General features: G+C 61.4%; 104 protein-coding genes, 2 tRNA genes and 3 pseudogenes (1 of these 109 cut by a window edge). 58 read left to right on the plus strand and 51 right to left on the minus strand.

The window, feature by feature from the left end; genetic code table 11:
* The 10 genes and pseudogenes from GM658_RS19105 to fliE all read right to left on the minus strand — a co-directional run.
* Positions 1 to 453 (minus strand): annotated as a pseudogene (locus tag GM658_RS19105) (hypothetical protein); the annotation flags it as partial.
* 2 nt (positions 454 to 455) lie between these two features.
* Complete coding sequence (locus GM658_RS19110) at positions 456 to 767, minus strand: hypothetical protein (RefSeq protein WP_155455652.1); 312 nt, start codon at positions 765 to 767, stop codon at positions 456 to 458.
* On the minus strand, positions 760 to 1,146 hold the full coding sequence (gene fliS / locus GM658_RS19115) for a flagellar export chaperone FliS (protein WP_155455653.1): 387 nt from the start codon (positions 1,144 to 1,146) through the stop codon (positions 760 to 762). The genes GM658_RS19110 and fliS overlap by 8 nt, the downstream gene beginning before the upstream one ends.
* A 12-nt stretch (positions 1,147 to 1,158) precedes the next feature.
* Entirely contained in the window at positions 1,159 to 2,556 is a 1,398-nt protein-coding gene (fliD, locus tag GM658_RS19120) for a flagellar filament capping protein FliD (RefSeq protein ID WP_155455654.1), read from the minus strand.
* 87 nt (positions 2,557 to 2,643) lie between these two features.
* Positions 2,644 to 3,081: a flagellar export protein FliJ gene (gene fliJ / locus GM658_RS19125; protein WP_155455655.1), complete on the minus strand. Its 438-nt coding sequence runs from the start codon at positions 3,079 to 3,081 to the stop codon at positions 2,644 to 2,646.
* Complete coding sequence (gene fliI / locus GM658_RS19130) at positions 3,078 to 4,388, minus strand: flagellar protein export ATPase FliI (protein WP_155455656.1); 1,311 nt, start codon at positions 4,386 to 4,388, stop codon at positions 3,078 to 3,080. The genes fliJ and fliI overlap by 4 nt, the downstream gene beginning before the upstream one ends.
* A complete protein-coding gene (gene fliH, locus GM658_RS19135) occupies positions 4,385 to 5,095 on the minus strand; it encodes a flagellar assembly protein FliH (RefSeq protein WP_155455658.1) in 711 nt (236 codons plus the stop codon). The genes fliI and fliH overlap by 4 nt, the downstream gene beginning before the upstream one ends.
* A complete protein-coding gene (locus tag GM658_RS19140; RefSeq protein ID WP_155455660.1) occupies positions 5,095 to 6,123 on the minus strand; it encodes a flagellar motor switch protein FliG in 1,029 nt (342 codons plus the stop codon). Before GM658_RS19140 ends, fliH begins: the two co-directional genes overlap by 1 nt.
* The gene (gene fliF, locus GM658_RS19145; protein ID WP_170298879.1) at positions 6,104 to 7,873 is read right to left on the minus strand and encodes a flagellar basal-body MS-ring/collar protein FliF; all 1,770 of its coding nucleotides are present in this window, start codon (positions 7,871 to 7,873) and stop codon (positions 6,104 to 6,106) included. Before fliF ends, GM658_RS19140 begins: the two co-directional genes overlap by 20 nt.
* Positions 7,874 to 7,909: 36 nt before the next feature.
* Positions 7,910 to 8,260: a flagellar hook-basal body complex protein FliE gene (gene fliE, locus GM658_RS19150; RefSeq protein WP_155455662.1), complete on the minus strand. Its 351-nt coding sequence runs from the start codon at positions 8,258 to 8,260 to the stop codon at positions 7,910 to 7,912.
* Positions 8,261 to 8,646: 386 nt separating this feature from the next.
* Between fliE and GM658_RS19155 the strand changes: the two genes are divergently transcribed.
* The 11 genes and pseudogenes from GM658_RS19155 to GM658_RS19205 all read left to right on the plus strand — a co-directional run bounded on the left by GM658_RS19155 (position 8,647) and on the right by GM658_RS19205 (position 18,438).
* Entirely contained in the window at positions 8,647 to 9,501 is an 855-nt protein-coding gene (locus GM658_RS19155) for a FliM/FliN family flagellar motor switch protein (RefSeq protein WP_155455664.1), read from the plus strand.
* A gap of 5 nt (positions 9,502 to 9,506) precedes the next feature.
* Complete coding sequence (locus GM658_RS19160; RefSeq protein WP_155455777.1) at positions 9,507 to 9,878, plus strand: FliM/FliN family flagellar motor switch protein; 372 nt, start codon at positions 9,507 to 9,509, stop codon at positions 9,876 to 9,878.
* Complete coding sequence (gene fliP / locus GM658_RS19165) at positions 9,875 to 10,621, plus strand: flagellar type III secretion system pore protein FliP (protein WP_155455666.1); 747 nt, start codon at positions 9,875 to 9,877, stop codon at positions 10,619 to 10,621. The genes GM658_RS19160 and fliP overlap by 4 nt, the downstream gene beginning before the upstream one ends.
* 11 nt (positions 10,622 to 10,632) lie before the next feature.
* Complete coding sequence (fliQ, locus tag GM658_RS19170) at positions 10,633 to 10,905, plus strand: flagellar biosynthesis protein FliQ (protein WP_155455668.1); 273 nt, start codon at positions 10,633 to 10,635, stop codon at positions 10,903 to 10,905.
* Positions 10,906 to 10,911: 6 nt separating this feature from the next.
* A complete protein-coding gene (locus GM658_RS19175; protein ID WP_155455669.1) occupies positions 10,912 to 11,694 on the plus strand; it encodes a flagellar biosynthetic protein FliR in 783 nt (260 codons plus the stop codon).
* The gene (gene flhB / locus GM658_RS19180; protein ID WP_155455671.1) at positions 11,687 to 12,832 is read left to right on the plus strand and encodes a flagellar type III secretion system protein FlhB; all 1,146 of its coding nucleotides are present in this window, start codon (positions 11,687 to 11,689) and stop codon (positions 12,830 to 12,832) included. Before GM658_RS19175 ends, flhB begins: the two co-directional genes overlap by 8 nt.
* On the plus strand, positions 12,829 to 14,922 hold the full coding sequence (locus GM658_RS19185; RefSeq protein WP_155455673.1) for a flagellar biosynthesis protein FlhA: 2,094 nt from the start codon (positions 12,829 to 12,831) through the stop codon (positions 14,920 to 14,922). The genes flhB and GM658_RS19185 overlap by 4 nt, the downstream gene beginning before the upstream one ends.
* 254 nt (positions 14,923 to 15,176) lie before the next feature.
* Positions 15,177 to 15,808 (plus strand): annotated as a pseudogene (gene ribB / locus GM658_RS19190) (3,4-dihydroxy-2-butanone-4-phosphate synthase).
* Positions 15,809 to 15,874: 66 nt separating this feature from the next.
* Complete coding sequence (locus tag GM658_RS19195) at positions 15,875 to 16,273, plus strand: hypothetical protein (protein WP_155455675.1); 399 nt, start codon at positions 15,875 to 15,877, stop codon at positions 16,271 to 16,273.
* A 78-nt stretch (positions 16,274 to 16,351) separates the two neighbouring features.
* On the plus strand, positions 16,352 to 17,422 hold the full coding sequence (locus GM658_RS19200; protein ID WP_155455677.1) for an NAD-dependent epimerase/dehydratase family protein: 1,071 nt from the start codon (positions 16,352 to 16,354) through the stop codon (positions 17,420 to 17,422).
* The gene (locus GM658_RS19205; RefSeq protein WP_155455679.1) at positions 17,422 to 18,438 is read left to right on the plus strand and encodes an AraC family transcriptional regulator; all 1,017 of its coding nucleotides are present in this window, start codon (positions 17,422 to 17,424) and stop codon (positions 18,436 to 18,438) included. The genes GM658_RS19200 and GM658_RS19205 overlap by 1 nt, the downstream gene beginning before the upstream one ends.
* Here the strand turns inward: GM658_RS19205 and GM658_RS19210 are convergent.
* From GM658_RS19210 to GM658_RS19235, 6 genes are all read right to left on the minus strand, one after another.
* Entirely contained in the window at positions 18,416 to 19,105 is a 690-nt protein-coding gene (locus GM658_RS19210; RefSeq protein ID WP_155455680.1) for an MIP/aquaporin family protein, read from the minus strand. The two genes, GM658_RS19205 and GM658_RS19210, sit on opposite strands and share 23 nt — an antisense overlap.
* Positions 19,102 to 21,447, minus strand: a complete 2,346-nt coding sequence (xdhB, locus tag GM658_RS19215) for a xanthine dehydrogenase molybdopterin binding subunit (RefSeq protein ID WP_155455682.1) — start codon at positions 21,445 to 21,447, stop codon at positions 19,102 to 19,104. Before xdhB ends, GM658_RS19210 begins: the two co-directional genes overlap by 4 nt.
* A complete protein-coding gene (xdhA, locus tag GM658_RS19220; RefSeq protein ID WP_155455684.1) occupies positions 21,444 to 22,931 on the minus strand; it encodes a xanthine dehydrogenase small subunit in 1,488 nt (495 codons plus the stop codon). The genes xdhB and xdhA overlap by 4 nt, the downstream gene beginning before the upstream one ends.
* A 16-nt stretch (positions 22,932 to 22,947) precedes the next feature.
* Entirely contained in the window at positions 22,948 to 24,249 is a 1,302-nt protein-coding gene (locus GM658_RS19225) for an NCS2 family permease (protein WP_155455685.1), read from the minus strand.
* Positions 24,250 to 24,395: 146 nt separating this feature from the next.
* On the minus strand, positions 24,396 to 26,147 hold the full coding sequence (locus tag GM658_RS19230; protein ID WP_155455686.1) for an allantoate amidohydrolase: 1,752 nt from the start codon (positions 26,145 to 26,147) through the stop codon (positions 24,396 to 24,398).
* Positions 26,148 to 26,499: 352 nt separating this feature from the next.
* On the minus strand, positions 26,500 to 27,435 hold the full coding sequence (locus GM658_RS19235; RefSeq protein ID WP_155455778.1) for a LysR family transcriptional regulator: 936 nt from the start codon (positions 27,433 to 27,435) through the stop codon (positions 26,500 to 26,502).
* A gap of 232 nt (positions 27,436 to 27,667) precedes the next feature.
* On the opposite strand from GM658_RS19235, the gene GM658_RS19240 reads away from it, so the two are divergent.
* The 6 genes from GM658_RS19240 to GM658_RS19265 all read left to right on the plus strand — a co-directional run bounded on the left by GM658_RS19240 (position 27,668) and on the right by GM658_RS19265 (position 33,832).
* Positions 27,668 to 28,945, plus strand: a complete 1,278-nt coding sequence (locus GM658_RS19240) for a urate hydroxylase PuuD (RefSeq protein ID WP_155455687.1) — start codon at positions 27,668 to 27,670, stop codon at positions 28,943 to 28,945.
* Between the two features lie 11 nt (positions 28,946 to 28,956).
* On the plus strand, positions 28,957 to 30,579 hold the full coding sequence (locus GM658_RS19245; protein WP_155455688.1) for an HAL/PAL/TAL family ammonia-lyase: 1,623 nt from the start codon (positions 28,957 to 28,959) through the stop codon (positions 30,577 to 30,579).
* A gap of 76 nt (positions 30,580 to 30,655) precedes the next feature.
* Entirely contained in the window at positions 30,656 to 31,864 is a 1,209-nt protein-coding gene (locus tag GM658_RS19250; protein ID WP_155455689.1) for a hypothetical protein, read from the plus strand.
* Positions 31,865 to 31,937: 73 nt separating this feature from the next.
* Positions 31,938 to 32,417, plus strand: coding sequence for a DUF6985 domain-containing protein (locus GM658_RS19255; protein ID WP_155455690.1), 480 nt, complete (start codon positions 31,938 to 31,940; stop codon positions 32,415 to 32,417).
* An 84-nt stretch (positions 32,418 to 32,501) separates the two neighbouring features.
* Positions 32,502 to 33,086, plus strand: a complete 585-nt coding sequence (locus tag GM658_RS19260) for a hypothetical protein (RefSeq protein WP_155455691.1) — start codon at positions 32,502 to 32,504, stop codon at positions 33,084 to 33,086.
* Positions 33,087 to 33,241: 155 nt separating this feature from the next.
* Positions 33,242 to 33,832, plus strand: coding sequence for a hypothetical protein (locus GM658_RS19265; RefSeq protein WP_155455692.1), 591 nt, complete (start codon positions 33,242 to 33,244; stop codon positions 33,830 to 33,832).
* Positions 33,833 to 34,015: 183 nt separating this feature from the next.
* Here the strand turns inward: GM658_RS19265 and GM658_RS19270 are convergent, their stop codons facing one another.
* From GM658_RS19270 to GM658_RS19280, 3 genes are all read right to left on the minus strand, one after another.
* Positions 34,016 to 34,519: an SRPBCC family protein gene (locus GM658_RS19270; protein ID WP_155455693.1), complete on the minus strand. Its 504-nt coding sequence runs from the start codon at positions 34,517 to 34,519 to the stop codon at positions 34,016 to 34,018.
* A complete protein-coding gene (locus GM658_RS19275) occupies positions 34,509 to 34,853 on the minus strand; it encodes an ArsR/SmtB family transcription factor (protein WP_155455694.1) in 345 nt (114 codons plus the stop codon). Before GM658_RS19275 ends, GM658_RS19270 begins: the two co-directional genes overlap by 11 nt.
* Before the next feature lie 68 nt (positions 34,854 to 34,921).
* Complete coding sequence (locus GM658_RS19280; RefSeq protein WP_155455695.1) at positions 34,922 to 36,721, minus strand: ABC transporter ATP-binding protein/permease; 1,800 nt, start codon at positions 36,719 to 36,721, stop codon at positions 34,922 to 34,924.
* A gap of 114 nt (positions 36,722 to 36,835) precedes the next feature.
* On the opposite strand from GM658_RS19280, the gene GM658_RS19285 reads away from it, so the two are divergent.
* The 3 genes from GM658_RS19285 (at position 36,836) to GM658_RS19295 (ending at position 39,826) form a co-directional block, all read left to right on the plus strand.
* Positions 36,836 to 38,470, plus strand: coding sequence for an alpha/beta hydrolase (locus GM658_RS19285; RefSeq protein WP_155455696.1), 1,635 nt, complete (start codon positions 36,836 to 36,838; stop codon positions 38,468 to 38,470).
* Between the two features lie 62 nt (positions 38,471 to 38,532).
* Positions 38,533 to 38,934 carry a hypothetical protein gene (locus GM658_RS19290; RefSeq protein WP_155455697.1) on the plus strand — a complete coding sequence of 134 codons (402 nt, stop codon included), beginning with the start codon at positions 38,533 to 38,535 and terminating at the stop codon, positions 38,932 to 38,934.
* The gene (locus tag GM658_RS19295) at positions 38,891 to 39,826 is read left to right on the plus strand and encodes a hypothetical protein (RefSeq protein ID WP_155455698.1); all 936 of its coding nucleotides are present in this window, start codon (positions 38,891 to 38,893) and stop codon (positions 39,824 to 39,826) included. The genes GM658_RS19290 and GM658_RS19295 overlap by 44 nt, the downstream gene beginning before the upstream one ends.
* 6 nt (positions 39,827 to 39,832) lie before the next feature.
* Here GM658_RS19295 and GM658_RS19300 read toward each other — a convergent pair whose 3' ends face one another.
* Positions 39,833 to 41,185, minus strand: coding sequence for a sensor histidine kinase (locus GM658_RS19300; RefSeq protein ID WP_170298880.1), 1,353 nt, complete (start codon positions 41,183 to 41,185; stop codon positions 39,833 to 39,835).
* Entirely contained in the window at positions 41,178 to 41,873 is a 696-nt protein-coding gene (locus GM658_RS19305; protein ID WP_155455700.1) for a response regulator transcription factor, read from the minus strand. Before GM658_RS19305 ends, GM658_RS19300 begins: the two co-directional genes overlap by 8 nt.
* Positions 41,874 to 41,984: 111 nt before the next feature.
* Between GM658_RS19305 and GM658_RS28895 the strand changes: the two genes are divergently transcribed.
* Genes GM658_RS28895 through GM658_RS19325 form a run of 5 tightly spaced genes read left to right on the plus strand, consistent with a single transcriptional unit; the run spans position 41,985 to position 48,655 of the window.
* Positions 41,985 to 42,356, plus strand: coding sequence for a hypothetical protein (locus GM658_RS28895; RefSeq protein ID WP_170298881.1), 372 nt, complete (start codon positions 41,985 to 41,987; stop codon positions 42,354 to 42,356).
* On the plus strand, positions 42,353 to 43,615 hold the full coding sequence (locus tag GM658_RS19310; RefSeq protein WP_170298882.1) for a TolC family protein: 1,263 nt from the start codon (positions 42,353 to 42,355) through the stop codon (positions 43,613 to 43,615). Before GM658_RS28895 ends, GM658_RS19310 begins: the two co-directional genes overlap by 4 nt.
* Positions 43,612 to 44,706 (plus strand): efflux RND transporter periplasmic adaptor subunit, encoded by a 1,095-nt coding sequence (locus GM658_RS19315; protein ID WP_155455702.1) that lies wholly within the window; start codon positions 43,612 to 43,614, stop codon positions 44,704 to 44,706. Before GM658_RS19310 ends, GM658_RS19315 begins: the two co-directional genes overlap by 4 nt.
* Positions 44,696 to 47,767: an efflux RND transporter permease subunit gene (locus GM658_RS19320; RefSeq protein WP_155455703.1), complete on the plus strand. Its 3,072-nt coding sequence runs from the start codon at positions 44,696 to 44,698 to the stop codon at positions 47,765 to 47,767. Before GM658_RS19315 ends, GM658_RS19320 begins: the two co-directional genes overlap by 11 nt.
* Before the next feature lie 6 nt (positions 47,768 to 47,773).
* Positions 47,774 to 48,655 (plus strand): VirK/YbjX family protein, encoded by an 882-nt coding sequence (locus GM658_RS19325; protein WP_155455704.1) that lies wholly within the window; start codon positions 47,774 to 47,776, stop codon positions 48,653 to 48,655.
* 4 nt (positions 48,656 to 48,659) lie between these two features.
* On the opposite strand, the gene GM658_RS19330 is transcribed toward GM658_RS19325, so the two are convergent.
* From GM658_RS19330 to GM658_RS19350, 5 genes are all read right to left on the minus strand, one after another.
* The gene (locus GM658_RS19330) at positions 48,660 to 50,252 is read right to left on the minus strand and encodes a glycosyltransferase family 39 protein (RefSeq protein WP_155455705.1); all 1,593 of its coding nucleotides are present in this window, start codon (positions 50,250 to 50,252) and stop codon (positions 48,660 to 48,662) included.
* Positions 50,253 to 50,503: 251 nt separating this feature from the next.
* Entirely contained in the window at positions 50,504 to 50,956 is a 453-nt protein-coding gene (locus tag GM658_RS19335) for a DUF3761 domain-containing protein (RefSeq protein ID WP_155455706.1), read from the minus strand.
* Positions 50,957 to 51,027: 71 nt separating this feature from the next.
* Positions 51,028 to 52,389, minus strand: coding sequence for an 8-oxoguanine deaminase (locus GM658_RS19340; protein WP_155455707.1), 1,362 nt, complete (start codon positions 52,387 to 52,389; stop codon positions 51,028 to 51,030).
* A gap of 117 nt (positions 52,390 to 52,506) precedes the next feature.
* Positions 52,507 to 53,859, minus strand: a complete 1,353-nt coding sequence (locus GM658_RS19345) for a uracil-xanthine permease family protein (RefSeq protein WP_155455708.1) — start codon at positions 53,857 to 53,859, stop codon at positions 52,507 to 52,509.
* Positions 53,860 to 53,977: 118 nt separating this feature from the next.
* A complete protein-coding gene (locus GM658_RS19350; protein ID WP_155455709.1) occupies positions 53,978 to 54,799 on the minus strand; it encodes an outer envelope protein in 822 nt (273 codons plus the stop codon).
* Positions 54,800 to 54,939: 140 nt separating this feature from the next.
* Between GM658_RS19350 and uraH the strand changes: the two genes are divergently transcribed.
* Entirely contained in the window at positions 54,940 to 55,293 is a 354-nt protein-coding gene (gene uraH / locus GM658_RS19355; RefSeq protein WP_155455710.1) for a hydroxyisourate hydrolase, read from the plus strand.
* Positions 55,294 to 55,302: 9 nt separating this feature from the next.
* Entirely contained in the window at positions 55,303 to 56,604 is a 1,302-nt protein-coding gene (gene guaD, locus GM658_RS19360; protein ID WP_155455711.1) for a guanine deaminase, read from the plus strand.
* 168 nt (positions 56,605 to 56,772) lie between these two features.
* Here guaD and pyk read toward each other — a convergent pair whose 3' ends face one another.
* Genes pyk through gcl form a run of 5 tightly spaced genes read right to left on the minus strand, consistent with a single transcriptional unit; the run spans position 56,773 to position 62,941 of the window.
* Complete coding sequence (gene pyk, locus GM658_RS19365; RefSeq protein ID WP_155455712.1) at positions 56,773 to 58,194, minus strand: pyruvate kinase; 1,422 nt, start codon at positions 58,192 to 58,194, stop codon at positions 56,773 to 56,775.
* A 28-nt stretch (positions 58,195 to 58,222) separates the two neighbouring features.
* Positions 58,223 to 59,494 (minus strand): glycerate kinase type-2 family protein, encoded by a 1,272-nt coding sequence (locus tag GM658_RS19370; protein WP_155455713.1) that lies wholly within the window; start codon positions 59,492 to 59,494, stop codon positions 58,223 to 58,225.
* A 1-nt stretch (position 59,495) separates the two neighbouring features.
* Entirely contained in the window at positions 59,496 to 60,383 is an 888-nt protein-coding gene (glxR, locus tag GM658_RS19375; protein ID WP_155455714.1) for a 2-hydroxy-3-oxopropionate reductase, read from the minus strand.
* A gap of 24 nt (positions 60,384 to 60,407) precedes the next feature.
* Complete coding sequence (gene hyi / locus GM658_RS19380; RefSeq protein ID WP_155455715.1) at positions 60,408 to 61,187, minus strand: hydroxypyruvate isomerase; 780 nt, start codon at positions 61,185 to 61,187, stop codon at positions 60,408 to 60,410.
* Between the two features lie 11 nt (positions 61,188 to 61,198).
* On the minus strand, positions 61,199 to 62,941 hold the full coding sequence (gcl, locus tag GM658_RS19385) for a glyoxylate carboligase (RefSeq protein ID WP_155455716.1): 1,743 nt from the start codon (positions 62,939 to 62,941) through the stop codon (positions 61,199 to 61,201).
* A gap of 126 nt (positions 62,942 to 63,067) precedes the next feature.
* On the opposite strand from gcl, the gene GM658_RS19390 reads away from it, so the two are divergent.
* On the plus strand, positions 63,068 to 64,036 hold the full coding sequence (locus tag GM658_RS19390) for a LysR family transcriptional regulator (protein ID WP_155455717.1): 969 nt from the start codon (positions 63,068 to 63,070) through the stop codon (positions 64,034 to 64,036).
* Here GM658_RS19390 and GM658_RS19395 read toward each other — a convergent pair.
* From GM658_RS19395 to GM658_RS19420, 6 genes are all read right to left on the minus strand, one after another.
* Positions 63,966 to 64,916: a hypothetical protein gene (locus GM658_RS19395; protein WP_155455718.1), complete on the minus strand. Its 951-nt coding sequence runs from the start codon at positions 64,914 to 64,916 to the stop codon at positions 63,966 to 63,968. The genes GM658_RS19390 and GM658_RS19395 overlap by 71 nt on opposite strands.
* A gap of 74 nt (positions 64,917 to 64,990) precedes the next feature.
* A complete protein-coding gene (locus tag GM658_RS19400) occupies positions 64,991 to 65,863 on the minus strand; it encodes a flagellin N-terminal helical domain-containing protein (protein ID WP_155455719.1) in 873 nt (290 codons plus the stop codon).
* Positions 65,864 to 66,033: 170 nt separating this feature from the next.
* Positions 66,034 to 66,951 (minus strand): flagellin N-terminal helical domain-containing protein, encoded by a 918-nt coding sequence (locus tag GM658_RS19405; protein ID WP_155455720.1) that lies wholly within the window; start codon positions 66,949 to 66,951, stop codon positions 66,034 to 66,036.
* Positions 66,952 to 67,113: 162 nt separating this feature from the next.
* Entirely contained in the window at positions 67,114 to 68,004 is an 891-nt protein-coding gene (locus GM658_RS19410; RefSeq protein ID WP_155455721.1) for a flagellin N-terminal helical domain-containing protein, read from the minus strand.
* A 140-nt stretch (positions 68,005 to 68,144) separates the two neighbouring features.
* Positions 68,145 to 69,035: a flagellin N-terminal helical domain-containing protein gene (locus GM658_RS19415; protein ID WP_155455722.1), complete on the minus strand. Its 891-nt coding sequence runs from the start codon at positions 69,033 to 69,035 to the stop codon at positions 68,145 to 68,147.
* 135 nt (positions 69,036 to 69,170) lie between these two features.
* A complete protein-coding gene (locus GM658_RS19420) occupies positions 69,171 to 70,787 on the minus strand; it encodes an electron transfer flavoprotein-ubiquinone oxidoreductase (RefSeq protein ID WP_155455779.1) in 1,617 nt (538 codons plus the stop codon).
* 211 nt (positions 70,788 to 70,998) lie between these two features.
* On the opposite strand from GM658_RS19420, the gene GM658_RS19425 reads away from it, so the two are divergent.
* Positions 70,999 to 71,775: an SDR family oxidoreductase gene (locus tag GM658_RS19425; protein ID WP_170298883.1), complete on the plus strand. Its 777-nt coding sequence runs from the start codon at positions 70,999 to 71,001 to the stop codon at positions 71,773 to 71,775.
* Between the two features lie 171 nt (positions 71,776 to 71,946).
* On the opposite strand, the gene GM658_RS19430 is transcribed toward GM658_RS19425, so the two are convergent.
* Entirely contained in the window at positions 71,947 to 72,492 is a 546-nt protein-coding gene (locus tag GM658_RS19430; protein ID WP_155455723.1) for a PAS and helix-turn-helix domain-containing protein, read from the minus strand.
* A gap of 82 nt (positions 72,493 to 72,574) precedes the next feature.
* On the opposite strand from GM658_RS19430, the gene GM658_RS19435 reads away from it, so the two are divergent.
* Both GM658_RS19435 and GM658_RS19440 read left to right on the plus strand, forming a co-directional pair.
* Complete coding sequence (locus GM658_RS19435; protein ID WP_155455724.1) at positions 72,575 to 73,273, plus strand: CoA transferase subunit A; 699 nt, start codon at positions 72,575 to 72,577, stop codon at positions 73,271 to 73,273.
* Between the two features lie 12 nt (positions 73,274 to 73,285).
* Positions 73,286 to 73,930: a CoA transferase subunit B gene (locus GM658_RS19440; RefSeq protein WP_155455725.1), complete on the plus strand. Its 645-nt coding sequence runs from the start codon at positions 73,286 to 73,288 to the stop codon at positions 73,928 to 73,930.
* Between the two features lie 116 nt (positions 73,931 to 74,046).
* On the opposite strand, the gene GM658_RS19445 is transcribed toward GM658_RS19440, so the two are convergent.
* The 7 genes from GM658_RS19445 to GM658_RS19475 form a co-directional block, all read right to left on the minus strand.
* Positions 74,047 to 77,454, minus strand: a complete 3,408-nt coding sequence (locus GM658_RS19445) for a pilus assembly protein (RefSeq protein ID WP_155455726.1) — start codon at positions 77,452 to 77,454, stop codon at positions 74,047 to 74,049.
* A gap of 29 nt (positions 77,455 to 77,483) precedes the next feature.
* On the minus strand, positions 77,484 to 78,056 hold the full coding sequence (locus GM658_RS19450) for a pilus assembly PilX family protein (protein WP_155455727.1): 573 nt from the start codon (positions 78,054 to 78,056) through the stop codon (positions 77,484 to 77,486).
* Positions 78,056 to 79,123 (minus strand): PilW family protein, encoded by a 1,068-nt coding sequence (locus tag GM658_RS19455; RefSeq protein ID WP_170298884.1) that lies wholly within the window; start codon positions 79,121 to 79,123, stop codon positions 78,056 to 78,058. Before GM658_RS19455 ends, GM658_RS19450 begins: the two co-directional genes overlap by 1 nt.
* 11 nt (positions 79,124 to 79,134) lie before the next feature.
* Positions 79,135 to 79,695 (minus strand): type IV pilus modification PilV family protein, encoded by a 561-nt coding sequence (locus GM658_RS19460; RefSeq protein WP_155455729.1) that lies wholly within the window; start codon positions 79,693 to 79,695, stop codon positions 79,135 to 79,137.
* An 8-nt stretch (positions 79,696 to 79,703) separates the two neighbouring features.
* Positions 79,704 to 80,153, minus strand: coding sequence for a GspH/FimT family pseudopilin (locus tag GM658_RS19465; RefSeq protein WP_170298890.1), 450 nt, complete (start codon positions 80,151 to 80,153; stop codon positions 79,704 to 79,706).
* 4 nt (positions 80,154 to 80,157) lie between these two features.
* A complete protein-coding gene (locus GM658_RS19470; protein WP_155455731.1) occupies positions 80,158 to 80,550 on the minus strand; it encodes a type IV pilin protein in 393 nt (130 codons plus the stop codon).
* A gap of 161 nt (positions 80,551 to 80,711) precedes the next feature.
* The gene (locus tag GM658_RS19475; protein ID WP_155455732.1) at positions 80,712 to 82,025 is read right to left on the minus strand and encodes a dicarboxylate/amino acid:cation symporter; all 1,314 of its coding nucleotides are present in this window, start codon (positions 82,023 to 82,025) and stop codon (positions 80,712 to 80,714) included.
* A 127-nt stretch (positions 82,026 to 82,152) separates the two neighbouring features.
* Between GM658_RS19475 and GM658_RS19480 the strand changes: the two genes are divergently transcribed.
* Positions 82,153 to 82,683 (plus strand): gamma carbonic anhydrase family protein, encoded by a 531-nt coding sequence (locus GM658_RS19480; RefSeq protein ID WP_155455733.1) that lies wholly within the window; start codon positions 82,153 to 82,155, stop codon positions 82,681 to 82,683.
* A 5-nt stretch (positions 82,684 to 82,688) separates the two neighbouring features.
* Here GM658_RS19480 and GM658_RS19485 read toward each other — a convergent pair whose 3' ends face one another.
* Positions 82,689 to 83,483 (minus strand): 3-hydroxybutyrate dehydrogenase, encoded by a 795-nt coding sequence (locus GM658_RS19485; protein WP_155455734.1) that lies wholly within the window; start codon positions 83,481 to 83,483, stop codon positions 82,689 to 82,691.
* Between the two features lie 82 nt (positions 83,484 to 83,565).
* Between GM658_RS19485 and GM658_RS19490 the strand changes: the two genes are divergently transcribed.
* The 3 genes from GM658_RS19490 to GM658_RS19500 are packed head-to-tail and all read left to right on the plus strand — an operon-like array spanning position 83,566 to position 87,073.
* Positions 83,566 to 84,447, plus strand: a complete 882-nt coding sequence (locus GM658_RS19490; RefSeq protein WP_155455735.1) for an alpha/beta fold hydrolase — start codon at positions 83,566 to 83,568, stop codon at positions 84,445 to 84,447.
* 10 nt (positions 84,448 to 84,457) lie between these two features.
* Entirely contained in the window at positions 84,458 to 84,805 is a 348-nt protein-coding gene (locus tag GM658_RS19495; protein WP_155455736.1) for a RidA family protein, read from the plus strand.
* Positions 84,806 to 84,823: 18 nt separating this feature from the next.
* Complete coding sequence (locus GM658_RS19500) at positions 84,824 to 87,073, plus strand: RelA/SpoT family protein (RefSeq protein WP_155455737.1); 2,250 nt, start codon at positions 84,824 to 84,826, stop codon at positions 87,071 to 87,073.
* Positions 87,074 to 87,145: 72 nt separating this feature from the next.
* Here GM658_RS19500 and GM658_RS19505 read toward each other — a convergent pair whose 3' ends face one another.
* Entirely contained in the window at positions 87,146 to 87,994 is an 849-nt protein-coding gene (locus GM658_RS19505; protein WP_155455738.1) for a LysR family transcriptional regulator, read from the minus strand.
* Positions 87,995 to 88,091: 97 nt separating this feature from the next.
* On the opposite strand from GM658_RS19505, the gene GM658_RS19510 reads away from it, so the two are divergent.
* Complete coding sequence (locus GM658_RS19510) at positions 88,092 to 88,586, plus strand: lipocalin-like domain-containing protein (RefSeq protein WP_170298885.1); 495 nt, start codon at positions 88,092 to 88,094, stop codon at positions 88,584 to 88,586.
* On the opposite strand, the gene GM658_RS19515 is transcribed toward GM658_RS19510, so the two are convergent.
* A complete protein-coding gene (locus tag GM658_RS19515) occupies positions 88,583 to 88,810 on the minus strand; it encodes a hypothetical protein (protein WP_155455740.1) in 228 nt (75 codons plus the stop codon). The genes GM658_RS19510 and GM658_RS19515 overlap by 4 nt on opposite strands.
* A gap of 45 nt (positions 88,811 to 88,855) precedes the next feature.
* On the opposite strand from GM658_RS19515, the pseudogene GM658_RS29360 reads away from it, so the two are divergent.
* Positions 88,856 to 89,889 (plus strand): annotated as a pseudogene (locus tag GM658_RS29360) (serine hydrolase domain-containing protein).
* Positions 89,890 to 89,921: 32 nt separating this feature from the next.
* On the opposite strand, the gene GM658_RS19530 reads toward GM658_RS29360, so the two are convergent.
* Complete coding sequence (locus GM658_RS19530) at positions 89,922 to 90,833, minus strand: cation diffusion facilitator family transporter (protein ID WP_155455743.1); 912 nt, start codon at positions 90,831 to 90,833, stop codon at positions 89,922 to 89,924.
* A 79-nt stretch (positions 90,834 to 90,912) separates the two neighbouring features.
* Here GM658_RS19530 and GM658_RS19535 point away from each other — a divergent pair.
* From GM658_RS19535 to GM658_RS19590, 12 genes are all read left to right on the plus strand, one after another.
* Positions 90,913 to 90,989: transfer RNA gene (locus tag GM658_RS19535), tRNA-Val, on the plus strand.
* A gap of 36 nt (positions 90,990 to 91,025) precedes the next feature.
* Positions 91,026 to 91,102 (plus strand) — tRNA-Val (locus GM658_RS19540).
* 181 nt (positions 91,103 to 91,283) lie between these two features.
* Entirely contained in the window at positions 91,284 to 93,191 is a 1,908-nt protein-coding gene (thrS, locus tag GM658_RS19545) for a threonine--tRNA ligase (protein ID WP_155455781.1), read from the plus strand.
* 36 nt (positions 93,192 to 93,227) lie between these two features.
* Positions 93,228 to 93,764: a translation initiation factor IF-3 gene (infC, locus tag GM658_RS19550; RefSeq protein ID WP_155455744.1), complete on the plus strand. Its 537-nt coding sequence runs from the start codon at positions 93,228 to 93,230 to the stop codon at positions 93,762 to 93,764.
* 228 nt (positions 93,765 to 93,992) lie between these two features.
* Positions 93,993 to 94,190, plus strand: a complete 198-nt coding sequence (rpmI, locus tag GM658_RS19555) for a 50S ribosomal protein L35 (protein ID WP_057262756.1) — start codon at positions 93,993 to 93,995, stop codon at positions 94,188 to 94,190.
* A 27-nt stretch (positions 94,191 to 94,217) separates the two neighbouring features.
* Complete coding sequence (gene rplT, locus GM658_RS19560; RefSeq protein ID WP_028101213.1) at positions 94,218 to 94,577, plus strand: 50S ribosomal protein L20; 360 nt, start codon at positions 94,218 to 94,220, stop codon at positions 94,575 to 94,577.
* Between the two features lie 99 nt (positions 94,578 to 94,676).
* A complete protein-coding gene (gene pheS / locus GM658_RS19565; protein WP_155455745.1) occupies positions 94,677 to 95,693 on the plus strand; it encodes a phenylalanine--tRNA ligase subunit alpha in 1,017 nt (338 codons plus the stop codon).
* Positions 95,694 to 95,825: 132 nt separating this feature from the next.
* On the plus strand, positions 95,826 to 98,252 hold the full coding sequence (pheT, locus tag GM658_RS19570) for a phenylalanine--tRNA ligase subunit beta (RefSeq protein WP_155455746.1): 2,427 nt from the start codon (positions 95,826 to 95,828) through the stop codon (positions 98,250 to 98,252).
* 138 nt (positions 98,253 to 98,390) lie between these two features.
* A complete protein-coding gene (locus tag GM658_RS19575) occupies positions 98,391 to 98,738 on the plus strand; it encodes an integration host factor subunit alpha (protein ID WP_055925271.1) in 348 nt (115 codons plus the stop codon).
* Positions 98,739 to 98,758: 20 nt separating this feature from the next.
* Entirely contained in the window at positions 98,759 to 99,151 is a 393-nt protein-coding gene (locus GM658_RS19580; RefSeq protein WP_155455747.1) for a MerR family transcriptional regulator, read from the plus strand.
* A gap of 155 nt (positions 99,152 to 99,306) precedes the next feature.
* Positions 99,307 to 99,939 carry a response regulator gene (locus GM658_RS19585; RefSeq protein ID WP_155455748.1) on the plus strand — a complete coding sequence of 211 codons (633 nt, stop codon included), beginning with the start codon at positions 99,307 to 99,309 and terminating at the stop codon, positions 99,937 to 99,939.
* A gap of 78 nt (positions 99,940 to 100,017) precedes the next feature.
* Positions 100,018 to 101,550: a CHASE3 domain-containing protein gene (locus GM658_RS19590; protein WP_155455749.1), complete on the plus strand. Its 1,533-nt coding sequence runs from the start codon at positions 100,018 to 100,020 to the stop codon at positions 101,548 to 101,550.
* On the opposite strand, the gene GM658_RS19595 is transcribed toward GM658_RS19590, so the two are convergent.
* Together GM658_RS19595 and GM658_RS19600 are read right to left on the minus strand one after the other, a co-directional pair.
* On the minus strand, positions 101,453 to 102,262 hold the full coding sequence (locus GM658_RS19595; protein ID WP_155455750.1) for a Crp/Fnr family transcriptional regulator: 810 nt from the start codon (positions 102,260 to 102,262) through the stop codon (positions 101,453 to 101,455). The genes GM658_RS19590 and GM658_RS19595 overlap by 98 nt on opposite strands.
* A gap of 230 nt (positions 102,263 to 102,492) precedes the next feature.
* On the minus strand, positions 102,493 to 104,448 hold the full coding sequence (locus GM658_RS19600) for a methyl-accepting chemotaxis protein (protein ID WP_155455751.1): 1,956 nt from the start codon (positions 104,446 to 104,448) through the stop codon (positions 102,493 to 102,495).
* 106 nt (positions 104,449 to 104,554) lie between these two features.
* On the opposite strand from GM658_RS19600, the gene GM658_RS19605 reads away from it, so the two are divergent.
* The 9 genes from GM658_RS19605 to GM658_RS19645 form a co-directional block, all read left to right on the plus strand.
* Positions 104,555 to 105,226 carry a response regulator transcription factor gene (locus GM658_RS19605; protein ID WP_155455752.1) on the plus strand — a complete coding sequence of 224 codons (672 nt, stop codon included), beginning with the start codon at positions 104,555 to 104,557 and terminating at the stop codon, positions 105,224 to 105,226.
* On the plus strand, positions 105,219 to 106,559 hold the full coding sequence (locus GM658_RS19610) for a sensor histidine kinase (RefSeq protein ID WP_155455753.1): 1,341 nt from the start codon (positions 105,219 to 105,221) through the stop codon (positions 106,557 to 106,559). The genes GM658_RS19605 and GM658_RS19610 overlap by 8 nt, the downstream gene beginning before the upstream one ends.
* A 97-nt stretch (positions 106,560 to 106,656) precedes the next feature.
* The gene (locus GM658_RS19615; RefSeq protein WP_155455754.1) at positions 106,657 to 107,112 is read left to right on the plus strand and encodes a type IV pilin protein; all 456 of its coding nucleotides are present in this window, start codon (positions 106,657 to 106,659) and stop codon (positions 107,110 to 107,112) included.
* Entirely contained in the window at positions 107,106 to 107,702 is a 597-nt protein-coding gene (locus GM658_RS19620; RefSeq protein ID WP_155455782.1) for a GspH/FimT family pseudopilin, read from the plus strand. Before GM658_RS19615 ends, GM658_RS19620 begins: the two co-directional genes overlap by 7 nt.
* Positions 107,703 to 107,712: 10 nt before the next feature.
* Positions 107,713 to 108,093, plus strand: coding sequence for a type IV pilus modification PilV family protein (locus tag GM658_RS19625; RefSeq protein WP_155455755.1), 381 nt, complete (start codon positions 107,713 to 107,715; stop codon positions 108,091 to 108,093).
* Positions 108,094 to 108,109: 16 nt separating this feature from the next.
* Positions 108,110 to 109,237 (plus strand): PilW family protein, encoded by a 1,128-nt coding sequence (locus GM658_RS19630; protein WP_170298887.1) that lies wholly within the window; start codon positions 108,110 to 108,112, stop codon positions 109,235 to 109,237.
* A complete protein-coding gene (locus tag GM658_RS19635; protein WP_155455757.1) occupies positions 109,234 to 109,827 on the plus strand; it encodes a pilus assembly PilX family protein in 594 nt (197 codons plus the stop codon). Before GM658_RS19630 ends, GM658_RS19635 begins: the two co-directional genes overlap by 4 nt.
* 15 nt (positions 109,828 to 109,842) lie before the next feature.
* The gene (locus tag GM658_RS19640) at positions 109,843 to 113,571 is read left to right on the plus strand and encodes a pilus assembly protein (protein WP_155455758.1); all 3,729 of its coding nucleotides are present in this window, start codon (positions 109,843 to 109,845) and stop codon (positions 113,569 to 113,571) included.
* 7 nt (positions 113,572 to 113,578) lie between these two features.
* Positions 113,579 to 113,866, plus strand: partial view of a hypothetical protein gene (locus GM658_RS19645; RefSeq protein ID WP_155455759.1) — the 5' portion only. Its footprint extends 318 nt past the window's final position; 288 of the gene's 606 nt are visible here — the first part of the coding sequence; it begins with the start codon at positions 113,579 to 113,581; the stop codon falls past the right edge of the window.

A 113,866-nucleotide genomic window follows, 5' to 3' on the forward strand; every position in this document is an offset into this window, starting at 1 on the left:
GGCGGCCACGGCGGCTACGCTGACCGGGGTAGCGCCCGGTGCGCCGGGCTGGGGCAGGGCGCCCATGGCGGGCAGCATGGTGGCGACGGCTGCCGCGGCGGCGTGATCGTCCGTGCCGGCGTCTTTCTCGCTCGCCTTGCCGGCCTCGCCATTGGTATCGGCCGCGTCCGCCAGCGCGTCGAGGATCGCGCCGAACGGGCCCGGCACAACCTTCGCTGCAGCGCCAAGCACGGCAGCGACGCTGCTGTCCGAGCTGCCTTGCGCTGCGCCGGTGTCCGCAGGCTTGGCGGCGGGCGCGGGCTGGCCGGCATCGGCCGCCTGCGCGCTGCTGGCGCTGTTGGCGGCTGGCGGCGGCAGGCCGTGATTCGCCGCATTGGCGGCGTTTGCGCCTTTCGCGGCGTTCGCTGCGGCGCTTGGTGCTGGGGCGGCGCTAGCCGCGGGCAAGTTCATCATGCTCAGGTTCCGGTTGCAGCGTCGCCGCTGTTGAGGGCATAGGCCAGCCATCCCTCTCTGTTGTTGCTCATATCCTGCAAATGCTGGCCCAGCTCGACGGCTGCGCCGTCAACCTTGGCAGCGGCCGCCAGGTGCACATCGCGCAAGGCGGCCAGCGCAGCGCGCTCAGCCGGCGTCCACTGGCCTTGCGCTGCCAGTTGGGGTAGGGTGGCCCCCATCAAAGTATTAATCGCCGCCAGCGCCGGCCAGTCTTTGGCGGCAGTGGCGGCGCTCAGCTGCTGAGCCAGCTGCAGCAGCGTCTGGTGCCTATCCATGTTTGTCATGCACGCCCTGCCAGCCGGCGCGGATCGTGGTCAGCAAACCTGCTACCTCGTCGATGACAGCCGGGTCCATGTCGACGCCGGCACGGTACAGGCGGGCCGCGCAATAGTCGTACAGCCGGCCCAGGTTGGCCACGACTTCGCCGCCCTGTTCAAAGTCGAGCGAGCTGGCCAGGCCATTGATGATTTCCGTGCATTTGTCCAGGCTCAGCGCTTTCTGCTCGTAGCGCTTGCCTAGGATGTGGCCGCGGGCGCGGGCCAGCTCTTCCAGCAAGCCATCGGTCAGCACCAGCACCAGTTCGACTGGCGTGGCGCGGGCCGTTTGGGACTCGAGGTTGGTGGCGTGGTAACTGCCGTAGGCTTCGTGATCCATTTTTTAAAACCTTCAGGAATCGGATTTACTGAACATCGCTTCAAACATGCTGGTCGTGCCGCTCATCTGCGACTGCAGGCTTTGCAGCTGGGTGAACTGGGCCAGGTAGCGGTTGTAAGCGTTGTCGTATTGGGTTTGCAGGGCGGCCTGGCGGGCCGTCAGCTCGGTTTGCAAATGCGCGTTGGCGTCCTTGCGGCTGGCCAGCTGGCCGGTACCGACCTTGGTCCAGCTGTTGATCAGTGCATCGAGATTGCCCAGCACGCCGCTTGGGGACGTCAGGCTGACCTTGCCCAGGATGGCATCCAGGCCGGTCGGATTCGTGGCCAGGGCCTTGTCCATGCGCGTCTTGTCCAGCGCCAGGGTGCCGTCACGCTGGGCGGTGATACCGTAGGTGACCAGGCTGGCGCCGCCGACTGTGGATCGCAGCAGCGACTGCATGCGCGATTTCAGCGACGCAATGCCGGCGTCGGAAGCGTAAATGCCACTGTCCTTGCCTTTGGCCGCATCGCCAGCCGCGGTCAGGTCGGCCAGTGTGCCCATCATCTTGTTCCACTGGTCGACAAAGTTCTGCACATTGCTGGCGGTGCCGCCGCTGTCGCGTGCCACATTCAGCGTGACGGGCGGGGCGCCGGCGGCCTGCGCCTTGGTGAAGGTCATCGCGACGCCGTCCACCACATTGAAGGTATTCGACGCTTGCGTGATCTTGTTGGCTGGCGCGCTGTTCTGGGCGCCGACCCACACCACGGCATCGGTACCGGCCGTGGCCACCATATTCGGGTCGCCGAGCTGGCTCTGCAGATTGGCGTCGCCGAGGCTGGTGGTGTCGATGCCGGCCACGCTATTGTTCTGGCCGGTCAGGTTGGAGGTCAGGACCAGGCGGGTCTGGCCGTTGACGGTCAAGGTCGAGGCGGTCACGCGGGAATTATTGGTCGCCTCCATATTGATGGCGGCAGCAATCTCCTGAGCCGTCAGGACATTGTTTGCATCCTTGTCGCCGTTCGCCAGGCTGACAGTGAAGCTGCTGCCGTCGGCCAGTTTCACCGCCAGCGAGCCTGCTGCGGCGCCGGTGACGCTGGAGTTGGTGATGCCGCTGTACGACACCTGGCCTGCCGTGGCCAGCTGCTCGACATAAAACTGGTAATTGCCGGCCACTGCCGTTGCGTTGGCGGTGGCGGTGCCGACGTCCGAACTGAATGTTGCCTTATTGGACACGACCGAGCCGGTGGACGACATCGCGGACAGGGAGCTGCGGAAGGTGCCCATCGCCAGGCTGAGCGTGTTGAGCGCCTTGTCGATAGCGTTTGCGCTAGCGGTCTGGGCGTCGATCATCGACTGGCGGCCCTGGGTGTAGATCTGGGCCAGCTGCTGGGCCGTGGTCTTAGGGTCGTAGGTAGGGACAGAAGTAGCCATTTCTCGTGCTCCGAGGAAATTAAATGAAGTGTACCAAGGTAAGAGGCGACCAAAGTAATGACTTCATGAAATATCCCGTTCAGTCTTTCATTTATGTCCGCGGTACCACAGTTGGGTTGCCAATTCATCATGGCGCTTGCGCTCTTGCGCGCGCTGCGCCGTCGCCGCCGCATCCTGGTGCCGTTCCAGGACCTGGCCCAGCACCTCGCGCTTGACGTAGGCGGCGGTCAGGGCGCGCTGCGACACGGCCATGTCGGCCTCGTGCATGTGCAGGTTGAGGCGCTGGCTGTCGGCCATGGCCATCACGCCCTGCTTGTAGTCGCCGCAGTTCATGGCCAGCGCCATCGGCAGGCGGCCGGACGGGCCGCTGCTCTGGTACAGGTCGGTGAGCTTGTCGAGCGTCTTCTTGTAGCGCTCGCGCACGCTTTCCTTGGCGGCCATTTCCGATTGCAGGCGGTCGACTTCGTTGCTGCGCATGTCGACCAGGGTCGACAGGCTGCGGATGGTGTGCTGGGTGTTGGTCATGCCATCAACCTTTCAAGTTGGGCCACGCAGTTTTCGTAAGGGGCTGCTTCACGCGTCCCCTGGCACAGGAATTCTTCGATATGCGGATTCAGGTTCACTGCCTTGTCGGTCACCGGATCGGCGCCGGGCACGTAGGCACCCAGGGGGATCAGGTCGCGCACGCGTTCGTGGCGCGCCATCGAGGCCTTCAATGCGCGCGCGGCCAGCATGTGTTCGCGCGAGATCACGTGGTTCATGCAGCGGCTGATCGAGGCGGCAATATTGATCGCCGGGTAATGGCCGCGTTCGGCCAGCTCGCGCGTCAGCACGATGTGGCCGTCGAGGATGGCGCGCGCGGTGTCGACCACCGGGTCCTGCTGGTCGTCGCCTTCGGCCAGCACGGTGTAGATCGCGCTCATGCTGCCGTAGGGGTTCTCGCCGTTGCCGGCCGATTCAACCAGCTGGGGCAGGGCGGAAAACACCGAGGGCGGATAGCCCTTGGTGGCCGGTGGTTCGCCCAGTGCCAGCGCCACTTCGCGCAAGGCCATGGCGTAGCGCGTCAGTGAGTCGACCAGCAGCAGCACATTCTTGCCCTGGTCGCGGTAATGGGCCGCGATCGAGTGGCACAGCTCGGTGGCCATGATGCGCATCAGCGGCGACTCGTCCGCCGGCGCGATCACCAGCACGGCTTTCTTCAGCCCGTCCGGGCCGAGCGACATTTCGATGAATTCGCGCACTTCGCGCGAGCGTTCGCCGATCAGGCCGACCACCACTACATCGGCCACGGTCTGGCGCGTGATCAGGCCCAGCAGCACGGACTTGCCGACGCCGGAGCCGGCCATCAGGCCGACGCGCTGGCCCTTGCCCAGGGTCAGCATGGAATTGATGGCGCGCACGCCCACGTCGAGCGGGTCGATGACCGGCTGCTTCTTGAGTGGATTGATGCGCGGCGGCTGCGCGTCCAGCACATGTTCGCCGCCCAGCTTGCCCAGGCCGTCGATCGGTTCGCCGATGCCGTTCACCATGCGGCCCAGCCAGCTGTCGCCGATCTGCAGGCTGCCCTTGTCATTGGTGGGCAGCACGCGCGCGCCAGTGCTCAGGCCAACGGCTTTCTTGAACGGCATGAGGAAGGTGAGTTTTTCGCGGAAGCCGACGGCCTGCGCCTCAAGCCAGCTGCCGTCGACTGTCTCGATCTGGCAACGCTGGCCGGTGTGCAGCTTGCAACCCGTCGCCTCCAGCAGCAGGCCGGAAGCGCCCACCAGGCGCCCAGTCGGGGTCGCCAGCGGAACGTCGTCGAGTTCCAGTTTGCGCAGTGCGTCGGCAATCATTCTTCGCTCTCAGCGTCGTCGCCGCCATCGGCAGCCTGCAATTGATTATCGACCTGTTCCATGACCGCAGCAAGACGCTGGTGGCAGCCGGCATCGACTTCGGTATCGCCGGCGCGGATATGGCATTCGCCCAAGTCGAGGCGGGCATCGCCGATCAGGTTCCAGCGTTTGGCGCGCTTGGGATCGACTTCCATGATGCGTTTGACTTCTTCCGGGTTCAGGTAGACGTCGATCTCGTCGCGCGTCGGCGGCATCGAGGCCAGGGTCTCGTCGACCAGCGCCATGATCTGCACCGGCTGCAGCGCGAGCTCGGCGCGGATGACGTTGCGCGCCACTTTCGCCACCAGGTCCACCACTTCCTTGCGCTGCGCTGCGCGATAGTCGGCGCGCAGTTTCTTGAGCGACTTCAGCATGCCGTCCACCGGGCGTGCGAGGGTGTCGAAGCCGACCAGGGTTTCCTGGCGGCCTTCTTCGCGGCCCAGTTCCACGCCTTGCTGGCGGCCCGCTTCAAAACCATCTTCCTGGCCGCGCTGCAGGCCGATTTCATAGCCGTCGCGCTGGCCCTGCTCGAAGCCTTCGCTGACCGACGCCTGCCATTGCGCGGCGTCGGCTACCTGGCCTTGCCCGACGCCACGCTGGCCGTTGGCGCCATGCGTGTGCACGTACTGCTGCAGCGGCGGGAAGCGGTAAGGGCGGAACTGTTTCATTATTCGATCACCGTTTCAGCGAACAGCTGCACTTCGACTTCGCCGGCATCGGCCAGCGCCTTGACGGTGGCCATGATTTCCTGGCGGGTCGCTTCGATGCGCGACATCGGCACCGGACCGGCGCGGCGCATCATGTCTTCGAACGCTTGCGCCTGGCGCTTCGGCATGGTCTTCAGCACCGCATCGCGGATCGCCGGCTCGGCGCCCTTGAGCGCGATGGCCCACTGCTCCAGCGGCACTTCTTCGATGATGCGGGTGAGCGTGACTTCGGTCTGGGTGGACAGGATGAGGAAGTCGTACATCTGCATTTCGATCTGTTCCACCACTTCCGGATCGTGGGCGCGCAGCAGCTCGACGATCTGGGCGCGGTTGCCCGGCAGGCGGTTCAGGATCTCGGCCACCTGGCGCACGCCTTCCACACTGGTCGATTGCGAATCGAAGGAGGACAGGCAGCGGTTGACCAGCTCGTCCAGTTCCAAGAGCAGGTCGCGGTCGATCTCGTCCAGGCGGGCCATATTCAGCAGCACCAGGTCGCGGCCTTCCAGCGGCAGGGCGTCGAGGATCTGGCCGGCCAGCGCCGGCGGCAGGAAGGCCAGGAACACCGCCTGCATCTGCACGTGTTCGTTGGCGATGTAGTCGGCCAGCCATTTCGGCGAGGCCCACTGCAGGCGCGCCATCTTCGGGCGCAGCTCGTCGCCGTAAATGCTGTTCAGCACGGTGTTCGCGATATCGCCGCCCAGCGCCAGGTCCAGCGAGCGCTTGAGGAAGGAGCGCGAAGCGCCATGCACGCCGGACTGCTGGCGGTAATCGTCGAAGAAGGTCTGCATGGCGGTCTTCACTTCTTCCACCTTGATGCCGCTCATGCGCGACATGACCTGGGTCACTTCCAGCAGCTCTTCGCGCGACAGGCAGCGCAGGACGGCAGCGGCTGGCTCTTCGCCGATCGACAGCAGCACGATGGCGGCTTGCTCGACCGGGCTCAAGCCCTGCTCGTCATGCTGGTCCAGGTTATTGTTGAGGTCGGCCATTTTTCTGCATCCATTGTTTGACGACTTCGGCTACGCGCTCCGGCTCTTTCTCGGCCAGAACCTTGAGGTGGTCCACCATCACGTCGACCGGCGAGCCGGGCGGCGGCAGATCGTAGTTTTCCAGCAGCGGCACCACCGGCATCTGGCTGCCGGCCAGTGCGCCCGGCTTGCCTTCGCCGGCAGGCGCTTCCGGCGCGCCCAATGCCGCCGCTGCAGCGCCGCCCGCTACGGCAGGCGCGCCGCCTGCCGCTATCGACGGCTCGGCCTGGCGCGCTGCGGCGCCTGCCAGTGCCGGCTTGGCCGCAGGCACGGTTGCCGGCGGTGCGAAGCGCGCGGTCAGCAGGCGCAGCAGTGGACGGGCCAGCAGCAGGTAGGCCAGCAGCAATGCCACTGCATAGCCCAGCCAGCTGGCCGAGTCGACCACCGTATCGCGCTCCTGCCACCATGGCGTTTCCGCGACTTTCGGCGGGAAGTTCATGGCGCTCACCACCAGCTTGTCGCCGCGTTCCTCGTTGATGCCAAGGCCGCTGCGCAGCACCTTGTCGATGTTGGCGATTTCAGCGGGCGACCAGCCAGTCTTGGGGAAGGGCGCCGCAGCCTGGGCCAGCACCACTGCGACGTTCTGGCGCACCAGGCGGCCACGGGCACGTTTGGTGGAAGTGATACTACGGTCGTAGGCAAACTGGCGCGTCGTTGCATTCTTGCGGTTGGTGCCTTCCGGCAGCTGGCCCGCGGCTCCTGGAGCGGCGGCGCCGGCCGCTGCCGTCGCATCGGCAGCCTGCTGCGGCGGCGGGCGGTTGGACAGGGTGCCCGGCACGCCCATGGCAATGCGGTTGCGGTCCTGTTCTTCGCGCATCGCTTCGCTGGTGACTTTGGGATCGGCGCCGTATTTTTCAACGGTTTCTTCGACCTTGTCGTTGTCGACATCGGCCGTCACGCTGACACGGAAATTGTTCTCGCCGACGATAGGACCCAGCAGTCCATGGATGTTGTTGCGGATCTCGTCCTGCTGGTGCCTGGCGTTTTCATTGCCGGCGGTGGAAGCGTCGAAGGCTTCGCTCAGGTCGACGTGCGAAGACAGCAGGTTGCCGGACTGGTCGACCAGGCTCACGCGCGCCGGGCTCAGCGAAGCGACGCTGCCCGCCACCATATTGACGATGGCGGCGATATGCTCCGGCGCCAGCGTGCGGCCGGGCTTGGTAGCGATCACCACGGAAGCGGAAGATTTTTCGCCATCGCTGGAAACGAAGGACGTGGACTTGGCGATCGACAGGTGCACGCGGGCGTGGGCAATCGCATCGAGCGTCATGATCGATTGCGCCAGCTCGCCCTCCAGGCCGCGGCGGAAGCGCACGTCCTGCACGAATTGCGAAACGCCCAGCGGATCGTTCTTGTCCATCAGCTCAAGGCCGGACGGCAGCTGCGCAGTCACGCCCTTTGCGGCCAGCGTCATGCGCACCTGGCCGAGCCTGCCTTCCGGCACCAGCACCTGGCCGGTTTCCGGATGAATACGGTAAGGAATTTTTTCCGCGTCGAGCACATTCATCATGTCGGCGGTGGCGACCTTTTCGCGCTGGCCGAAGACGGGCTTGTAAGCACTCTGGTCCTTCCACAGCACCATGAGCACAAGCGCGGTCACCCCCACGGCCAGCAGCAGCAAGGGGTAGAGGTTCTTCAGGACAGCAGGCGGTACGGCTGGCGCCGCGGCGCCCTTCCAGCGTCCGAAGGCGGACTTGAGGTTAGCAATCACGTCAGGTCTTTCGAAAGGGAAGGCGGTAATAGGAGCTTACAGCGGAAGCTTGATCAATTCATCGACCGCACCCATCACCTTGTTGCGGACCTGCATCAGCATCTGGAAGGACAGGCTCGCTTCCTGGCTGGCGAGCATGGCGCCAACGAGGTCGTCGCTGCGGCCGGCATCGACGTCGGCCATTTTCTGGCCGGCATTGACGTCCTGGGCATTCACGCCGGCGACGGCGTCCTGCATCGTTTGTGCGAAGGAGAAGGTGGCGCCTTGCTGGGGTGCGTTGAATTGCGCTGCCGGCGCGATGATCGTGGCATGCTGGGCGAGTTCGGAAGCCGCATTGTTCAGGGCTGCCAGGTCGGCCTTGATCAGGCCGGCGAATTCATTTGCCATAAGACACCTCAAGTAGTTGCGCAGCGCTCACAGAGCATTGTTTTTACTGCAACTGAATTAACTTCCAGGCAGTAACTAACAATATGGAGTAAATGTTAAATAGTGCCGCACGGGAACATGCAGTGTAGCGCGAATTCGTGCCCGTAACAACCGCTTACAAAATGCAAAACCTTTTATAAATCATGCATTAAGAGTAGTTTTTGCAACCAACTGACGTTTCTAGGCACCAATGAAGCTTACCGGCTGGAAACTTTTCTGTAAAGTCTTTTTGACCGACGAGATACTTGATCCATGGCAATACGGAGGGATTTGAGTTATTCTACGCTTACCAGATCATCCCGAGCGGATAACTTTGCGATACGATTAAAGCGGACGGATGGCACACCATGAATTCCACTCAAAGTACTGTGCGATACGAAGTTCTAGACCCCTGCCTGCTGGGGCGGCCCGTCCATCGGCTGCCCGAGTTCGCTGCGCAATTGCGCGACGACCTGGCCCAGTCCATGCGGCTCAATGTGCATCGCCGTTACTGGGGCACTTGCCAGGTGGACGCTGTGACTTTCAGTCGCCTTGACGGCAGCGAGGCGCGCCAGCGCTGGCTGGGTTTTGCATCACCGTCGGGCCAGCTCGGCTTTGCGATGGAACGCAAGCTCCTGCTCAGCGTATTGAATTACCGATATGGCCGCGCGACGCGCGGCGAAGCAGCTGTTGACGAACAGGCAGTGCGCGTTACCGCAACAGAGGAACGTCTGGCTGTGGTGCTCGGGCAACAGCTGGCCAGCATCCTGGCCGCACGCATTGAAAGCAACCTGCCCAACGGCGGCCGGGATCTTGGCGAAGAAGAAAACATTAAGGCAGGCAATAGTGCCCAACCGGCAAAAGGCAGCTGGGTCGTTACCGTTTCGCTGAGCGATGGCGAGCTGCAGGGCAAGGCCTGGTTTGCGCTCGACAAGCAAGTGATGGGCGATGTGCTGCGCGGCTTGCTTCCCGAGCGCGACGCCAGCAAGAAGGGCAACAAGAATCCGGGGCCGCTGGCGGCGCGGCTCCAGGTCGGACTGAGCGGCCGGCTGGTGTCGAAAGAGACCACGCTGGGCGCCATGTTCGACTTGCGTGTAGGCGATGTGATCCCCATCAGCCTGCACAGGGCAGACGTCATGCTCGAAGACTCCCGCCTGTTTACAGCTGCGGTAACTGAGCACAAGGGCAAACTCTGCTTAACCTCTTTTGAAGACTCCGAATGAACATGATGAATAACCCGAACGGCGCCAACGATTCCATGCTGGACGATATGTCGGAAGAAATGATCATCGACCAGGTGTCGCAGGATTTGAGCGATGTTCCGGCGCCGCGTGCCGGCCGCCGCGACCTGCCGGCCATGATGCGCAAGATTCCTGTCACGCTGACGCTGGAGGTGGGCTCGGCCCGCCTGTCGCTGCAGGACCTGATGCAGATCGGCCCCGACAGCGTGGTGGAACTGGACATGCTCGCCGGCGAGCCGCTGACCATCAAGGTCAATGGCACGGCCATCGGCCGCGCCGAGGTGGTAGTTGCGGGTGAAAACTACGGCCTGAAGGTCATCGATCTGGACGGTTTGAACCTGGACATGATGGCGCCATGACCTTGCGCCGCCTGATGCCCGGCCTGGCGGCCGGGGCAGTGCTGCTGTGCGCCTGCGCGCCTGCGTGGGCCCAGGATCTGCTTGGCGGAGTAGTGCCGGGAGCGAAGACCGAGTTGTCGGTCAAGATGCAGATCCTGATCATCATGACCCTGCTGGGCTTGCTGCCCGTCATGGTGATGATGATGACCAGCTTTACCCGCTTCATCATCGTGCTGTCGCTGCTGCGCCAGGCGCTCGGCTTGCAGCAGGGCTTGCCCAACCGCGTCATCACTGGGGTGGCGCTGATCCTCACCTTGCTGGTCATGAAGCCGATCGGCGACGCTGTATGGCGCGACGCCTTCGTGCCTTATGACCAGAACAAGATCGGCTTGCAGGATGCGCTGCTGATCGCCGAAAAACCGATATCCCGCTTCATGCTGGCCCAGACCAGCAAAGCTTCGCTGAAGCAGATCGCCCACCTGGCGGGCGAAGATGCGATTACCAATCCGGCCGACCATGCGTTCACGGTCAAGCTGGCGTCCTTTGTATTGTCGGAACTGAAGACGGCGTTCCAGATCGGCTGCCTGCTGTTCATTCCGTTCCTGATCATCGACCTGGTGGTGTCGTCGGTGCTGATGGCGATGGGTATGATGATGCTGTCGCCGCTGGTGATTTCGCTGCCTTTCAAGCTGCTGCTGTTCGTGCTGGTGGATGGCTGGACATTGACTGTGAATACGCTCGTGACGAGCATACAGGCCTATTAGGTGAGCAACTGATGCTGACTCCCGACGTGGCTGTCGACCTGGTGATCGAGGCCCTGCATATTGTAATGATCCTGGTCCTGGTACTGGTCGTGCCGGGACTGGTCGCGGGCCTGCTGGTCGCCCTGGTGCAGGCGGCGACGCAGATCAATGAACAGACGCTGAGCTTTTTGCCGCGCCTGCTGGTGACACTGCTGGCGATTATCCTGACGGGGCGCTGGATGTCCGGCTACCTGATGGATTATTGCGTTTCCATATTCCAGCGCGCGGCAACACTGGTGGGGTAGCGGGCCATGGAACAGGTCCTGGCAAACCTCCTGGTGTGGCTGACGGCAATCTGGTGGCCATTCGTGCGCTGCATGGCGATGCTGAGCGCGGCACCGGTGATCGGCGAAATGATGGTGCCGGTGACGGTGCGCCTGCTGGTCTCGCTGGTGCTGGCCATCATCATGCTGCCGGTGACGCAGGGGCAGATCGTGGCGGGCATCGATCCGATTTCGGTGCAGGGCATCGCGGTCACGCTGGAACAGGCGGTGATCGGCGGCGTGATCGGGCTGGCCTTCCATTTTTCGATGTCGGTGATTGCGGTATTGGGCTACCTGGTCTCGAGCCAGGTCGGGTTTTCGATGGCGGTGATGAACGATCCCTTGAACGGAACCTCGTCCGACGTGGTATCGGCATTGCTGTCGATGCTGGCGATCGTGGTGTTCTTTTCGATGGACGGCCACCTGCTGCTGGCAGGCGTGGTCGGGCAAAGCTTCAAGGCCTGGCCGCTGGGCGGCGGATATACCGCCTTGCTGCTGCAGACCGTGGCGTGGAATGTTGCGTGGATTTTCTCGGCAGCGATGCTGCTGGCGATTCCGGTCGTGTTTTCCGCCTTGGTGGTGCAGCTGGGCTTTGGTTTCCTGAACCGCGTGGCGCCGACGCTGAACCTGTTCGCGCTGGGCTTTTCGGTGATCACCATCTTTGGCTTGTTGATGCTGGGCCAGGTGGTGCGCTTCATTCCACAGCATTACATCCGCATGACGGGGCGGGTGCTTGACATGATCCAGCAACAGATGGTGCCACATGGCTGACGACAGCGGCGGCGACAAGTCAGAGAAGGCTTCAGCGCAGAAGCTGAAGAAATCCCGCCAGGAAGGGCAGGTGGTGCGTTCGCGCGACCTGGCGACGGCGATCGGCATCCTGGTTTCGCTCAAGCTGTTCGTCTACATGCTGCCTTCCTATCTGCTGGAGTTTCGCGAAATCTTCCATCAGGCATTTGCGCCGCTGGAGGGCGAGGGTGCGCTCGATAATGTCATGAGCACGGTGTGGTTAAGTTCCGCGGCCCTGCTGGTGAAGATGGTGCTGCCGCTGTTCGTGGTGCCGCTGTTTATCGTCCTGGGCGCGATGGTGCCGGGCGGCTGGGTGATGAGCGCCAAGAACCTTGAACCCAAATTTGAACGCTTCAACCCGGTCAGCAACCTGGGACGGCTGTTCACCAAGAAGCACGGCTTTGAAATCGCGGTTTCGATCGGCAAGGCGGCGATCCTGGGCTGGGTGCTGGTCCATGTAGGCACCAGCACCATTGGCGAGTATACGCGCTTGCAGGGGCTGGGCCTGACCGATGCCATGGTGTCGGGGGCGAACCTGATGCTGAATGGCGTGATGGCCATGGTGGCCGTGTTCATCATCTTCGCCATCATCGATGTGCCGGCGCAGGCTTACTTCTTCGCCGAGCAGCAGAAGATGTCGAAGCAGGAACTGAAGGAAGAATACAAGACGCAGGAAGGCCGGCCCGAAGTGCGCCAGCGCATCCGCCAGCTGCAGCGTGCGCTGGCCGAACGCTCGGCGCGCAAGATTGTGCCGGGCGCCGACGTGGTGATCGTCAATCCGCAACACTATGCGGTGGCGCTCAAGTACGACGAGAAGCGCGCGGAGGCGCCCTACGTGCTGGCCAAGGGCGTCGATGAAATGGCGCTGTATATCAGGCGGCTGGCGCAGGAGCATGGGGTGGAAGTGCTGTCCCTGCCGCCGCTGGCGCGCGCAATCTATAACACCAGCCAGGTCAACCAGCAGATTCCCGTGCAGTTGTACCAGGCTGTTTCCATGGTCCTGCATTATGTGCTGCAGCTGAAGGCGTTCCGCGAAGGCCGCCGTCCATCGCAGCCCAATCCGCTGGAAGCGGCGCAGGTTCCGGTACCAACATCCATGAGTGAGGCAGCAACAACATGAATTTCCTGAAGAGCTTGTTCTCAGAAGCAGGCCGCCACAAACTCGCTACGCCGGTTTTCCTGCTCGGAATACTGGCGATGATCATCCTGCCGCTGCCGCCGATCCTGCTGGACGTCCTGTTCACGTTCAATATCGTGCTCGCGCTGATCGTGATCCTGACCAGCGTGAACGCGCGGCGTCCGCTGGACTTCTCGGTATTTCCGACGGTGATCCTGGCCACCACGCTGGCGCGCTTGACGCTGAACGTGGCCTCGACCCGTGTCGTGCTGCTGCACGGCCACCAGGGCACGGATGCCGCCGGTAAGGTGATCGAGGCGTTCGGCCAGGTGGTCATTGGCGGCAATTATGTGGTTGGTATGGTGGTGTTCGTGATCCTGATGATCATTAACTTCGCCGTTGTGACCAAGGGTGCAGAGCGTATCTCCGAAGTGTCGGCACGCTTCACCCTGGATGCCTTGCCGGGCAAACAGATGGCGATCGACGCGGATTTGAACGCGGGCTTGATCAACCAGGAGAAAGCGACACAGCGCCGCAAGGAAGTGGCGACCGAAGCGGACTTCTATGGCGCGATGGATGGTGCGGCGAAGTTCGTGCGGGGGGATGCGATCGCTTCGATCCTGATCCTGATCATCAATATCGTCGGCGGCGTCGCGATCGGTACTTTGATGCAGGACATGAGCTTCGGCGATGCGTTCAAGCAGTATGCGCTGCTGACCATTGGTGACGGCCTGGTAGCGCAGATTCCAGCGCTGCTGCTGTCCGCTGCAGCTGCGATCATCGTGACCCGTGTGTCCGAATCGGAAGGAGCGGATTTCGAATCCCAGGTGGGCAGCCAGTTGCTCGCGTCGCCGAACGTCCTATTCAGCGCTTCGGCGGTGATGGTGATTATCGGCCTGGTGCCGGGCATGCCGAAACTGAGCTTCCTGACGTTTGCGGCGGTGCTTGGCTATGTCGGTTGGCGGCTCTACCAGCGGCAGGGCGTGCCGGTGACCGACAACCTTGCGGCTGTCGAAGCGGCGCTGCGCGAAGAGAAGGTGCCCGAACTTGAATGGCAGTCGCTGCCCGTGGTGCAGCCCCTGCAGGTTTCGCTGGGCTACAAGCTGGTGGGCATGATCGACAAGGCGCACGGCGAGGTGCTGACCAAGCGCTTGCGCGGTGTGCGGCAAAGCCTGTCGGAGGCGATGGGTATGGTGCTGCCGCAGATTAATGTGCGCGATGACCTGGGGTTGAAGCCGACCCAATATGCTGTGGTGCTGGGCGGTTCGACGATCGCGCTGGCGGAAGTGTTTGCGGACAAGCTGATGGCGATTCCGTCGCCGAACGTGTATGGGCAGATCGATGGCATACCGGGCGTGGAGCCGGCGTACGGCATGCCGGTGACCTGGATCGAGCCGAAGGACAAGGCGCATGCGCTGGGCCTGGGCTATCAGGTGGTGGAGGCGCCGAGTGCGATTGCTACCCATGTGTCGAAGCTGATCCGCGAATACCTGCCGGAGCTGTTCCGGCATGAGGATGTGGCGGCGTTGATGGAGCGTTTGACTGCGCTGTCGCCCAAGCTGGCTGGCTCGCTGGATAAGGCGTTGACGCATACGCAGCTGCTGCGGGTGTTCCGCGTGCTGCTGCAGGAGTCGGTGTCCTTGAAGGATATTGTGCCGATTGCGACGACGTTGCTCGATTCGTCGGAAACGACCAAGGATCCGATCCTGCTGGCGGCGGAGGTGCGCTGTGCGTTGCGGCGGCAGATCGTGTCGGGTTTGTTCGGGCAGAAGACGGAGATGCTGGCGTTTAACCTGGGCGGAGAGCTGGAGAATATGCTGCTTGGGTCGCTGAACCAGGCGCGCCAGACGGGCAAGGTGGTGCTCGATAATTATCCGATCGATCCGCATTTGCTGGCGCAGCTGCAGGTGAATATGCCGGTGGCAAGGGAGCAGATGAAGCAGCAGGCCACGCCGCCGTTGTTGCTGGTGCTGCCGCAAATCAGGCCGTTACTGGCGCGCTATGCACGGCTGTTTGCGCCGGGATTGCATGTGCTGTCGTATAACGAGGTGCCGGAAAATCGCGAAGTGTCGATTATTGGTACGGTTGGCTAAACCCCCAACGGTCTCGCGGCCGAGGATTTCGGTTGTGCGATGTTGATCTGCGTCGAAAGTCAAAAGCCTGGAACTAACCCCGCGGCTGTGAGACCGTACTGGGTCTGACCCTTGGGTCTGACCCAGGTTTGCCGGGTTTGCTGTTAAAATCTCCCACCGGCGGTAAAAACAGCAATGTGCAAGCCCGCGAGCGCCTATCACGCAATACCGATAGGGTCAGCAGACCTGGTGCAACTCCAGGGCCGACGTTTCCTATGTTTTCCCCCGTCATATCCCCTGAATCCCGCATCCACGCCGCGCTGGACGCCATGCGGGCCGGCATCCCCGTCATCCTGCTCGACGACTTCGACCGCGAAAACGAGGCCGATCTGATCGTCGCCACCGACCGCCTGACCGTGGAAACCATGGCCTTGATGGTCCGCGAATGCAGCGGCATCGCCTGCCTGTGCCTGACCGCCGATAAAGTCCGTGCGCTCGAATTGCCGCCCATGACCGCCGAAAACGGCAGCAAATACGGCACCCCGTTCACGGTCTCGATCGAAGCCCGGCACGGCGTGACCACCGGTGTTCCCGCCGCAGACCGTGTGACCACATCCGCGCCGCCACGGCGCCGAACGCGCGTCCCGAAGATGTGCTTCGTCCCGGCCACGTCTTCCCGTTGCGCGCCACGCCGGGCGCTGTCCTGATGCGCGCCGGGCACACCGAGTGCTCGGTCGATCTCGCGCACCTGGCCGGTTTGTCCCCGCCGGCGGTCCTGTGCGAATTGATGAACCCGGACGGCACCATGATGCGCGGCGATGCCATCGAGCAGTTTGCGCAGCTGCACGGAATGCCGATCCTGACCATCGCGGAACTGATTGCCTGGCGACAAGCAATGCCACACTGAATCGTGTGCCGCTTGACATAGGTTTTCCATTCCGCAAATCTCTTAAATTCGGATGGAGGATGCGATATGACAAGCACGGATGTGGCGATAGACTTTTCGAAGCTGACACCTGTTGAATTGATGTTCGGGGACGATTTCGAAGAAACCCAGCAACTGACTGCCCTCTTTGAAGAGGCGGAGTTGTACCTGAATTCATTCGCTTGGTGTGCCGGCGTGAAAAATGTTTATTTTGGCCTGGGCATGTCCGACTTCATCGGCATCTTCCTGTTCGAGGTGGTGCCGTCTGCGAACGAGCGCGGACGATACCATTGGGTCATTGCCGGCGACGTTCCGCCGGCCCATTTTGCCGTCGAAAATTGCCCCGATCCTTCCTATGCCTTGAAGGGATATATCGAGGAGACCAGAGGGAAGGTCAATGCGGCGCAGGAGCGCGAGCTCCTTAAATTGGCGCGCTTTGCTAGTTGATTGACGCGGTTTGCCAGTGACTTGGCGCCGGGGGCGGGATAGTCTCTCGTTGTGATTATTCAGCCCCTGGAGCCAGCAATGAACAATATTGAAATTGATAAGAGCAAGCCAGTCATGGTGACCGGCGCCACCGGCTACGTGGCCGGCTGGGTCGTGAAGAGGTTGCTGGAAGAGGGCGTGACGGTCCACGCCGCGGTGCGTGACCCGGACGACAAGCAGAAAGTCCGCCACCTTGACGAACTGGCGGCAAATTTGCCGGGTACGCTGCGCTACTTCAAAGCGGACTTGCTGGACCAGGGATCGTACGCAGCGGCCATGGCCGGCTGCGGCATCGTGTTCCACACCGCTTCCCCATTTACGCTGAACATCCGCGATGCGCAGAAGGAGCTGGTCGATCCAGCCCTGCAGGGGACCCGTAACGTCCTCCAGACTGCCAAGCGCACCGCATCGGTCAGGCGCGTCGTGCTGACCAGCAGCTGCGCGGCAATTTATGGCGACAATGCGGACATCGAGTCGGCGCCCGCCGGCGTATTCACTGAAGACGTTTGGAACAGCAGTTCTTCGCTGGATCATGCGCCGTATTCCTATTCCAAGGCCGTGGCGGAACGCGAAGCGTGGGAAATCGCGCGCAGCCAGTCCGGCTGGGACCTGGTTGTGGTCAATCCAAGCCTGGTGATTGGACCGGGCGTAAATCCGAACGGTACCTCCGAGAGCTTCAACATCATTCGCCAGATGGGCGATGGCACGATGAAGGCTGGCGTGCCCGATCTCGGCCTGGGTGCGGTGGACGTGCGCGACCTGGCTGAAGCTCACCTGCGCGCCGCTTTCCTGCCCAAGGCAGCGGGGCGCAACATCATCTCGGGACATAACACCTCGCTGCTGGGGATCGCCAAAGCCCTGCTGCCGAAATTTGACGCCTATCCGGTGCCGCGCCGGAACTTGCCCAAGTGGCTGGTCTGGCTGGTTGCGCCAATCGTGGACAAGGCCACCACGCGCAAGTTCGTGAGCCGTAATGTGGGCTATGCCTGGCGCGCCGACAACAGCAAGAGCGTGCGGGAACTCGGCATGGTATATCGTCCCCTGGAAACCTCGATCCGCGACATGTTCCAGCAAATGATCGACAATGGACTGATTCCCAAGGAGCGTTGATGAAGTACCCGACCCATTTCACCGTGCATCCTGGCTGGAGGCTGGTTCTCGCCGACATGGGCATCGATCCGGCGCATGTGCTGCGCCTGGCCGAGCTGCCCGCCGACCTGTTTGCGCGCCAGGACGCCACGATCTCGCCGCCGCAGTATTTCAAATTGTGGCGGGCGGTGGAGCAGGTGTCGGGGGATGGGGATGCCTTGCCTTTGCCGATCAGGATAGGCCAGGCGATTTCGGTGGAGGCTTTCGATCCGCCGATCTTCGCCTGCTTGTGCAGCCCCAACCTGAATGTGGCTTTCCGGCGTTTGTCGGCATTCAAGAAGCTGATCGGGCCACTGGCGCTGCTGGTCGATATTGAAGAAGAGCGGACGTCGGTTGTGCTGGAGTGCCATGCCGACGGGCCGATGCCGCACACCATGGCGGTGGCCGAGGCGGTGTTCATGACGCAGCTGGTACGGCTGGCTACGCGCCATCGGGTGGTTCCCGTTGCCGTTACGCTGCCGCAGTTGCCGGAAAATCTTGAACGCTATGCCGAGTTCTTTGGCGTGCTGCCCCTGGCCGGGAATGCGATCAGCGTTTCGTTTGCGCGCGAAGATGGTGTGCGTCCGTTCCTGACGGCGAACGAATCGATGTGGAATTTCTTCGAGGCGGGCTTGAGCAAGCGCCTGGCCAGCCTTGATGCAACAGCGACGATGAGCGACCGGGTCAAGGCAGTCTTGCTGGAGGGACTGCCTTCCGGCCAGTATGCGGTGGAGGATGTGGCCAAGAGCCTCGCCATGAGCAAGCGCACTTTGCAGCGCCAGCTTGGCGAGGAATCGGCGACGTTCAAGGATATCCTGAACGCGACACGGCAGCAGCTTGCCGTCCATTACCTGCATAAGCCGCATATCGCGCAAGGGGAGATCGCATTCCTGCTCGGCTTCCAGGACGTCAACTCTTTCATCCGTGCCTTCAAGGAGTGGCAGGGCGTGACGCCTGGCGCCTACCGCCACGAGCTCAAGGTGGCGGTACCGGCTTGAACGCGGGCGCGCCGGCGGGGCTATGCAGCCAGTTCATCGTGACGGTCGCCGCCATCATGCCGAGCAACTGCGCGGCGACGTAGCCCGAAACATCCTCGAACCGGATGCCGGCGACCGTGCTGGTCGCCGCGCGCGCGAGGGTGAGGGCGGGATTGGCGAATGAGGACGACGCCGTGAACCAGTAGGCCGACACGATATAGGCCGCGACGGCAAAGGGTGTGATCGCCGGCCGGCTGCGCGTACAGCCGCTGATGACGGCGATGAGACCGAATGTGGCAATGAATTCACTCCACCATTGCGCCGCGCCAGTCCGCGCCTGGGCGGCGGCGGAGAATGCCGGTTCGCCAAACATCGTGTGCGCCGCCGCGACACCGGCGAAGGCGCCCAGCACCTGGGCTGCCACGTAGGGCGGGGTTTCGCGCCAGTCCATGCGGCCTTGCCAGGCTTCCGACAAGCTGAGGGCAGGATTGAAGTGGGCGCCGGAAATGGCGCCGAACGTCAGGATCAGCGCCAGCAGGCCTAGCCCGCTTGCGATGGAGTTCGCGAGCAGGGCGAGGGCAGCGTTGCCGCCGGCTAGCCGGTCGGCCATGCTGGCGGAACCCACCACCATGGCCAGCAGCAGCCCTGTACCCAGGGCCTCCGCTGCGGCACGGCGCGGGAGCGTCATGCCATGGCGCGCACCGCGTCCACCGCGTCGAGGATGGCCTCGCCAGTGGCCGGGGCGCGCAGCGGCGGGTTGAAGCGGTAATCGCCTACCGACGCCACGGCGTCGCGGATGGCCAGGAAGACCGAGAACGGCAGCAGCAGCGGCGGTTCGCCGACGGCTTTCGAGCGGTGGATACTGTCGAAGGGGTTGCGGTTCTTGAACAGGCGCACATTGAAGTCTTGCGGGCAGTCCGACACGCCGGGTATCTTGTAGGTCGATGGCGCATGTGTCATCAGCTTGCCCTGCGCGTTCCACCACAATTCTTCCGTGGTCAGCCAGCCCATACCCTGGATGAATGCGCCTTCCACCTGGCCGACGTCGATGGCCGGGTTCAGCGAATTGCCGGCGTCGTACAGGCAGTCGGCTTTCAGCAGCTTCCATTCGCCAGTGAGGGTGTCGACGATCACTTCCGACACCGACGCGCCGTAAGCGTAGTAGCCGAACGGGTTGCCGCTCATGGTCTCGCGGTCCCAGCTCAGGCCTGGCGTGGCGTAGAAGCCGTCGGACCAGAGCTGGACCCGCGCCAGGTAGGCTTTCTGCATCAGGTCGGCGAATGGCATGACTGTTTCGCCTGCAAATACGGTGCCGTTGGCCAGGATGACTTCTTCAGCGGCGACCCCGAAGGATTTTGCTGCGAATTCCACCAGGCGCTTGCGCAAGGTATGCGCGGCGTCCTGCGCGGCCTTGCCGTTCAAGTCGGCGCCGGTCGATGCGGCGGTGGCGGAGGTGTTGGCGACCTTGCTGGTGTCGGTGGCGGAGGCGCGCACGCTGGACAGCGGAATGCCAAGTTCGTGGGCGACCACCTGGCATACCTTGGTGTTGATGCCCTGGCCCATTTCCGTGCCGCCGTGGTTCACCAGTACCGAACCATCGACGTAGATGTGCACCAGGGCGCCGGCCTGGTTGAAGTGCGTGACGTTGAAAGCGATGCCGAATTTCACGGGCGTCAGCGCCAGGCCTTTCTTCAGCACCGGGCTGCTGGCGTTGAAGGTGCGGATGGCTTCGCGGCGGGCGCGGTAGTCCGTCTCGCTTTCCAGTTGCGCCACCAGCTCGTGGATGACGTTGTCCTTCACCTTCTGGCCGTACTGCGTGATGTTGCGGCCTTCTTCATCGTTGCGGCCGTAGAAATTCAGCTTGCGCACGTCCAGCGCATCCTTGCCCAGGTTGCGGGCGATTTCATCGACGATGTATTCGATGGCGATGGCGCCCTGCGGTCCGCCGAAGCCGCGGAAGGCGGTGTTGGACTGGGTGTTGGTCTTGCCGGCCATGGCGCGGATGTCGACATCCGACAGGTAGTAGGTATTGTCGAAGTGGCAGATGGCGCGGGTCGCGACAGGGGCGGAGAGGTCGGCCGAAAAGCCTGCGCGCGTCACCATCTGCACTTTGGCAGCCGTGATCAGGCCCTGCTCGTCGTAGCCGATCTCGTATTCGTAGTAGAAGCAGTGGCGCTTGCCGGTGACCATCATGTCGTCGTCGCGGTCTGCGCGCAGCTTGACGGGGCGCTTCAGGTGCGCGGCGCTGACGGCGGCACAGGCGGCCCACAGCGCGGACTGCGATTCCTTGCCGCCGAAGCCGCCGCCCATGCGGCGGCATTCCACCACCACGGCGTGCGAAGGGTAGTGCAGGGCGTGGGAGACCACGTGCTGCATCTCGGTCGGGTGCTGGGTAGAGCAGTAGACGTGCATGCCGTTGCCTTCCTTGGGAACGGCATATGAGATCTGTCCTTCCAGGTAGAACTGTTCCTGGCCGCCGACGTGCAGCTTGCCCTTCAGGACGTTCGGCGAGCGCTCAAACGCTGCCTGGGCATCGCCGCGCGTCAGCCGCATTGGCGGCACGACGTAGGATTCGGCCTCGCGCGCTGCCTGTGGCGTCAGGATGGCAGGCAGTTCTTCGTACTGGATGTCGGCCTTGCGGGCAGCGCGGCGGGCGTTGTCGTGCGTGTCCGCCACCACGATGAAGACTGGCTGGCCGACGTATTCCACCTTCTCCTCCGCCAGGATGGGGTCGTCGTGGATGATCGGGCCGCAGTCGTTGGTGCCGGGGATGTCCTTGCAGGTGTAGACGGCCACGACACCCGGCATGGCCCTCACCGGCTCCAGGTTGAGCGAGAGGATGCGGGCATGCGCCTTTGGCGACAGGCCGAGCGCGGCATGCAGGGTGCCTTGCGCCTCCGGGATGTCGTCGGTGTACACGGCTTCACCCAGCACGTGCAGGATGGCCGATTCATGCGGGTGGCTTTGGCCGACTTCGGACCAGCCCTTGGCGGCGCCGAGTGTCATGAACTGTTCGGACTTGCTGTTCATGCAGCGGCTCCTTCCTTGAATGTGTAAGCGTTGACGTAATTGTTCGAGACGGCGCCTTCCGGCCGGGTCTCCATCCAGAAGCGGCGCAGCAGGTTTTGCGCGGTACGCATGCGGTAGTTGGCGCTGGCGCGCATGTCGGTCAGTGGCGTGTAGTCGCGCGCCAGGGCTTCCATGCCGGCGCACAGGGTGGTTTCGTTCCATGGCTGGCCGTTGATGGCCGACTCCGCCTGCGGAGCGCGGCGCGAGGTTGCGGCCATGCCGCCGTAGGCAATGTGGGCGTTGCGCACGACGCCGTTTTCCAGCTCGAGCGCGAAGGCGGCGCAGACGGCGGAGATGTCCTGGTCGTAGCGTTTGGCCAGTTTGTAGGTACGGAATTGCTGGCCGGCCTTCGGCGCCGGAATGCGCACGGCTTCCACGAATTCGCCCGGCTGCCAGTCCTTCTTCATGTAATCGAGGTAGAAATCCTGCAGCGGCAGGACGCGCTGGCCTTTGTCCGAGCGCAGCACGATTTCCGCCCCCAGCACGATCATCCACGGAGCGGAGTCGCCGATCGGCGAGCCGTTGGCGACGCTGCCGCCCAGGGTGCCGGTGCTGCGGATCGGCTGCGAGGCGAAGCGCTGCCACAGCTCGTGCAGTGAATCGTTTGGATGGAGTTCCAGCACGGCCTGGTACGCATCGTCCAGCGATACGGCGGCGCCAATTTCCAGTTTGCCGCCGACGGTGGCGATGCGGTGCAGCTCCTGCACCTGGCGCGTGTAGATCACGTCGCCCAGGTTGCGCATCTGTTTGGTGACCCACAGGCCGACGTCGGTGGATCCGGCCAGGATGGTGGCGCCCGGCTTGGCGGCGCGCAGTTCGGCCATCTCGGCCAGGGTGCGCGGCGCGTGGAAGGTCTGGCCGTCGTGGGTATAGCTGAACATGGTGTCTCGTTGCAGGTCCTGCAGGATAGCCTTCAGCGCTTCACGGTCGAAGCTGACGGCCGGCAGCTCGCCCATGCGGACGGCTGCATCGATAATCGGGCGGTAACCCGTGCAGCGGCACAGGTTACCGGACAAAGTCTCGTCGATCGTCTTGCGGCAGGGCGGTTCGGTCTTGCCTTCCTGTTTCAGGTACAGGCTCCAGAGCGACATGGCAAAGCCCGGGGTACAGAAGCCGCACTGGGAGCCATGACATTCCACCAGGGCTTCCTGCACGGGGTGCAGGCTGCCGTCCTGCTGCTTCAGGTCTTCCACCGTGAAGACTGCCTTGCCGTCGAGGGTAGGCAGGAACTGGATGCACGAGTTCACGTTGCGCAGTTCCAGTTCACCGTCCACGAGAGAGCCGATGACCACGGTGCAAGCGCCGCAGTCACCTTCGGCGCAACCCTCCTTGGTACCGGTGCAGTGCAAGTCTTCCCGCAGGTGCTGCAGCACCGTACGGGTCGGGGCGGCGGAATCGACTTCCTGCACACGCCCCTGGTAGAAGAAACGAATCGGTTGAGACATCTTTACTACTCCTTACTTATCCTGCGATGTAGATTGTTTTAAACAGGAACACGCCAGCGACACACCAGATCATGGCGCTGACTTCTTTGTATTTGCCGGTCAAGAGTTTCAGCGCGGCGTAGCTGATGAAGCCCAGTGCCAGGCCGTTGGCGATCGAGTAGGTGAATGGCATGACCAGCGCAGTGACGACGGCTGGAACGCTTTCGGTGGTTTCGGCCCAGTTGATCTCGGTCAGTTCACGCAGCATCAGGCAAGCGACGAAGAACAGTGCCGGTGCGGTGGCATAAGCTGGAACCACGCCAGCCAAGGGAGCGATGAACAGGGCTGCCAGGAACAGCAGGGCCACGGTAACGGCAGTCAGGCCAGTGCGGCCGCCGGCTTGCACACCGGCTGCACTTTCGATGAAGGCGGTGGTGCTCGAAGTACCCATCACGGAACCGACGATGATCGCGCCGGAGTCGGCCAGCAGCGCCTTGTTCATGTTCTTAGGCAGTTTGCCGTCCTTCATCAGGCCGGCGCGCTGGGCGACGCCCATCAGGGTGCCGGTCGCATCGAACAGTTCAACCAGGAAGAAGACCAGCACCACGTTGAACAGGCCGTGCGAGACCGCGCCCATGATGTCCAGTTTCAGCACGGTTGGTTCGATCGAAGGCGGGACGGAGACGATGCCGTGGAAGGCATTACCGGCAAAGAAGAAGCTCAGTACCGTCACAGCCATGATGCCGATCAGCAGGGCGCCGGTGACGCGCAGGCGGTCCAGTGCCACGATGATGAAGAAGCCGACGATGGCCAGCACCGGCGCCGGCTTATGCAGGTCGCCCATGGTGATGAAGGTGGCAGGGCTGGATACCACGATGCCTGCGTTCTTCAGGGAGATCAGCGCCAGGAACAAACCTACGCCGGCCGGAATGGCAATGCGCAGCGAAGATGGAATGGCATTCATGATCTTTTCGCGAATCTTCAGCAGGCTGACGATCATGAAGCAGCAACCCGAAATGAAGACCGCGCCCAGCGCCGCCTGCCATGGGAAGCCCATGCCGGCCACCACACCGTAAGCGAAGTAGGCGTTCAGGCCCATGCCAGGCGCCAAGCCGATAGGGAAGTTGGCATACAGGCCCATGATCAAGGTGCCGACTGCCGCCGCCACGCAGGTGGCCACAAAGACCGAGTCCTTGGGCATGCCGGCGTCGCCGAGGATGGATGGGTTGACGAAGATGATGTAAGCCATCGTCAGGAAGGTGGTAATACCGGCCAGCACCTCGGTGCGGACGGTGGTCTCGTGCGCACTGAGCTTGAAATAGTTTTCCAGGAATTGCATTTTGGGTTGTCTCCGTTTAGTTTTTAGCGCCCGAAATTCCGCCTCTCCGGGCGGACAAATATGGCGACCTTACGCTGCTTGTTTTAACAATATCGTTGAAGCTCTCCTTTTCGGCTTATATGCCAGGGCATATGGGCTATCGTGTTTTACGTATAGTTGCGCAGGAAACTCAGGAGGATGCGGGCCGAAAGGTCGGCGTCGTCGTCCGTCATGGTTTCCAGTGGGTTGTGGCTGATGCCGCCGTTGCCGCAGCGGGTGAACAGCATGGCGACGTCAGTGACGCGCGCCATCAGCATGGCGTCGTGGCCGGCGCCGGAAGCCAGGTGGAAGGCAGGGATGCCATGTCGCTCCACGGCGGCTGCCAACTGCTCCATCAGGCGCGGTGCGCAAGGAGCGCAGTCGGCGGCGACGGTCTGTTCGATGTTGGCGGTGATGTGGCGTTTTTCGCACACTTCCTGGATGTGGGCGAGGATGTCGTCCACGGCGGCATCGCGCGCGGCGTTGTTGGCGGCGCGGATATCGAGCGAGAGGGTGCAGGCGCCCGGAATCACATTGGTGGAGCCGTTCGGGACTTGCAGCTGGCCGACGGTACCCACCAGAGCAGACTCCTGCTCCTGAGCGCAACGCTGCTCGACGTACAGGATGATTTCTGCGGCGGCTGCCGCGGCGTCCTTGCGCATTGGCATGGGCGTGGTGCCGGCGTGGCTGGCAACGCCTTTCAGTTCCACCAGATAGCGCTTGCTGCCGGCGATGGAAGTGACTACGCCGACCGGCAGGCCGCGCTCCAGCAACACCGGGCCTTGCTCGATATGCACTTCCACGAAGCCGAGCAGGTCGGCCGGGTCCCGCGCAATGGCGGCGATGGCGTTGACGTCATGATCAGCGTCGGTCAATACGTCGCGCAGTTGCTGGCCGTCGCGGTCGCGCAAGTCGAGAAGCTTGGGATCGAACTGGCCGATCACTGCGCTGCTGCCGAGGAAGGTGCTCTTGAAGCGCACGCCTTCCTCTTCCGTAAAACCGATCACCTCCAGGTGGAAGGGCAGGGTTTCGCCGGTTTCATGCAGGTGCTTGACCACGGCGATGGCGGTCAGGATGCCTTGGCGTCCGTCATACTTGCCACCGTTGCGCACCGTGTCGTAGTGCGATCCGGTGAGCAGGGTGCGCGCGCCGGGATCGGTGGAGAGGTAGCGGCCCACCACATTGCCCACCGCATCGATGTGGGCGTGCATGCCGGCCTCACGCATCCATTTTGCCAACTGGTTGGCGGTTTTGCGGTGCGTAGGCGTCATGTAGGTACAGGTCAGGCCTTGTTCGTCCTCGCTCATGGCGCCGATCTGTTCGGCCCAGTCCATGATGTCGCGGCCCATGTGCGGCACGTAGGAGAGCAGGGCATTCAGGCGCATTTCGGCGATGCGGTGGATCTGGCGCAGCGCCTCGCGCTGCTCGTCGTCGGCCTGGTTGCGCAGGCGGCGGCGGAAAGCGGCGATGATGGCCTGGCGCGACAGGCCTTTGCCGTCGCCGCCTTTCACCGCCAGGATGAAGGGGAAGCCGAACTTGGCGTTATAGCTGGCGTTCAGTTCCTGCAGGGCCGCGAATTCTTCCTTGGTGCACAGGTTCAGGCCTGCCTTGGCCTGCTCGCCGGTGGATTCGGGCGTCAGTTCGCCCGCAACGGCGGCTTTACCGGCCAGCTCAGGGTGGGCGCGGATCAGGCCCAGTTGTTCGTCATTCGTTGCCTGCGTGACGACCTGCTGCAAGCTGAGCTTCAATTCGTCGATGGTGCGGAACGGGCGCTGCGCGGCGGCGCGCTGCGGAATCCACGGGGAATGCTCGTACAGGCCGTGCAGGATCTCGGTAAAAGTGTCTGCGTCGCAGGTGTTCAGTCGCTTCAGGCTCGTCATCGTGCTTCGGGCCGCTGCTGGCAGCGGCCCGCTCCATGTAAGGTGTTCTGGGGAATGGCAAACTGATAATAGAGGCCCAGCAGGCGGGAGATATAACGCTGGGCCGATATCGGCTATCTGGTGCGACTCAGGTATCGCAAGTCCGCGGCGGTGATCAATCGGGTCAGACCCTTGGGTCTGACCCTGGCTTACCGGGTTTGATTTAAAGTGGCGAAATGACTTGCAGCAACATTCGAGCGCGGTCCATTTGAACCCCTGCCGCGCAAATTCCTTGTAGGAAAAACGAAACCCGGTAAACCTGGGTCAGACCCAAGGGTCTGACCCCGCCCTTTCCAACCCCGCGAAAGCTTTTTTACTTCACCAGCAGGCGGGCCGCGGCGCTGACCTGGGCGCGCAGCCATTTATGTTCGGTGGCGTGGTGCGCACGCTCATGCCACAGCTGGTAGAAGCTCAATGGCGGGAATTCCAGGGGAACTTTGTAGGATTTCAGGCCCAGCAGGTTTTCGTAGAAATTGGCGAACTGTTTGCCACTCGTCAAAACTAAATCTGTCTGCTGCACGATGTAGGGCAGCATGCGGAAGTGTGCCGATTCCACCACAATATTGCGTTCCATATCCCGCTCTTCCAGGAAGGAGTCGATGTTGCCGTGGTAACCGGGCAGGATCTGGGCCGGCGCCACATGGGGCAGGGTGAGGTATTCCTCGGGCGTCATGGCGTCTTTCGGCGTGCGGCGTGCGTAAGCGCTGTTGGCGCGCATCAGGCAGACGATGGGGTCGTCGAACAGTTTGGAGATGTGCAGGTGCTGGGGCGGTTCGTCCCAGTTGCCGACGACCAGGTCCAGGTCTCCATCCGACAGCAGGCGCACGTAGTCGACGTCCGGCCCCAGGGAATGAATCACCAGGCGGCTGCGCGGCGATTCGCGGCGCAGGCGGGCGATTACCTCGGTGAAGAACTGCGTATTCATATAGTCCGGCGCGGCGATGTGAAAGGTGCGCGCCTCATCCTGCGGCACAAACGCAGTTTTTGGGCTGAACAGGCTTTCGGTTTCGTCCAGGATGCGCTTGGCGGTCTTGAGCAGGCTCTCACCGTGTTGCGTGGGCACCATACCGCGGCCGCCGCGCACCAGCAGCGGGTCGCCCGTCAGGTCGCGCAATTTGCGCAGGGAGCCGGAAATCGAGGGCTGCGGCTGGTTCAGTTTCAAGGCCACCCGGGATACGTTTTTCTCTACCAGCAGCAGGTAAAGAATACGGATCAGGTGGATGTCTAAGTGTTCTGGCAATCTGGACATCATGGTCTCCGAATATTAGTTATTTAGATTTATCGATGTGAGATTCTCACCTTCCGGGTCTCCGAACTATATTCCCAGTTATATGCAAGTTATAGCCCAAATGGAAGGTCTCCCGCGTCCGCAACCGATATCTTTCCAACACCAGGTCGTAGCGGCGGCGGTATAACGACCGATTGGTTCATCTGAAGTGCCCGCCAGAGGCAGATGAACGGATTTATTGGAAAAGAAAATCATGGAGACATTCTTCGGACCCTATGGGGTCGAGTGGCTTAACCTGCTGGTGCGCTGGCTGCACCTGATCACCGGTATTGCCTGGATCGGCGCCTCGTTTTACTTCGTCTGGCTGGATAACTCGATCCGCCCGCCCAAGCCGGGCAGCCCACTCGCCAAGAAGGGCGTGATGGGTGAATTGTGGGCCGTGCACGGCGGTGGCTTCTACAACCCGCAAAAATACCTGGTCGCTCCGGACGAACTGCCGGAAGACCTGCACTGGTTCAAATGGGAAGCCTATGCCACCTGGCTGAGCGGCTTTGCCATGCTGTTCATCGTCTACTACTTCAACGCCTCGGCGATGATGATTGACAAGAACGTGGCCGACCTGACTTCGCTGCAAGCGATTGGCGTGGGCTTGGGCACGCTGGCCGGCGGCTGGCTGGTGTACGACACCCTGTGCAAGACCAAGCTGGCCGAAAAGCCCGCAGTCCTTGGTGGCGTGATGTTCTTGCTGATCGTGGGGGCGGCCTATGTGCTGACGCACTTGCTGAGCGGCCGCGCGGCCTACATCCACGTTGGCGCCATGATCGGCACCATGATGGTGGGTAACGTGCTGTTCGTGATCATTCCCGGCCAGCGCAAGCTGGTGGATGCGATGGCCAAGGGCGAGTCGCCAGACCCGGTCTACGGCAAACGCGCCAAGGTGCGTTCGGTGCACAACAACTACTTCACGCTGCCTGTGCTGCTAATCATGATCAGCAACCACTACGCGATGACTTACGGCCATGCCTACAGCTGGCTGGTACTGGCCGCCATCATGGCTGCCGGTGTGCTGATCCGCCACTTCTTCAACCTGCGCCATGCGGGCAAGGTGTCGCCGGCATTCCCGATCGCCGGCGTGGCCCTGCTGGCCGGCGTGGCCGTTGCAATCGCTCCTGCACCGCGCAAGGCAGTTGCAGCGCCAGTGGCCGCAGCGGTCACTGTGGACGCCGATGGTCACGCTACCGGCGCTACGCCGGCCCTGACGGCGCCTGCCGGACAAGCGAATCTGGCCAACGTGCAGCAAGTGGTCTCGGCCCGCTGTGTAGCGTGCCACTCCGCCAATCCAACCCAGGCCGGCTTCGCTTCCGCCCCAGGCGGCGTGATGCTCGACACCGAAGACCAGGTGAAACAGCACGCCGCCAAGATCTACCAGCGCGCCGTGCAGAACAAGGATATGCCGCTGGCGAACATGACCCATATGACCGACGCTGAACGCCAGCTGATCGGCACCTGGTTCGAAACCAGCGCGAACTGAAAGGACAAGCAATGAGCAACGTAACGATCGACGGGTTTAACCTGACCGCGGAAGAAGTGCTGGCAGTAGCGCGCGATGGCGCCAAAGTCGAACTGTCCGCCACCTCGCGCGCTGCGCTGAAGGAAAGCCGCGACTACATCGAATCCACTTGGATGCACGATGAAGCGCCGATGATGTACAGCTTTAACACCGGCGTGGGCCTGCTGAAGGACACCCGCATCAAGGTCGAGCACATTGAACTGTTCCAGACGCAGCTGATCAAGGCCCACAGCGGCGGCATCGGCGAGCCGTTCTCGGAAGAGGTCAGCCGCGCCACCATGCTGCTGCGCGCCAATGCCTTCGCCAGCAATTACTCCGCGCCGCGCGTGGAAGTGGTGGACCGCCTGCTGGCCTTCATCAATGCCGGCATCCACCCGATCATGCCGCAGAAGGGCTCCGTGGGCGCCTCCGGCGACCTGGCGCCGCTGGCCTATCTGGCCGCCGCCATCGCCGGTTTCGACGAGGCGGAAGTGATGTACAAGGGCGTGCGCATGCCGGCGGCCGAGGCGATCACCAAGGCCGAAGTCGGGCCGGTGAAGTTCGACCTCAAGGCCAAGGATGCATCGGCCCTCATCAACGGCTGCACCGCCTCGTTGGCTGTCGCGGTGCTGGCCGCCAAGGATGCACGCGATTTGCTGACTGACGCCTGCCTGTCGCTGGGCCTGACGCTGGAAGCGATGCGCGCCGAGATGTCGGCCTTCGATCCTCGCATCCAGCAGGCGCGCCCGCACCCGGGCCAGATCAAGACCGCGTCCGTGGTGCGCAAGCTGCTGAAAGGTTCGACCCGTGCCACGCACGAGGCGCGCGCCGTGCAATTTCCTGACGAATTGCGCCGAACCGACATTCCCTACACACCGCGTATCCAGGACGTGTACTCGCTGCGCTGCACGCCGCAAGTCTATGGTCCCGTGTTCGATGCGCTGGACTACATTGATACGATCGTGAAGAACGAGATCAACTCGGCCACCGACAACCCGCTGATTTTCGGCAAAGATGGCGGCGGTTTCGAGATCATCTCCGGCGGCAACTTCCACGGCCAGTACCTGGCGCAGGCAATGGACTTGCTGGCGATGGCGATCACGGACCTCGGCAGCATTTGCGAACGCCGCGTGGCGCGCCTGATCGACCCGACCCTGTCGTGGGGCCTGCCGCGCAACCTGATGTCCGGCCTGCGTGGCGTGAACACTGGCTACCCTGTGGTGCAATGCTCGCTCAGCTCCCTGGTGATGGAAAATCGCACGCTGTCCATGCCGGGTAGCGTCGATTCGATCCCGTCCAAGGCTAATAGTGAAGACCACATCTCCAACTCCACCTGGTGTGCACGCAAGGCGCATACCGTGGTGCAGAACACCCAGTACATCGTGGGTGTGGAGATGCTGCTGGCGGCGCAAGCGCTGACCATGACCGAGCACCTGCTGCCTGGCTTTAGGCTGGGCGAGGGAACCAAGGCCGCTTACGACGAGATCCGCAAGCAGATTCCAGCCTGCCTGGATGGCGACCGCTGGTTCCACAACGACATCCAGGTCGCGCACAGCTTCGTTACCAGCCGTTCGGTGCAGGAAGCCGTAGCCGGGAAGATCGGCGAATTCGTCTGATTGTTTGTAGCACCAATGACAACGGCCCGCGAGGGCCGTTTTTTTGTACGCGGCGAAAACAAAGGGGTAGATCTGAATGACAAAGCTCAAGTTGTTGTTAAAGATGTTGGCAAGCTTCCTGGCGCTGTTCTTCCTGTTCATCGCTTTCGTGTTTTTTATAAATCGCGATGACAAGGAACCATCCGAATCGGTCTTCAAGTTGCAGCAAATTGCGTCCATCAACCCGCCGGTTGCAGACCGTGACAATGCTTTCGTCTACGTAATGGGTTTCTCGGCATCGAGCAATGCGAATGTGATGCCGGAAGGACTCGATCGCGTCGAGGCGCTACGCAAGCAAATGGAACCGCCAGAGCCGTCAGCTTTCGAAATGCCAGGTGAAAAGCTGGTGCAGGACAACGCCCAGTTGATCGAGCGCTATGAACGCCTGCTGGAATTCAAGAAATGGCGTGAAATAGGGCCGAGTGCCGTGTTTGCGTCGAATCCGGGTTTCAACCAGGTTCTTAATGCGCAACGCCTGACGTATAACAAGTTGCTGTCGCCGGAAAGCAAACCCGATGCAGCGGATTGCAGGCGCTTCCTGGAAAAGGATTATCGCTTCTGGCGAATGGTGCTGGCCGAGAGTTCCAGCGCCACCGCCAAAATGACCGCGGCGCGCAGCATCGAGCAGCATTTCGAGTTGGGCAATCTGGTGGTGCGCGGCTATCCGCCGGCTTTGACAATGTCCGCGATCCCGGATGGCTGGCGAGAGCCTGTCTCGGATCGCGAACGTTCGCTGGCGAAGGTCATGGCGAACGAATGGAGTTCTTCCGAAACCTACGCGGACCGGGCGAAGCTGTTTGGAAGCTTTCTGTACCAGCCGCAGGCAACGACCAATGCCAGCGCCGAGCGCATGCTTCGCGTAGCCGAGCTGTTTGACCGCGACTACGCCGAGATTCCGCAAGCGGCGCATACATTCCTGGCATCCTACGGGGTCGAGAAAAAGGCAGCCGCCGACATTGGCGTCTATAACCCTGTTGGCAGAATCCTGCTCAATATGGATGGCATGGATGCATACATCGCGTACGGATACAGAGTCGTCAACCTGGAGGGAATGCGAAGGCTAGCGCTGCTGGCGTCCCAGTTGCGAAGCGCCGGTGTCAAAGGCAAGGTCTTGGCTGAAGAAGTGCGGGCAAGTGAGTTGCGCGACCCGTACGACGGCAACGAGTTCGCGTTTGACCAAGCGCAGAACGCCCTCCTGTTCCATCGGACATTCGAGGGGCAGCCTGATTTCAAGATCGCCTACTGAGGCCAGAAGGCGCCAGTGGCCGACTTGCATTTGATCATGTAATATTGCCAATATGCGATAAAGGTTGCGGCTAATGTTTGGACTGTTTAAATCCCGGAGCTATTCTGACGTTCACCTTGGAGAATTCTCTCTGAAAAACAGCTATTGGAGAGGCCGTATTGTGCTCGACCCAAACGGAGAAATTCCACTGGCGCTAGCTGGGACCAGAGACGCTCCCGATGCAAACGCGCTAGCCGAAGCTTACAGGCTGCCTGCATCCTTTCCAGGGTGGGCTCCAAGTATTGCACAGGCACTCTTTGAACATTTCGAGCCATATGGGGAGGCAATTGCGGCGGGAGAATATCCTGAGGCACCAGATAATGTGCGGGATATCAAAACGCCACGCGATGCGCTGTCGAACTCAAAACTTCAATTCATTACAGTTGGTCGAATAAGTGGCTCGATGGTGACCGAGCTAGGTTACGTCACTGAATGGGATGAGGAACATACACTTGGGATACGTTTTCACGACGGGAAATTTGCTGAGCTTTGCGGCAGCACGCTGCGCGTCTAGTACTTCAACGCCGTTGACTTGCGTAACGCTGCGCGTGCCGGCCGCCGGTTTCCTTGTACTTCGCCTCGCAAACGAGTTGTAGTGATGAGGAAGCACCGTCCGATTACACTGCGCAGCCTGTTTGAGATGCTGGCATTCTTCACGGCGGCGCTCGCGGTTTTCGCGTCGCTCGATGTCTTGTTTATCGGACATGGCATCGATGCCTTTCGGCCGACGGTCATTATGCCTGCCACTGTTGTCGCAGTTGGTGAAGAAAGGATCGAAAGGCAGCTTTCCAGACGAGGCAACCAAAAGGCACGGATGGAGTACCGGGTGCGGCCAACGATTACATACCAATTCGAGCTCAATGGCGAGCCACGTTTATCGTCGCGGTATTTCCTGCACGAGTCCCCCGTGTTGGCGGACTTGCCCGAGCGGCGTATGTGGCCAGGGTCGGTGACCTTGCGCATGGCACCAAACGCCGTGGTGGGCAAGCAGCTGCAGGTGCACGCAGTGCCTGATGCTCCTGAACTGTCCTATGTGGATTGGGGCTGGGAAGGGCTGGCCGATACCTTGGCATTCTGGGGCAGGGCATGGCTGGTATTCGCACTATTTTCCCTGGTGAGCTGGCTGATGCTGCTAGGCTTTGGGAAGTTTGCAATAGCGATCCAGGGTGAACAGTCTCATTGAACGAGTCGTTTTGCGCATCAGATGAAGTGGCTCAAACTTGATCTGACACTGACTGTCAGATGGGTTAGAGTGCTCCTTGTTCCGAAAAAAGGCCATGAGCTGCCGCAAGATAAGTGAGTTCGTTTAGGCCAGCCATGCTTAGGGAGATAAGATTAATGTTTCGTTTTGTGATTTTCGTCTGTGGCTTATTTTTTTCAATGCACGCGTTTGCCGACATGCCGTCGACGAAACGCTGGAAGCAAGAAAAAACATTTTCGTTTGGCGATGTTCAAATCAAACAATCGTTCAACTCGATGAAAGATCCGATGGACCCGGAATTTAAGGTGCGAGTCTACGATAAGGGGCGTCTCGTGCTACAACTGAACGATGCAGCGTTTGATGCCTTTTTCTCTTCACCTGACGGCGGTGCCTTTGTTGGTCTATCAAACAGCGGCTGGCCTGGTACAGCGGTGATTATCTTTGAAAGGCGTGGTCGCATTTTGCTGCTGGCAGAGCATGGCTTAGCGAGATTTGATTACTGCGGCGAGACCGCCACTTTCGTTAAAGATTGGTACGACTCGAAAGACCCGCAAGTGCGTTTTCCACCCTTCAAATTGGGTGGAGAAGGCCGTGATAGAACACCTGGCATTACGCTAAAGAGCTGCCATGGCGAGACAATTGACTTATTGGATACAGTTACAAAAGCAACTGCGAACGGCGAGATGACTCTGCGTGACGAGATCAATATTCATTATGGTACGCGCTAACTCAGAAGCAAGCGGATGCCGGTAGAGCGACGGTCCGCTGTGGGGTGCGGATTCAACCGGTCGACCGGTTGAATCCGCAGGCGGAAGCAGCCGCCCAACCGACACTCGATGTCAAATAAAGTTTGAGTCAGTACACATCAGACTGACATGACGGGCTGATCCGGCAATCAGCCCGTCCTCTTCTTATGCGTTCAGCGTCAGCAGCAATTCATCCAGGCGTTCGAGGGTGGACGCCATGCCTTCCTTCATGCCCATATCGATGACTTTTTGCACGTCCTCCGGAGAGTTGTAGTGCACGACTGTGGTGACCAGCGTGTGTTCCCTCAGGTCCGAGAACGTCACGTCCCAGCGCGAGCGCGGCATGTCGGGATTGACGACACCGGTTTCATCGGTAAAGCCGTCCAGCGTCGAATAGCCGTCGATCGGGCGGATGGCTTGGTAATCCACGCGGCTCCAGTAGGCCTGCCCATCGGGCGTGAGCATGGCGTAGTGCCAGTAGCCGCCTTCCTTGAATTCCATGTGTTTGGTCTTGGTGCTCAGGGGTTTCGGTGCAAACCAACGGTCGAGCAGGGCGCTCTGCGTATGGCAATCCCAGACCAGCTGGCGTGGGCCAGCAAATTCGCGCGTTACGGTGAGGGTGCTCTTTTCCTTGTTAACTACGAAATCGAATTGAAGCTTAGCTGCCATTGTCTTCTCCTTGCAGTTGTTCCAAAAGTTTGTCCAGGTTTTCGTATCGGCTGCTCCAGAGCGCGCGCTGCTCCTCGAACCAGCGTTCGGCCGCGGCAAGCTTTTGCTGCTCGAGCGTGCAGGTTCTTACCCGCCCGCTTTTGCTGCTGCTTACCAGGCCAGACTCTTCCAGTACCCGCATATGCTTCATGAAGGACGGCAGTGCCATGTCGAATGGTTCCGACAATTCACTGACGGTCGCCGGTCCCTCGCCGAGCCGTTGCACAACGGCCCTGCGCGTTGGGTCGGACAAGGCGTGGAAGATCGCGTCTAGCGCAATTCGATAGTTATCCATATGGCTAACTATACGCGCAAAAAAATTGGAACGCAATAAACTTCGACAAAAGAAAATTGCACCGGTGATCAGGTGCCAGCCGGGCCATCAAAATCATAGCTGCTCGCTTCATGCAGCTCCCAGCCGCCATCGCCAGTCAATCTCAGCACATGCGTGTGATGGCGCAGCACCGCAGCACGGTGCGCGATGCTGATCAGGGTCGTTCCGTTTTCGCGTAGGCGCCGATACAAGGACGCTTCATTGCTGCTGTCGAGGGCACTCGTCGCTTCGTCCAGGATCGCGACTTTGGGTTCGTGCACCAGCACGCGGCCGAAGGCAAGGCGTTGCTGCTCGCCTACCGAGAGCAGCTTGCCCCAGTCGTGAATGGCGTCAAGTCCGCCTACCTGGTCGGCAAGACGTGGCAAATGAACCTTCGCCAGTATTTCAAGCAGCTGGTCGTCGCTTAAGCTGGACTCAACGCTTGGATAGATCAGCTGGCTGCGCAGCGTGCCATGCTGGAGATATGGCTGTTGGGGGAGGAAGAAGCAATCATCCAGCGGTGGGTGCTGGATTACGCCACTGCCGGTATGCCACAAGCCCGCGATTGCCCTGAGCAGTGAACTCTTGCCGCAGCCGCTTTCGCCCGTAATCAGCAGGGCGTCGCCTGGCTTCAGGACGAGCGAAAGCTCTTTGATCAGCACCCGCTCCGATTGCGGCGGATGCAATGTAAGGGATTCCAGCGTGAGATGCTCGGCGGCGCGCGTCTGGATGCGCGGCGTGGCGTCGGTTGCCTGCGGCGCGTCCGGCAGCACAAGCTTCGACAATGTCTGCAGGCGCTCCGTGCCCGCCACGAACCGGCTCAGGCTTTCAAAGTTATCGACAATGACGCCCACTGCACCGAGTACGGCGGTGAATGCACCTGCTGCCTGCACTGCCTGACCCACCTCGAGTTCGCCCGATAAAACGCGTTCGGCCAGAAGCACGCCAGGCAGCACGAGGGTCAGTTGACTGAACGTGCGCTGGAACAGGTTGAGCGTCCGCTGGTTTTTGATCAAACGCGCGAAATTGTGGAATACCTTGTCGAAGCGGTTGTCGATATAGGCTCGCTCCTGGTCCTCGCCACGGTAGAACGCGATCGACTCGGCGTTCTCCCGCAGGCGCATCAAGCTGAAACGAAAATCAGCCTCGCGCTGCAGCTGCCAGAAATTCAGCCGGATTAATGGGTTGCCAAAAAAGTAGAGGGCAATCACGGTGCCCAGCGTCGCATAGATGGTGAGCACGCCAACCAGCATATGCGAGATTGACCACAGCACTGAGCTGAAGGCGATCAGCTGCATGATCGATCCCAGGAAAATCAGCAGGAAATTGATCGACCTGCCGGTGAACGTATTGATGTCTTCACTGATACGCTGGTCGGGGTTATCGATCTCGGCGTCGGAGCCCAGTTCATAATATTTGCGCCCCTTCAGATAGCCATCGAGGAAGCGGTGCGTAAGCCAGCGCCGCCAGTGATTGGCGAACAGGTCGCGCATGTAGTAGTAGAACGCATACGCCGGGATCGCAAATGCGAGGATGAGAAGGCAGGTGCGTACGGAATGCCAGAATCGGCCGCCATCCTTTCCCGCCAACGCCGACGTCATCTCGCCGGTCTGGTTATTGAGCATTACCGCCACCTCGGTCTCAACCAGCATCAAACCGATCAGCAGTAACAGCAAGCCCCAGGCACGCCAGCGTTCGTTCCCAAGCCAATATGGTTTGGCCACGCTGAGGAATTGCCGCCAGGCCGCGAGCGACAAAGGGGGCGGGCGGCGTCTCTTGCGTTGCGGCGCCTGGGCCTCCTCGGCGCGGGGCGGTTGAGCAGCTGTCGCGGTAGGAGTCGTGATCTTCATGAGGCCAGAATACGACTCAGCATCAGCCCGCTCCGTGCGGAAACAGACATAGCGCGGTGTGGGGCATGCTATATTGGCAACTTGCACTCTATTAACTTTTTCTGAGAGCCCCTTATGAAGATTGCCCCGCTTCCCCTCTTGCTATTGCTGGCCGGTGCTTTGAGTGCACAGGTGGCTACCGCAGCAGACAAGCAGTTCATGACGGTCCAGCTGGACGCCGGCGCCAAACAGGCGACACAGGGCCGGCTGCTTGTATTTGCGCGCGAGGCCAAGTCCGCCGAGGCGGAAGCGATGGAAAAGTCCAAGGAGAAGTCCAGTGAAGTGACCGTGGTGGATGCCGATCCATTCTCGGCCACTTCGACGGCCGTGACGGCGCGTGAGGTAAGCCGCCTTCAGCCAGGACAAAGCATCGCCGTTGATGGCGATGACCTGGCATTCCCGCTTCCTTACTCGCAGCTCCCGCCAGGCGACTATTACGTCCAAGCCGTGCTGGATGTCGACCATAGCTATAACTACACCGGCCGCAGCGCCGGCGACTGGGTCAGCGATGTCGTCAAAGTGCATCTGCCTGCAGCCACAGTACCGACCATCCGCCTGGCCCATATCTTGCGGGAAAGCGATCCATGGAAACGGAAGTCCGAAACAGCCGAGGAGCGCGCCGGATGGGACGCAACCCGGCAGCACTCGCAGCCAATCGATTTCCCCAGTCCCGCCCTCAGCGCCTTCTGGGGACGCCAGGTAAAGATGCCGGGATGGGTACTGACGCCGCCGGGCTACGACGCTAAGGCCAAGGTGACCTATCCAACGGTCTATTACACCCACGGCTTTGGCGCCAATGCGGCGCGCCTGGTGCCGCTGCTGGCAGAGATCTATGGCGCCATGGCGGCGGGAAAAATGCCACCGATGATCTGGGTGGTCCTGGACGAATCCAGCCCTACCGGCACCCACGAATTCGCCGACTCGGTAAATAACGGCCCGTGGGGGCAGGCGCTGACCACAGAGCTGATGCCCTATCTGGAGAAGCACTACCGGATGGACGCCAAGCCAACGGGCCGCTTCCTGAACGGCCATTCCTCCGGCGGCTGGGCGACATTGTGGCTGCAGACGCGCTATCCGAAACTGTTTGGCGGAACCTGGTCCACATCGCCGGATCCGTCGGACTTCCACGATTTCACGGGCGTTGACTTGTATGCGCAGCAGGCCAATGTGTTCCGCAAAGCGGACGGCGGCGCTTATCCATTGGTGCGCGACCATGACAAGGTGATGGGTACGTTCGAACAGTTCGCCAAGCTGGAGCGCGTGCTGGGCAGCTATGGCGGCCAGCTCGCTTCGATGGAGTGGGTGTTCTCGCCGCGCGGCCAGTCTGGCGCGCCGCAGCCAATGTTCGATCGCGATACCGGAGACGTGGACCCGTCCGTCGTCGCGTACTGGCGCGATAATTTTGATATCGCGTACCGCACCAAGCGCGATTGGCCCCAAGTGAAGGCGGACCTGGATGGCAAAATCCATCTGATCGTGGGCACGGCTGACACGTTCTACCTTGATGGCGCGGCCCATAAGTTCAAGGCTGTCATGGATGGATTAAATGCCAAAACCGATTTCCGCTTCATCCCCGACAGGACCCATTTTGACCTCTACAAACAAGGGGACGACAAGTTGGCCCTGCTGCACCAGATCAGCTGGGAGATGTACTCGATAGCGCGCCCGAAATCCGCGTTGAAGTCTTCGAGCGCTAAAGCGGGCAAATAGCTGCCGCCGTGAGGGTATCAAGTAATCCAACGCGGGAAGGGATCCGATGGCAGTGGAATGCGATGCGGACTGCCGCCGTCTTGGCGCTTTTGGTGGCCATCTGGCTACCTGCATATCGGGGACCATTGCTTGGCGGTGGGGTCATGGTTTTTATTGGCGCATATATTACAAGGAGTTGCTCCGAGGATTTCCTGGTTCAGGTCTTCGATGACGGCGGTTGCCTGCGTTTTGAACGCGAAGGCGTTCGCATATCTGTGGACCTGGGTGAAATTCAAGAGCTTGAATATCGGGACGGCGGAGACGGATCGGATATTGTCTCGGTCACTTATTATCAAGCGACGCCGTTTGGTCGGTTGATTGAATTCTATCCGGAGCCTGTCTACGTATTCGACTGGAATACAGAGGTCTGGTTTGCGGATCTTGAAAGGCGAGTTCTTGCAGCGAAGGCCGGTGCTTCAAGCTGAAATTATGCGACTGATGAAATGGGGTGTTGGCTTGGCCATTGCAGGCGCCATGGCGGCGCTTGTAATGTATTGGCCTAAAGCTGGAAGCGGAGAGGCACGTGCAGGCCGCGCGGCATCGGCGATCAATTCGACCCGCGTGATCGCGCCTGCGCAGGCTGGCACCGGCAGGCTTGTGTTACCTATGCCGTCCGGAGACGTGAGCTTGTCGAGGCAAGTCCAGCAGTTGGCAGAGTCCCATGATCCGGAGAAACTCTATCTCGCGTATAGCCTGCTGGCGGACTGTGTTGAATTCAACCGGGATCATGACCGCATGATCTACGATGAGGAACTCCGTAAAAAGTCTCCCGACAATGCTTTCGGCTATCGGCATATGACCGAGCAGGAAAAGCAGCGGGACACCATGCGATGTGGCGCCATGTCGGAGCGGGAGCGACAATCGCGCCTGGACTATCTTGCTGCTGCCGCCAAGGCGGGGGTACCGGGATCTGCCATTGCTTTCCTTCGCGAGGGGCCTTTCGGCGACCCATCGGCGCTCACAACGCGTCCGGACGATCCGCTAGTCCAGGAATGGAAGGCGCTGGCGAGGGCTCAACTGATCGCCGAAGCGGAGGCGGGGACCGACCCCGGCGTGGTCAATTACATCGCGACGGAATATGCCGCCGGCTCGCCAACTTTTGAACGAAACGCCGGCCTGGCCTATCGTTATTTTCTTGCAAATGGTTTGATCCATGGCGAGATACTCGGACCCGACTCGGATATTGCGAAGTTCTTTGCGGAAGACAGTGCGCTGATGGACTCCATCGGCAAAGACCTCAGTCCAGCGGAGCGTGCCGCCGAGTTGGCGGCTGCCAGGCAGATCGCCCTCAATTTTCACAAGCGGCACGCACACTAAGGTCAATCAGCCGCCCGGGAAAAACATCCGAACTTCCAATCCCGGGTGAAGGTTGCTGACGGTGAGGGAGCCGCCATGCAGCTTGGCGATTGCATTGATGTTTGACAGGCCAATGCCGTTGCCTGGCAAGTGGCGTGAGCGGTCCACGCGGAAGAAGCGCTCGGCCAGCATGGGCAGCGTTTCATCGGGTACGCCAGGGCCGGTATCGCGTACCAACAACTCGGCCCCGCCAGGAACAGGGCCGCAGCAGACCGTGACCGTGCTGCCGGAGCCTGCATACTTCAGCGCATTATCGAGCAATCCTCCCAGTGCCGCTGCGACGAGGTCGCGGTCGCCGGGAAGAGGGGGCACTTGCTGCACTCTGCTGACCAGCCGGATGGCCGAGTCTTCGGCGGCAGCGTCGTAGAGTTCGACCAGGTTGGCGGCAATCTGGGTCAGGTCAATCTTGTCGGTGTAGGTCGGGCGCACGCCCGATTCGGCGGCGGCAATGCGCAGCAGCTTTTCAAACAGGATAATCAGCTGGTCGATGTCTTCGATCGACTTTGCCGCCGCATCGGCCATCGGGCCGGCCGCATCGGGCCGAAGGTTTGCTGCCAACCGGTTGCGTACGCGGCTCAAGGGGGTGCGCAGATCATGGGCGATGGCGTTGGAGACGTTGCGCACTCCATCCATCAGGCGTTCGATCTGGGCAAGCATGCGGTTGATGTCCCGGCTTAGCATGCTGAATTCGTCAGCGCCGGATTCGGGCACGCGCTGGGCCAGGTCGCCGGCGCTGATGTTGCGGGCAATCCGGCGTACCGCGCCCACGCGGCTATCGATCGAGCGGCGCAGGAACCAGGTACCTGCGCTGACGAAGAGCAGGGCTACCAATGATCCGATGATGGCGGCGCGCTCCACCACGCCGCGCAACGCATCGAGTTCACGCAAGTCACGGCCTACCAACAGGCGCGCCCCGTCGGGCAAGCGCGCGATGATGAAATGGGCGCGGATATTTTCGTGCTCTCGCTGCAGCGTGCCGCTGGACAGGATCCCATCCTTGGCCCCAAAGGGGAAGGCGGAGACATTTCCCAGCACCGTCTGGCCGTCGGCCGACTGGAGCAGGAAAAGCTCGGTATCGGTATCCATCTTGTCGTGCAACTGGAGCGTAATTTCGCGGCGCAGGCTTTCCTGGCCGCCTTGCTCGCCGGCTTCCTTCAGGCGGGCGCTGATGGACTGGATCTTGGAATCGTTGACGCTGGTGAGCACGCCGACCGTGCCAAAGTAGAAGGCCAGCACCGCGGCGCCGACCGAGATGACGGCGATCAGGCCGTACATCAGCGCCAGGCGTGTTGCAATCGATGCGATCAGCGAACTACACATCCGGATCTGCATCTTTGTCGCACAGCATATAACCCTCGCCGCGGATGGTGTGGATCAAGGGCGAGGCGGAGTCCTTGTCGATCTTGCTGCGCAGGCGGCTTATCTGCACGTCGATGACATTGGTCTGCGGGTCGAAGTGGTATTCCCATACGCTCTCCAGCAGCATGCCGCGCGTGACGACCGTGCCGGCGTTGCGCATCAGGTATTCGAGCAGGCGGTACTCGCGCTGGTGCAGCGTGATGCGTGTGCCGTTACGGGTGGCGCGCAGGGCGCGCAAATCCAGTTCAAGGTCGCCCACGCGCAGGACCAGCGTGTCTTCCACCGGGGCGGCGCGGCGCACCAGGTTTTCCAGGCGGGCCAGCAGTTCGGCAGCGGCGAATGGCTTGCTGAGGTAGTCGTCGGCGCCGGCGCGCAGGCCGTGCACGCGCTCATCGACGTCGCCCAGCGCGCTCAATACCAGGACCGGCAGACGCATGCCCCTGGCGCGCATCCGGCGGAGCAGGGCGAGGCCGTCAAAGTCGCCGGGCAGCATGCGGTCGAGGACGAGCGCATCCCAGTCCGCCTGCTCCAGCTGTTGCCAGCCCTCGTCCGCATCGGCGCATCCCATGGCGGTGTGGCCCGCGTGGTGCAAGGCCGCGAGCAGGTATTCGCGTGTTTCGGCGTCATCATCGACGATCAGGCATTTCATCCTTCGATCATAACACCGTGAACATTACGGCTAAGTAATCATTGCATACCTGTAATGTTCGAGCGCAGGCAAGTGGATAAGCTGGCAGCCTTTGTAACAAGAGGGGTTAGCATGCGTCTTTTATTGCCCGTCGCCCTGGCGTCACTCCTGGGCGCTTGCGCCACCCGGCCGGACATGCCATTCCTGCCCGAGGCCGACTGGCAGGCGGGCGCCCGTTCCGCCAACATCCAGGCCATTGAAACGCCAGCCACGCCGCTGGCGGAGCCGGCTGGCTGCGCCGCCGCCTTCGACCGCGCGCGCGCGGCGGGGCTGCCTATCGTATGGGTCTCCTACCAGTCGCACCACGCGCGCCACCATATGTTCGCCGCGGCGGACGGTGTCGCAGCGCTGGCAACCGGAACATGGGTGGAACTGTGGCCTGCCGATTGCCGTGCCGGCCAACTTGCCCGCGTGCTGCCGATTCCGGAGGCGCCACGCTCATGAAACGGCTTCTCCCGTCCCTGTTGCTGTTGCCTTGGCTGAACGTCAATGCCCAGCAGCTCATGCGTCTTAGCGAGCAGCAGGCGCTGTCGCTGGCGCTGCAGCAGCATTGGGATTATCGCCAGCGTGCCATCGCTCTCCGCGGTGCGGAGGCCGATGCCGTGCAAGCGGCAGCCGCGCCCAATCCGGCGCTGACCTTCAGCACCGCCAACATCAACCCGCACACCGGGATCGGCGCCGGCCCGCTGGCCGACAAGGCCGTGGACAGCATCCTGCGTGTGGACCAGTTGATTGAACGCGGCGGCAAGCGGGAACTGCGCAGCGACGCCGCGCAGCAGCGCGTAGTGGCCGCCGCAGCCGACCGCGCCGACACGCGGCGAACGCTCGAACGCGATGTCAGGCAAGCCTATGCCGATCTGCTGGCGAGCCAGGAGCGCCAACGTGTGCTGGCCGAAGTCGCCGCCCTGCAAGAGCAGTCGCTTGCCGTGGCCCGGAAGCGCCGCGAGGCAGGCGACCTCGCTGAAGTCGAAGTCGCGCGCCTGCAGCTGGAAGTGCAGCGGGCGCAGAATGACCTGAATGCCGCAGCGTTGCAGCACAGGACTGCTTCGTATGCGCTGGCGCAGCAGATCGGCCTGGCCTTGCCGCTGCCCGAGCTCCAGGCCAGCGATAGCTGGGATAACGCATTGCCCTTCATGCACGAAGCGGCCGGAGCGCCCTGCGAAGAGCGTGCCGACGTACAAGCCAGCCGCGCCCGCCTCACGGCCGCCGACCGCGGCCTGGCATTGGCGCAGGCCGCCCGCACGAGGGATATTTCGGTGGGCTTGCAGGCAGAGCATTTCCCGGTCAGTCCAGCCCACCCGCAGGGCACGGGCAACAGCTTCGGCTTTTCGGTTCAGATCCCGCTCTTCGTCCGCTACAACAACGAGGGGGAAATCCGTTCCGCGCTCGCCGCGCAGGACGCGGCAACGCTTGCGCTGGACAAGGCGCGCACCCAGGCCTGCAGTGAAGCCATGCAGAGCAGCCAGCAGCTCATGACGAGCCAGCAGCGCGCCGCCGTCTTCCAAGGGCAATTGCTGGCGGCAGCGCGCCATGTCGCCGAAACCGCCGAATTCGCGTTCGAGCATGGCGCCCTGAGCGTGACCGATGTGCTGGATGCGCGCCGTTCCTACCGCATGACCCAGCTGGACGGTATTGACGCGCGCGCCGATTACCTCAAGGCGCTCGCCGCATGGCGCGCCACCCATACCTTTGATCTGCCATGAAATCTGTCCTACTTCTTACCTTGGCGGCCCTGTGCGGGCTGTCGGCCTGTTCGCGTGCACCGGTGCGGTCGGCCCATGCTGCGGCAGCGCCCCTTTCCGCCACCTCGCAGTTCATCCGCACCATGCCTGCCGCCAGCGCGCCTTTGCCGGAGGCGGAGCCGATCGCGGCGCGCATCGCCTTTGACGAAGACCACACAGCGCGCGTCAGTGCACCGCTGGCGGGCCGTGTAAGCACGATCATGGTGCAGCCTGGCCAGCACGTCAAGGCTGGCCAGGCGCTCGCGGTACTGGCGTCACCGGATCTTGCCGCCGCCAGCGCCGATGAAAAAAAGGCCGTGTCCGATGCGCGCCTGAAGGACAGCGCGCTGGCACGTGCCCGCCTGCTGTTCGACGCGGGCGTCATGGCGCGCAAAGACTTCGAAGCGGCCAGCAGCGATAGTGAACAGAGCGCAGCGGAACTCGAACGCACCCGCCAGCGCCTGCGGGCGCTGGGCGCAGCGGGCGCGACGACCGGCGCGTTGACGCTCGCTTCCCCGGTTCCGGGCACAGTCGTCGAGCGCCAGCTCAATCCCGGGCAGGAGGTGCGTCCGGATCTTCCCGCGCCATTGTTCATCGTTTCCAACCTCGACCAGCTTTGGCTGATCGCGGACGTGCCAGAACAACTGGCGCTGACGCTGGCGTTAGGCCAGGAGGTGAAGGTCGAAGCCGACGCCTTGCCCGGCACGCAGTACACGGCGCGTATCGGCTACGTGGGCGAGATGGTGGACCCCAACACGCGCCGCATCCCCGTGCGCTGCTTGCTGGCCAATGCCGACCACAAGCTGCGTCCGGAAATGTTCGCGCGCGTGCATTTCCAGGGCGGCAAGGCGCAGTCCGGCATCCCATTGCCGAACGAGGCGATCGTGGTGGATGGCCAGGACGAATATGTTTTTGTGCAGGTAAAGAAGGACAGCTACGAGCGCAAGCGCGTGCACGTGGCAAGGCGCGGCCCGCTGACCAGCTTTGTCGATAGCGGCATCGAAGCGGGACAACAGCTGGTAGTAGCCGGCGCGCTGCTGCTGAAAGCACAGGCAGGGCAAGATGTTCGCTAAATTTATTGACTTTATCCTCGCGCAGCGCCTGTTCGTCCTGATCATGACGGCTGCACTGGTCGGCTTCGGCTGGCGCGCCGCGCAGCAGCTGCCGGTGGAAGCTTTCCCCGACGTGCAGGACGTGCAGGTTCAGGTGATTACGCAAATGGCAGGCCAGGCTGCCGAGGAAGTGGAGCGGGCGGTGACCATGCCGGTCGAGCGTGAATTGAGCGGCGTACCGCACCAGACCCAGTTGCGCTCCGTGACCATTGCCGGCCTGTCGGTGGTCACCCTGACTTTCGAAGACGGTACGGACGATTACTTCGCACGCCAGCAAGTGCTGGAGAAGCTGCAGAACGTCTCGCTGCCGCCCGGCGTCCAGCCTGGCCTGGCGCCGCTTTCAACCGCCGTCGGTGAAATCTATCGCTACGTGCTGGATGCGCCGCCCGGTATGCCCGCCAGCGAAGTGCGAGCGATCCAGGACTGGACTATCCGTCCGGCCCTGCGCAGCGTATCCGGTGTAGCGGACGTGGTGACCTTTGGCGGGGTGCTGCGCGAGTACCAGCTCTCGCTCGACCCGATGGCGCTGGCGCGCTACGGCATCAGCATCGACCAGGTGCGCCAGGCCCTGGCGGCGAACAACGCCAATGCCGGCGCCGGCTTGCTGCGCCGCGGCGACGAAGCGCTGGCGGTGCGCGGCATCGGCCTGGTGACCAGGCCGGAAGACCTGGGCCGCATCGTGGTTGCCAGCAAGGGCGGCAAGCCGGTGCACGCATCCGACCTGGGCGAAGTGATCATCGGTCATGCCCCCGCTGCCGGCAGCGTCGCCTATAACGGCCGCGATGACGTGGTCGAGGGCATTGTTCAGATGAGCAAGGGCGCCAATGCCGCCCTGGTGGTGGCCGCCGTGCGCGACAATGTCGAACAGCTGAACAAGACCCTGCCGCCGGGCGTTCACCTGAACACGATCTACGACCGCACCGACCTCATTGCACATACGGTTCACACTGTCCTGGAAAACCTGGTCGTCGGTGCAACGCTGGTGGTGGCGGTGCTGATCCTCTTCCTTGGCAACTGGCGCGCGGCCCTGATTGTGGCGGCGGTGATTCCGCTTTCCCTGCTGGTGGCCTTTATCCTGCTGGACGCCCGCGGCATTCCCGCCAACCTGATTTCGCTGGGCGCCGTCGACTTCGGCATCATCATCGACAGCGCGGTGGTGCTGGTGGAAGCGCTGCTGGTGCGGAATAGCTTGCGCGAACCTGGTGCGCCGCGCAGGTCGCCGCGCAAGACGCTGCGCGAAACCCTGTTGTCGCTGGGGCACCCGATCCTGTTTGCCAAAGCCATCATCATTGTTGCTTTCCTGCCGATCTACACGTTCCAGCGCGTAGAGGGCAAGATCTTCACGCCGGTCGCCTTTACCCTGAGCTTTGCCATGCTGGGCGCCATCATCCTCAGTTTCACACTGGTGCCGGTGCTGCTGCTGTGGACCATGCATCGGCATCCTTTGCAGGAAAAGCATGCTGGCTGGCTGGCCACCCTGCAAGAGCACTACCGTCGCTTGCTGCAGCGGGCTTTGGGTGCGCGCAAGCTGGTGTTCGGGCTTTCGCTTGCCGTGCTGGTTGCGACGGTTGCCCTGGCTCCCATGCTGGGCAGCGAATTCCTGCCCAAGCTGGATGAGGGCAATATCTGGCTGACCATGGGCTTGCCGGCATCGGCCACGCTGGAACGTACCCAGCTTGTGGAGCGCGAAGTGCGCCGCATCCTGCGCAGCTATCCGGAAGTGACGACTGTGGTGTCGCACGTCGGGCGTCCGGACGACGGCACTGACCCCAAGGGGCCAAACAACATTGAGATGTTGGCCGCGCTGGCGCCGCGTGGCGAGTGGCGCTTCGCCGACAAGGAAAGCCTGATCAGCGACATGAGCGACCGTATCCACTTGATCCCGGGCGTGTCGACCAATTTTTCGCAGGTGATCGAAGACAGTGTGGAAGAAGCACTGTCCGGCGTGAAGGGCGAAATTGCCGTCAAGGTGTTTGGACCGGATCTCGAGACCATCGGCACCAAATCGCGCGAGATTGCGGCGATTCTGGGCACCGTACGTGGCGCCAGCGATATCGAAGCGGTGCCGATCGGTGGCCAGAGCGAACTGGATATTACGCTCGACCGCGAAAGCATGGGCCGCCTTGGCGTCAACGTGGCCGACGTCAACGGCGCGCTGCAGACGGTGTTGGGCGGCATGGCTGCCAGCAGTTATTACGAAGGCGAGCGGCGCTTCGACGTGACCTTGCGCCTGCGCGAAGAAAGCCGCGCCTCGGCGGAACAGATTGGCGCACTGCCGATCATGGCGCCAGGCGGCGCGAGCGTGCCGCTTTCGTCGCTGGCCCGCATCACCGTGCGCCAGGGGCCTTCCCGCATCAGTCGCGAGACCGGCGGCCGCGTCGCGTCGGTGAAAGCCAACGTGGTGGGCCGGGACCAGGCCAGCTTCGTCGCGGAGGCGCAGGAAAAAGTGGCGCGCCAGCTCGAACTGCCCCCGGGCTACAGCATTACCTGGGGTGGCCAGTTCGAGAACCAGCAGCGTGCCGTGCGGCGGCTGCAGGTGATTGTGCCGGCGGCGGTCCTGCTGATTTTCCTGCTGTTGTTCTGGGCCTTCCGCTCGGTGCGCCAGGCCTTGCTGGTGCTGGGCATCGTGCCATTCACGCTGGTGGGCGGGGTGGCGGCGCTGGCGGTGGCCGGCCTGCATTTCTCCGTTTCCGCTGCGGTGGGATTCATTGCGGTGGCCGGCATCTCGGTGCAGAACGGCGTAATCATGGTGGAACAGATGATCGAAAACCTGCGCGAAGGCGCGCGGCTGAATGACGCCGCCATCGATGGCGCGGCAGGACGGCTGCGTCCCATCCTGATGACGGCGCTGATGGCGGGCCTGGGCCTGCTGCCAGCGGCGCTCTCGCACGGCATTGGCTCCGAAACCCAGCGTCCGTTTGCGCTGGTCATCGTGGGCGGGATCGTGTCGGCCACGGCATTCACCTTGCTGCTTTTGCCGCTGGCTTTCCCACTGCTTCGCGAAGACAAGGAAGAAGAGTAGAGGCTTATGCAATCCGTATTTCCCAATGCAGCGCCGGGCCTGGAATGGCGCGCCCCGGACGTGAAGGAACGGCTGAAAATGCTGGCAGGCGCACTGCTGTTCCCGTCTGTTACCCGGCGCTGGCAGCAGCAATTGGCCACCGTGCCGCTATTGCGCGTCCTCGCTGACCAGGTGCCGCGCATGCGATACCAGATCTACCGGCCATATTTGTCGGGCCACCTGGATATCCAGGCGCGCGCCGACGCCATCGCCGGTCATTACAGGGTTCTGCACGAACTGGGCTGGGGCAGGGGAGCGCTTGCTTCCTGCCACACGCCGCAGCAGGTGGCGCGCTTTGTGGGTAAGTCCGGCACGCCGTTCGATATGCGCTTTTCCACGGCCCTGGTGAACGAACGCGAAGGCGAACAAGCCTTGCAACTGCTTTGTGAAGGCCGCGTAATTTATACGGTCAGCTTTACCTTCGGCATCGATGGTGTGGGCCGCGTGCTGACGGTCGGCTCGCTGCAAGGACTTCGCGCGGACGATGGCGAGGACTTGATGCGGCTGGCGACGCGGGAACTGCATGGCATGCGCCCATCCAATTTCATGATGGCCATGCTGAGGGACCTGGCGGCAGCCGCAGGATGCAGCGGTGTGGTGCTCGTCAGCAACTGCAATCGCATTGTAGTCAACTATCGCCGCCGCAAACGCATCACTTTCGATTACGACGGACTGGCACAGGAACTCGGTGGAGAGCGTGGCGCTGGTGGGAATTTCAGGCTGGCGCCGCGCAGTGCGGAAGGACAGGACGAAAGTGAAATCAAATCTTCAAAGCGCGCGGCCTTTCGTCGCCGCAACGCAATGATCACCGACGCCCGTCAGCAGATCGTGCGGACAATTTCAGGCTGAAGCTTTAACCCGCCTGGGTGCAGTGCGCCGCATCGTGCGGAGGGAGATATGCCCAATGCACGGTGCGGCGTTCCTGTTTTGCACTGCCCCAGTTGAGCGTCATGGAACCGGCGGCCTCCGCAGAATCCATCAGCGTATGCAATTGCTCAGGATTGGCGACACCGGCGCGCCCGTTCGAAATGGTATCGTCAAGGATCAGCATGCCGCAGGCATGCACCTGTTCCTGCGTGACCCAAGGCGACTTGGTGTAGTCGCCATCAATCAGCACCGCCACGCCAGGCAGTCCGGCAGCACGCAGGTTCCCGCCAAGCCAGATGTCCGTGGCAACGAGGCGCAGCGGAGCGTTGGTATGCTTGCGCCAGGTCCGTTCGGCTTCCTGGGCCAGTTCGGCGGCCGGGAAGTTGGCCCTGGTGCGCCGGTCGAAATGTTTGGCGACGACCGATTTGCCCGCTACCAGGCCGGCGCACAACACAACATGGGCAAGCAGGGTCACGCCCATGATGTTCTTGAGGCGTTCGGCCGTGAGATGCGGGCGAATAGCGACGATGGCGACCATGCCGGTCAGGAGGAAGGCGTTGGCTCCCCAGCGCGCTTCAAGCTTCGAGCCGGATAACAGGCTGAATGCGATGGTGACCAGCAGCGGCGCCGCGCCTGCGACCCAAACGAAAAGCTTGTCGCGCCTGGAAACCACCATTTCAACGTCGTCATGCGCCGGTGCCGCGCGGCGCTGGCGCACGATATAAATCAACAACGGCAGCAAAGGGACCAGACGGAATACTTGTGTCTCGATGAATTGGCCCACGCTGGCAAATGCCGACGCAGGGCCTGTGAGCGGAATCATGACCGAGTGCGCATACTGCATGGGCGGGTAGCCGTTCGCGTGCAGCCAGTAGACGTGGGGGCTGAGAACCAATGCGAAGACCAGCGCCCCGAGCAGCATGCCCACGAAATTCCGGCGAAGGTGCGTGCTGCGGTCGAGCAGCAAGTACAGCAGCAAACCGGCGAAGTGGATGGCCGCGACATATTTCACGAGCATGGCAAGGCCGCCGAAAAGCCCTGCCGCCAGCCACCATCGCAAGCTGCTGTGCCGCAGCGCGAGGAAGAACGCGAGTGTGGCGGCGGCCTGGAACGGCAGCAGTACCGTGTTGTGGTTAAAGCTGTCTGCGCCCGCGTTGTGGTACAGCACCAGGGATGTGATGAGCACTGAAAGCGCCGCCTGGCGTGGCGGCAGGATTTCACGCGCGAGGCGCCAGGTAAGGCCAAGAGCGATGACAATCCCGGTTTGAACCATGACCAGTGGCAGCACGATCGACGGTTTGAACAGCATCAGCGCGCCGTGCATGATCCATGAAGGCATGGGCGGATGTTTCCAGTAACCCAGTTCCAGCCCTGTGGCCCAGCTCAATTGCTCCGCCGAATCGAGTTCAGTGGAGGAGTAGCCAAGCCAGGCAGCAATACCCCACATAAGGACTTGCGCCAGGCCGAGCATCGCGAGCGCCATCGGAATATGCCTGTCAGCAAACTGGGGGCGTCGCGCTATGGCTGCATGGTTGTGGTCGCTTGCGCCGTGGCTCGGAGCGGATGAAAGTTGTTGCATAAATGCTAACTGCGGGAGGCGAATGTTTCGTATTGTATCAATGTAACAGCGCCAAGTTCAGTTAATGTGCAACAACTGTCGCCTGCTGGTGACAGTGGAATTGAGGGATTTTGCTGGGGAGTGTCGCAGGGATGGACGACCCGACGACGGCCTCGACCGTGGCCGCGGCAGCAACGCTTGATATCGCTGTCTTCCTGAAAAAAGCTCGCTCGGAGCGAGCTTTTTCCCGACATCTGTTCCTTATTACCTGGTTACTTGGCGCAGGCTTTGCCGTGCGAGCCGTGGAAGCCTTTAGCCTTGGCGTCGGCTTCACTCATGTATTCGCCGGTCTTGGTCTTGCCGTAGTAGCGGTCGCCTTCGCAGTGGTACACCTTGGTCGATGCGTTGACCCACACTTTGCCATCACCACCGCCAGCGGCGGCCTGGGCTGGCGCGGCAGACTTGGCGGGTTTCGCGGCCGGGGCGGCGGGCGCGGCGGCGGCGGAAGCAGCTGGCGCGGCAGCGGAGGCAGCCGATGCGGCGGAAGCCTTTTTGTCGACACCGCCGTGTCCACGGCAGGCGCCCTTCATGGTGGCGCCGCTGTATGGCGTGCCATCTTTACAGGTCGCAGTAACAGTGCCTGCAGCAGGGGCCTCGGCCGCTTGTGCGAAGGAGGCGAGTGAGACGGAGGAAGCGATTGCCAGCGAAAGCAGAATTTTTTTCATGACCGACTCTCCAACAGACACGAACATACGTGCGTGTTTCGATATTATTTCAATTTCGAAACTATTGAAAGCTACCTGCTCGCGTGCGCCAGCCTGGCCGCCAGCTGGTTGTGGCGCTCCAGCACAAGCGGCAAGTCGATGGTCTGCAGCATGCCATCCTTCACCACCACTTTGCCATTGATGATGCTGACATCGACGTTGGCCGGGGTGCAGAACACCAGCGCCGCAACAGGATCGTGCAGGGCGCCGGCAAAGCCGACCTGGTCCAGCTTGAACATGGCGATATCGGCCGACATGCCGGGCTTGAGCGCGCCGATGTCGTCGCGGTTCAGTACTTTGGCGCCACCGAGGGTTGCGAGCTCCAGCGCTTGCCGGGCCGTCATGGCATCCGGGCCGAAACCGACGCGCTGCAACAGCATGGCCTGGCGCGCTTCGCCCAGCATGTGGGCGCCGTCGTTGGAGGCGGAGCCGTCGACACCCAGGCCCACCGGCACACCAGCATCGACCATCTTGCGGATCGGCGCAATGCCGGAGGCCAGGCGCATATTCGAGCAGGGACAATGCGCGACACCGGTGCCGGTCTTTGCGAACATGTAGATGCCTGCGTCGTCCAGCTGCACGCAGTGGGCGTGCCAGACGTCGTGGCCCACCCAGCCGCAGTCTTCGGCGTATTCGGCCGGCGTCATATTGAATTTTTCGCGGCTGTAGGCAATGTCGTTGAGGTTTTCCGCGAGGTGCGTGTGCAGGGAAACGCCGTGGCTGCGGGCCAGTGCGGCGGCTTCCTTCATCAGGTCGCGCGAGACGGAGAAGGGCGAGCAGGGCGCGACCACGATGCGCTGCATGGCGTGGCGGCCGGCGTCGTGGTAGGTCTCGATCAGCCGCTGGGTGTCCTTGAGGATGGCTTGTTCGTCTTCCACCACGCAATCGGGCGGCAGGCCGCCCTTCGACTGGCCGACGCTCATCGAACCGCGTGCGGCGTGGAAGCGCATGCCGATCTTTGCCGCCGCTTCGATGCTGTCATCGAGCTTACAGCCGTTCGGGTAAATGTAGAGGTGGTCACTGCTGGTGGTGCAGCCGGACAGGATCAGCTCCGACATGGCGGTCAGCGTCGAGACATGCACCATTTCGGCATCCAGGTTGGACCAGATCGGGTACAGGTTGGTGAGCCAGTTGAATAGTTCGCCGTTCTGCGCGGCGGGAATCACGCGCGTCAGGCTTTGGTACATGTGATGGTGGGTGTTGACCAGGCCCGGGATCACCACGTGTCCGGCGGCGTTGATCACTTCATCGGCCGTTTGAGGCAACGCGGAAGTCGGACCGACTTGTTCGATGACGTTGCCGCGCACGAAAATGGCGCCGTCGTTGATTTCGCGGCGTTGCTCGTCCATGGTGACGACAACGCGTGCATTCTTGATCAGGAGGGTCTTGGACATATTGTTTCCAGTTCTATGAATGTGTTGGACACTGCGGAAACAATGCACTAAGCAATGCGGAAACAATGTTGGAAATTCGCCGGTCCCGCCGCACTGCGGCTGCGGGACCGTATTGGATCAGCCGACTTTAGGGATCAGCATCGGCTGCGGTACATCATCTTCTTCTTCGTCGTCATGCACGGCCACGGGGCGGTCCGGCAGGACCAGGTTCAACACCACAGCCACAATGGCAGCGGTGGAAATGCCGGAACCAAAGATCTCGTGCACGAAAGACGGCAGCTTGGCCAGCAGTTCCGGGCGTTCCGACACCGCCAGGCCGCAGCCCACCGACACCGCGATCAGCAGGCCGGTACGTTTGTCATGCTCGACGTTGGACAGCATCTGCACGCCTGCCGCGATAATCATGGCAAACATCATCAGGCCCGCACCACCCAGCACAGGCTGCGGGATCGTCACGACGATTGCGCCCAGCACCGGGAACAGGCCGGCAGCCGCGAGGAACACACCCGTCAGCGCCACCACGTAGCGGCTCGCCACGCCGGTCAGCGAAATCACGCCGACGTTCTGCGCAAAGGTCGATACCGGGGGAGCGCCCAGCACGGAAACGAAGGCGGAGCCCAGGCCGTCGCACAGCACGCCGCGGCACAGCAGCTTGCCCTTCATCTTGGTATTGGTTGCAGAGCCCAAGGCCATGAAGGTGCCGGTGGTTTCCACGATCGTCACCACGTAGGCCAGTGCCATCGCCAGGATCCCGCTGACCGGGAAGGTCATTCCGAAATACAGCGGCTGCGGCACCGCGAATACCGCGGCCTTTTGCACGGCCGTGAAGTTCACGAGTCCCAAGCCCAGGCACACCGCATAGCCGATGGCAATGCCAATGACCACGGCGGCAGCCGAGATGATGCCTTTGCCGAATTGTACCAAGGCGATCACGGTAGCCAGCACGAACAGCGCGATGCCAAGATTGGTCGGATCGCCGTAATTGGCGCCGGCATTCTTGCCGCCGGCGGCCCAGTCGACAGCAACCGGCACAAGCGAGAGGCCGATCATGGTCACCACCACCGCCGTCACCTGGTGCGGGAACAGCTTGCGAATCTGCGGCATGAAGAAGCTGCCAAGGATCATGATCGCCGAACCTGCCAGCGAAGAGCCCAGGATGCCCGGCACGCCATGCTCCAGGCCCACGCTGATTGCGGCGCCGACGAAGGCAAAGCTGGTGCCCATCACGCAGGGCAGGCGGATGCCGACCCGGCCCACGCCGATGCACTGGATGGTGGTGACGATGCCGGAGCCGAGCAGCGCGGCATTGACCAGTGCAACGACCTGGTCGGCGGGAAGTTTGAGGACTGCGCCGACCACCAGTGGGACGGCAATGATGCCGCCCAGGGCAGCCAGCATGTGCTGGGCGGCGAGGAGGGCGGTGGTGATTGGTGGTGGACGGTCGTCCACCTGGTATAGCAGGTTGTTCATGGTGTCTCCGTTATAGGACTTTTTTCTGAACTACTTGTTCCGGTGCTATCCGGCATGCCACTTCGGGTCAATCGTTTTGGCCGGGGCCTGGCTTTTGAGCCTTGCCCCGGTTCCAGGGTCAGAAGTGATACTCCGCCCGGATCATCGGCGTTTTCGCCGTGCTGCCCGGGATATTATGTGGATTACCAAATTTGTTGCGCCAGTATTGGTATTCCAGGCCGATCTTGAAGGTATTCGGCTTCGCATTCAAATGGCGGCTCAGGTCATACATTACTTGTGCGTCGATATTCACCTCCGGCGAAGTCTGGCCGCCGAATTCGTCCTTGCCTTTGTTGCCGATCCAGTTCGCATAGCCCTCGAAGCTGAAGCCCGAACCCAGCGGGATCCCCCAAGCGGCATTCAACATGGCGTGCGTGTCGTAGGAATAGCGCTTGGCGATGCCGAGCGGCTGGTTGCTTTCCCACATGGCCAGCAGGCTCACGTTCAGGAATCCCGGTACGTCGACCATCAGGGTCGGGCCGGCGACGATCATGCGCTTGCGCGAGTTGTAAGTATTGTCGTTCTTGGTGTTCCAGTCGAAACCGGCGGTGATGCCGACACCGCGTACGGGCCCGAATTTGAGATCCTTGCCGCTTACCTTGCCCAGGTCCAGCGTGTGGCGGTACAGCAGATAGGCCTCGTGGGCATTGTTGTCCGCACCGTCGGAACGCAGGAAATCGAGATTCATGTAGTTGCCGCCGTATTTGTAGCCGTCGGCATACGTCCAGCTCAGGATCTGCTTGTGGATGTCTTCAGGATTGTACGGTTCGGCGAATTTGGTGCCGTAGCGGTAGCCGATGGAAGTGTCACTCCAGTCGGCGGCGCTGGCCTGTTGGGCGCCCATGCTCAGGGCCAGGACAGCGATAGTTCCTGCTGCCGCTACGCGTAATGCTTGCTGCATGTTGTCTCCTGTACTTTTTTGATATGGAGTCTCGATTATGTCCGTGTCCCTCATGGTTGATATTCACCAGCGTGTATATATCGCGATGGCCCGCCGTATATGATTTTCTTCATTAAATGTCATCACCAGGAGGAGACCTTATGGGCAAACTGAGTACACACGTACTGGACATCACGCAGGGCAGGCCCGGCGCAGGTGTGAAAGTAAAACTGTTCCGCGTCGACGGCAGCACAAAAGTGTTGTTGAAGACCGACACCACCAACCAGGACGGCCGTTGCGAAACGCCTTTGCTGACCGGAGGTGAAGTCGTGGCGGGCAAATATGAGCTGGTTTTTGCCGCCGGCGACTACTTTGCGGGGCAAGGCGTGGCGCTGCCGGAGCCGCGCTTTGTCGACGAAGTCGTCATCGCCTTCGGCATTGCCGACGCCGACGCCAACTACCACGTGCCGATCGTGGTGTCGCCATGGGCATATTCGACTTACCGCGGGAGCTAGGAAGGCGTCATGAGTACAGTAAAAGCATTCCGCGCCAGCATCCTGCATTTCACGGCCGATCCGGCCATGAGCGACAAGGCGCACTCCTGGCACGAAGACGGCCTGCTGGTGGTCGTTCAAGGCCGCGTCCTTGCTGCAGGCGACTACGATCGCCTGAAAGACACGCTGCCGCCAGGCACCCAGGTGCGCGACTACCGCGGAAAGATCATCATGCCGGGGTTTATCGACACCCACATCCACTACCCGCAAACAGACATGATCGCCTCGCCGGCGCCAGGCCTGTTGCCGTGGCTGGATACCTACACTTTCCCTACCGAGCGCCAGTTCAAGGATCCTGAGCATGCGCGCGGCGTGGCGGACTTCTTTGTCAAAGAGCTGCTGCGTTGCGGCACCACCACAGCCATGGTGTATTGCACGGTGCACCAGGAGTCGGTAGACGCCTTCTTTGGCGCGGCCGAAGCGCACAACCTGCGCGTGGCGGCCGGCAAGGTGATGATGGACCGGCACTGCCCGGACTTCTTGCAGGACACCGCAGAACGCGGTGCGCGCGAAAGCGAGGAGCTGATTCATCGCTGGCACAACAAGGGCCGCAATATGTATGCCCTGACGCCGCGCTTTGCACCAACTTCCACAGAGGCGCAGCTTGCGATGTGCGGGGAACTGGCGCGCGCTTACCCGGATACTTATGTGCAGACGCACGTGGCGGAAAATACGGATGAAGTGGCGTGGGTCAAGTCGCTGTTCCCGGAGGCGCGCAGCTACCTGGACGTGTACGACAAGTTCGGCCTGCTGCGCAAGCGCTCCATGTATGCGCATTGCATCTGGCTGGATGATGAAGATCGGGCTCGCATGGCGGATACTGGCGCTGCCGTTTCGATGTGCGCAACTTCCAACCTGTTCCTGGGGAGCGGACTGTTCGACTTCGCTGCTGCGGACCGGCAGCAGGTGGCGCTGTCGCTGGCGACCGATGTTGGCGGCGGCACTTCGTTCTCGATGCTGCAAACCATGAATGAGACCTACAAGGTGGCGCGCATGGGCGGGACTTATTTACCTGCTTTGCGGATGTTCTACATGGCGACGCTGGGTGGGGCGCGCAGCATGCAGCTGGAGGGGACTGTTGGCAATTTCGTCGCCGGGGCCGAGGCTGATTTTGTTGTGCTCGATCCTAAAGCTACGCCATTGCTGGAGCGACGCACTACACGCTGCGACAGTCTGGAGGAATTGCTGTTTGCCGTGGCGCTGCTGGGCGATGATCGTACCGTTGCCGCTACCTATGCTGCGGGGGCGCAGGTGCATCAGCGAGGGGAGTAAACCCGGTAAACCAGTGTCAGACCCAAGGGCCTGACACTGTCAGCTCGAAGGACCCGGCGGCCGTTGAGCAGGCGGGTCTGACCCTTGGGTCTGACCCTGGTTTACCGGGTTAAAAAAAACGCCGGTTGGAGGACCGGCGCAAAAAGAGAAAGACGATACTTCAGCTATTCATTGTGGCCATATCTCAGCCAACCGCAGTAAATTGGTGCTGCCAGGCTGCCCAAACGGCGTACCGGCAGCAATCGCAATCTGATCCCCCGCCTGAACAAATCCTTCAGTCAGCGCTGTACGGCAAGCCGCAGCCACCATTTCATCCACACTATTCACATCCCGGCTCACGGTGCTATGCACGCCCCAGGCCAGCGCCAAGCGGCGCGCCGTCTCGGGCTTCGGCGTAATGCTGACAATCGGCGCCATGGGCCGCTCGCGCGCCGTGCGCAAGCTGCTATGTCCGGAAGTCGTATAAGCCACCATCGCCTTCGCCCCCATGATGCGCGCCGCGTCACGCATGGCCGCGCTGATTGCGTCCCCCTTGTTCGGCAACGGCGCCTGGTGCTGCGCTTCGATCATGGCCGGGTACAGCGGATCGCGTTCCACCTCCGAGATAATGCGGTTCATGATCGACACCGCCTGCACCGGATAGGCGCCGCTGGCCGATTCCGCCGACAGCATCACCGCATCCGCGCCTTCATAGACAGCATTGGCCACGTCGGAAGCCTCGGCGCGCGTCGGCACTGGCGCGGTCACCATGGATTCCAGCATCTGCGTTGCCACCACCACTGGCTTGCCATGCTTGCGGCACAGGCGCACGATGCGCTTCTGCACGCCCGGCACGCGCTCCGGCGGGAGCTCGACCCCGAGGTCGCCACGGGCCACCATGACGGCGTCGGACACGCCTACGATTTCTTCCAGTCGATCCAGTGCGGCAGGCTTTTCGAGCTTGGACAGCACTCCTGCACGGCCTTGCACCAATTCCTTCGCCTGCACCACGTCCTCCGGCAATTGCACGAAGGAGAGGGCAATCCAATCCACGCCCAGGCCCAGTGCGAATTCGAGGTCGGCCTTATCCTTGTTCGTCAGCGCGGGAATCGGCAGCACGGCGTCCGGCACATTCACGCCCTTGCGGTCGGACAGCACGCCACCATTCACCACACGGGTGCGGATGGCGCCGGCATCGCTGGCCAGGACTTCCAGCCGAATGCGGCCATCGTCCAGCAGCAAGCATTGGCCTGCGCTGACGACGGCAAACAGCTCGGGATGCGGCAGGCAGACGCGCGCTGCGCTGCCCGGCGTTGGCGCCTGGTCCAGCTGGAATTCGGCGCCTTCTCGCAGCATCACCTTGCCGTCGGCGAACTGGCCGATGCGCAGCTTGGGGCCTTGCAGGTCGGCCAGGATGGCGATGGGCCGCCCCAGCTCCTGCTCGATGGTGCGCACGATCTTGTAGCGCTCCTGGTGGTCGGCATGGCTGCCGTGGCTGAAATTGAAACGGAACACGTCTGCGCCAGCTTCGAACAGCGCCTTGATGGTGGCGTGGTCACTGCATGCGGGGCCCAGGGTTGCAACGATTTTTGCTTTGCGTTCTCGACGCATATTGGTGTCTCTCTCTATTCTCGGTGATTCAAAGAATCAGGATGGCGCGGAAGTCATTGACATTGGTGCGTGTCGGTCCGCTCACCACCAGGTCGTCCAGCGCACTGAAGAAGCTGTAGGCGTCGTTGTTGGCCAGCAGGTGCTTGCCGCTGACGCCTTTGGCTTCGGCGCGTGCCAGGGACTCAGGCGCATAAACGGCGCCGGCGTTGTCTTCCGAGCCGTCGATGCCGTCGGTGTCGCAGGCGATTGCGTGTACGCCTGGGGCGCCTTCCATGGCCAGCGCGAAGCTGAGCAGGAATTCGACATTGCGGCCACCGCGCCCATTGCCGCGCACCGTGACGGTGGTTTCGCCACCGGACAGGATGACGCAGGGGCGCTGGAACGGTTGTCCGTGCGCCAGTACCTGACGCGCCATGGCGGCATGCATCAGGCCGATATCGCGCGCTTCGCCCTCGATGCCATCGGACAGGATATAAGGCGTGATTCCGGCGTTGCGCGCCTTCTCCGCTGCTGCCTCCAGCGCATGCTGCGCCGTTGCGATCACATGGTGACTATGGCCTTCAAAGCGCTGGTCGCCAGGCTTTGGCGTTTCGCTGGCGGCCGACTGCAGGTGGACCAGCACGCTTTTCGGGATCTCGATCTGGTATTTGCACAGGATGGCCAGCGCTTCGGCGCTGGTCGTCGCATCGGGCAGGGTAGGGCCGCTGGCGATGACGCGCGGATCGTCGCCCGGTACGTCCGAAATCAGCAGCGTGACCACGCGCGCGTTTCCGCAGGCCAGAGCCAGCCGGCCGCCCTTGATCGCGGAAAGATGCTTGCGCACGCAGTTCATTTCGCCGATGGTGGCGCCGCTTTTCAGCAGGGCCTTGTTCAGCGCCTGTTTCTCTGCCAGCGAGATGCCCTCGGCGGGCAGGGCCAGCAAGGCCGAACCGCCACCGGAAATCAGGCACAAGACCAGGTCGTTTTCGCTCAGGCCTTGCACCATCTCCAGCATGCGTGCCGCAGCCTTTTGTCCCGCGTCATCCGGCACGGGATGGGACGCTTCGACGACTTCGATCAATTTGGTATCGGCGCCGTGGCCGTAACGCGTCACCACCAGCCCCGAAAGCGGACCTTGCCAATGCTGCTCCACTGCCTGCGCCATGGCGGCAGCGCCTTTGCCGGCGCCAATTACCAGGGTGCGGCCATTGGCGGGCGGCTGCGGCAGGTAATCCTGCACCAGGTTGCGTGGATGAACGGCGCCGATGGCGGCGTTGTACAGGTCGAGCAAGAGCTCGCGTGGGGCTGGGGCGGACGTCATGTTATGCCTGCGCGATGCGGTGGTTGGACATCAGTTCAATCGCCTGGCACAGCGCGGAGTGGTCGAGGCCCGACAGACCGTTGGCGGCGCAGGCATTCATCAGTTCCTGCGTGGCCGAGGTGTTAGGCAGCGACACGCCCAGCGCCTTGGCGCCCTGCAGTGCCAGGTTCAGGTCCTTCTGGTGCAGCGCGATGCGGAAGCCAGGGTTGAAGGTACGCTTGACCATGCGTTCGCCGTGTACTTCCAGGATGCGCGAGGAAGCGAAGCCGCCCATCAGCGCTTCGCGCACCTTGGCAGGATCCGCGCCGGCCTTGGATGCGAACAGCAAAGCTTCCGCCACGGCCTGGATGTTCAGCGCCACGATGATCTGGTTGGCCACCTTGGTGGTCTGCCCGTCGCCGTTGCCGCCGACCAGGGTGATGTTCTTGCCCATCAGTTCAAACAGCGGCTTGACGGTGTCGAAGGCTTCCTGCGGGCCGCCGACCATGATGGTAAGCGAGGCCGCCTTGGCGCCCACTTCGCCGCCGGACACTGGCGCGTCCAGGTAAGCGCAGCTCTTCTTGTTGATCTTCTTGGCGAATTCCTTGGTGGCGATCGGCGAGATGGAGCTCATGTCGACCACGATCTTGCCGGCGCTCAGGCCTGCCGCGATGCCGTCTTCCGAGAACAGGACTTCTTCAACCTGCGGGGTGTCCGGCACCATCAGGAAGATGATGTCGGCGCGCTTGGCTACTTCCATCGCGGAGGTGCATACGGTGGCGCCGCCTTCGACCAGGTTGGCCGGCGGGTTCTTCACGTCGTGCAGGTACAGTTTATGGCCTGCCGCTTGCAGGTGACCGGCCATTGGGCCGCCCATGATGCCGAGACCGATGAATCCGAGTTTTTGCATGGTACTTTCTCCTCTAAGTGTCATTCAGGCGGCCAGCACGTGGCGCCATCCCAGGCCTGCTTCCGTGCCGGCCTTTGGTTTGTATTCGCAGCCCACCCAGCCGTCGTAACCGATTTCGTCGAGGAAGTTGAGCAGGTAGCGGTAATTGATTTCGCCGGTGCCGGGCTCGAAGCGGCCCGGGTTGTCGGCCAGCTGCACGTGCTTGATGACGGACAGGTGGTTCTTGATCGTGTTGGCCAGTTCACCTTCCATTCGCTGCATGTGGTAGATGTCGTACTGCAGGAACAGGTTGTCTGACCCCACTGACTCGATCAGGTCCAGGCCCTGGCGGGTGCCAGACAGGAAAAAGCCCGGAATATCGTAGGTATTGATTGGTTCGATCAGCAGCGGAATGCCGGCCTTCTTCAGGGCTGCGGCCGCAAACTTCAGGTTGCTCACCAGGACGGCACGGGCATCGGCGTCGGCCACGCCTTGCGGCTTGATGCCGACCAGGCAGTTGATGCGCTGGGTACCCAGTACGCTGGCATAGGCCAGTGCGGTTTCCACCCCCTGTTCGAACTCGCCCACGCGGTTCGGATGGCAGGCGATGCCTCGCTCACCGCCGGCCCAGTTGCCGGCCGGGAGGTTGTGCAGCACCATTTCCAGCTTGTGCTTTTCCAATTGCTCATGCACTTGCTGCGGCTCGAATTCGTAAGGGAACAGGAATTCGACGCCCTTGAAGCCATTGCGCGCAGCGGCGCCGAAGCGTTCCAGGAAAGGCTGCTCGTTGAACAGCATGGTCAGATTGGCGGCGTATTTTGGCATTGCAGTTCCTCTTAAGCGGCGTCGATGATGTCGTTGAATTCGTTGATGGCGTTGATCTCGGTGCCCATCGCAATATTGGTCACGCGCTCCAGGATCACTTCCACCACGACCGGCACGCTGAACTTGGCCATCAGTTCGCGGGCTTGTTCGAATGCGGGGATGATGTCGTCCGGCTTGTGCACGCGGATCGCTTTGCAACCCAGGCCTTCCACGACAGCCACGTGGTCCACGCCGTAGCCATTCAGTTCCGGCGCGTTCACGTTTTCGAAGGACAGCTGCACGCAGAAGTCCATGTCGAAGCCGCGCTGCGATTGGCGAATCAGGCCCAGGTAGGAGTTATTCACCAGCACGTGGATGTAAGGCAGCTTGAATTGCGCGCCCACTGCCAGTTCTTCGATCAGGAACTGGAAGTCGTAGTCGCCCGAGATCGCCACGATGTCGGTGGTTGGATCGGAGGCACGGACACCCAGTGCAGCCGGGATGGTCCAGCCCAGCGGGCCCGCCTGGCCGCAGTTGATCCAGTTGCGCGGCTGGTAGACGTGCAGGAACTGGGCGGCGGCGATCTGCGACAAGCCAATGGCGGAAACGTAGCGCGTATTGCGGCCGAAGTACTTGTTCATCTCTTCGTACACGCGCAGCGGCTTGACCGGGACATTGTCGTAGTCGGTCTTGCGCAGCATGGTGCGCTTGCGGTTCTGGCATTGCGCCACCCACCCGCTGCGGTCGCGCAGCTTGCCGGCGGCTTTCCATTCCTTGGCCACTTCGATGAACAACTCCAGCGCGTAGCCGGCGTCGGACACAATGCCCAGGTCCGGGCCGAAGACGCGGCCGATCTGGGTTGGTTCGATATCGACGTGCACGAAGGTACGGCCTTCGGTGAATACGTCGACAGAGCCGGTGTGGCGGTTGGCCCAGCGGTTGCCGATGCCGATGATGAAGTCGGAAGCCAGCACGGTGGCGTTGCCGTAGCGGTGGCTGGTCTGCAGGCCGGCCATGCCCGCCATCAGCGGGTGGTCGTCAGGGATGGTGCCCCAGCCCATCAGGGTCGGGATCACCGGCACGTTGACGATTTCGGCGAATTCCTGCAGCAGGGCGGAGGCATTGGCGTTGATGATGCCGCCGCCGGCGGTGATCAGCGGGTATTCCGCTTCCATCATCATTTCCAGCGCCTTCTCGACCTGGGCGCGCGAGGCGCGCGGCTTGAACGCTTCCAGCGGGGTGTAGGTCTCCGGATCGAATTCGATCTGCGCCATCATCACATCGAACGGCAGGTCGATCAGCACCGGACCTGGACGGCCGGAGCGCATCAGGTGGAAGGCTTGCTGGAACACGCGCGGCACCTGGGCTGGCTCCAGGACCGTGGTCGCCATCTTGGTGACTGGCTTGGCGATGGACGAAATGTCGACGGCCTGGAAGTCTTCCTTGTGCAGGCGGGCGCGCGGCGCCTGGCCGGTAATGCACAGGATAGGGATCGAGTCCGCTTGCGCCGAATACAGGCCGGTGATCATGTCCGTGCCCGCTGGACCGGAGGTGCCGATGCAGACGCCGATATTGCCCGGCGCAGCGCGGGTGTAGCCTTCAGCCATGTGGGATGCGCCTTCGACGTGGCGGCCCAGGATGTGCTTGATCTTGCCGTTCTTTTTCAGTGCAGCGTACAGCGGATTGATGGCAGCACCCGGCACGCCGAACGCGACCGAAATGCCTTCCTTCTGCAGTACGTGGACAGCTGCTTCAGCTGCCGTCATTTTTGCCATGGTGATCTCCTGATATGCGTACAAAGTCTGTTGTTGATGTTTTGTATGCTATCGGCGAACGGTTGCCCTGATAAGACGACAAAAAATCGTTTCATTCGATACTATGTGTATGGAATAATCGAAGGCATGGACAAACTCAAGCAAATCGAGGCCTTCGTGGCCGTGGTCGAGAAGGGCAGCCTGGCCCGTGCGGCGCTGGAACAGAACATCACGCCGGTGATGCTGGGGCGCCGGATCGACGCGCTGGAAAAGCGTTTGGGGGTAAAACTGATGCACCGCACAACGCGCCACCAGACGCTGACGGAGCAGGGCAACGTCTTCCTGGAGGATTGCCGCAAGCTGCTCTCTGATATGGAGATCGCCGAACGCAATATTTCGGAGGGAAGACACAAGGCCACCGGTCACCTGATCGTGTCCGCGCCGGCCTCGTTTGGGCGCCAGCATGTTGCGCCGCACGCGCCGGGCTTTCTGGCAGCGAATCCGGACGTGCAGCTGTCCTTCAACCTGACCGACCAGGTGATCGACCTGGTGCGCGAAGGCTATGACCTGGGCATCCGCATCGGTGGCGTGATCGACCCAAGTTTTGTGGCGGTGCGCCTGGCGAAGAACCGGCGTGTTGTATGCGGCACACCTGAATATTTCGAGCGGAACGGTATTCCACGCACGCTGGACGACCTGGCCCAGCACAACTGCCTGGCGTTCAACCTGCAGGGGGGACAGCAGCGCGGCTGGTATTTCCAGCAGGGCGGCAAGCCAGTCACGGTCAGGGTGCAGGGGAACCTGGACTGCAACGACGGCGAGCTATTGCATCGCTGGGCATGCGAAAGCCTGGGCCTGGCCTGGCGTTCGACGTGGGAAATCCAGGCGCAGCTGGCGGAGGGCAGCCTGATTACGGTGCTCGATGATTTTGCGCTGCCCGATTACGACATCATGGCGGTCTACCTGCAGCAGCGCCATTTGCCGGCGAAAATCCGCTTCTTCATCGACGAACTGAAAGCGATCTACGCCGAGCCAGGGTATTGGACTAAGCCAATTGCGCAGCGTCCGGCAAGCGCGGCTGGGACAGGAACACTGCAACTTCCGCCATCGCCTTGAAGACGGGAGCCGTCAGTTGCGCGACTTGCGCATGCGTGGGATTGTTTTCGAATGAGGTAAGGGGAGAAAGCTCGCGCATCAGTCGTGCGCGTACGATCTGCAGGCCGCAGCCGGCAATGATGGTGGCAATGTGCGGCAGCAGCTCGCGCATGCGCTGCACGCCATCATTGGATTGCGCGGCAATTTCCAGCACGATGCCGCCTTCGGCCGGCTCCATTTGTACGGCGACCTTGCCGACGTTAGGCAAATTCAATTCGAGCCGCAGCGCCACGCGGGGACGGCGGCGGCGCTGGTCCGGCCCTTCCTCCTGGCCGGGATCGCGCGCAATCACGCGCAGGGTGAGCTTCTCCGCGCCCCAGGCATAGACGGCGAACCGCCAGGCATCGAGCTCCGACACCAGGCCATGGCTGGCGCGCTGCATTTGCGGTGGCGGATCGGCCATGAACAGGCTGGCCGGGACATGGCGGCCTTCATGCTGCTGCATCAGGGCAGCGCGCTGCTCGCCATAGGTGCGCACCATCACCTGCCAGGAGGCAGCCAATTGATTGGTATCGGGATTGTGCCAGACGAGCTGGCGCAAATTGAAGAGCTGGTTGGGCTGCATGGACAGCGTTTCCTGCGCCAGCATGGCGCCGGCGGCAGCAACCGCCGAGGCGATGGCCTTGCCAGCCTGGCCTTGCTGTACAGCGCCTTCCATCGATTCGATCAGTGCGCCGACGGAGGAGGGCAAGCCGTTCTGCAGTGCAAACTCCGGCGCGTCGCCCGGCGGCTGGGCAACGGGAGGAACCGGCTGTGCGCTGGTCAACCCGGGCGTCTCGCGCACCTGGCGATCATGGATACTCAGGGCCGGATTGGAGGGTGTTACGCGATCGAGTGCCATAAAAGCTGATAGTAATACGGCGATATAAAAAAAGCCAACCGCGCAGGGTTGGCTTTCTCAAGTGCCCTGCGTGATTACTGCAGCAGCGACAGGACCAGCGAAGACTGGCTGTTCGACTGTTTCAGCATGGCGGTGCCGGCTTGCAGCAGCATCTGCGACGAGGTCATTTGCGCCGATTCCGAAGCGAAGTCGACGTCCATGATGCGGCCGGTTGCGTTCTTGGTGTTGGTCGAAATATTGGACAGGTTGTTGTAGACGTGGTCCAGGCGGTTCGAGATGGCACCCAGCTTGGAACGCAGCGCGCCAACGGAGTCGATGGCGGTGGCGATCTGGTCGATCGCAGCGTTGGCGCTGGCGGTCAGTTGGGTACCTGGCGCGGCCAGTGGCGTGCCTGCCTGGCTGAAACCGGCGCCGGTGGCGGTGCCCATGTCGGTCACAGCCTGGGCCAGTTCGGTGTTGAAGTTCACCGACAGTTTTTCGCCGGAGCTGGCGCCGATCTGGAAGGTCACGGCCGCGGTCAGCTTGCCGCCGGTGGCCAACAGCGAGGTGCCGCCGAATTTGGTGTTGCCGAAGATGTTGGACAGTTCGTCGGTCAGCGAGTCAAATTCCTTCTGCATCGCGGTCTGGTCGGCAGCGGTAGAGGAGCCGTCAGCGGCCTGGGTCGCCAGGTCCTTCATGCGGTTCAGGATGTTGGTGGTCTCGTCGAGTGCGCCTTCAGCGGTCTGCATCAGGGAAATCGAATTCTGGGTGTTGCGCATGGCAACGCCCATGCCGCTGGTCTGGGTTTTCAGACGGGTGGCGATCTGCAGGCCGGCTGCGTCGTCCATTGCCGAGTTGATGCGGAAGCCGGTGCTCAGGCGGGTCATCGACGTCGACAGCGAAGTCTGCGTACGGGAAATCGAGTTTTGCGCGGACAGCGCCGCTGCGTTGGTATGAAGGCTCAGCATGCTAGCTCCTGGGTGGTTGGTTCGTTATGAGCAGCGAGGTGTTTTTCTGCGCTCTCAGTAATACAAGGCGACTGCCGTGCCGGAAGAGTTAAATGCCGAGTGGAAATTTTTTTTGGAATAAAAAAGCCAACCGCGCACGGTTGGCTTCTTGGGCAAAGCACGCTACGGAATTACTGCAGCAGCGACATGACCAGCGAGGACTGGCTGTTCGACTGTTTCAGCATCGCGGTGCCGGCTTGCAGCAGCATTTGCGACGAGGTCATGGTGGCGGATTCGGAGGCGAAGTCCACGTCCATGATGCGGCCGGTTGCGTTCTTGGTGTTGGTCGAGATGTTGGACAGGTTATTGTAGACGTGGTCCAGGCGGTTCGACACCGCGCCGAGCTTGGAACGCAGGGCGCCGACGGAATCAATCGCGGTGGCCAGCTTGTCGATGGTGGCGTTGGCGTTGGTGGAACCGGTTGCTGCAACGCCGCCGGCCAGGTCGCTGATTTCGGTGCCGTTGGCGGCGCCGGCGACGCCGGCGTCCACGAAGCCTGCTGCCGCTGCCTTGATGTCAGCCGAGGCCGTGTTGCGCTCGGTCGAGAAGTCTGCCGACAGTTTCTCGCCGGAGCTGGCGCCAATCTGGAAAGTAATTGCAGCGGACAGTTTGCCCGGTGCCGCGCCGCCGGCTTTCTGCAGCAGGGTAGTGCCGCCGAATTTGGTGTTGTTGAAGATGTTCGACAGCTCGTCGGTCAGGGAGTTGTACTCCTTCTGCATCGCGCTCTGGTCGGCGGCGGTGGACGAACCGTCGGCAGCCTGGGTCGCCAGGTCTTTCATGCGGTTCAGAATGTTGGTGGTCTCGTCCAGCGCGCCTTCCGAGGTCTGCATCAGCGAGATCGAGTTCTGGGTGTTGCGCATGGCAACGCCCATGCCGCTGGTCTGGGTCTTCAGACGAGTGGCGATCTGCAGGCCTGCAGCATCATCCATTGCCGAGTTGATGCGGAAGCCGGTGCTCAGGCGCGTCATCGAGGTCGACAGCGACGACTGGGTGCGGGAAATCGAGTTTTGCGCGGAAAGGGCCGCTGCGTTGGTGTGAAGGCTCAGCATGCTAACTCCTGGGTTATTGTTTCAAATTGAGCAGCGAGTCACTTCTACGCTCTCAACAGATCAAGGCGACCGGGGCGGTGCGGGCATTAAATGCCGAGTGGAAATTTTTAAATAAAAAAGCCAACCGCGAACGGTTGGCTTTTTGCCAAGTGGAATACTGAATTACTGCAGCAAGGACATGACCAGGGAGGACTGGCTGTTCGATTGTTTCAGCATGGCGGTACCGGCTTGCAGCAGCATCTGCGACGAGGTCATTTGCGCCGATTCGGAGGCGAAGTCGACGTCCATGATGCGCCCGGTGGCGTTCTTGGTGTTGGTCGAAATATTGGACAGGTTGTTGTAGACGTGGTCCAGGCGGTTCGAGATGGCACCCAGCTTGGAACGCAGTGCGCCGACGGCGTCGATCGCAGTGGCCAGTTTGTCGATCGCACCGTTGGCGGCGGCGGCGGTGCTGATCTCGACGCCGGCCGCTGGCACCGACGTGCCGTCGTCCTTGAATCCGACCGAAGCGAGTGCGATCTTGGCGGAAGCCGCGCCCAGTTCGGCGGTGAAGTCTGCCGTCAGCTTTTCGCCGGAGCTGGCGCCGATCTGGAAGGTGATCGCCGCAGACAGCTTGCCAGGGCTGGCGCCGGTCGCGTTCTGCATCAGGGTCGTGCCGCCGAACTTGGTGTTGTTGAAGATATTGGTCAGTTCGTCGGTCAGCGAGTCGTATTCCTTCTGCATCGCAGTCTGGTCGGCGGTGGTGGAGGAGCCGTCGGCTGCCTGGGTGGCCAGGTCCTTCATGCGGTTCAGGATATTGGTGGTCTCATCCAGTGCGCCTTCCGAGGTCTGCATCAGCGAGATGGAATTCTGGGTGTTGCGCATGGCAACGTTCATGCCGCTGGTCTGGGTCTTCAGGCGGGTGGCGATCTGCAGGCCTGCAGCATCGTCCATTGCCGAATTGATACGGAAGCCAGTGCTCAGGCGGGTCATCGAGGTCGACAACGAGCTCTGGGTGCGGGAGATCGAGTTTTGTGCGGAAAGGGCCGCTGCATTGGTGTGAAGGCTCAGCATGCTAACTCCTGGGGTTGTTGGTTGCTCTCAGGAGTACAAGGCGACGGCTGGGCGAGAGGAGTTAAATGCCGAGTGGAAATTTAATTGAATAAAAAAAGCCAACCGCGAACGGTTGGCTTTTTGATACGGCGGCTACTGAATTACTGCAGCAGGGACAGGACCAGGGAGGACTGGCTGTTCGACTGCTTCAGCATGGCGGTGCCGGCTTGCAGCAGCATCTGCGACGAGGTCATTTGCGCCGATTCGGAAGCGAAGTCGACGTCCATGATGCGGCCGGTTGCGTTTTTGGTGTTGGTCGAAATATTGGACAGGTTGTTGTAGACATGGTCCAGGCGGTTCGAGATGGCACCCAGCTTGGAACGCAGTGCGCCCACGGCGTCGATCGCGGTGGCCAGCTTGTCGATGGCCAGGTTGGCGGTGCCGGCGCCGGTCAGTTCAGTGCCAGCGGCCGCACCGGCGCCAGCGTCGGTGAAGCCGGCAGCAGCGGCCTTGATCAGGCCTGCCGCGCCGGTACCGCCACCGGTGGTGCCCAGTTCTGCGGTGAAGTTGGCCGACAGGGTCTCGCCGGTGCTGGCGCCAATCTGGAAAGTGATTGCCGCAGTCAGCTTACCAGTGGAGCTGAGCAGGGAAGTGCCGCCGAACTTGGTGTTGGTGAAGATGTTCGACAGTTCGTCGGTCAGCGAGTCGTATTCCTTCTGCATCGCGGTCTGGTCGGCGGCGGTGGAGGAGCCGTCAGCTGCCTGGGTGGCCAAGTCCTTCATGCGGTTCAGGATGTTGGAAGTCTCGTCCAGAGCGCCTTCTGCGGTCTGCATCAGGGAGATCGAGTTCTGCGTGTTGCGCATGGCAACGCCCATGCCGCTGGTCTGGGTTTTCAGACGGGTGGCGATCTGCAGGCCGGCCGCGTCATCCATTGCCGAGTTGATACGGAAGCCGGTGCTCAGGCGGGTCATCGAGGTCGACAGCGACGACTGGGTACGGGAAATCGAGTTTTGCGCCGAAAGGGCTGCTGCGTTGGTGTGAAGACTCAGCATGATTACTCCTGGGTGGTTGGTTCGTTTCGAGCGCCTGTTGAGGCGCTCTCAGAAGTACAAGACGACCGCAGGGCTTGAAGAATTAAATGCTGAGTGGAAATAAATAAGGGGGCCTGAGCCCCCTTGTCTTCTTGCTTACATATTTGGATAGTTGGGGCCGCCGCCGCCTTCTGGCGTGACCCAGACGATGTTCTGGGTTGGGTCCTTGATATCGCAAGTCTTGCAATGCACGCAATTCTGCGCGTTGATCTGCAGGCGGTCCTGGCCTTCGTCGGTTTTAACGAACTCATACACACCGGCCGGGCAGTAACGTGCTTCCGGGCCTGCATATTTGGCAAGGTTGACCTTCACCGGCACCGAAGCATCCTTCAGCGTCAAGTGGATAGGCTGGTCTTCCGCGTGGTTGGTGTTCGAGATGAACACCGACGACAGGCGGTCGAAAGTCAGCTTGCCATCCGGCTTAGGATAGGTGATCGGGGTGAAGTCCGAAGCAGGGCGCAGGCAGGCGTGATCCGGCGTCGAGTGGTGCAGGGTCCAAGGCGCCTTGCCTCGGAAGATCAGCTGGTCAATGCCGGTCATCAGGGAACCCAGGTACAGGCCTTTCTTCAGCCAAGGCTTCACATTACGTGCTACGTGCAGCTCTTCGTGCAGCCAGGACTTTTCGAACGCCTCAGGGTAAGCGCCCAGTTCGTCAGCGGAACGGCCGGCGCCCAGGGCAGCAACAACCGCTTCAGCGGCCAGCATGCCGGACTTGATCGCAGCGTGGGAACCCTTGATGCGGCTCATGTTCAGGAAGCCGGCGTCGCAACCGATCAGCGCGCCGCCCGGGAAGACCAGCTTAGGCAGCGATTGCAGGCCGCCCGCGGTGATCGCACGCGCGCCGTAGGAAATGCGCTTGGCGCCTTCGAAGAAGGTGCGGATTTCCGGGTGGGTCTTGTAGCGCTGGAATTCTTCATACGGCGACAGGTAAGGATTCTCGTAATCCAGGCCCACCACGTAGCCAACCATGACCTGGTTGTTTTCCATGTGGTACAGGAAGGAACCGCCATAAGTCTTGCTGTCCAGCGGCCAGCCGGTGGTGTGGATCACCAGGCCAGGCTGGTGCTTGGCAGGATCGATTTCCCACAGTTCCTTGATGCCAATGCCGTAGGATTGAGGATCCTTGCCCTTGTTCAGGTCGTACTTGGCCATGAGCTGCTTGCCCAGGTGGCCGCGCGCACCTTCAGCGAACAGGGTGTATTTGCCGTGCAGTTCCATGCCCAGCTGGAAGTCAGGGCCCGGCTCGCCATCGCGCTTCACGCCCATATTGCCGGTTGCGACGCCTTTGACCGAACCATCGTCGTTGTACAGGATTTCGGCGCCGGTGAAGCCAGGGAAGATTTCCACGCCCAGGGCTTCAGCCTGCTGGCCCAGCCAGCGCACCACATTGCCGAGCGAGATCACGTAGTTGCCGTGGTTCTCAAAGCATTTCGGCAGGGCGAAGTTCGGGGTCTTGTAAGCCTTGGTCTCGGTCAGGAACAGGACGCGGTCTTCGGTGACTTCGGTGTTCAGCGGCGCGCCCAGCTCTTTCCAGTTAGGAATCAGCTCGGTAATGGCTTTCGGGTCCATCACGGCGCCGGACAGGATATGGGCGCCCAGCTCGCCGCCTTTTTCCAGCACGACCACGGAGGTGTCCGCGTTCAGCTGCTTGATCTTGATCGCTGCCGCCAGGCCAGCAGGGCCGCCGCCAACGATCACAACGTCGTACTCCATTGCCTCGCGCGGGCCGTACTGTTCTACAAGGTTGCTCATAGTGTTTTTATAAGAATGATGAAAAATTCGATGCTGGAAATAGAACGAGTGTGCTCTTTTTTCCTTGGTAATGCAACGGTGGCGCCATTGTGAGGGCTAATATTAGACGTGGCAATCTAATAAGGAGGTTTTTTGTGTCATGATGTCGGAACAGAATCAAAAGGAGTAGCCGGTGGGGATCGAAGTTAATTTTGAGGGCAAAATCGCCCTGATCACGGGCGCCTCCAGCGGGCTTGGCGCCCGTTTCGCCAAAGTGCTGGCCAAGGCCGGCTGCCAGGTGGTGCTGGCCTCGCGCCGCATCGAACGCTTGAAAGAATTGCGCGCTGAAATCGAAGCCGATGGCGGCGCCGCCCATGTGGTCACGGTAGATGTGACCGACTTCGCCAGCATCAAATCGGCCATTGCCCATGCCGAGACGGAAGCGGGGCCGATCGACATTCTCGTGAATAATTCAGGTGTATCAATGACGCAACGTTTGCTCGATGTGTCGCCTGAGGATTATGACTTTGTCATGGACTGCAACCTGCGCGGGGCGTTTTTCGTCGCACAGGAGACGGCCAAGCGCATGGTGGCGCGAGCGAAGGGGGATCCGCGCAAGCAGCACCGTATTATCAATATCGCTTCGGTGGCAGGTTTGCGCGTACTGCCGCAGATCGGGGTGTATTGCATGAGCAAGGCGGGCGTCGTGCAGATGACCAAGGCGATGGCGGTGGAGTGGGGCAAATACGGAATTAATACCAATGCCATCTGCCCGGGATATATCGAGACTGAGATCAATGAGGATTATTTCGCCAGTGAGCAGGGCAAGCGGCTGATCGATATGCTGCCGCGCAAGCGGGCAGGGAAGCCGGAGGATCTGGATGGCTTGCTGCTGCTGCTGGCGGGTGACGAGGCGCACTTTATCAACGGCGCGATTATCTCGGCGGATGATGGGATGATGGCTGGCTAAAACCCTGTAGACCTGGGTCAGACCCAAGGGTCTGACCCCCAACGGGTTTAGGTCCCCAATGCTGGTTCCAGGTCTTTGACTTTTTGAGAAGATCAAAGACACACAAGCGCAACCGCTGGCTGTGCCGCAGACAGGGTCTGACCCTTGGGGCAGACCCTGGTTTACCGGGGTTTAAGGTGCACCTGCCAATTTATGTACCAGTTCAGTCGCCGTCGAAGCCCCAAACTTCCGCATCAGACTGGCCCGGTGCATTTCAACGGTACGTGGCGACAACCCCGCATCCCGCGCAATCATCTTGCTGGTCTTCCCCTCAACCAGCAGTGCCGCAATCTCCCGCTCACGGGGCGTCAGCGCCGCCGACACCGGCCGCTGCTCCGACAAATCCTCAAACGTCCAGATGCCCGCTCCCAGCGGCTGCCCTGCATCAAGGGCTCGCCCCGTCACATGGCACCAGAACAGCTCGCCATTCGCGCGGCGCATGATGCGCTCATCCGAATAGCGTCCCCGAGCATTCATGATCGGAATGATGCGGTCGCCAGTGCGCAGATACTCATCCTGGGTTGGGTACAAGACCTCAAACGAGCGCCCGTCGAGCTCCGCCGCACGATATCCAAACATGGCCGCCAGCGCATCATTGCTGGCCTTGATCACGCGATTGTCGGACACACACATGCCGACCGGGGCGAATTTGAAGATGGACTCGTAATTGATCGGCATTGCGGTATTTCTACGGTATTGAAGTTTGCGCGGGCGTATTCTATCCTCAAACGCCATCTGGCCATTTAAGCAAGGAGACATAATGAATAAAATTTACCCGGATGCCAAGGCCGCCCTGGCCGGCATCGTGGCCGACGGCCAGACGATCGCCGTCGGCGGTTTCGGCCTGTGCGGCATCCCGGAAGCGCTGATCGCAGCCCTGCGCGACAGCGGCGCCACCGGCCTGACCGCCATTTCCAACAACGCCGGCGTAGACGGCTTCGGCCTGGGCCAATTGCTGGAAACCCGCCAGATCAAGAAAATGATCTCCTCCTACGTGGGCGAGAACAAGGAATTTGCACGCCAGTTCCTGGCCGGCGAACTGGAGCTGGAATTCACCCCGCAAGGCACGCTGGCGGAAAAGCTGCGCGCCGGCGGCGCTGGCATTCCTGCCTTCTTCACCAAGACCGGCGTCGGCACCATCGTCGCCGACGGCAAGGAAATCCGCGAATTCGACGGCGAGCAGTACGTGATGGAACGCTCCCTGGTGGCCGACGTCTCCCTGGTCAAGGCCTGGAAGGCCGACAAATCGGGCAATCTGGTCTTCCGCAAGACCTCGCGCAACTTCAACCCGAACGTGGCCGCCGCAGGCAAAGTCTGCGTGGTGGAAGTGGAAGAAATCGTCGAAGTGGGCGCAATCGATCCGGATGCCGTGCACCTGCCGGGCATTTACGTGCACCGCATCGTGCTCAACGCAAACCCGGAAAAACGCATCGAACAGCGCACCGTGCGTGCCAACTAAGGAGAAGACAACATGGCATGGACTCGTGATGAAATGGCCGCACGCGCGGCAAAAGAGCTGCAGGACGGCTTCTATGTGAACCTGGGCATTGGCCTGCCGACCCTGGTCGCCAACTACGTACCGAAAGATGTCGAGGTATTCCTGCAGTCGGAAAACGGCCTGCTGGGCATCGGCCCGTTCCCGACGGAAGCGGAAGTGGACGCCGACCTGATCAATGCCGGCAAGCAGACCGTGACCGCGCTGCCGGGCGCTGCCTACTTCAGCTCGGCAGACTCGTTTGCCATGATCCGCGGCGGCAAGATCAACCTGGCGATCCTGGGCGCGATGCAGGTATCGGAAAAGGGCGACCTGGCCAACTGGATGATCCCAGGCAAAATGGTGAAAGGCATGGGCGGCGCGATGGACCTGGTGGCCGGCGTCAAGAAAGTGGTGGTGCTGATGGAGCACGTCGCCACCGCCAAGGATGGCTCAACCTCGCACAAGCTGCTGAAGAAATGCGACCTGCCGCTGACCGGTGTTGGCGTGGTTGACATGATCATCACCGACCTCGGCGTGATGGAAGTAACGCCGACCGGCATCAAGGTGAGCGAACTGGCGCCTGGCGTCACCCGCGAAGAGATTACCGCCGCCTCCGGCGTGGAACTGTCGTTTGCATAATTAAAGTCGGGGTCAGGTCCGGCAAATGGACAAATCGCTGCGCGATTTGTCCATTTGCCGGACCTGACCCCGACTTTTAAATGAAGAGGGGACGCCGCGGCGTCCCCTTTTTCTTGTTACTGGCCCTTGACGTAGGTGTATTTACGCTTGCGGGTCGACTTGATATTTGGAGTCATCTTGCAACCCTCGTGTGCAGAGGAGGATTTGCACTTCTCGTCGGGATTTGGACCGCCGCCGCCACCGCCACCGCCACCGCTATTATTAGGGGCGCCAGCGGCGCCGACAGTACCACCAGCACAGCCGAAGCAGATGGTAGTTGGCCTGATGGTGCCATCGGGCAGCGTGACAGGAACGCTTGGAGACAGCACCGGGTTCGGTGGCAAGCCACCGCCGGTAAACACGCTGGAACGGTTGCCGCCGCAGATGCCGTCGACGCCGAGCGTGCCGGAAGCGTTGAGCAGGCTTACACGGTAGCCGCGTGCTTCACCCAGGGAGGTGGAGCAGGATTGCGCCTGTCCCACGATAGGCCGGTTGGTGCTGAAGTCGACGGTGCCGGCGGCGATCAGGGCCGAGGTCACCACCTGTTCGCCAGCTGCCAGCTGCATGTACCAGCCTCTGCTGCTGCCATTCGGCAGCGTTTTTGGCGAATTGCAGTCGGTCGGGTCGCTGCTGTTGGTCAACGAGCTGTCCAGGTTCAAACCGGCGTCGGCCGCAGGCTTCACCGTCAGGTTGTCCAGCGCCACGTAGAAGCGGTTGCTGGTCGATGCGTACGGGTATTGCCACGACAGCGGGTGCTCGCGGTCGCCGCTGCCAAGGGCCAGGTAGACATAGCCTTTGTTATACAGCACGGCCGGGCCGAACATGAATTTGCGCGGGCTGGTCGCGTCGTTGGTATAGGCGACGCGGTAGATTTGCCAGTCGCTGGCGGCCAGCGGATTCAGGGTGGTTGGGCCGTCGATAAAGTCGATACGGTAGATATTGCCACCCAAATCGGCGGCATAGGCGTAATCCATCATGCCGTCGCCATCGGCGTCGACCAGCGAAATGTCGCCGACTACGCCGCGCTTGGTCTTGAAGGAGCCCAGCAGGGCGCCGGTACGTCCGTTGAGGATGTACACGTAGCCGCCTTTGCTGGTGGTGCAGGTCGGCGCGCCGGTGTTGGCATCTTCGCAGGTATCGTAGCCGCCGCCGAACATCACGACCGGGTCGGTGGTCGAGTAGCCCTTGATGAAGGCGACAGTCGGCGTGGACCAGGTCTGGCCAATGCCCGACATGCCGGTGGTGCAGCCGGTGTCGTTAGTCAGGTTCGGGCAGCCTGCTGCCCACAACAGGGACGGGTTGTCGACATCGGTGGCATTGATGCCGTAGACCATGCGGCCACCACGGCGCATGGAAGGGTAGATCCAGATGGCGGTGTTGTCCGCGTTCTGGTAGGAGCCAGCAGAACCGTCAAAGAAGTAGTCCTTCGGTGCGCCGACTGCCGACACATCGCTCGGGCCGGACAAGTTCGGGTAGTTCACCAGCGGCGTCTGGTCCTTCAGGCGCGACAGGCGGCTGAAGAATTCCGGCGCAACAAAAGCCCAGTGCTCTTTGCCGGTATCGCCCTCGACGGCACGGAAATAGCCATCATTGGCGCCATAGAAGATGTAGACGCCTTTGGTGCCGCCATAGTTGACGGGCAGCGGGCGCGAGTGGATCACGTCGCCATGGATCGACGGGCGGGTCTGGGTTTGCGCGCCGATATTACGTTCGTTGTTGACGTCCTTGCCGCTGATATAGTCGACCACGTCGGCCGAGAGGCCAGTGTTGGTAGTGTTGAAGTCAACAAAACTGGTCCCGGTCGCGGTGCGGGTCAACAGTTTGCGGTTGACCGCATAGGTAGGGGTAACGCTGGTCGTGGCTGGATTGTTACCGTTGCGCAGAACCTGCGCCACGCCGCCTTTTTCCACAAATGGTCCATCAGGCGCATCGGAATATGCGTTCTTACCCGCGCAATTGCCTGCCGGATCAGGATTGATGCCCAGGTTCTTCCAGTAAGCCCCGTTGTCGCTGGTCCAATAGCTCTGCGCGCAATCGGTGATGAAACCGTCGATGGGATTGATCGCGGCGTTGCCGTTGGCGTCGCCCAGCTTGACTTCGGCGCCGCTGGCGATCACCTGGTAGCGCTTCAGGTTACCGAACCAGCGCGGCTTGGCGTCCGGGTCAGGGCGGAACACGCCAATGTAGACCTGGTTTTCGTTCTGCGTGCGGTTGGTGGCGTTCACCGGCAGCGATGCCGAAGCGAAGGATGAGTTCACCGCCAGCACTTCGCCAATGATCTGGTTCAGTGCATCAAGAATGCCCTGCTGGCTCTTGGCCGCAAAATACTTGCCGCCGCCAGCCTGGGCCATGCTGAGCATCAGGCTGGTGTGGTCAGTGTTTTCCTGCTTGTTGTAAACGTCGATGGTGTAGAACACCACTTTGGATTTCAGGGTTGGGGTGGTCCCAGGAATCGGCACGCCGACGTTATGCATGAAGCGCGCCCACTCATCGGCATTGTACGGATGGGTGTCGGTGACGGCGCCGCTGGTGGCGGCAACGTTGGTAGTCTCAGTGTTGACACCATTGATCGCATACGAGGCCGTGCCTGCGGCGCAGAACAGGGCGCCGTTGTTGAGTGCAGAGCCGATGACACAACCCTTGCTGAACTTGTCGGTGGAACAGTTGGTTGGCCAGGGCGATTTGCTCAGTTCGGCCTGGGCGTCGGTAGGGTTGGCATAGCAGACCGCCGTCTGGCCGAGGTTGGTCGTGACGTCAACGGTTTGCGAGGTGAAGGTTGGCAACTTGAGCTGGGAAGTATCTCCGCCCAGGCCGCTCAACCGGCTGGTATTGGCGCTGTCGTCCGCGGTCGGGCCGCTCTGGTCCGGATTGGTCACGAAGATGACGATGGTCTTCGCGCAATTCTTGTCGGCGTTCAGCGGCGACTGGAAAGTGGTGTATCTGCTGGCGTAGCCCGCTGCATCGGGGCCGTAGCTGCCCCCCGTGGCGCTCGGCGAGTAGCTGTTGAAGCCACCCAGGTAGTTGTACACGTCAAATAACAGGTTGCCGTACATCGTGCCCGAGTTGCGCTTTTCAGTTGGCGAGGTGATGTTGGCATCGATCCGGTCCAGTGTGGCGCCCAGTGCCGCCTTGGCGGTGGTGGTCATCGGCTGGATGGCCGAGCGCACATAACCGCCATTGTCGTTGGCGTTGCCGCCGGTGACGAATTCGAACAGGCCGACGTTGACCGTGCCATCCAGGGCGGCGATGGCCTGCTTGATGGCGCGCACCTCCGATTGGCCCTGGGTGTCCCCGCTGGGCCACTTCTGCGCCTGGCGCGACCAGTTGGACGTATTGTCCAGCACGATCAGGATGTTCGGGTTGATCGCGGTACCGGCGGACGCACCGGTGAAGATATCAATGTCGTCAGCGCCAGCCGGGAACGACAGGAGGGTGGCGCATGCACCGAGGCTGATTGCCGCAGTGGTCATTAACTTTTTTGGCATGGCTGGCTCTCTATAAAAAGCGGGCTACTTTATTTGCAACTGTTGCCGGCGTCGGCGGAAGGAATGCGCATGGCGACGCCTTGTACCACTTCCACCTTCGATTGAACTTGCTTGTCTTCACTGACGGCCGTCATTTCCCAGGTTGTATCGGCGCACAGCGAACCGCTGGTGTTGGCGCCGATTGTTCCCGCCAAACCGGACGGCGGGGAAACGGAGCACCCGGCGTCTTCATCTTTGCTCATGTCGAGGTCGGCGTTGGTGAGGGTCTTGACCTTGATGCAGACCGGCGTGCTGAGCGTGGTCACGATATCGTTGACGCCGTCGCCGTTGATATCGATGCAGCGAACGTTGCTCTTGCCGCCGCAGCGATTGGCCAGCGCATCGGTCGGCGTGTCGAAGAAGCGTGTGCTTGACATCGCTTCGTCGAGAACGCCGCGGCTGGCGGCAATGCCCTCGTCGCGGTTTTGCATATTATTCACTACCTGGATGCTCGATTTACCCAAGTTGAAGGTCGACATGGCCAGCAAGCTGATCAGCACCAGCATGACCAGTGCCACGAACAGGGTTACGCCGCGCTGCCGTTGAAATGCACGGTATTTCATCAGTTTTTCCTTCCTGCGACGTTGGGCAGGCCGATCAACGCACTGAAGACGTGGCGTTTGTATTTATCGTTGGCAGCAGCGATAACGTTCGGCTGGTTGTCGGCCTTCAGGCCCAGGGTATAGGACTTGTTGTCGGTGTAAGTCAAGGACGGGGTCAGTGTGCGGGACAGCAGGTTCAGCTTGACCGACACGACGTTGCTCCAATTGGCGATGATGCAGGCGGTGTCGGCGCAGCCTTGGCCTACATTTGCCGTGTACTTGTCGGCCACACCGCTGCTGACCGGTGGCGATGCCATATTGCTGGTGGCGATGCCATATTCAATCTGCATATTTTCGATGCCTTCAACCAGTGGCACGATCTGCACCGAGAGCGTGCCGCCATTGCTGACGATTTCCGCCCGCTTCAGGGTAGGAATGCCGTCGCTGCCAACGCTGTTATTGGCGATGTAATAAATATGGGTCAGCAGCCGGCGCAGATTGGACGGGGTCCCGGAGTTCGCCGTGACCCCGCAATCGCGCTGGTGCAGCGTGAAACCGCTGTTGGTTGCATTGATCTGGTAATAATTCGTCACCAGGTTGGAGCCCAGTTCAGATGAGTTGTTGCACAGCGAAGCCTGGAAGAAGGGACCACCGGCCGAAGCAGGTTCGCAATCGGCGGCATCAACCACGCAAGTCTGGGTGTGGCGTACGACGATGACGTCGGTATTATCCTTGCGGTCGGTCAGGCAGGTGATGGAGGTGGTGTTGTCATAGCCCTGGACCGGCAGGGCGATACCGGTGCGCACATCGGCGATATTGGTCGAGCATGGGTCTGTGAGCGCCGCCGGCATGGCCAGCTTCTCCGGGTCGAACTCGGCGTAATAGCCAGCGGAGCGCAGGTCAGCCGTCATGAGCTGCATGGCATAGCGGCCGTTCTCCACCTGACGGTTGGCGCGCTCGACTTCCATTTGTGCAGCATTATTGTTGGTGAACAGGGTCGACAGGCCGGCCAGCAACAGCAAACCGATGGTGATTGCCACCATCAATTCAATCAGGGTGAAGCCGGACTGTCGGCGGTTAGGATGCATGTAGTAAGTCCTCATTTGCAGTCCAGCAGAGGGATCGTGACCTGGGCGGCGACCAGGCGGCGATAGTTTTCGGCGCCGAACTTGTCCTTGCCGCAGGTGATGGACGGCGCCTGGGTGGCATGCAGGCCCTGCCAGGCGACAGCGACCTGGTAAATGGCAGGGATGCAGGCGCCGCCGGTATCATTCTTCGCCTGGACCTGGGTAATGCAGCCGCGGGCGCCGATCATGGCGCCCACCTTGTTGCTGCTGCTGTCGCTCTCGGCCGCACCTTTCAGTGCATTGCTCCAGTCGCACAGGTCGCGCGCGGCGCCGGCTGCGACGGTGCTGCAATCGGCAGGCTGGGTATCTCCGGTGCCCACTTCGGCCACCACGTAGTCGGCGCTGCCGCCGATATTTCCCTGCAGGCGGGCGGTCATATCGTCCAGCAGTATCACGGCCTGGGCGCGCTGGTAGGACTCGACCGATCCAAGGTTGGCCTTGGACTGGAAGACGGCGATGCCGAGCAAGCCGAAGGCGAGGATCACGATCGTGACCAGGACTTCAATCATCGAAATGCCGTGTTGGCGGTGCATGGCAGGCGTTAGCATGATTTGTTTTGAATATTGGGACGACCGCCCAGGTCAATGGTGATACAACGCGGCGAGCCTTGCGCCGCGCTGACCGAGAAAGTCGGGTTGGCTGCACCCTTGAGGCGGCCCGACGAGCTGAAGGTGATCGCGCCTGTTGGACCGGCAACCGTGACCGAGGAGCGGGTAACGAAACTGGCCAGGGCCGGCTCGCCGGCGTTCGGGCTCGGGATGGTCCAACCGGTGCTCCAGTTGGTGGTCGGGGTCATGGTCACATCGGTATTGCGCTTGATGGCTTCGCTGCGCGCGCGCAGGATGCTGGCGAACAGGTCGCTGCTGGTGGTCTTGATACGCTGATTGACCACCATTTGCGACATCTGCGGAATGCCAACCCCGGCAAGGATGATGAGAATGGCGACTGCGGCCATCAATTCGACAAGGCTGAAACCGGCTTGACGTTTCATCGCATCACCACTTGGTGCTTGGCGTCTTGGCGCCGGTCTGGTCAATGGTGAGGTCGCCATCGCCGGCTTGCCCGGTACCGGCGATCGGCGAAGCCTTGATGGTGAAAGTCGGCGGCGGGCCATCGCTGGTCGTAATGGTGATCGTGTAGAACTTGGAAACGGCAGCAGGCGTCGTCATGTTCAAGCCTGCCACACTGTTCTTGTAGGTGCGCGCATCGGCCAGGAACTGCTGCTCGCGGGTGGCCAGGTCCAGCATGAATTGCTGCGCCGCTGCGCGGTTGCCACGCACGACGTAACGGGTGTACGAGGGCATCGCGACCGCGGCCAGGATGCCGATAATGGCGACGACCGCCATCAGCTCGACCATCGTAAATCCGCGTTGGCTGGGTAATTTCATCCTGGCTTCCGTAAAGAGGGATTTTTAGTGACTTAATTCTAGTTTGCGTGTTGCCGTGTGTCAACTTTTCAGGTGAGACTTTTCGTTACATTCTAACCACAAAAAAGAAAGGCCCCACGCAATATTGCATGGGGCCGGTGGTTTCGTGCAGGAAATGTTGTTTATTCGGCAGTGGCAGCCAGATCTTCCGCAGCCTGCTCATGCAGGTTGCCCAGCGGAGTTGGATTGGCCAGCTCGCGCTGCAGGGTCGCGTTATCGAGTTCGCCTTCCCATTTGGCGACCACCAGGGCGGCGACGCCATTACCGCAGAAGTTGGTCAGGGCGCGGCATTCGCTCATGAAGCGGTCGATGCCCAGGATCAGGGCCATGCCGGCCACCGGGATGGTCGGCACCACGGCGAGGGTGGCCGCCAGGGTGATGAAGCCGGCGCCGGTGATGCCGGACGCGCCTTTCGAGGTCAGCATGGCGACCCCGAGGATGGTCAACTGCTGCATCAGCGTCAGGTCGGTATTGGTGGCCTGGGCAACGAACAGGGCGGCCATGGTCATGTAGATATTGGTGCCGTCCAGGTTGAAGGAGTAGCCGGTCGGGATGACCAGGCCAACTACTGGTTTCGATGCACCCAGTTTTTCCAGCTTGCGCATCAGCGACGGCAGGGCGCTTTCCGAGGAGGAGGTGCCGAGCACGATCAGCAGCTCTTCCTTGATGTAGGAAATGAAGCGGAAGATCGAAAAGCCAGTGTACTTTGCGATGGCGCCCAGCACGACGAAGACGAACAGGCCGCAGGTCAGGTAGAACGAGCCCATCAGCTTGGCCAGCGGCAGCAGGGAGGCGATGCCGTACTTACCAATGGTAAAGGACATGGCGCCGAACGCACCCAGCGGCGCAACCTTCATGATGATGTTGACCATGCCGAAGAAGGCGTGCGATACGTCGTCGATCAGTTTATGCACTGGGCGGCCGCGTTCACCCAGCAGCGACAGCGCAAAGCCGAACAGCACCGCCACCAGCAGCACCTGCAGGATGTCGCCCTTGGCAAAGGCGTCGAACACGGTGTTCGGGATGATGTTCATCAGGAAATCGACCGTCGTCAGCGACTTGGTTTTGTCGGTGTACTGGGCGATGGCCTTGGTGTCCAGGGTGTGCGGGTCGGCGTTGAAGCCGGCGCCAGGCTGGATGGTATTGGCCACGACCAGGCCGATGACCAGCGCGAAGGTCGAAACGATTTCGAAGTAGAGCAGGGCTTTGCCGCCGACGCGGCCGATTTTCTTCACGTCCTGCATGCCGGCGATGCCGCTCACCACGGTACAGAAGATGACCGGGGCGATGATCATCTTGATCAGCTTGATGAAACCGTCGCCAAGCGGCTTCATTGCCACGGCGTCCGCCGGCAGGTAAATGCCGAGCATGACGCCGCAGAAGATTGCGAACAGTACTTGTACGTACAGTATTTTATAGAAGGGTTTCTTTTGCATGATATGGGCCTGGTTTGTCTCCGAATATCCTCATCATTGCAAATGGTATGCCACGCCGCCATTGTGTGTAACCCTATTGTGGAAAACCACAATCCATTTTCCATGGCAATATTGCAATAATCGGCGCATGCCACTGCAAGCTTATTTAGACACTTTCCCCGCGCTCGCCGAAGGCGTGTACGCCCATGCGTCGGCGCAAATCATCGGCGACGTCAGCATCGGCCGCGATTCCTCGGTCTGGTGCAATGCCGTCCTGCGCGGCGACGTCAACCGGATCACGATCGGCGAGTGCAGCAATGTGCAGGACTTTGCGATGTGCCATGTGTCGCACAGGTCGGCCGCGAAGCCCGAGGGTGCTGCTTTGAATATAGGAAATTATGTCACCATTGCCCATTCGGTGCTGCTGCACGGCTGTACCATCGGCGACGAATGCCTGATCGGCATGGGCTCGATCATCATGGATGACGTGATCGTTGAAAAACACGTGATGGTAGGCGCCGGCAGCCTGGTGGCTCCCGGCAAGGTGTTGAAGAGCGGCGGGCTGTATGTCGGCCGGCCCGCCATCCGCATCCGCGAGCTGACGGAGGCGGAGGTCGCCCACCTGAGGTACTCCGCTGAACATTATGTGCGCGTCAAGAACAATTACCTGACGCGTTAAGCGATCTATTGGGCGACCCAGCCGCCATCCATATTCCACGCTACGCCGCGCATCTGGCGCGCCGCATCGGAGCACAGGAAGACGGCCATTGCACCCAATTCCTCCGGTGTGACAAACTCGCCCGAAGGCTGCTTTTCCGCCAGCAGAGCGGCTTTGGCTGCCTCGTTCGACAAGCCTTCCTTTTCCGCGCGGGCATCGACCTGCTTCTGGACCAGGGGCGTCAGCACCCAGCCTGGGCAAATCGCATTGCAGGTAATGCCGGTCTTGGCTGTCTCCAACGCCGTCGCCTTGGTAAACCCGACCAGCCCATGCTTGGCCGCGACATAGGCCGACTTGCCCGCCGACGCCACCAGCCCGTGCACCGAAGCGAGGTTGATGATGCGGCCCCAGTTGCGCGCCTTCATATGCGGCAGCGCCAGGCGCGTCGTATGGAAAGCCGAAGTCAGGTTGATGGCAATAATGGCATCCCAGCGCTCAGGCGGGAAATCCTCGACATTGGCAACGTGCTGGATGCCTGCGTTATTCACCAGGATGTCGACGCCGCCGAATACGTCGGCCGCGTAATTCATCATGGCTTCAATCTGCGCCGGCTTGCTCATGTCAGCGCCGTTGTAGCCGGTCTGCACGCCGAATTCGGCGGCCAGCGACTCCTGCAGCTGGGCGATCTCGCCTGCATCGCCAAAACCGTTCAGGATAATGTTGGCGCCTTCGGCCGCCAGGCTGCGCGCGATGCCCAGGCCAATGCCCGAAGTGGATCCGGTAACGAGCGCTGTTTTGCCGCGTAAAGTAGTGCTGACCATTTGGTACCCTATAATTTGTTAGCCAATGTAGAATGTAGCGCAAAAACCACTAGTGAACCAATAACACTGGAGCGAGAAACGAATGCCAGAAGCGAAAATAAAGTCCGTTCAGTGTTTCTCCATGTCTGGCCTGCACCAGATGGCATACAAGGAGTGGGGCGAGGAAGATAACCCGAACGTGCTCGTTTGCGTGCACGGCGTAACCCGCGTTTCTGATGATTTCGATAATCTCGCACAGTCACTGTGCAAGGATTACCGTGTGGTTTGTCCCGATGTGGTGGGCCGCGGCCGCTCCGGCCACCTGGTCAACCCGCAGCTGTACCGTCTTCCCCAGTATGTGAGCGATATGGTGACGCTGCTGGCGCGCGTGCTGGCCAATGGCGAGCGCCAGACCGTCGACTGGTTCGGCACCTCGATGGGCGGCCTGATCGGCATGGGCCTGGCCTCCTTGCCGGATAGCCCGGTCAGCAAGCTGGTATTAAACGATATCGGCCCCACATTGGATGCGGTGGCTATCCAGCGTATCGGCGATTACATCGCGCAGGAAGTGCGCTTCCCGACTTTCAAGGCCGGCGCCGAATTCGTGAAAATGGTCTCGGTCACGTTCGGCGAGCATACTGACGCCGAGTGGCACAAGCTGGCCGCCGACGTGCTGCGCCAGGACAGCGACGGTTCCTGGGTGCGCCATTACGATATGGGCCTGGCCTTGCCGTTCCAGTCGGTGACGCCGGAATCGGCCAAGGCCGATGAAGCGATGCTGTGGGCAGCCTACGATGCGATCCGCTGCCCCACCTTGCTGGTGCGGGGCGCCAATTCGGACCTGCTGTCGCGCGCGACGGCGGAAGCGATGACGCAGCGCGGCCCGAAAGCCAAGCTGGTGGAAATCCCGAACGTTGGCCACGCGCCGACCTTCCTGCATGACGACCAGATCGCGATCGCCAAAGATTTTTTGTTGAACCACTAAGAGAAAGAGCATGGAAATCAAACGTTTTCACGTAGGTAAGCGCATGTCCGAAATGGCCGTCCACAACGGCACCGTCTACCTGGCCGGCCAGATCGCCGAAAAAGGCGGCGACATCAAGGCGCAGACCGCCGAAGTACTGGCCAGCATCGACCGCCTGCTTACCGAAGCGGGCAGCGACAAGGCGCACATCCTGCGCGCCCAGATCTTCATCACCGACCTGGCCAACTTCGCCGCCATGAACGAAGTGTGGGAAGCCTGGGTTGTTGAAGGCAACACCCCGCCGCGCGCGACCGTGAAAGCGGAGCTGGCAAACCCTGAATGGCTCATCGAAATCGTGGTGACTGCCGCCGTCAAGTAAGATGTAAAGGTTTTCGTAATGGTTTCAATCGCGGCTCTCAATAGCGCAACGACGGAGCAACTGGTACAAGGCTTATCCGCCGACGACGGCGCGCGCGTGCTGGCTGCGCTCGATCACGCCAGCCAGGCCTATAGCGGCCGTGTCACCGGCCACGGGCAAGACGCCCTGGAATTCGCCATCGGGGTCGCCAGCACACTGGCCATCCTGCGCACCGATGCGGAAACGCGCATCGCGGCATTGATGTTCGAGCTCACACTGCTCGACGCCGACACCGCTCCCTCGATCGAGCCGCGCTACGGCAAGGAAGTCAACGACCTGGTGGCAGGCGTGCGCCAGCTGATCCGCCTGCGCGAATTGACGCTGGCGTCCTCCGGCAGTGCTGCGCGCACCAAGACTGCGGCGCAGCAGGCTGTCGCCCAGGTCGAATCGCTGCGCAAGATGCTGCTGGCGATGGCGACCGATATGCGCGTCGTGCTGGTGCGGCTGGCCTCCTGCTGTACCACCTTGCGCTACTTTTCCGACATCAAGCGCTTTGATGACGTCACCCGCGCTTACGGCCGCGAAACCCTGGACCTTTACGCGCCGCTGGCAAACCGCCTCGGCATCTGGCAGATCAAGTGGGAGCTGGAGGACCTGTCCTTCCGCTTCATCGAGCCGGAAACCTACAAGCGCATTGCGAAGATGCTGGAAGAGAAGCGCATGGCGCGCGAGAGCTTCGTCACGTCTTCCATTGCGCGCCTGCAGTCCGAACTGGCATCGGCGGGCATCAAGGCCGAAGTGTTCGGCCGGCCCAAGCACATCTACTCCATCTGGAACAAGATGAAGGGCAAGGACCTGGACTTCTCGGAGCTGTACGACGTGCGCGCCTTCCGCGTGATCGTCGACGACGTGAAGACCTGCTATACGGTGCTCGGCGTGGTCCACAATATCTGGACCCCGATCCCCAAAGAATTCGACGATTACATCTCCCGTCCCAAGCCAAACGGCTACCAGTCGCTGCACACGGTAGTGACGGCGGACGATGGCCGTCCCCTCGAAGTGCAGATCCGCACCCATGAAATGCACAGCTTCGCCGAATACGGCGTGGCGGCGCACTGGCGCTACAAGGAGGAGGGTGGCTCCAATTTCAAAGGGCAGCAGTACGACGAGAAGATCGCCTGGCTGCGCCAGCTGCTGGCCTGGAAGACCGAGGTTGCCGACACCGTCGTCGGCAATGAAGACCAGCAACGCGAATGGGTGGAGAAGCTCAAGTCCACCACACTGGACGACCGCATCTTCGTGCTGACTCCGCAGGCGCGTGTGATCGAATTGCCGGTCGGCGCGACGCCGATCGATTTCGCCTACCACCTGCACAGCGATGTCGGCCATCGCTGCCGCGGCGCGCGCGTCGATGGCCAGATGGTGCCGCTCAACACGCCGTTGAAGAGCGGGCAGACCTGCGAAGTGATTACCGCCAAGGGCGCGCCCGGCACGGCTGGGCCCTCGCGCGATTGGCTGAGCCCTGGCTACACCGTTTCGAACCGTACGCGCACCAAGGTGCGTGCGTGGTTCCACGCCATCGATATCCAGGAAACCGTTGCGAACGGCCGCGCGCTGGTTGAGAAATCACTTCAGCGCGAGGGCAAGACGGCAGTCAACCTGGAAACGTTGGCGCAAAAGCTCGGCTTTGCCAAAGTGGACGACCTTTTCCTCTCCGTGGGCAAGGATGAGTTCTCGCTGCGTCATGTTGAGCTGGCGCTGCGTGACCCGGGGGAGTCCGAAGAGGAGGTCGTCGACCAGGTTGCGGTCAGCAAGAGCCGCAATTCCAGCGTTGAATCCGGCGCGAAATCGGGCGTCCTGGTGGTCGGTACCGATGGCCTGATGACGCAATTGGCGAAATGCTGCAAACCGGCGCCGCCTGATCCGATTGTCGGCTTCGTCACGCGGGGGAAAGGCGTATCGATTCACCGCGCCTCGTGCAAAAACTTCGCCGAAATGCGCGCCAAAGCGCCGGAACGGGTCATTGTCACGGAGTGGGGCGCAGCGCGCTCGGACACCGTGTTCCCGGTCGATTTATTCGTATTGGCAGCCGACCGCCAGGGATTATTGCGCGATATTTCCGAGATATTCTCGCGCGAGAAAATCAACGTCACCGGCGTGAATACCCAATCGGCCAAAGGCCAGGCTCGCATGACCTTTACTGTCGAAATCGGCGCCACCAGCCAACTGCAGAAAGCCCTCGCCGCCATTGGCGAAGTGACCGGCATCCTGGAAGCCCGCCGCGCCTGATTGCGTTTCGCGTCCCTCATTCGGCAGCACGCGAGCAAGGCGTGCTAGCCCCTGGCTCGTTGTAGCCAGGGCTTAGCGCGCAGGGCGATTAAGCAGCTCGCTCAGGACGTCTGCGGTACGGCGCACCCTTGGGGATTTGCGGACGTCGTCGTGAATAACCATCCAGAGCTTGCGCTGCACCGGACAATCGACGCCGGCGATTATCAAGCCGGTGGCAAGATAATCGGGTAGGACGGCAATTCCGGCGCCGCTGCGAGTTGCTGATGTGATGACTCCCAGGTCATTACTGCTCAAAATGAAGCGCCGTCCGGTGGCAAATGCCCTGAGCCATTCCTGTTGCGGAGTTTCGGCCAGGCTTTCGTCATAACCGATAAATTCCCATTTGCCTGGATCTCGCCCGGCAAGATATTCCGCTGTCGCGCAAAGAAAATAACGAACGGTTGCGATGTGCCGTACCGCCAGATCCGGTGCCTGCGGGCGTTTGAACCGGATGGCGATGTCGGCTTCACGCCGCGAAAGATCGACCTGCGCTGTTTCGGCGCCCAGTTCAATATCGATGCCCTCCAGTTGCGCTCGCATTTGCGGCAAGCCGGGAGCGATCCAATGCGCGGCAATTGCCGGGGGCGCGGAGATGCGCACGGTGCCAAGTCCGGCGCCAGCGCCTGAGGCCTGGCGCAGCAACCCGTGAACCTCATCTTCTATGCGCTGGGCTTGGGGCAGCAGTGCCTTGCCAGCCTCGGTCAGCGCCCATCCGCGCGCGAAGCGATCGAACAACCGTACGGCGAGCACACGCTCGAGCGCCTCAATGCGCCGCGAGACAGTCGTGTGTTCGACGCCGAGTGCCCTGGCAGCAGCTGAGAGTGATCCGGCCGACGTCACGGCAAGGAAATATCGAAGGTCGTTCCAGTCCGGTGTATCCATCGGTGCATTTTTGCACAGATCTGGCGAAGTTTTTGCAATTTTGCTCCGACAGGAAGGCGTATATCGTTTGCAGCATTGTCAAACAATGGAGGATGTAATGAAGAAGTTCATATTTGCCGTATTGGCGCTACCGAGCTTAGTTCTGGCAACCGAGGAGCCTGCCGCCCCAGGCGCTCCCGGCATCGCCAGCCTTGCCGGCGTCTGGGAGCTGATCGGCGCCTATCGCGAACACCGTGACGGCAGCCGCAGCGACGACTACGGCGCGAAACCGCGTGGCACGCTCACCGTCGGAAGCGACGGGCGCTACGCGCTCCAGATCTACCACATGGATCGGCCGCCGTTTGCAGGTGACTTCCGTGCAGCCGAGGCATCGGAGTACAAGCGCCTGCTGCTCGCGATGAGCACGCACTTTGGCAGCCTTGCGGTGGAGGAGGGCAAGCTTGTCTTCCGGATTGCCGCCGCCTCAAACCCGCAATGGGACGGATCGGTGCAGCGGCGCAGTTATCAGTTGCAGGGTGAGGTGCTCGAATGGCGTGTGCCCCAGCGCCCCGATGGCGACGTACCTATTTCTGTCTGGCGGCGGGTTCGCTAGCCGCCACTGCCATCAGGAGCATCCAATACGGGCAGCTCCACCATGCGAATGCGCTGCCGGGATTCAATGAGGGTTCGCTCGTTGTTGCGCACGGCAGGCATGATCGGATGGTCATTAAAGCCGGAACAAATACTGGTGATCGTTGCGACGCCAACGGCGAGATCCCCTAAGGTGAAGCAGTGGTACTCTAGCACGAAGCTGCGCGATTTTTTTAGGGAAGGCACGCTATGAACAGAAGGGAGTACTTGGGTCTCATTGGCTCAATCGCTATGACGCCATTCGCCTCAGCGTATGCCGAGGCGACGACATCCAGCTACGAGTCGGTGCTTGTCGCATATCCCGATTTCAATGGTACCGTTGTGGTGGGCCGGGGCACCTCCATTTTGTTCAGCAAGGCGATTGGCTTGGCCGACCCGCAATCGCAGACGCCGATGGCATTGGGCACGCGCTTCGAAGCAGGTTCTGTTTCGAAATGGGTGGCTGCGATGATAGTGATGAAGATGGTCGATCAGGGTATCCTTCGGCTGGACGAGCCGATCAAGCACTATTTGCCGAACTACCGCGCAGACAACGGCGCCAGGCTGACACTGCGCCATTTGATGAGCCATTCAAGTGGTGTGCCAAACGACTTGATTTCCGCCAGGAAGGCTGATCCTGTCGTGGCGCATACTGAGCTTGAGCAAATGGAAGCGGTCAAGCGCTATGCCAGTGGCGACTTGCGCTTTGTCCCGGCACAGAATGGGACTATTCTCATTCGAACTGGCTGATTGTGAAGGCGATCGTCGAGAGGATGGGGCGCCAGTCGTATCGCGATGTGGTTGCGGCTTGGCTGGTGGAGCCTCTAGGCCTGCGCGACAGCGGGCTTTTCAGGGGCGAGTCGAGTGCAGTGCCGGGCATGGCGCTAGCTTACTCTGGCACGGCCACCGCGTGGCTGCGTAAAGTGAACGCCGTGCCTGACTATATGGCTATGGCGGGTGGCTTTTACAGTAGCGCACCCGACATGCTGCGCCTGATGGATGGTGCGCTCAATGGCAGGATTTTGACTCCTGCAGCCCGCGCTGAGTTGTTGAAAGTGCAGATGCCCGAACAGCGTTATGCGCTTGGCGGCCGCACGCGCGTCGAAGCGATCGCGGGCCAGTCGCGGGAGGCGGCCTGGGAAGATGGTTCGAATGGCGGGTTCCGTCTTGTTGCGCGGCGGGTGCTGGCGGACGGCATCACAGTCATCGTTTTCAATAACAGCAGCTATGACCATCAAAAGCTCGGCACATTGGCCAGCGGCTTGATGGACGCTGCTTACACCTGATTGCGGAAGCCAGCGGCTTATTCGGCGGATCCTTAGCATTTGCCGCGAGGCTCCGCTTGCAAGGTAATGTGGTCAATTCCGTGCTTTGAAAGAAGCATGGCTTTGAGTTTGTGCAGGATTTGAGGCCACTCCTGGAGATCGTTGATCTCCAGATGGCCTATCAGCGCAGGCTGACCTGGCGACATCTCCCACACGTGGAGGTCGTGCACCGACAGCACGCCCGGCACGTCGGCCAGGTCGGCGCCGATTTGCGCGTAGTCGGCGCTGTCCGGTACGCCTTCCATCAGGTGGTGGAAGGATTCGCGCAGTACGCCGACGGTGGACTTGAGGATCAGCAGGGAAACCAGCAGCGACAGGATCGGGTCGATCTGCATCCAGCCCGTTGCCATGATGACGCCGCCTGCGATCAGCGCGGCGACAGAGCCCAGCAGGTCGCCCAGCACGTGCACCAGTGCGGCGCGTGCGTTCATGCTGTCCTTGTCGCGCGAAAGGCTCCAGGCGACCAGCACGTTGACGGCAAGTCCAATGGCCGCCACGATCAATACCATGCGGCCTTGCACCGGCACCGGTGCTGAGAAGCGCTGTACCGCTTCAACGACGATCCAGCCGACGACGACCAGCATCGCCAGGCCGTTGACGAAGGCGGCAAGCGCCTCGGCGCGGCCGAAGCCGAAGGAGTATCGCGCGGAAGGGCGGCGCTTGGCGATCAGTTGCGCCATCAGGGCGAGGCCAAGCGCGGCGGCATCCGTCACCATATGGCCGGCATCGGAAATCAGGGCGAGCGAATTGGCCATGAAGCCGGCGACGACTTCGACCACGGCGAAGCCTAAGGTCATGGCCAAGGCAACGGCGAGGGCGGCCTGGCTGCGGTGTTCGTTGAAGTGGGCGTGTTGGGCGTCGCCGTCCAAATGGGCGTGGAGGTGCGTAGAATCGTGGTTTTGCATAGTCCCTGACTATATCAGCAATGTTTTCTTCGGAAAACACTTGTCACAGAGAGGAGGGCTCTCTATAATGCTGGCTCTCGGGCGGTTAGTTCAGCTGGTTAGAATACTTGGTCGACATCCAAGGGGTCGGGGATTCGAATTCCTCACCGCCCACCAGAACAATTTAATGTAGTACCATTGCAAAAGACAAACGGGCGGTTAGTTCAGCTGGTTAGAATACTTGGTCGACATCCAAGGGGTCGGGGATTCGAATTCCTCACCGCCCACCAGACATTTTGTAAGAGCGAGAAAGGCACACCGGTTATGACACCGCGAACTACCATCAAGGTTGGTGAGTGACGCTAGTCGATCGGCTTTCTTTTGCTTGTTCAATTGAAGAAAACGCGGCTAGCCCGCGTTTTTTTTTCGTCCTTATTTTTCAGCATCACCTTTTAATTCCGGAGATCCATGATGGTTTCAGTCCGACTGCCCGACGGTTCCGTCCGTCAATTCGATGCCCCGCTGACCGTGGCACAAGTTGCGTCCAATATCAGCACCAGCCTGGGCAAAGCCGCCCTGGCCGGCAAGGTTGATGGCAAGGTCGTCGACACTTCCTTCCTGATTGAGAAGGATTCCGATGTCGCCATCGTGACCGACAAGGATCCGGAAGGCCTGGAAGTTATCCGCCACTCGACCGCCCACTTGCTGGCTTACGCCGTCAAGGAACTGTTCCCTGACGCGCAAGTGACCATCGGCCCGGTCATCGAAAACGGTTTCTACTACGACTTCTCCTACAAGCGCCCCTTCACTCCGGACGACCTGGTGGCGATCGAGAAGAAGATGGCCGAACTGGCGAAGAAGGACGAGCAGGTGACGCGCAAGGTCCTGCCGCGCGATGAAGCCGTGGCCTACTTCAAGTCCATCAACGAACACTATAAGGCCGAGATCATCGCTTCGATCCCGTCCAATGAAGACGTTTCGCTCTACACCGAAGGCAAGTTCACCGACTTGTGCCGCGGCCCGCACGTGCCGTCGACCGGCAAGCTGAAGGTCTTCAAGCTGATGAAGCTGGCCGGCGCTTACTGGCGCGGCGACAGCAAGAATGAAATGCTGCAGCGTGTGTACGGCACCGCCTGGACCAAGAAGGAAGACCAGGAGCAGTACCTGTTCCAGCTGGAAGAGGCTGAAAAGCGCGACCACCGCAAGCTGGGCAAGCAGCTGGACTTCTTCCACTTCCAGGATGAGGCTCCAGGCCTGGTGTTCTGGCATCCGAAAGGCTGGACCATCTGGCAGCAGGTGGAGCAGTACATGCGCCGCAAATACCAGGAAAACGGCTACCAGGAAGTGAAGGCGCCGCAGATCCTGGACGCGAGCCTGTGGGGCAAGACCGGCCACTGGGAAAACTACCGCGAGAACATGTTCGTGACCGAGTCCGAAAACCGTTCTTATGCGCTGAAGCCGATGAACTGCCCTGGCCACGTACAGATCTTCAACAGCGACCTGCGCTCTTACCGTGACCTGCCGCTGCGCTACGGCGAATTCGGCCAGTGCCACCGCAACGAGCCTTCGGGCGCGCTGCACGGCATCATGCGCGTGCGTGGCTTCACCCAGGACGACGGCCACATCTTCTGCACCAACGAGCAGATCGAGCCGGAAGTGGTGGCTTTCCACCAGCAGGCGATGGAAGTCTATAAAGATTTCCATTTCGAGAACATCGACGTCAAGCTGGCGCTGCGCCCGGACAACCGTATTGGCGACGACGAGGTGTGGGATAAGGCTGAAGAAGCGCTGCGCTCCGGCCTGCGCGCTTGCGGCGTGACCTGGACCGAACTGCCAGGCGAGGGCGCTTTCTACGGTCCCAAGATCGAGTACCACCTGAAGGATTCGCTGGGCCGCCCATGGCAGGTCGGCACCATGCAGGTGGACTTCTTCATGCCTGGCCGCCTGGGTGCGGAATATGTCGCAGATGACAACACCCGCAAGACCCCGGTCATGCTGCACCGTGCAATCGTGGGCTCGCTGGAGCGCTTCATCGGCATCCTGATCGAGAACTATGCGGGCGCGCTGCCGATGTGGCTTGCCCCTCAGCAAGTATCGATTCTCAACATCAGCGACGCCCAGGCGGATTACTGCAAAGCGCTTGAATCCAGGCTGCGCAAGCTGGGCTTCCGCGTTGCTGCTGATTTGCGCAACGAGAAGATTACGTATAAAATCCGCGAACATTCCGTCCAAAAAGTGCCTTACATCCTCGTGGTGGGCGACAAAGAACGGGATGCCAACACCGTGGCCGTGCGTGCGCGGGGCAATGTCGATCTGGGCGTCATGTCGATCGAAGCCCTGGTGGAGCGACTTCAGAACGACGTCGAGTCCAAAGCCTAATGCGGGGAGCCCCGCAACCGGCCCACTAAATTAACATTGAAGGAAACTACAATAGCTACTGACAAGTCCCATCGCATCAATGGCGAGATCACCCATCCCGAAATGCGTCTGTCGGGCGTGGACAACGAACCGCTGGGCATCGTAAGCCTGGCCGAAGCCTTCCGCCTGGCGGAAGAGGCCGATGTCGACCTGGTCGAGATCGCGCCGAACGCGAATCCTCCAGTCTGCCGACTGATGGATTACGGTAAGTTCAAGTATTCGGAACAGAAGAAGGCGCACGAAGCCAAGTTGAAGCAGAAGGTGATTTCGGTCAAGGAAGTCAAATTCCGTCCGGGCACCGATGATGGCGACTACAACATCAAGCTGCGTAACCTGATCAAGTTCCTGGAAGAGGGTGATAAGACCAAGATCACCCTGCGTTTCCGCGGCCGTGAAATGGCCCACCAGGACATCGGCATGCGCATGCTGGAGCGTCTGAAAGCTGACCTGGAGCCGCATGGCCAGGTCGAGCAATTCCCTAAGATGGAAGGCCGCCAGATGATCATGGTGCTGGCGCCGAAGAAAAAGAAGTAAAACCGGTAAACCAGGGTCTGACCCAAGGGTCAGACCCGCCGGTCGAACGCCGTTGGCTTTCTCGGAAGTCAGCGGCGTTTGCATTTCCGGGTCCGACCCTTGGGGCGTACCCGGGTTTACCGGTTTTGAGAAAAGCTGTGCTATACTCCCGGGTTCCCGTGAGAGTAGGCACCAAAAGTGCAGTAGAGTTGCTGCCACCTACAATCCGGTCATTATTGGAGCATTCACATGCCAAAAATGAAAACCAAGAGCTCCGCGAAAAAGCGTTTTCGCGTGCGCCCAGGTGGCACCGTTAAGTCGGGCATGGCTTTCAAACGCCACATCCTGACCAAGAAGACCACCAAAAACAAGCGTCAACTGCGTGGCACCCGTAACATCAATGCGTCGGACGTGACTAGCGTTCTGCGTATGATGCCATCCGCTTAATCTCACAACATTATTTAAGGAGCTACTATGCCTCGAGTAAAACGTGGGGTTACCGCGCGTGCCCGTCATAAAAAAGTACTGAACCTGGCCAAGGGTTACCGCGGTCGTCGCAGCAAAGTATTCCGTATTGCCAAGCAAGCAGTGATGCGCGCTGGCCAGTACGCATACCGCGACCGTCGTAACAAGAAGCGCGTCTTCCGCGCCCTGTGGATCACCCGTATCAACGCGGCTGCCCGCGAACACGGCGTTACCTACAGCGTGTTCATGAACGGTCTGAAGAAGGCCGCTATTGAACTGGACCGTAAGGTCCTGGCTGATATGGCTGTGATGGACAAGCCTGCTTTCGCAGCGATTGTCAACGTCGTCAAAGCCAAGATCGCTGCTTAATTGCCAGTGATGCGCGCTGTCTCCGGGCAGCGCTCATAAGAAGCGGGACATGGCTTAGCTATGTCCCGTTTTTAATTTCCAAAACAGGAAAAAAGTCGGATGAACTCGCTCGAACAACTCGTCGTCTCCGCGCAGGCTGACTTCCTCGCCGCCGTAGACGCTGCAGCACTTGAAAACGCCAAAGCCAAGTACCTTGGCAAGACTGGCCAGATCACCGAAATGATGAAGGGCCTGGGCAAGCTGGACCCTGAAGAGAAAAAGGCGCAAGGCGCCCTGATTAACGCCGCCAAGGTGCAGATCGAAGCCGCGCTGACCGCGCGCCGTGACGCCCTGGCGGAAGCGCAGCTGCAACTGCGCTTGAACGCAGAAGCGATCGACGTGTCGCTGCCGGGCCGTGGCCGCGCAAAAGGCGGTATCCACCCTGTGATGCGTACGTGGGAGCGCGTGGAAGAGATCTTCCGCTCGATCGGCTTCGATGTCGCAGCAGGCCCTGAGATTGAAACCGACTGGACCAACTTTACTGCACTGAATTCGCCTGAGAACCACCCGGCGCGTTCGATGCAGGATACCTTCTACGTTGAGGGCAGCGACAGCACCGGCAAGCCGCTGCTGCTGCGTACCCATACTTCGCCGATGCAGGTGCGCTATGCCCGCAACAACAAGCCGCCGATCAAGGTGATTGCGCCGGGCCGTACCTACCGCGTTGACTCGGATGCGACGCACTCGCCGATGTTCCACCAGGTTGAAGGCCTGTGGATTGCGGAGGACATTTCCTTCGCTGACCTCAAAGGCGTGTACCTGAATTTTGTTAAGGCTTTCTTTGAGACGGATGATTTGCAGGTGCGCTTCCGTCCTTCGTATTTCCCGTTCACCGAGCCGTCGGCGGAGATCGATATTGCGTTCGGCAGCGGTCCGCTGAAAGGACGCTGGCTGGAGGTTTCGGGCTCGGGGCAGGTGCATCCGAATGTGGTGCGCAACTTTGGGCTGGATCCTGAGAAGTATATTGGATTTGCGTTCGGCTCCGGCCTTGAGCGCTTGACCATGCTGCGCTACGGCGTGAATGACTTGCGCTTGTTCTACGAAGGCGATTTGCGCTTCCTGAAACAGTTCAACTAAAACCCGGTAAACCAGGGTCAGACCCAAGGGTCAGACCCCCAGTACGCCGAAGCCGCGGACTGCGGAACAGACAGGGTCAGACCCTCGGGTCTGACCCAGGTTTGCCGGGTCTAAAAAATACGAAAGCTGACTATGCAATTTTCTGAAAACTGGCTGCGCACGATGGTCGATCCGAAGATGACTTCGGATGAACTGGCCCACATGCTGACCATGTCCGGCCTCGAAGTAGAAGACATCGATCCAGTAGCGCCTCCCTTCACCAACGTGGTGGTAGGCCATGTGCGCGAAACCGCCAAGCATCCAAACGCCGACCGCCTGAACGTGTGCCAGGTCGACGTCGGCACCGGCACGCTGCTGAACATCGTCTGCGGCGCGCCAAACGTGCGCCCGGGCCTGAAAGTTGCGTGCGCCATGGCCGGCGCCGTGCTGCCGCCAGGCGCCGACGGCAAGCCGTTCGAAATCAAGGTTGGCCAGCTGCGCGGCGTCGAGTCGCAAGGCATGCTGTGCTCCGCGCGCGAACTGAAACTGTCGGAAGACCACGGCGGCCTGATCGAGCTGCCGGACGACGCGCCGATCGGCCAGAACATCCGCGACTACTTCGCGCTGAACGACCTGAAATTCACCATCAAGCTGACCCCGAACAAGGCGGACTGCCTGTCCGTGCTGGGCGTGGCGCGTGAAGTGGCTGCGCTGACCGGTTCGCAACTGAACCTGCCGCAGAACGCCATCGTGCCGGTTACCCTGGACGAAAAGCTGGCGGTGAAAATCTCCGCGCCGGACCTGTGCGGCCGCTTCGCCGGCCGTGTGATCCGCGGCCTGAACGCCAAGGCGCAGACTCCGGCCTGGATGAAGCAGCGCCTGGAGCGCAGCGGCCAGCGCCCGGTGTCGGCACTGGTGGACATTTCCAACTACGTGATGCTGGAAATGGGCCGTCCTTCCCACGTGTTCGACCTCGACAAGATCCATGGTTCGCTGGACGTCCGCTGGGGCAAGAAGGGCGAGCAGATCAAGCTCCTGAACGGCAACACCATCGAAGTCGATGAATGGGTCGGCGTGATCGCAGACGACAAGGAACTGGAATCGCTGGCCGGCATCATGGGCGGCGACGCCACCGCCGTGTCCGACGACACCACCAACATCTACCTGGAAGCCGCATTCTGGTGGCCGAACGCCATCCAGGGCCGCGCCCGCAAGTACAACTTCTCGACCGATGCAGCGCACCGTTTCGAACGCGGCGTGGATTATGCATCGATCCCTGAGCACCTGGAGCGCATCACCGCGCTGCTGGTGGAGATCTGCGGCACGCCCGACACCAAGGTTGGTTCCATCGACGACCAGATCATCAATATCCCTCGGCGCGCAGCGGTGCAGATGCGCACCGCCCGTGCCGCGAAGGTCATCGGCGTAGCGCTGAACGACGAGATGGTCGCCGACATCTTCAAGCGCCTGGGCCTCGCGTTCACGCTGGCCGATGGTGTGTTCAGTGTCACCGCGCCAAGCTTCCGCTTCGACATCGAAATCGAGGAAGACCTGATCGAAGAAGTGGCCCGCGTGTACGGCTTCGAAAATATCCCGACCCTGCCGCCAGTGGCCGCAGCCGAGATGATCATCGCACCGGAAAACACCCGCTCCATCTTCGCCGTGCGCCACCAGCTGGCCGACCTGGGCTTCCAGGAAGTGGTCAACATGAGCTTCGTCGATGCGCAGTGGGAGCAGGACTTCAGTGGCAACGATAACCCGATCAAGCTGCAAAACCCGATCGCATCCCAAATGTCGGTCATGCGTTCGAGCCTGATCGGCAGCCTGGTCGCCAACGTGCGCTACAACGTCAACCGCAAGCAGCCGCGGGTGCGCCTGTTTGAAGTTGGCGCCATCTTCCAGCGCGACGCATCGGTGCAGGACGGTCCACTGACCGTGGCCGGCTACGCCCAGCCGCAGCGCGTTGCCGCCATGGCCTACGGCCCGGTGGCTGACGAGCAGTGGGGCCAGGAAACCCGCGACGTCGACTTCTTCGACGTCAAGGCCGACCTGGAAACCCTGTTCGCTCCGCGCCAGCTGCGCTTCGCCAAGCTGGCTCACCCAGCCCTGCATCCGGGCCGTGCCGCATCGGTGGAGCTGGATGGCAAGGTCATCGGCTTCATCGGCGAACTGCACCCACGCTGGCTGCAGAAGTACGACTTGCCAAAAGCGCCGGTTCTCTTCGAGGTGGATGCTGTTGCGTTACAGCAACGCGACGTGCCAGTTTATGAAGAGATCTCCAAATTCCCAGGCACCTCGCGTGACCTTGCGGTTGTGGTCAAGCAGGCCGTGGCAGCGCAGGATGTGCTCGATGCATTCAACGGCGTAGCGGCCGCCCATGCTCAAGGGCGTATCGTGCAAGCCATTGTTTTGTTTGACGAATATCGCGGCAAAGGCTTAGAAAGCGACGAAAAATCGCTTGCTTTCCGCTTTAGCTTGCAAGATACTCAAAACACCCTGCAGGACGATGTCGTCGAGGAATTGATGAAAGCGTTCACGGCACACGTCGTTCTGGCGCTGGGCGCGAAACTGCGGGCTTGATTTAACATTCGAGTCAATTCAGGGAGTCCGGCAATGCCGGACTCATGTACTTTTAGAAGGCAGGGCAGCAAAATTAACAACAACGACGTCGATTCCGCCGTACTTGAATCCGCATTGGACGCCGAACTGCACAGCGCAATGCAGAATGCCAAGGTACGCCAGGAAGCTGAAAAGGATTTGCCGACGCTGACCAAGGCAGAACTGGCCGAACTTCTGTTCGAACAGGTGGGCCTGAACAAGCGTGAGGCCAAGGACATGGTCGAAACTTTCTTTGACGAGATCCGCAATGCGTTGGAACGCGGCGAAGCGGTGAAACTGTCTGGTTTCGGCAATTTCCAGCTGCGCGACAAGCCGCAGCGCCCGGGGCGCAACCCGAAAACCGGCGAGGAAATCCCGATCACCGCACGCCGTGTGGTGACCTTCCACGCCAGCCAGAAGCTGAAAGGCATGGTCGAAGACAGCGCCGGTACGGCGCGCGCATCCTGATAAAAATCAAAGGTGCGTGAATGAATGACCGTCCTGGCAAGGCTGAACTGGTAGTATTGCCGCCGATTCCGGCGAAGCGTTACTTCACCATTGGCGAGGTCAGTGAACTATGCGGCGTGAAGCCGCACGTGCTGCGCTATTGGGAGCAGGAATTCACCCAGTTGAAACCGGTCAAGCGGCGTGGTAACCGCCGCTATTACCAGCACCACGAAGTGCTGTTGATCCGTCGTATACGCGAACTGCTGTACGAGCAGGGCTTCACCATCAGTGGCGCCCGCAACAAGCTGGATAGCCGCGCTGCCGATTCGGCGCAAGGCGAGTATGATGAAAGTATTGGCGTTGAAGCACCGCCGCTGGACCGCGAGATGCTGCGCAGCGAGCTGCAAAGCATACTCGAGCTACTAAAGTTGTAAGCAGCTGTAGCAAGGGCGCTTAGGCGTCCTTTTTTTCGGTTAGACTCAGCTAAAATGTTAAACCATTGGTGCTACAATATTAACGTTATGATTTTGCTAGTGATATTGCAGACGCTGGCTCCGTTCCCAGGTTAAGAGTTCAAGAGGGAAGATCAATGATTCGCGTAGCCATCTGTGACGACCACCAGATTGTAAGGGCTGGTTTCAAGCAAATCTTTTCGTCGTCGGACGAATTCAGCGTAGTCGCTGAAGGAAGTACCGGACGCGAAGCGCTGGAAATCGCGCGCAAGGAAGTTTGCGACGTGCTGTTGCTGGACATCGCCATGCCTGACCAGAGCGGCATCGACACGCTGCGTACCATCCGCCAGGGCCAGCCGGACCTGCCGGTACTGATCCTGTCCGGCTATCCCGCGCAGCAGTACGCGCTCAACCTGTTCAAGATGGGCGCCAACGGCTACCTGAACAAGGAGTGCGAGGCGGAGGAGCTGGTCAACGCCGTGCGCACCGTGCATCAGGGACGCCGCTACGTCAGCTCGCAAGTGGGCGAGCTGCTGGCCCAGAGCTTCGACCGCGATTCAAACGCGGCATTGCATACCGAGCTGTCGGACCGCGAGTTCCAGGTGTTCCTGCGCCTGGCGCGCGGCGCTACCGTGTCCGACATCGGCACGGCTTTGTCGCTGAGTATCAAGACCGTCAGTACTTATCGAACGCGTATTATGGAGAAGATGGGCTTGCAGTCCAATAGTGACCTGACATACTACGCAATGAAGAATAATCTGCTGGATTAAACGTCTGGTTACATTTAGTGTTGCCGCACGATAGCCTTTCCGTGTGGCAGCATTTTGCTGCCGGTCTATAATGGGCACATGTATTTCACTGTCGAACCAGCGCCCCGGCACCGGCTGCCGCTGTACAAAACGCTCCTGTGCGTCACCTGCGCGCTGATTCTGATCGTCAACGGCTTCAGTCTCTTTCATAACCTGCAGTCACTGCGCGGCGCCAATGAACAGCTGGCGCTCAGCTCGCGCGTGGCGGAACGCCTGCAATACCTCAATGTGCTGGTGCTCGATGCCGACAGCAGTGCGCGAGGCTATTTCATTTCCGGCAAGGAAACCTACCTGGGGCCGACGCGCGCCGTCGTTACTGAATCCGAGAACGAATTCCGCGAACTGGAGAAGCTGCTTGCCAATAATCCCATCCAGCTGAAGAGCCTGCAGCAGCTGCAGGTGCTGGTGCGCAAGCGGATCGCCATCCTGAGCCAGGCCATCGAGGTATACAAGCATGGTGGGCTGGACGACATCGTCAACATCGCCCAGGTCAGCGATGAACGCAGCGGCATGGACGAGATCCGCCTGCAGGTGGTGATCATGGTGCGCGAGCAGAACGAGGCGATGTCGGCGCGCGCCGCCAGCTTCTACCAGGAATACCAGAAGGCCGTGGTGATGGGCGCCGGCATCAATGCCATCGCCATCGTCGTGCTGATCATGTTCTACCAGCTGGTGCGGCGCAGCTTCGTGCACCGCGCGGCGGTGGAGCATGCACTGCAGCTGTCCAATGAAAGCCTGGAGTCGATGGTGCAGCAGCGTACCGAGCAGCTGTCCGTGCTGTCGCGCCACCTGATTTCGATCAGCGAGGAAGAGAAGATGCGCCTGTCGCGCGAGCTGCATGACGAGATGGGCGCCAACCTGACGTCAATCAGCATGGATATTGCAGCCGTCGCCCACCAGCTGCAAAAGACCAATCCCGAGCTTGCAGCCCAGCTGCGCCGCGCGCGCGGCACCCTGGTCGATACGGTCGAGCTCAAGCGCCGCATCATCGAAGACTTGCGCCCAAGCCTGCTGGACAACCTGGGCCTGTGCGCTGCCATCGACAGCTATTGCGAAGACTTCACGCGCATGACGAATATTCCATGCGAGACGGAGATCGGGGCCGACATCGATGCGGTATCCAAGGCCGGCGACAGCAGCCTGTCGATCGCCTTGTTCCGTATCGTGCAGGAATCGCTGACCAATATCCGCAAATACGCCAAGGCCAGTCACGTCAGCGTCTCGCTCAAACTGCAGCGCGACGAGATGCTGGTGCTGCGCATTATCGACGACGGTATCGGGATTGCCGCTCCTACGCTGGCCAAGCCCATGTCGCATGGCTTGCTGGGGATGCGGGAGCGGGCGTTGCTGCTGGGCGGGGTATTGAATATCCGCCGCGGGCGGGGAGACAAGGGAACGTGTATCGAGGTTTATATCCCGCTGAAGGGGCGCGGCGGGCGCACGGCCAGTGCCATGCCCCCGTCGCTGCTACATCCTAGCAGCACGCCACATCAGCGAGCAGGCGATCATATTCAATCTTCGCCACCTTATAGCACTCGCCCGCATAACGTTCCAGACCTTCACGATCAATGACGGTGATGTTGCCGCGGCGGTAGGTGATCATGCCGTCTTCCTGCAGCTTGCCAGCGGCGGCGGTGATCGATTCGCGGCGCACGCCCAGCATGATCGAAATCATTTCCTGGGTGACCTTCAGTTCATTGCTTGGGGAGCGGTCCAGGCGGTCCAGCAGCCAACGGCACAGCTTCTGTTCGATCGAGCTGTGGCGGCCGCCAACGGCGTTCTGTGCCATCTGGGCGAACAGCGCTGCGTTGTAGCGCATCAGCAGCTGGGGCAGGGCGCCGCCCTTGTTGAAGGCGTCGCGCAGGGCCTGTGCCTTGATACGGTAGCCGTAGCCGGCGCTTTGCACGACGGCGGTGCTCATGGCGCGTTCGCCGGCGAACATCGACACGCCCACCACGCCTTCGTGGCCGACCACGGCAATCTCGGTCGTCGCGCCATCTTCCATTACGTACAACAGGGAAAGAATAGCTGTGGTTGGGAAATAGACGTATTCCAGCTTGCTGCCGAACTCGAATAGTTCTTTACCGAAGGGCAATTGCACCAGTTCCAGGTGTTCAAACAGCGCCTCTAGTGCTTCACGAGGGAGGGCTGCCAGCAATTCATTCTGCTGGGCGCCGCTGTAGCTGACAACTGGCCGGGACGCAACTTTAAACTCCGAAGAACCAACAGGCATTACATGGGACAGCGAGTTCTTGGCAGAGACGCTAAGTTGAGTGTTGTTCATTTTATCCTCACAAAACTAAAGTACACGGTGTTGCAGTCGGCATTCTTAGGAGTGCTGCTTGCCGATCGCGTTGGTATTACTTTAATTTTCTATGTGAGAGATGAACATAAGACCTGTTACCTCCATCGTGTAGGCTGGCAACATGGCAGTTTGTCAGGCTAGTCCTACAACATTGCAATTTTTGTTGGCGCACTGTTGGACACGCAGCGAAAAAAGGGGACGTACCCCTTTTAAGCGCCCAAAAGGGGTACGTCCCCTTTTTTTAAGCGGAACTGTCCCAGTGCTTCGTTCAGCATGGCTGTTTCCGCGTGGACACGGCTGGCGCCTTCGGAGGCCTGCACCACCAAAGCAGCGTTCTGGCGGGTCATGTCGTCGATACGGTGCAGGGCGCTGTTGATGCGGGCGATCTCGCTGCGCTGGCCGGCTTCGGCGTCGGTAATGCGGGCGATGACTTCTTCCATGCTGCGCACCGAAGCCACCACCTGCTGCATGGTGGCGCCGGCGGCGTCAACCTGGGCGTTGCCGCTTTCCACCTTGTCGACCGAGTCGCCGATCAGGTGCTTGATCTCCAGCGCGGCGGCGGCCGAGCGCTGCGCCAGGCTGCGCACTTCGGTGGCGACCACGGCAAAGCCGCGGCCATGGTTGCCGGCGCGGGCCGCTTCCACCGCGGCGTTGAGGGCCAGGATATTGGTCTGGAAGGCGATGCCGTCGATTACGCCGATGATGTCGGCGATGCGGTCGGAGCTGCTGCGGATCGCGGCCATGGTATCGACCACGGCGCCCACGCTGGCGCCGCCCTTGCGCGCCACGCCCGCTGCGTGCTGGACCAGCTGGCGCCCATCGTCGGCATGGGCGCTATTGCGCTGGACGGCGGCGTCCAGTTCTTCCATCGCGTTGACTGTAATGTGCAGTGCTTCGGCCTGGGTGCTGGTTGAGCCGTTCAGGGCTGTGCTGCCACTGGCCAGTTCGTCGGCGGCGCTGGCGATGCGCGCGGCGCCGCTGCGGATATCCGTTATCAGGGTTTCCAGCGCAGCGGTCATGCTGCTGAAAGCGTTGGCCAGGCTGCCGATTTCATCGCGGGCCGGCGAGGCGATGCGCGCACTCAGGTCGCCTGCAGCCGCGGCCCGCACGGCGCGATTCAGCTGGCGGATGTCGCGGTTGAAGGAAGCATAAAAGCCCGCACCCAGCCAACTGGCCAGCGCAATCGCCAGCAGCACCACGGCCGCTACCCCATTGCGGCGCAAGGTATCCTGGGCGGCGCGTTCAGCCAGCAGCTGGTCCAGCGCGTCGGCGGTCTGGCTGGACAGGGTTTCGAGCGCGGCAATGGCTTGCAGGCCGGCGGCGTTGAATTCCTTGCCGCTGCTCTGGTTGTAGGAGTTCAGTACCTCGTTCCGGGCGCGTTCCAGGAAAGCCAATGCGGCTGGTACGGCGGCCATGCGTGGCTGCAGCGTCGCCGCCAGCCCCGGGTTGTTGGCGAAAATCGCGTCGTACTGCGCCGGCAGGCGCTCCAGTTCATGGCGCGCCAGCATGGAGGTGGCGGTCAGCATCTGGTCTTCGTTCGCTTCAAACAGACCGCTGTCGATATAGGCCGCGCCGCGGCCCGCGATCACCGACAGGTTTTCGGTCAGCCCTGGAAAGGTCTTGAGGAAAGAGGCGATCAGGTAAACGCTGCGTACTTCCGGGTCGAGCGAGAGGCGGGCGCGGTCGGCCGCCAGCGCTGCGAGGGCGTCGGCCTGGGCGAGCAGCTTGCTGTGCGCGGCGAAGCTGGCGCGCGCGTCGAGGCTGGCCTGGCGCTGCTGCAGCTGCTGCCAGCCCTGTTCGAGTTCGGTTTGTGCCGGCAGGCTTGCCAGTGGGCCGACGGCAAGCTTGCGCAGCTGCGCCAATGCGGCGCTTTCCGCCTCGCTGGCGGCTACGCTGCCGCGCGCGGCTTCCTGCTGGCTGGCAGCCAGGCGCATGTGTTCCAGGCTGCGTTTTTGCTGCAACTGGCGCCGCACTTCATGCAATTGGCGCAGGTAGGCCAGGCCCTGGCGCTCTTGCGCGGTGTAGGAAACGGATTTATGCAGCTCGGCGACCAGCAGCCCGGAGGCGAGCAGCAGCGGCAGCAGGAAGACGAGGGAGACCAGGGCAAACTTGGGCAGGAGGCGCAGCCTCTGCATGAGCGAGATGGCAGGCTGGAGGAAGATCATGTGGCGTCCGCGATGAATTTTCTAGGCGCGATAATGATGCAAGGCAATTGTTACGCCGTGATGAATCGGGGCATAATGCGCGGTAATTCATTCATTCCCAAGCCCCATGCATGTAATCCTGGTTGAAGACGACGTTGTTCTGGCAGACGGCCTGGTCAGGGTGCTGGGCGGCCATGGCATGAAGGTGGAGCTGCTGCAAAACGGCAGTGAAGCGGATGCCGTGCTGCAGCGCCCCGGCCAGGTCGACGTGCTGGTGCTCGATATCGGCTTGCCGGGACTGGACGGTTTCGAAGTGGTGCGTCGCCTGCGTGCGCGCGGCAGCCAGCTGCCGGTGCTGTTGCTTACTGCGCGCGATGCGGTGGAAGACCGCGTGCGCGGACTGGAACTGGGCGCCGACGATTACCTGGTCAAACCCTTCGCCACGCCGGAACTGGTGGCGCGGGTGCGTGCGCTGGCGCGCCGCCACGCCCCCAAGCCAAGCGTGCTGCAGATGGGCGCGCTGGTGCTGGACCTGGGCGCCAAGCGCGCCCGCGTGCGCGACAACGTGATCGATCTCTCCGTGCGCGAGTGGGCTGTGCTGGAATACCTGCTGCAGCATAGCTCGCGCGTGGTGAGCAAGCAGCAGATCATCGACGCCATCCTGCCATGGGGCGAAGACGTGACGCCGAATGCGGTGGAAGTCTACGTCTCGCGCATCCGGCAAAAAACCCTGGACGCCGGCATCAGCATCCGCACCATCCGAGGCTTCGGCTATATGCTGGAGCCGGTCAATGGGTAGCATTCGCCTGCGGCTGCTCAAATGGCTGATCGTGCCGGTGCTGCTGCTGAACCTGGCCGGCGTGGCACTGAACTACGCCATCGCCTGGATCCCGGCCCAGATCGCCTTTGACCAGTCGCTCTCCGATGCCGCCACCATGCTGGGCGCGCGGGTAGGCGAGAGCGACGGCCGCCTGGTCCTGGATCTGCCGCAGATGGCGGAGTACGCCTTGCGCGACGACGACCTGGACCGGGTGTATTTTTCCGTACGCGACGGGCAGGGGCGCCTGGTGGCGGGCGATCTGGAACTGCCCGTGCTGCCGGCGCGCGCCGCGGCCCCGGCCACCGACGGCGTGGTCAACGGCGAAGCGGTGCGCATGGTGGCGCAGCCGGTGCTGGTGGGGCAGCAGCAGGGCCTGGTGATCGTGGCCAAGACGCTGCGCAAGCGCGGTCAGGCGCGGGCCGCCATTTTGCGCGCCATGCTGCCGCTGGCGGCGCTGTTCACGCTGGCTTCGGTCGGCTTTGTCTGGTTCTCGGTGAGCGGCGGCCTGTCGCCGTTGAACCGGGTGCGCACCGGTATCCAGGCACGCAGTTCCGACGACCTGTCGCCGATCGCCTCGGCCGAGGTGCCGCTGGAAGTGAAGCCGGTGGTGCATGCCTTCAATGGCTTGCTGGAGCGCGTGCGCGAAGGCGCCCAGGCGCAGCAAGACTTCCTGGCCAATGTGGCGCACCAGCTGCGCACGCCCCTGGCCGGCCTGCGCACCCAGATCGAGCTGCTGTCGGCGCAGGAATGCAAGCCGGAGGCCGCCTCATCGCTGGCGATGATGCGGGACTCCACCGAACGCATGATCCGCCAGGTCAACCAGCTGCTGTCGTTCGCGCGCGCCGAACCGGGCCCGCTGCGCAAGACGCATATGGAGCCGCTGGCGCTGGACCAGTTGCTGGAGGAGTCGATCCAGCATTTCGTCGAGCAGGCGCTGCGCAAGGATATCGACCTGGGCTTCGACCTGCAGCCGACCATGGTGCAGGGCGACCGCTTCCTCTTGCGCGACCTGGTCGACAACCTGGTCGACAATGCAATCCGCTACACGCCGCCCAAGGGCACGGTGACGGTCAGCTGCTTCCCCCACCTCGATGGCGGCATGCTGACGGTGGAAGACTCCGGCCCCGGCATCGCGCCGGCCAAGCGCAGCGCCGTGTTCAAGCGCTTCCAGCGCCTCGATTCCAAGACCACGGGCAGTGGCCTGGGGCTGGCCATCGTGCGCGATATCGCCGTTGCCCACGGCGCCAGCGTGGCGATCGATACCCCTGCCAGCGGGCAGGGTGCGTTGTTTTCTGTGTATTTCCCCGCATAAATTTGCTGCTGTCAGCTTTTCGTCAGGTTTCCCTCAGGTAACTGCAAGCTTCCTTGTCTAGACTTGCATTATCGGTAATCTGACTTGGAGTAATGAAATGGAGCAGCACAATTCCGGCGTGGCGCGACAGGCGGGCGTAACGCTGATTGAACTGATGGTATCGCTGGTGATCATCGCGATCCTGAGCGCAGCGGCGCTGCCGGCCTACAACGATTACGTCAAGCGCGGCAAGATCCCCCAAGCCACCAGCAACCTGTCTTCCATGCGCGTCAAGATGGAGCAGTATTTCCAGGACAACCGGAGCTATCCGAGCGCCTGTACCGCCGCGGCCGGCATGCCGCTGCCAGCGGCGGACGATTTCACCTATAGCTGCACCCTGACCGCCACCACCTTCACGGTGCAGGCCCAGGGCAGCGGCTCGATGAGCGACTTCATTTACACCATCGACGAGTCGAACAACAAGCGCACCACGAAGCTGCCGCCTGCCTGGGGCAGCGCATCGGCCGCCAGCCCGATCGGCTGCTGGGTGCGCAAGAAGGGCGGCGCATGTTAAGCCGGCGCCAGGGCGGCGTGACGCTGCTTGAGCTGATGCTCGGGATCGTGCTGATGGCGCTGCTGCTCGCCATGGGCGTACCATCCTTCAGCTCCTGGATCCGCGATACGCACAACCGTACGGCAGCGGAATCCGTGCTGAACGGCCTGCAGCTGGCCCGCAACGAAGCTGTGCGCCGCAATACCGTGGTGCGCTTCAGCCTGACCGACCAGGGCGGAACCGTGGCCTGGAATGTCGGCTGCGTGGCGGCGACTACCACTTGTCCGGCCACGATCCAGTCTCGCCCGGCCGCCGAAGGCAGCGACCAGGCCCGTATTGGCGTCAGCACTACGGCGATTCCGACGCCGATCCCGTCCGGGCAGTTCGACACTGCGCTGACGGCCGGCAGCGGGCTGCTGTCCGGCGTGAGCTTCGACGGGCTGGGGCGCGTCACCACGCCGGTGGCCGGCACCAATTTCACGCGCGCTGACATCGTCCATGCGACCAACAGCAATGCGCGCCGTTACGTAGTAGTGGTGGGTACCGGCGGCCAGGTTCGCATGTGCGATCCGAAGCTGCCGTTCGCGACCAACCCGCAAGGTTGCAGCTAAGGGGATGCAAATGAAATCAATCAGCACATTGCGTAAGCAGGGCGGCGTGGTGCTGCTCGAAGGCCTGATCGCGATGACGATTTTCGCCTTCGGCGTGCTGGCCATCGTCGGCATGCAGGCGGCTACCTCGCGTGCGGCGGGCGATGCCAAGTACCGTGTCGATGCGAGTTTCCTGGTCAACCAGTCGCTTGGCTTGATCTGGGCCGACCGCGCCAATGCAAACTCCTACGCGGTAAGCAACCAGGTGATCGCTTCGCTGCCGAATGGCAAGCGCACCATTGCCGTGACCCAGACCGCGACCGACACCCAGGTGACGGTCACCGTGACCTGGCAACTGCCGGGTGAAAGCACCGTGCACAGCCATTCGAGCTTTACGCGCATCAATGGCTAACAAGAGAGGATATTCAATGCGCGCGCATGAAAAAGGCTTCGGCCTGGTCGAAATCATGGTGGGCCTGGGCATCGGCATGCTGGCCATGGTCGTCGTGATGGAGGTATACAGTCAGTCGGAAGCGCGCAAGCGCACCACCACCAGCGGCGGCGACGCCCAGAGCAATGGCGCCATTGCGCTGACCATGATCGAGCGCGATGTGCGCAACGCCGGCTGGGGCATGGACATCACGCAATATGCCAACTGTGCCACTACCTACACCTACTGCGATGGCAGCGCGGCTTGCGGCGGGACCGGGACAGCCGGTCCGCTGGGCGGATTCAACCTGGCATCGGTCGTGATCGCCGATGGCGGCACCACCGGTCCGGATGCGATTTCGGCCCAGTATTTTGCCGATCCCAACCTGGGCACTTTCCGCCTGCCGGCGAGTACCAAGCTGCGCAGCACCATGCCGCAGTCTTCGTCCGAGCTGAACGTTGCCAGCACCTCCGGCTGCCAGGACGGCTACCTGGCGCTGGTGTCGCAGGGCAGCACCTGCACGCTGATGCAAGTGACGCAAGTCCAGGGCCAGGCGCTGAAGATCCAGCACAATCCCGGCGGCAGCGGCATTTACAACCCGCCGGCAAGCTACCAGAACGACAATAACTGGCCGGCCTACACCGTGGGCGCTACGCTGTCCTGCTTCGCCCAGCCGGCAAGTGCCGCGCAATTCCAGCGCAGCTACAGCATCAATAGCAGCCGGCGCCAATTGCTGCGTTCGGACAACTCAACCGCCACTGCGGCCGCCAATGAAGTGGTGGCGCCGGAAATCGTCGACCTGCAAGCCGAGTATGGCATTGCGAACGCCGGCAGCCAGAACGTCAATGCCTGGGTCCCGGCCAGCGGAACCACCTGGGCCAATCCTTCGGCGGCGAACCGCAACCGGATCAAGGCCGTGCGCATCGCGCTGGTGGCGCGCAGTGCCCAATATGAAAAGCCGGCTGCGGGTGCGACCTGCAGCACCACCACGCAAACCATGGTGAACGGCTGGTCGACCTGGGCCACCTTCAACGCCAGTACTTACTCGAGCGACTGGCAATGCTACCGCTACAAGGTATTCGAAACGATTGTGCCCTTGCGCAATGTCATGTGGGGGAATATATGAGCATCCGTAAGCAGGGCGGTGTCGTGCTGCCCATCACACTGATCGTACTGGTGGCGATGACGCTCGCTGCCGTTGCCATGATGCGTTCGCTCGATACGTCCAGCGTTATCGCCGGCAACCTGGCCTTCCGCCAGAGCGCCACCGCCAGCGGCGACAACGGCGTGGAGGCTGCCATTACCTGGCTGAGGGCCAATACCGGCGCTCTGAACCAGGACAGCCCGGCCAACGGCTATTACGCGACGCGCCAGGACGCGCTCGACATGACCGGCAACCGCTCCGCCGCCACCAACGACAACCTCAACTGGGGCAGCGCTTCGGCGGTGAAGACCTTGACGGTGGACAGTGCCGGCAACCAGGTGGCCTACGTGATCCACCGCATGTGCGATAGCGCCGGGCCGCTCAATTCCTCCACCTGCTCCACCCAGCAGGGCATCAAGGAAGGCAGCAGCAAGGGCTCCTCGCGCCAGATGCAGTCCTACCAGGAAGGCGCATGGGACGATGTGTCGAATCGCGGCTACTACCGAATCACGGCGCGGGTCACCGGGCCAAGAAATACCACCAGCTACGTCCAAGCTGTGGTCGTCATTTAACGCAGGAGAAATCACATGGACTGGACTCATTTGCCACAGGCAGGCCTGCGTGCCGTGCTGGCATCGCTCGGCTTGACCCTGTTGCTGGCATTGCAGCCGGCTACAGCCAGCCCCACCGAGCTGGCGGACCTTCCGCTCGCCAATTCGTCGACGGCGAATATTCTGCCGAACATCATGATGGACATCGACAATTCGGGCAGCATGCAATGGACCTACATGCCCGACTATGTACGCTATCAATCCGGCGGCGGCGGCTGGGCCTACCTTTGCCGCGGAAATGATGACGACGAGAACCTGGTGGTCTGCGAACCCGGCGATCCGCCATTCTTTGCCAGCGCGTTCAACGGCTTGTACTACAACCCGGCGATCCGCTACATGTGGCCGGTGCAAGCCGACGGCACGCGCCTGCCTGACCGCACCTCCAGCCACAACACGTCGTACGTCTCGCCTTGGGGCGCAGTGCCGAGCGATGGCTACGGCATCCAGCGCATTGAGGATAGCAGCGACCAGGCGCCAAGCTTCGAACCCTGCTACCCGGTGGCGGTCGGCGGCGACTGCACCCGCCTGGACAGCGATGCCACCATCGACCTGGTGAACGGCTATCCTGAGCGGGTCTGGTGCGATGGCACGTCGAAGAAGGCGACTTGCGTGTCCGCGCTGGACTCCAGCAATGTCTACCGCTACCCGAACAGCACTTACAAGTACTTGAAGGTCAAAAGGGGCGCTCCGTATTACTACAACGTGAGTGTGGAGTGGTGCAACAAGCAGGCCAGCAAGTCGCCGAACACGAACTTCGGCAAGGCGGGCACTTGCCAGGCCAAGAAGACCGACACTTACCAATATGTGCGTTACTACAATTGGTCCCGGGTCGACATCGTGTCGGGAACGACTTTCCCGGCCAAGGCGCCGACCCGTACCGATTGCGCCGGCACGATCTGCACGTATGCGGAAGAAATGGCGAACTTCGCCACCTGGTATGCGTGGTACCGCACCCGCACCCAGATGACCAAGAGCTCGATCGGGCTGGCATTCAAGGACGTGCGCGGCCTGCCGGTGGATTCCGACCCGAACGATTTCAGCTTCACGCATGCGCGCGTTGGATTCACCACCATCAACAACCCCGCGGCGCTCAAGCTGAACATTCAACCTTTCGACAGCAGCCAGAAGGGTTCGTTCTATACCAACCTGTATGCCTTCAACCCGAATGGCGGCACACCGCTGCGCGGTTCGCTTAAGTCGCTGGGTGAAATGTATGCGGGCAACACTTCCGTGTACGCTGATCCGGTGCAGTATTCCTGCCAGAAGAATTTCACGATCATGGCGACCGACGGCTATTGGAATGATGATAATTTCAAGATGGCCGACCAGGATGGCGATCCGGACACGGTCACCAAGCCATCGTACGACAAGCTGGCCACTGCCGATACGCTGGCCGACGTGGCCTACTATTACTACCACACGGACTTGCGCACCAACTGCAGCCGGACCTCAGCTGACCTGTGCACTGACAATGTCGCGCCATCGGGTTCGAACCCGGATGTGGACGACGTCGCCAAGCACCAGCACATGACGACCTTCACCATTGGTCTCGGAGTGGACGGTACGCTGGATTACGATCCTAACTACAAGACCAGCAAGTCCGGCGACTATTTCGATATCAAGCAGGGCGTGTTGAACTGGCCGGCGCCATCGGCGAATGCGCCCGAAACGATCGACGACCTCTGGCACGCGGCGGTCAACGGCCGTGGCACGTATTTCAGCGCCCAGAACCCGGCATCGCTGGTCAGCGGCTTGCGCACTGCGCTCCGGAGTATCGACAGCGTGACCGGCGCCGGCGCTGCGGCGGCCACCAGTAACCTGCAGCCGACTTCCGGCGACAACGGCTTCTTCATGGCGACTTACCGCACCGTGAAGTGGGACGGCGAAGTCAGCGCCTATACCCAGGACCTGGAAACCGGCGTTCTGTCGGATGCCCCGGTTTGGCAGGCGGGCGCGCTGCTGCAGCAAAAGATCGCCACGTCCGGCGACAGCGATACGCGGGTCATCTATACCGCCAATGGCAGCAACGGTTCCATGACGCGCACCTTGTTCAAAAGCGGCACCGGCGGCATGACTTCGGCACAGCTGGCCTTGTTTGACGCCCGCCGGTTGAGCCAGGCCAGCGGCTGGACCACGAGCCAGACTCAGGCGGCGACCGCAGATTCCCTGGTCAATTACTTGCGCGGCCAGGACCGCAACGAAGACCAGGACCGCGACCAGACTTACGGTACCTACCAGCGCCTCTACCGCGACCGCGAGAAGGTGCTGGGCGATATCGTGCACGCGCAGCCGGTGTACGTGAAAGCGCCGCCTTACGACTATGACGATGGCTACGCCACCTTCAAGGCCAACAATGCCGAGCGCGCCGCCATGCTGTACGTCGCATCCAACGATGGCATGCTGCACGCCTTCGACGCCACGACTGGGCAGGAGAGCTGGGCCTTTGTTCCGCCCCAGGTCCTGCCCGACCTGTGGCGCCTGGCTGATATCAACTATTCCAACAGCCACCGCTACTATCTCGACGGCCCGGTGTCGGTGACCGATGCGAAGGTGGGCAATACCTGGAAGACAGTCCTGATCGGCGCCCTGGGCAAGGGCGGCCGCGGCTATTACGCGCTGGACGTGACCAACCCTGCCTCGCCGCAAATGCTGTGGGAATTCACTGCGGCCAACAACGCCAATGTCGGCTATAGCTATGGCACGCCGTTCATCACCAAGCGCAGTGACGGGACTTGGGTCGCCGTGGTCACTTCGGGCTATAACAATATTCCGGAAGGCACCAAGTACGCCACGGCGGACGGGGGCGGCTATGTCTTCGTGCTGAGCCTGGTGGACGGACATGTGCTGTCGACCATTGCGGCCGGCAGCCCGTCGACGACTTCGCCGAGCGGCTTGTCGCGCCTGAACCTGATGACGGTCGATTTCAGCACCAACAACACGGCAGTGGTCGCCTACGGTGGTGACTTGAACGGCGTCATGTGGCGCTTCAACCTGAATACGGGGACGGCAACCAAGCTGGCAGACCTTGGCAGCGGCAAGCCGATCACCTCGGCCCCGGAAGTTGGTGAAATCACCTACGCGAACACCAAGTACCGCGGCGTGTTCTTCGGTACCGGCCGCTACCTGGGCTCCGGCGACCTGAGCAGCACTGCCGCGCAGACCCTGTACGGCATCAAGGATACCGGCAGCAATACGGTGGATGATCCGGCTACCCAGCTGGTACAGCAGACTGTCACCACGACGGGCGGCAGCCGCAGCATTACATCCAACGTCGTGCCTTGGAATACCAAGTCGGGCTGGTACGTGAATTTGCCGGACAGTGGCGAGCGTGCGACCGCCGAACCGGAGCTGTTCTTTGGCACCTTGTTGTTCACCACCACGGTTCCTTCGGTCTCGGCCTGTCAGCCAGGCGGTTATGGCTGGCTGTACGCGATCGACTTCATGACCGGCGGCGATCTGACCAAGGGGCTGGTGGAGGGCGGTACTGGGACGGGCGGTTCCGGGACGAGTGTGCCTCGTAAATTGCCGGCGGGCGTATTGCTGACCCACCCGCCAGTGGGTCCACCACCGCCAACGCGCCTGGATACGCCGATCATCCACGTGGTGACCGCGGACGGCAGCAAGCCGCCGCCGCAGGAGCTGCCGATTGGCGATGATGGCTCGTCGCAGCCCAAGCGGGTTCTGTGGCGCGAGCTGACCAACTGATGCGGCAATGATGGTGCCCCGCTCACGTCCATGGCCGGCGCTGCTGATTTCGGCGCTGGTGCACCTTGCCGTTGCGCTGCTTCTGCTCGGCCGCCCTGGCGGCCCGGCGGGCGGCAACGGCAGGGTGGTGCAGCCGGGCCCCGTCATGCTGGTGCACCTGGTTGCGGCCAGCCCGGCGCCAACGCAGCTGCGGGCCGAGCAGCCTGAAATCGCTGAAGTGCAGCAGCCGGCGCCTGCCGCTGTGGCCAGCGAGGCCGAGCCTGACAAGGCAGAGGCTGAGACGGTTGCGGCAGTC

This window comes from Massilia eburnea (genome assembly GCF_009720745.1).
Taxonomy (GTDB): domain Bacteria; phylum Pseudomonadota; class Gammaproteobacteria; order Burkholderiales; family Burkholderiaceae_D; genus Rugamonas; species Rugamonas eburnea.

Excerpts from the sequence above, each read along its gene's own strand:
- GM658_RS19590 (WP_155455749.1), top strand. The coding sequence starts at position 100,018 with ATGTATTTCACTGTCGAACCAGCGCCCCGGCACCGGCTGCCGCTGTAC.
- gcl (WP_155455716.1), bottom strand. The coding sequence starts at position 62,941 with ATGGCAAAAATGACGGCAGCTGAAGCAGCTGTCCACGTACTGCAGAAG.
- GM658_RS19430 (WP_155455723.1), bottom strand. The coding sequence starts at position 72,492 with ATGCCGATCAATTACGAGTCCATCTTCAAATTCGCCCCGGTCGGCATG.
- GM658_RS19225 (WP_155455685.1), bottom strand. The coding sequence starts at position 24,249 with ATGCAATTCCTGGAAAACTATTTCAAGCTCAGTGCGCACGAGACCACC.
- GM658_RS19350 (WP_155455709.1), bottom strand. The coding sequence starts at position 54,799 with ATGCAGCAAGCATTACGCGTAGCGGCAGCAGGAACTATCGCTGTCCTG.
- GM658_RS19160 (WP_155455777.1), top strand. The coding sequence starts at position 9,507 with ATGAATAACCCGAACGGCGCCAACGATTCCATGCTGGACGATATGTCG.
- rpmI (WP_057262756.1), top strand. The coding sequence starts at position 93,993 with ATGCCAAAAATGAAAACCAAGAGCTCCGCGAAAAAGCGTTTTCGCGTG.
- GM658_RS19640 (WP_155455758.1), top strand. The coding sequence starts at position 109,843 with ATGGACTGGACTCATTTGCCACAGGCAGGCCTGCGTGCCGTGCTGGCA.
- GM658_RS19615 (WP_155455754.1), top strand. The coding sequence starts at position 106,657 with ATGGAGCAGCACAATTCCGGCGTGGCGCGACAGGCGGGCGTAACGCTG.
- GM658_RS19325 (WP_155455704.1), top strand. The coding sequence starts at position 47,774 with ATGCAATCCGTATTTCCCAATGCAGCGCCGGGCCTGGAATGGCGCGCC.
- GM658_RS19345 (WP_155455708.1), bottom strand. The coding sequence starts at position 53,859 with ATGAACAACCTGCTATACCAGGTGGACGACCGTCCACCACCAATCACC.
- GM658_RS19245 (WP_155455688.1), top strand. The coding sequence starts at position 28,957 with ATGAGCAACGTAACGATCGACGGGTTTAACCTGACCGCGGAAGAAGTG.
- GM658_RS19610 (WP_155455753.1), top strand. The coding sequence starts at position 105,219 with ATGGGTAGCATTCGCCTGCGGCTGCTCAAATGGCTGATCGTGCCGGTG.
- GM658_RS19415 (WP_155455722.1), bottom strand. The coding sequence starts at position 69,035 with ATGCTGAGTCTTCACACCAACGCAGCAGCCCTTTCGGCGCAAAACTCG.
- GM658_RS19500 (WP_155455737.1), top strand. The coding sequence starts at position 84,824 with ATGGTTTCAATCGCGGCTCTCAATAGCGCAACGACGGAGCAACTGGTA.
- GM658_RS28895 (WP_170298881.1), top strand. The coding sequence starts at position 41,985 with ATGCGTCTTTTATTGCCCGTCGCCCTGGCGTCACTCCTGGGCGCTTGC.
- GM658_RS19595 (WP_155455750.1), bottom strand. The coding sequence starts at position 102,262 with ATGAACAACACTCAACTTAGCGTCTCTGCCAAGAACTCGCTGTCCCAT.
- GM658_RS19510 (WP_170298885.1), top strand. The coding sequence starts at position 88,092 with ATGAAGAAGTTCATATTTGCCGTATTGGCGCTACCGAGCTTAGTTCTG.
- GM658_RS19185 (WP_155455673.1), top strand. The coding sequence starts at position 12,829 with ATGAATTTCCTGAAGAGCTTGTTCTCAGAAGCAGGCCGCCACAAACTC.
- guaD (WP_155455711.1), top strand. The coding sequence starts at position 55,303 with ATGAGTACAGTAAAAGCATTCCGCGCCAGCATCCTGCATTTCACGGCC.
- GM658_RS19420 (WP_155455779.1), bottom strand. The coding sequence starts at position 70,787 with ATGGAGTACGACGTTGTGATCGTTGGCGGCGGCCCTGCTGGCCTGGCG.
- GM658_RS19405 (WP_155455720.1), bottom strand. The coding sequence starts at position 66,951 with ATGCTGAGCCTTCACACCAACGCAGCGGCCCTTTCCGCGCAAAACTCG.
- GM658_RS19140 (WP_155455660.1), bottom strand. The coding sequence starts at position 6,123 with ATGGCCGACCTCAACAATAACCTGGACCAGCATGACGAGCAGGGCTTG.
- GM658_RS19395 (WP_155455718.1), bottom strand. The coding sequence starts at position 64,916 with ATGGCACTCGATCGCGTAACACCCTCCAATCCGGCCCTGAGTATCCAT.
- GM658_RS19580 (WP_155455747.1), top strand. The coding sequence starts at position 98,759 with ATGAATGACCGTCCTGGCAAGGCTGAACTGGTAGTATTGCCGCCGATT.
- GM658_RS19400 (WP_155455719.1), bottom strand. The coding sequence starts at position 65,863 with ATGCTGAGCCTTCATACCAACGCAGCGGCGCTGTCCGCGCAAAACTCG.
- GM658_RS19330 (WP_155455705.1), bottom strand. The coding sequence starts at position 50,252 with ATGCAACAACTTTCATCCGCTCCGAGCCACGGCGCAAGCGACCACAAC.
- GM658_RS19260 (WP_155455691.1), top strand. The coding sequence starts at position 32,502 with ATGAGGAAGCACCGTCCGATTACACTGCGCAGCCTGTTTGAGATGCTG.
- GM658_RS19255 (WP_155455690.1), top strand. The coding sequence starts at position 31,938 with ATGTTTGGACTGTTTAAATCCCGGAGCTATTCTGACGTTCACCTTGGA.
- GM658_RS19280 (WP_155455695.1), bottom strand. The coding sequence starts at position 36,721 with ATGAAGATCACGACTCCTACCGCGACAGCTGCTCAACCGCCCCGCGCC.
- fliH (WP_155455658.1), bottom strand. The coding sequence starts at position 5,095 with ATGAAACAGTTCCGCCCTTACCGCTTCCCGCCGCTGCAGCAGTACGTG.
- GM658_RS19575 (WP_055925271.1), top strand. The coding sequence starts at position 98,391 with ATGCAGAATGCCAAGGTACGCCAGGAAGCTGAAAAGGATTTGCCGACG.
- hyi (WP_155455715.1), bottom strand. The coding sequence starts at position 61,187 with ATGCCAAAATACGCCGCCAATCTGACCATGCTGTTCAACGAGCAGCCT.
- GM658_RS19195 (WP_155455675.1), top strand. The coding sequence starts at position 15,875 with ATGACAAGCACGGATGTGGCGATAGACTTTTCGAAGCTGACACCTGTT.
- xdhA (WP_155455684.1), bottom strand. The coding sequence starts at position 22,931 with ATGTCTCAACCGATTCGTTTCTTCTACCAGGGGCGTGTGCAGGAAGTC.
- GM658_RS19250 (WP_155455689.1), top strand. The coding sequence starts at position 30,656 with ATGACAAAGCTCAAGTTGTTGTTAAAGATGTTGGCAAGCTTCCTGGCG.
- GM658_RS19240 (WP_155455687.1), top strand. The coding sequence starts at position 27,668 with ATGGAGACATTCTTCGGACCCTATGGGGTCGAGTGGCTTAACCTGCTG.
- GM658_RS19450 (WP_155455727.1), bottom strand. The coding sequence starts at position 78,056 with ATGAAATACCGTGCATTTCAACGGCAGCGCGGCGTAACCCTGTTCGTG.
- GM658_RS19485 (WP_155455734.1), bottom strand. The coding sequence starts at position 83,483 with ATGGTCAGCACTACTTTACGCGGCAAAACAGCGCTCGTTACCGGATCC.
- GM658_RS19175 (WP_155455669.1), top strand. The coding sequence starts at position 10,912 with ATGGAACAGGTCCTGGCAAACCTCCTGGTGTGGCTGACGGCAATCTGG.
- fliJ (WP_155455655.1), bottom strand. The coding sequence starts at position 3,081 with ATGACCAACACCCAGCACACCATCCGCAGCCTGTCGACCCTGGTCGAC.
- thrS (WP_155455781.1), top strand. The coding sequence starts at position 91,284 with ATGGTTTCAGTCCGACTGCCCGACGGTTCCGTCCGTCAATTCGATGCC.
- GM658_RS19290 (WP_155455697.1), top strand. The coding sequence starts at position 38,533 with ATGCGGACTGCCGCCGTCTTGGCGCTTTTGGTGGCCATCTGGCTACCT.
- GM658_RS19435 (WP_155455724.1), top strand. The coding sequence starts at position 72,575 with ATGAATAAAATTTACCCGGATGCCAAGGCCGCCCTGGCCGGCATCGTG.
- pheT (WP_155455746.1), top strand. The coding sequence starts at position 95,826 with ATGCAATTTTCTGAAAACTGGCTGCGCACGATGGTCGATCCGAAGATG.
- GM658_RS19155 (WP_155455664.1), top strand. The coding sequence starts at position 8,647 with ATGAATTCCACTCAAAGTACTGTGCGATACGAAGTTCTAGACCCCTGC.
- GM658_RS19530 (WP_155455743.1), bottom strand. The coding sequence starts at position 90,833 with ATGCAAAACCACGATTCTACGCACCTCCACGCCCATTTGGACGGCGAC.
- fliD (WP_155455654.1), bottom strand. The coding sequence starts at position 2,556 with ATGGCTACTTCTGTCCCTACCTACGACCCTAAGACCACGGCCCAGCAG.
- GM658_RS19470 (WP_155455731.1), bottom strand. The coding sequence starts at position 80,550 with ATGAAATTACCCAGCCAACGCGGATTTACGATGGTCGAGCTGATGGCG.
- GM658_RS19285 (WP_155455696.1), top strand. The coding sequence starts at position 36,836 with ATGAAGATTGCCCCGCTTCCCCTCTTGCTATTGCTGGCCGGTGCTTTG.
- GM658_RS19305 (WP_155455700.1), bottom strand. The coding sequence starts at position 41,873 with ATGAAATGCCTGATCGTCGATGATGACGCCGAAACACGCGAATACCTG.
- GM658_RS19310 (WP_170298882.1), top strand. The coding sequence starts at position 42,353 with ATGAAACGGCTTCTCCCGTCCCTGTTGCTGTTGCCTTGGCTGAACGTC.
- GM658_RS19585 (WP_155455748.1), top strand. The coding sequence starts at position 99,307 with ATGATTCGCGTAGCCATCTGTGACGACCACCAGATTGTAAGGGCTGGT.
- rplT (WP_028101213.1), top strand. The coding sequence starts at position 94,218 with ATGCCTCGAGTAAAACGTGGGGTTACCGCGCGTGCCCGTCATAAAAAA.
- GM658_RS19230 (WP_155455686.1), bottom strand. The coding sequence starts at position 26,147 with ATGACGAGCCTGAAGCGACTGAACACCTGCGACGCAGACACTTTTACC.
- GM658_RS19300 (WP_170298880.1), bottom strand. The coding sequence starts at position 41,185 with ATGTGTAGTTCGCTGATCGCATCGATTGCAACACGCCTGGCGCTGATG.
- GM658_RS19630 (WP_170298887.1), top strand. The coding sequence starts at position 108,110 with ATGCGCGCGCATGAAAAAGGCTTCGGCCTGGTCGAAATCATGGTGGGC.
- GM658_RS19320 (WP_155455703.1), top strand. The coding sequence starts at position 44,696 with ATGTTCGCTAAATTTATTGACTTTATCCTCGCGCAGCGCCTGTTCGTC.
- GM658_RS19455 (WP_170298884.1), bottom strand. The coding sequence starts at position 79,123 with ATGCATCCTAACCGCCGACAGTCCGGCTTCACCCTGATTGAATTGATG.
- GM658_RS19620 (WP_155455782.1), top strand. The coding sequence starts at position 107,106 with ATGTTAAGCCGGCGCCAGGGCGGCGTGACGCTGCTTGAGCTGATGCTC.
- GM658_RS19505 (WP_155455738.1), bottom strand. The coding sequence starts at position 87,994 with ATGGATACACCGGACTGGAACGACCTTCGATATTTCCTTGCCGTGACG.
- GM658_RS19235 (WP_155455778.1), bottom strand. The coding sequence starts at position 27,435 with ATGTCCAGATTGCCAGAACACTTAGACATCCACCTGATCCGTATTCTT.
- GM658_RS19200 (WP_155455677.1), top strand. The coding sequence starts at position 16,352 with ATGAACAATATTGAAATTGATAAGAGCAAGCCAGTCATGGTGACCGGC.
- GM658_RS19315 (WP_155455702.1), top strand. The coding sequence starts at position 43,612 with ATGAAATCTGTCCTACTTCTTACCTTGGCGGCCCTGTGCGGGCTGTCG.
- GM658_RS19270 (WP_155455693.1), bottom strand. The coding sequence starts at position 34,519 with ATGGCAGCTAAGCTTCAATTCGATTTCGTAGTTAACAAGGAAAAGAGC.
- GM658_RS19625 (WP_155455755.1), top strand. The coding sequence starts at position 107,713 with ATGAAATCAATCAGCACATTGCGTAAGCAGGGCGGCGTGGTGCTGCTC.
- GM658_RS19275 (WP_155455694.1), bottom strand. The coding sequence starts at position 34,853 with ATGGATAACTATCGAATTGCGCTAGACGCGATCTTCCACGCCTTGTCC.
- GM658_RS19340 (WP_155455707.1), bottom strand. The coding sequence starts at position 52,389 with ATGTCCAAGACCCTCCTGATCAAGAATGCACGCGTTGTCGTCACCATG.
- uraH (WP_155455710.1), top strand. The coding sequence starts at position 54,940 with ATGGGCAAACTGAGTACACACGTACTGGACATCACGCAGGGCAGGCCC.
- GM658_RS19390 (WP_155455717.1), top strand. The coding sequence starts at position 63,068 with ATGGACAAACTCAAGCAAATCGAGGCCTTCGTGGCCGTGGTCGAGAAG.
- GM658_RS19410 (WP_155455721.1), bottom strand. The coding sequence starts at position 68,004 with ATGCTGAGCCTTCACACCAATGCAGCGGCCCTTTCCGCACAAAACTCG.
- GM658_RS19210 (WP_155455680.1), bottom strand. The coding sequence starts at position 19,105 with ATGACGCTCCCGCGCCGTGCCGCAGCGGAGGCCCTGGGTACAGGGCTG.
- xdhB (WP_155455682.1), bottom strand. The coding sequence starts at position 21,447 with ATGAACAGCAAGTCCGAACAGTTCATGACACTCGGCGCCGCCAAGGGC.
- GM658_RS19465 (WP_170298890.1), bottom strand. The coding sequence starts at position 80,153 with ATGAAACGTCAAGCCGGTTTCAGCCTTGTCGAATTGATGGCCGCAGTC.
- GM658_RS19205 (WP_155455679.1), top strand. The coding sequence starts at position 17,422 with ATGAAGTACCCGACCCATTTCACCGTGCATCCTGGCTGGAGGCTGGTT.
- fliI (WP_155455656.1), bottom strand. The coding sequence starts at position 4,388 with ATGATTGCCGACGCACTGCGCAAACTGGAACTCGACGACGTTCCGCTG.
- GM658_RS19495 (WP_155455736.1), top strand. The coding sequence starts at position 84,458 with ATGGAAATCAAACGTTTTCACGTAGGTAAGCGCATGTCCGAAATGGCC.
- GM658_RS19600 (WP_155455751.1), bottom strand. The coding sequence starts at position 104,448 with ATGATCTTCCTCCAGCCTGCCATCTCGCTCATGCAGAGGCTGCGCCTC.
- GM658_RS19460 (WP_155455729.1), bottom strand. The coding sequence starts at position 79,695 with ATGCACCGCCAACACGGCATTTCGATGATTGAAGTCCTGGTCACGATC.
- GM658_RS19335 (WP_155455706.1), bottom strand. The coding sequence starts at position 50,956 with ATGAAAAAAATTCTGCTTTCGCTGGCAATCGCTTCCTCCGTCTCACTC.
- GM658_RS19490 (WP_155455735.1), top strand. The coding sequence starts at position 83,566 with ATGCCAGAAGCGAAAATAAAGTCCGTTCAGTGTTTCTCCATGTCTGGC.
- pyk (WP_155455712.1), bottom strand. The coding sequence starts at position 58,194 with ATGCGTCGAGAACGCAAAGCAAAAATCGTTGCAACCCTGGGCCCCGCA.
- flhB (WP_155455671.1), top strand. The coding sequence starts at position 11,687 with ATGGCTGACGACAGCGGCGGCGACAAGTCAGAGAAGGCTTCAGCGCAG.
- pheS (WP_155455745.1), top strand. The coding sequence starts at position 94,677 with ATGAACTCGCTCGAACAACTCGTCGTCTCCGCGCAGGCTGACTTCCTC.
- fliS (WP_155455653.1), bottom strand. The coding sequence starts at position 1,146 with ATGGATCACGAAGCCTACGGCAGTTACCACGCCACCAACCTCGAGTCC.
- GM658_RS19475 (WP_155455732.1), bottom strand. The coding sequence starts at position 82,025 with ATGCAAAAGAAACCCTTCTATAAAATACTGTACGTACAAGTACTGTTC.
- GM658_RS19110 (WP_155455652.1), bottom strand. The coding sequence starts at position 767 with ATGGATAGGCACCAGACGCTGCTGCAGCTGGCTCAGCAGCTGAGCGCC.
- GM658_RS19445 (WP_155455726.1), bottom strand. The coding sequence starts at position 77,454 with ATGCCAAAAAAGTTAATGACCACTGCGGCAATCAGCCTCGGTGCATGC.
- GM658_RS19480 (WP_155455733.1), top strand. The coding sequence starts at position 82,153 with ATGCCACTGCAAGCTTATTTAGACACTTTCCCCGCGCTCGCCGAAGGC.
- GM658_RS19440 (WP_155455725.1), top strand. The coding sequence starts at position 73,286 with ATGGCATGGACTCGTGATGAAATGGCCGCACGCGCGGCAAAAGAGCTG.
- fliQ (WP_155455668.1), top strand. The coding sequence starts at position 10,633 with ATGCTGACTCCCGACGTGGCTGTCGACCTGGTGATCGAGGCCCTGCAT.
- GM658_RS19605 (WP_155455752.1), top strand. The coding sequence starts at position 104,555 with ATGCATGTAATCCTGGTTGAAGACGACGTTGTTCTGGCAGACGGCCTG.
- fliE (WP_155455662.1), bottom strand. The coding sequence starts at position 8,260 with ATGGCAAATGAATTCGCCGGCCTGATCAAGGCCGACCTGGCAGCCCTG.
- GM658_RS19370 (WP_155455713.1), bottom strand. The coding sequence starts at position 59,494 with ATGACGTCCGCCCCAGCCCCACGCGAGCTCTTGCTCGACCTGTACAAC.
- GM658_RS19265 (WP_155455692.1), top strand. The coding sequence starts at position 33,242 with ATGTTTCGTTTTGTGATTTTCGTCTGTGGCTTATTTTTTTCAATGCAC.
- GM658_RS19635 (WP_155455757.1), top strand. The coding sequence starts at position 109,234 with ATGAGCATCCGTAAGCAGGGCGGTGTCGTGCTGCCCATCACACTGATC.
- glxR (WP_155455714.1), bottom strand. The coding sequence starts at position 60,383 with ATGCAAAAACTCGGATTCATCGGTCTCGGCATCATGGGCGGCCCAATG.
- fliP (WP_155455666.1), top strand. The coding sequence starts at position 9,875 with ATGACCTTGCGCCGCCTGATGCCCGGCCTGGCGGCCGGGGCAGTGCTG.